Below are 115,343 nucleotides of genomic sequence, written 5' to 3'. Positions count from 1 at the left end.
GCTCCACCTCGCGGTGATAGGTGTCGGTCTGAACGGAGGTGACCGTCCGCTCGGCCAGGAGCGGGTTCAGGGCCGTATACAGCCGGCTCATCACGGGGCCGGTTTCGGCCGGGTCGGTGAGATGGAAGCGGAACCGGAGGTGGGCATCGGGATCGGCATACCGGATGAAGAAATACCGGGTGATCCGGCCCTCGGCTTCCAGCTGTTCGGTCAGCGGCAGCAGGACGTCCGTCAGCAGCGTGTCGGCGGTTTTGATGCCGGAATACAGCTTGACATACAGCCATTCCGAACCGGGCATAAACTTCCGGGTCACCGTCGGAACGGTTTGGATCTCAGGCCGGGCGCGTTCCGTTCCGGCAGGCTCCTGCCCATTGCGGAAAGCAACCACAAACTGGTTCAGGTGGCGACCGGCCCCGGATTCCACCACGGCGGTTTCGTCCCGGTACAGGAACTCCCGGACGGTGAAGCGGGGCCGGGATTTGATTTCATGAACAAACGTTTCGGCCAGAAGGCGGTTTTCCAGATCGACGTACAGTTCGTTGTCGCCTTCGACCAGACAGAGGTGCCGGGGGATGCGGAACCGACTGCGCCAGCGGTCGATTTCCTCCCGCAGCCCGGACCAGGAACCGGTTTTAAAGGCAGCCACAAGGTCTTTTACCTGCGTATCCCGAAAATTCCAGCGGGCTTCCGACAGCAGGAGGGTGTCCAGTGAAATGCGGGGAATGAAGCTGAATATCTCCACGGCCGGACCCAGCAGGTAGCTGAGCGACGTTCGCTGGTGCTGGGCCTGAAGGTCGCAAAGGAAATGGTAGATATCCAGCGCGTTGGCCTGCGAAAAATGATGGGCGTTCGACAGCCTCGGCACGATGATCCGGTTCAGCGACCGCGACCGCAGCCGGACGGTATTGGCCCGGACGCTCACCATCAGGTCCGTCACCGGAATCTGATGCTCCGGCTCCGCCGAGGCTTTTCCGAGGAATGGAATCTGGTAGGTTTTCAGGCGGGGCCGGATGATGACGTTGCCGGTTCGGGCTTCCGGCAGGTGAACGAGGTCGGCAAAAAGGACGCCAGGGTTTTCTTCGTCTTCGGCCCGGCTGATTTCCTGCAACAGCGCCGGCACCGAGGGGTCGGTATGGCCGAAACGGCCCAGCAGGTAACTGCCGTTCTGCCCTCCAAAGGCGTTCAGAATCAGCTTCTCCCGGCCCCCTTCCCGAAAGACGGAAAACATAGCCGAGTGGGTGGGAGGCAGGTCGACGGGGGCCGGTTCAAGGGTTCGGAGGTCATCTTCCCGGAGGCAGATTTCATATTCCCCGGGAACCTGAGCCTCCGCTATCTTTTGGAACAAAAGCCGGTGTTCGGCCGGGACGGTAAAGGTGTCCGTCAGTTCGGGGGTTCCGGTTTCGAGTCCCTCCACGAGCGGAGACAGATCGCTGCCCGGTTGTCCGGCCGGGTAGCCGATGCCGAGCTCCGGGTCCAGCGCCACCACCAGCGGGATTTCTTCCTGTTCGTACCGATCCAGAAACCGGGCCTTGAAGGCCTCCATTACCGCATTTCCGGCAGGAACCAGCTTCATTAGCGCCGGTATTTTCGAAATGAGCTTGTTGATCAGCCCCTGGCTCAACCCGCCTTCGGTGCCGGGCAGCCAGGTGTCGATCTGAAACAGCACCTTCCGGTCGAAAGGCGTCGTCATCCGACGGAGCTTTTCCTCGATGTTCCGGTAATTACCCGGACATTCCGACGGGTCCGCCGTTTCCAGGGCCTTCAGGTCGGTCCGGATTTCCTTCATCAGATTCAGGAGGCTGCCCAGCTCGTCCGAAGGATGATTTTCCTGAACGGTTTTGAGGGTAGTTAGAATCTGAAGCAGAAAATCGTCGCCGGTCAGGGCCGGTTCCAGTTCGCTCACCAGCAGCTGGGCGTCCAGTAACTGACCCACAAAGGCGTCGGCCTCCTCCCGGGTGATCTCCGCATCCACCAGCGATTCGGCCAGCTGGACAACGGTGGCCCCCGGTTTTGCCTTGTCCAGCACCCCATCGAGGTAGTCGGTCCGGTCGGCCCGCAACAGGTGGTGTTTCCGCAGCCCCGCCGAATCATACCGGTAGGCGATGTACCGATAATGGTCACGGACGGCGTACAGGCTGGAGTTGGGATAAAACCGCAGGAAAGGCCGAATGGCCGGGTGTTTTTCGAGGTCCTGAGCCAACGCGCAGAGGTAATTCATATCGAGCCGGGTCACCTTTCGGACGGTTCCGTCCGTGGTCAACCGGACCTGCGTCGGCCCCGGCGCGATGGGCAGGGTCGAGAAGCCGCTGAAACGCCCGAACGGGGTGCAGCGGGCCGAATACCGGGACAGGTATTTCACCAGCGCATACACTACCCGGCGGCTTTTTTCGTCCGGCTCCCGGCTGAAATCCAGCGCGACGGCCTCGGCGTATAAGGCCGGTGAGGCTATGTACAGGGCTTCCCGAAAGGCCGGGTCGCGGAGCCGGTCGGCGAGCGTGGTCAGGTCCAGAGCCTCCAGCCGGGACCAGGGCGCCAGCGGCACCCGGACAAAGGCGGTTTGAAACGGAGTCGTTGCCATCTTCGGTCAGGAGAGAAGCATCAGTCGGTCCCAGCCAATCGGTTGGTCGAGCGCCCCGAGCAGGGCCAGCGCCACCCCGGCTTCTCCCTGGAGCAGGCCGGGGTGAGATTCGTAGTGGCCGGTTTCGTGGTTGAACGCCCGGAAAACGTCGTCGTCCGTCTCCGCCCGGGCGAAGCGAAGGGTCTGTTCCAGCCAGTAGTCGGCAGTTTCAGCCAGATAGGGGTGGGCCATCCGCCGGGCCGCCCACCGGAACAGGTGCGCCAAACCGGCCGAACCGTGGCATAGGCCCGCGTCGTGAACAGGCCCCGTCGACAGGTCCCGGCGACGGGCTGCGTGCAGGGTCGTCTGTAGGGCTACGGCCTTCCAGTCGGCATGGTTCAGCGCCCGGCTCCCCATCCAGAAGGCATGGGCCACCCCGAGGTCGCCGTAACACCAGCCCAGGCGGCTTTCCTGATTCTCCCGGTTTTCTCCGACCCTATTCGGAAACCGCGACCGGCCCGCCGTGTTGCGCTGGTTCCAGAGCCACTGCAATCCGCCCTGCATCAGTTCGGCGCAGCGGACACCGGCGAAGCCGTATTTCCGGAACAGCGCCAGCAGCACCACCACCCCGGCCGTTCCGTGGGCCAGCCCCAGATTGTACAGCGGAGGGTCCGAAAGACTCCGGCGGCCCAGGTCCAGGAACGGCCAGGTGATATCGCCGTTGGGATACCGGACCGCGAGGGCCGCCAGCTCTTCAACCAGCAGTTCCATGTACCGGCTGATCGTCGGAGTCGGTTTCCGTTCGAGGAAGTACAGACCGGCACCCAGCCCGCCGTACAGGTAGTCGAAATTCCCGTGGCGGAGGTCGTCCAGCGATAGTTCGAACAGCGGTTCGTCGAGATCGGCCACGATGGCCTGGGCTTCGGCAGGCTCCACATCGATCAGGCCCCGGCGGCTCAGGTGCAGGAAGCCCCAGGCCACCCCGGCCATACCCGAGGCAAAATGATGCGTCAGTTCGCCCTGCTGAATGGCGGACAGGCCGGCCAGCAGCCGGTCCAGCGTCCGATCCGACCCGAATGCCGGGTCGAGGATCCGGCTATAGGCTTCCACCAGGGCGAAACCCGTCTGCCCGGTCAGGAGGGAGACGTTCCCTTCCACCGGCTGCCGGGAAATGCGGGCGGCAAGGCGACCGACCAGCTGGGCCGTCGCTGGAGTTCCGGAGGTAACGGTGAGCATCATACGGCTTCGGTGAGGGGGGTGAAAACCGGATTGACGGCGGTGGAAAAGGTGCGGGCCAGCAGCGTTATTCCCTTCAGCTTCTGGCTGGTTTTTTCGGCCAGATTCAGAAAGATGAACTCATCGACGCCATAGAGTTCGCCGAGTTTGAAAAGTTCGTCCCGAATGAATTCAGGAGGGCCGATCAGTTCGTTGTAGGTGGCGGCCGGTCGGCTCAGCGACTCCCGGATCCGGCGGGCCTCCCGGCCGCTTTCGGCGCAGATGCCGGCCACGGCCAGATTGACCACCGGCCGTTTTTTATGCTTTTGATAATACGCTTCCCGGTATTGGAGAAGCGTTTCGGCTTCCCGGATCGGGTCGTCGATGCGATGGTGGAACAGCGACTTGCAGAGGGCGGTATCCAGCTGAACGGCCGCTTCGATATTGTTCAGGCCGGAGGCCAGCGTCCAGAGTTCGGGCGTGTAGCCCGTCCGGGGGGTGATCAGCCCGGCGTGTCCGTCGGCCGTCAGGTAGGCGACGAGATCATTCAGGTTCCGGCGGAGTGTGTCGGACCAAACCGCCGGGTCGGAGACGTCCAGATCCGGCGAAAGGTAGGCCCCGATTTCGCCGGGAACCCGGCCCTTTGCCAGGCCGAGGTCGATGCGGCCGGGAAAGAGATTGTTGAGCAGTTTGAAGGCGGAAGCCACCCGGAACGGGTTGTGGTAGGCCATCAGCAGCCCGGCCACCCCCACCTTGATGCGGCTGGTCAGGCCCGCGATGATGGGCACCAGAGCCTCCGGGTTGCAGTAGGCCGGGGAGGCCCCGTAATGTTCGGCCAGCCAGAATCGGGTAAACCCGAGTGTTTCCGCTTTTTCGGCGTAAATCAAGACGTTTTCAACAATGTCGAGCGGACTGATGCAGCCGGTCCCGAATTCGAGAAGACCTAATTTCATGGGGTGTAGGCAGTATAGTGGAGGTGTGTCGGGAATCAGGCCCGGGCAGCCCCTGCGGGAGCGGCTGCCCGGGCCTTTGGCATCGGAGAAGGGAAAGAGCGCCTTTCTGCAAGGAAAGGGCCTGGCCCGGCGGATTAAAACTTAACCGGGCAACCCTGGTGCGTCGAACAGTTGGTGTCCGAAATCTTCACCGGGCGCATACCGCCCAGCACGTTTTGAGCCTGCGCTTTGGAGAGAGAAACGATCTGATCGGTTTTCAGTGACAGTTTGGCAATTTGCTTTTTCATGATTGAAAAGTGTTTGGTGTGTTGTTTTTAGCGCCTACTCTGGTCCGGTTTTCGGCATCCCCGTCGTGATCACGATGTAAAGATGCGCCGGCGCCGGAACCTGGGCGAAAGCGGATTAGCCCCTGCGACGAAAGACCCGGCGGAAAGCGCGAAAGGGAGGGGGTAAAAGACGAATGAGGGAACGGCGAAAAAACCGCCGTTCCCTCATTTGGAGTAAGCTAAAAGCCTGTATTTCAATAATCTATTTTAGAAGGCTCATCACGGCCTCGTCGCCCATCACGGCATTGGCCGGTCGGGGATAGGCGTCATTGAATACCGCCAGGTCGGCGGGGGTGAGCAGGGTGTTGGTGCTTTCGTCGATCTGGCCGTCCTTCAGGATGCGGTTCAGGTCCAGCTTCAGGTGTTTCGCCAGGAAGCGGTAGGCAGCCGCCCGTTTGGAGGGGCCGTAATCATGCCCTTCTGCGGCCAGATGAAGGTTTTCGACCCGGTCCTTCGCGTTGTAATAGCCGTAAATCCGCTGCACGTAGGGAAACTCCACATTGGGCGTGTTTTTGGTCCAGTCTTTTCCGTCCGACACCATCAGCATGGGCCGGGGAGCCGCCAGGGCGGCAATCTCTACGTTGTCGGTTTCGTGGGTGGGGCGTTTATGAATGGGCATTCCGCTCTCGCAGACGCACCCGCCGAAGAAGTGAGCCGACACCATCACTACCGGCACCGACACCTTCACCCGCGGGTCGAGGGCCGTCAGCAGGAACGTCTGGGTGCCGCCCCCCGATTCGCCCGAAACCGCCACCCGCTCCCGGTCCACTTCGGGCAGGCTGGTGAGGAAATCGAGCGCCCGGATGCTGTTGAGGGTCTGAAGGCGCGGGGCCTCCGCAATCTTGTGATCGCACTGTCTGGAGTCGCCGTAGCCGAGCATGTCGTAGACGAACACCACCGCTCCCAGGCGGGCCATCGTGGCACAGCGCTGCTGGGTCTGCTCCACGAAGCGGGCATCCTGTTTGGCGGTGTGACCGTGCGGGCAGAGAACGGCCGCCGTTTTTCCCTTCAGGCTCACGGGCCGATAGAGGTTTCCGGTGACGTAAAAGCCGGGAACGCTCTCGAAGGCTACGTTCTCTACCGTGTATCCGTCGAGGGTACGCAGGCTGTGCCGGATGGGTTTCAGGGGCGCGAAGGCCGGTTTTTCGGGCAGCCGCAGGCCGTCGCGGATGCCCTGGCGGATCAGGGCGGCCCGTTTTTCCCAACCCGCGCGGTCCTGATGAAGTTTACCGTATTCGGCCAGGGTTTTCGCGCCGTCGGCTTCCGAAAAATAGGCGCCCTGGCGCAGGTCGGGGCGATCCGGATTCGGCTGGGCAAGAAGGGGATAGACGGAAAACGCGCATAAGCCGAGAAGAAGGAGAGAAGATCGCATGACGGACGGGGTTTAGGATACTCAAATCTGCTTATTTTTGTCAATTCTTTAAAAGGAAACCCGGACATCTTCTACCGCTTTATGAAAAAAATACTTTTGGCGCTGCTCCTGCTGTCGTCCGTGGCCCGGGCGAACGTTTCGCTGCCGGCCATACTCAATTCCAATATGGTGCTTCAGCAGGAGACGGAAGTGACGATCTGGGGCTGGGCCGACCCGACCGAAAAGATCACCGTGACCGCCGGCTGGGACAACCAGCCCCTCACCGCCACCGGCAGCGACCTGGCCACCTGGAGCGTGAAGCTCCGCACCCCGAAAGCCGGTGGTCCCTACACGATCACTATCCAGGGCCGCAACCGGGTCGAACTGACCAATCTGCTGATCGGTGAGGTGTGGCTTTGCTCCGGCCAGTCGAACATGGAGATGACGGCGGGCGGGGGAGTGAAGGACGCCCGGGCCGAACTGCCGACGGCCTACAACCCCAATATCCGGTTTTTCAAAGTTCCGCGCCGGGCCGCCGACGCCCCGCAGATCGACGTGAAGGGCAACTGGATGGTCTGCGATTCCGTCACCCTGAAGCACTTCAGCGCGGTCGGATATTTTTTCGGAAAGAAACTACAGAACACCCTGAACGTTCCGATCGGCCTGATCGACATGAGCTGGGGCGGGTCGTTCATGGACAGCTGGATTCCGGAAGAACTCGTCCGGCTCTACCCCGAAACCCGGCGGTCGGCGCAGACGATGCCGAAAGCGCCCTGGGCGCCGAACAAACCGGGTGTCCTGTACAACGGGATGGTGGCTCCGCTGACGACGTTCCCGCTGGCCGGGGTCATCTGGTACCAGGGCGAATCGAACCGCCACGACCCGGCGGCCTATTACAAAATGACGCACCTGCTGGTCGATACCTGGCGGGGGCTGTGGGGGAAGGAATTGCCGTTCTACTACGTTCAGATTGCGCCCTTCACCTACGGAGGGCAGTACCAGACGGCTGCGGTTCGGGAGAGCCAGACCCGGGCGATGGACATTCCCAAATCCGGCATGATCGTTACGACCGACCTGGTCGATAACCTGAAAGACATTCACCCGGCCTACAAGAAGGAGGTCGGCAACCGGCTGGCGAACTGGGCGCTGGCCGAAACCTACGGCCGGAATGCGGGTCCGTACAAAAGCCCTCAATACCGCTCGATGGAGGTCGACGGAAATAAAATCCGGATCACCTTCGACCACGTCCCCGGTGGGCTGCTGGTAAAGGGGGGGACTGAGGTCGGCGAACTGGAAATTGCCGGTGGCGATAAGGTGTTCGTGAAGGCTCAGGGCCGTATCAAAGGCAATACGCTGGAAGTTTGGTCGGATCAGGTCCGCAACCCGGCGGCCGTCCGCTTTGCCTTCCGCGATGCCCCCGAACCGAACCTGTTCAGCAGGGAGGGCCTGCCCGTGATCCCCTTCCGCACCGACGACTGGGAACTGGGCCTGAAAACGGACCGGAATCCGTGATACCCCCAACCCCCTCCTTGCTGAGGAGGGGGCGGGGGGTGGTGTTTTAATTCCCCTTCTGTTTCTGAATCGCGTCCATCATCTTCTTTCGCTGGGCCGGGCTGAGGCCCCGGATGCCGGAGGCTTCGTAAGAAGGGCCTTTTTTATAGTCTTTCGGGAGTTCGAAGAGGGAGGCCGGTACCGGTTTGCTGTCGTACCGGACCAGCTCCATCGTCATGCCGCCCCGGTCGTTGCCGTTTTTCATCCGGACGAAAAAACCGTCGGCACCGGCTTTTTTCAGTTCACTGTACAGGATATCCCCTCCGAAACTTTTGTTGGCCCGCCAGTAGGACAGCAGCTTGTCGTAACCCGGAATGTCGCGGGTGGTCCAGATGTCCATGCTCCCCTGCTGGAAAGTCACCCTGGCGTGGGTCGTATTCAGGTTGCGGATTTTTTCCTTCCCGATCACCTTCACGGTCGCTTTCCCGGCGGTCGGGGCCGTTCCCGGACTGGAGGTGGTTTCGGAATAAGTCCGGTTGGCAGGGTTCAGCATATAGATCGTATTCGGGTTTTCGGCCCGCATCAGCATCGACTGTTTCATAGGCGCTCCGGCTCCCGGGATGGACACCGTCATGTCGGTGCGGACATTGCCGTTGGAAAAATACACGAGGCTGGTCGAGGGCCGGCTGTTTCCGGGCAGGGTCACCTGGTATTCGACGGTTCCCTGCTGCGCCAAGGCGAGAGCGGGCAGGCAGAGGGCAGAGAAAAGGACAAAAAGTCGCTGGATCATGGGGTTCTTGCTTATCATTAATGGGGAACCGGCGATATTAAGGATTTTCCGGCATATTTATCCGGAACGACCCGGCCGAAACCGGTCCTGTAACCGGCCGTTCTTTGAGATGTAACGACCCGGTCGTACATTTAGCATCGACCTGCTGTTCCAAACCCTGATGAAGAAATTATTCCTTGCCCTGGCTCTCCTCGGAGCGGGTTGCCCGACCCTGTTTGCCCAGAACAACCCGCCCCGGCTGATCGTCCGCGGAGACGATATGGGGTACGCCCACTCCGGCAACGAAGCCCTCGTCAAATGCTTCCGGGAAGGCGTCCAGACGTCCATCGAGGTGATCGTGCCCTCCCCCTGGTTTCCCGAAGCCGTCAAGATGCTCGAAACAATTCCCAACGTGGACGTCGGCATACACCTGGCCCTCACCAGCGAGTGGGACAACGTCAAGTGGCGACCGGTTTCGGACTGTCCCAGCCTTCGCGACCCCGACGGCTATTTCTACCCGATGGTGTACCCGAACAAAAATTACCCCAAACGGTCCATCGTGGAAAACGACTGGAAGCTGGCGGACATCGAGAAGGAATTTCGCGCCCAGATTGAACTCGCCCTCAAGAAGATACCCCGCATTTCGCACATCTCCGGGCATATGGGCTGTACCAATATGGGAACGGAGGTGAAGGAACTGGTCAAACGACTGACGAAGGAATATAACCTCGACATCGACCCGGCCGGGCTGGGCGTGGTGGGAGTCGGCTATGTCGGGCCGCATGCCACCCCGGCCGAAAAACTCCAGAGCTTCCGGAAAATGCTCGAAAGCCTCGAACCGGGTAAAACGTATCTCTTCGTCGACCATCCCGGCCTCGACACCCCCGAACTGCGGGCCATCCATCACATCGGCTACGAGCAGGTGGCCATGGACCGCCAGGGCGTCACCGATACCTGGACGAATCCCGAAATCAAAGCGCTGATCCAGTCCAGGGGAATCCGGCTGATCGGTTACCGGGACCTGAAAAAGTAGTGGAAAGCTTCATTAACTAATTTGTTCATCCCGGTTTCTTGTCGTTACCGATTTTCCATTATTTTTAACTTCTCCGTCATGCAACAGGAATTTTCCAATCATTTAAACGGACCTTTTCTATCGTAAAACCTTTACCGAACTGACCATGTCATCGCCCGTTTTCCGAGCCGTACTGCGGCTTTTGCTGCTGGGCATTTCTCTTCCCTGCCTTGCTACGCACCAGGTGGGCGGTCAGCTGGAGATGCGGGCCGTCGGCGACGTGCCGGGACATTTCCGGATCATCGTAACCAACTATCTGGAAGACAACGCCCGGGGGGCCAACCAGCGGGGCGGTGGGCTGGGGATCTTCCGCAAGCGCGACAACCAGCGGATGCTGGTATTCTACGTCGAGGAAACCGGCACCCGGTCGCGGGTGGTATTCACGAACGAAGCCTGCGCCACGGCCCGCAACCAGCGGGTGGTGGTGGCCGTTTTCGAAGCCGACGTTCAGCTCGACCCGGCCGAATACACCGATTCACAGGGCTATTACATTTCCTACCAGACCCAGTTCCGCAACAACGGAATCAACAACATCGAGAACCCGGCCCGGACGGGATTTACCTTCTACCTGGAATTTCCGCCCCTTCAGCGAAACGGTCAGCTGTTCAATAACTCGTCTCCTCATTTCGGCAACATCAACGGGGAATACATCTGCGTGGGCGAACCGTTCACCTTTCCCTTCGGCGGAAAGGACCCCGACGGCGACGAACTGCGGTATTCGATGGTAACGCCCCTCGATCAGTTAAACTCCGGCAATGGGAACGGAAACGGCAACGGCCCGGGCAATCAGGCGGTCTCGGCCGGGCCGTATCCGGAGGTCCGGTGGGCGTCGGGATTCAGCGCCGGTCGGGCCATTCCGGGCAGTCCGGCCCTGTCGGTCGATCCGCAGTCGGGCCGGCTTTCGGTGACGGCTACGCAGCTGGGGCTGTTCGTCTTTGCCGTCAGGGTGGAGGAGTTTCGCAACGGGCAGAAGATCGGGGAGGTGCGCCGGGAATTTCAGCTGCTGGTCATCGATTGCCCGCCCGTGCAGGCCCCGACGCCCGACGTCTGGGCCGTCAGCCAGCCCGCCGGCAGGGAATTTACCGTGTGCAAAGGCAACCGGCTGACGCTTCAAACCACCGCCAACGCAAACTGGAACTACCAGTGGCGACGCGACGGCATCAACCTCGACAACGCCACCGGCACCACCCTGGCCGTCGACGAACCCGGCGATTATTCGGTGGTAGTTTCCCTGAAAACCGAATGCGGCAAGGCCAGCGGTTCGCAGAGCGTCCGGGTGAACTTTCTGGATCTGAGCGCTCCGGTCTCCGTGAGCGGACAGCTATGCGCCACCGACGGCACCGTCCGGCTGGGTGTCCCGGCCGGCACGGACCGAACGTATGAATGGTTTCGAAACAACCAGCCGGTGAGCGGGCAAACCGGCAATGAACTGGTCATCACGCAACCCGGTCAGTATCAGGTGGTCCTGAAGCAGGCAAAGGTGGGCTGCACCTACCGGGCCGAAACCATCCCGGTGGACCGCGCCCCGGCGGTGCGGGCGGTATTGCGGGCCGAAAAGACCAATATCTGTCCCGGTGCCACGGTCACCCTTCAGGCCTCCGGCGGGGTGAGTTACAGCTGGCAGCGCGACGGCCAGACGCTCGGGTCATCACCCGAACCGGTCTATAATACGCAGGCTCCCGGTAGCTACGTCGTGACGGCCACGGCCGAGAACGGCTGCACGGGCACCTCGGGTCCGCTGGTGCTGGAAGCGATTCCCGGCATCCAGGTTTCGCTCGTTCCCCTGCCGGGCGTCTGCGGCACCGACGCGCCGGCCATGACGCTGAGCGGCAGCCCGGCCGGTGGTACCTTTAGCGGGCCGGGCGTCACGGGCAACCAGTTCAACCCGAAAGCCGCCGGGATCGGTGAACACGAATTGACGTACACGGTTAATTTTTCTCCCGAATGTCCCGGAGCGGTGGCCCGCCGGACGGCGGTAGTCGCCCCCATCCCGACCATCGGTTTTTCCGAAAATATCATCACCTCCTCCGGCAGTTCGATCACCATCAGCCCGGTGCTGACGGGCAATCCGGTCACCTTCGAATGGAGTCCGCCCCTGTACATCTCTAACCCGACCGAGGCCAACGCGAACGTCGTCGGGATTGAGGACGATATGACCTATACGCTCCAGGTCCGCAACGCAACGGGCTGCCTGGCGGAAGCTTCGGTAGTCGTGACGGTGTATGAACGCATCTGGGTTCCGGCCGCCTTCAGCCCGAACGGCGACGGCCAAAATGACCTCTGGGAACTGAAGGGCGTCGAGGCTTTTCCGGAGGTGGAGGTGACGGTGTTCAACCGCTGGGGCGAGGTGGTGTACCACTCCAAAGACCGCTACGCCCATCCTTTCGACGGCACGATGAAGGGGCAGGCCCTGACGGTCGGCGGGTATGCCTGGACGATCCGGTACGCTCCCGGTAAACCCCTGCTGCGGGGTTCGCTGATGCTCCTGCGCTAAGGCTATTTCCGTTCCAGCATCGCCCGGAAGCCGTCGAGGTCGATCGTTTCCCTGAATTGGCGCATCAGTTCCCGCTTGGCAACCATGTCGGCCGCTTCCTCATAGCGCAGGTAGAGCTGGATCGACTGAACGGCGTGCCGGGGCAGCCGGCGGTCGGCAAAGCTGAAGTCGTGCGTCACCAGGGGCCGGCCGGTTTTTTCCTGTTCCTCGAAGGTCCCCTTGCCGCGGTAGTTGAGCAGCAGTTCGGTCGGGTCGGTCAGGATGGCCTGGGCGGCCCGCTGCTGGGGCGTCATGGCCTGAAGGAAGCCCTCCAGCCGTTTGGCGCCGTCGCGGTATTCCTGAGCGGTCTTCAGGCGTTTCTTATACCCGTCTTCCATGCTGCGCTGGTTGTCGCGCTTGTATTTCTCCCGTTCGGCTTCGGACTTGAAGGCGATCTTGTCGGCGTAGGCATTGGACTCCTTCAGGGCCGCTTCCAGCTGGCGGTTCGTTTCCTCGAACTCCTTCTGATGGTTTTCCGCCACCTTCTGCATCGCCCGGACCAGTTCCTCCCGGCTGATGGGCCGCACCGGCAGCCGTCCGTCGGCAGTAATCACGATCGACTCCCGTTTGTTGCCTTTTTCGTTCTGACGAATGCTGTACACCGGGTAGCCTTTCAGTTCACCGACCTTGTAAGGCATGTAAAAGGCTTCCTGCCCGTTGGTCAGGTCCAGCCCGACGGGTTCCATAAACTGCTTCAGGTGATTGACGTAGCACTCCAGCCAGGTGCCGGTTTCACCCGAAAGCTCGATCTTCCCCCGAAAACACCAGTAATGCTTGAAATAGGTCGTGGTCGAATACCGAAGCGGGCCGCCGGCGGGTTCGAGGGCGTAGTATTGGTCGGGGTCATAGCCGGCCCCGCGGTAGGCCCGCGCTTCCAGACCTCTGGGGGAGGGGTAAGCCTGCCGGAACAGCCGGATGATTTTATCCTGCCGTTCAAACACCGGCTGAAGACTCTGTTTCGGGATGCTTTTGGCCGGGTCGGTCAGCCATTCGGGTTTATACTGCCATTCCCGGGGAAACTGTCGGGCCTGTTCGGTGCAGGCGGGGTCATCTCCCGGGCCGGTATGGGCGGTGAGGAGGGTCGTCAGGAGAATGGCCACCGCCAGGCGGGGAAAACGGCCGAAAGGGATTCGATTCATGAAACGCAAAGCGAAAAGGACGAAGTGTCGGTACATCGGTTTTACAAAGATGGACCGCCGTTCGCAAAGGCGCAGAAGGAATCGGATTCAATCGCCGGATTACCTGACTGAAAGAATCAATTCTCCGGATGGAGTGAAAAAGAAAAGGCCCCGCAGGTTACGGGGCCGGAATCATTTTTACCGTGAGTTTGACGCCCTGGGCCGTCGGGAGGCCGTAATTCTGAAGGAGTCGTAGCCATTCGAGGTCGCCGGGGTCTTTGGAGGAACCCGAAATCCGGCGGTGGTAATGGAAGCGGTTTTCGGTCAGGGAGTCGATGTCCCAGCGGTCTTCCGATGTCGCGTCCGAAATCACCCATTTCGTATCGTTTTCCAGCAGTTGCCAGGAATAGGTTTTCGCCGTTCCGTCGAGGCCGGTCTGGATGACTTTGCCGTCGGGTTTGAAATCGAGCCGGAACCGCGTCATATCCAGCGCATTCTGGGTGCCGCCTTTGGTATACACCGTGGCATCGACCGTGCCGAGGGCCATTTCGCTCGTCCGGATCTCCCACACCCGGGTGATCAGTTCGGCCCGGGATTTAGGCTGAGCCTCGTCGTCCCTTCCGCTTCGACAGCCGAAGAAAAGCACACTTCCGGTCCACAGCATCCATACGGCTTTTTTCATGGCGTCGAAGCGTTCGGGTGGTTCGATTTCAGGATTTTACGGAACCGGAGTCAGCTTCACGGCCAGTTTGATACCGCCTGTGGTCGGAACACCGTAGGTTTTCGCGAGCTGAATCCAGTTCTGGTCGGCCGGGTTGGTCGAGTTTTCCTGGACGGTCCGGCTGATGTCAAGATTCTTGTCCGTCAGGTTGTCGATGGTCCAGGTGTCCGTAATCTGGCTGCCGGAAATGGTGATTTTAGTGTCGTTTTCGCCCAGTTTCCAGGTGCCGGTCTGGTTGCTGCCGTCGATGTTGGTCTGCGTTACCTGCCCGTTGCTGTTGAAGGCCAGCCGGAATTTGCTCAGGTCGGCTGGGTTCTGGGCGGCTCCTTTGGTGTAGATGTTCAGGGTCGGCAGGGCTCCGACGGTGGCTTGTCCGGACTGCACCTCCCAGGTTCTGGCTACCAGCTGGGTTTTGGTCTGGGCCGCGGGCTGGGTGCCATCATCGTCTTTTTTGCAGCTCCAGAGGAAGGATACGCCAAGCAACAGAAATAAAAGGGATTTTTTCATGATTGAGTGAAACGAAGAAGGTGATTGGATGGGTGGCGCCGTCCGTCGCCGGAGACGGAACCGGCCGCCAAGTTATCAAAATGGTCCGGCAATTCAAGAACCGATCAGTGCAGTCCCTGGCAAATACAGTGGATATGACCGAAGCTCTGCGTTTCGGCGTGCCACTGGAAGCTGTCGTTGTAACGGTGGTTCTCCCAGAAAAATTTTCCCCGCGGCCGGTTATAGTTTCCGGTTTCGGTCATGGTTTCGGCATCGTACAGGCGGCCGTTGACCATGACGTAGCGGACGGTTTCGCTGTTGCGCAGGTCCTGAAGCGGGTTTTTGTCCAGCACGAGCAGGTCGGCCAGCTTTCCGGTTTCCAGCGAGCCGATCTCCTGATCCAGTCCAAGGTTCCTGGCCGGTAGAATCGTGGCCTGCTTCAGCGCCTGATGGTTGGAAATCCCGCCCTGGCCCAGCATCCAGAGTTCCCAGTGGGCCCCCAGACCCTGTAACTGCCCATGCGCCCCCAGCTGCACGCTCACTCCGGCATCGGCCAGCTGCCTGGCCGTCTGCGAATTACCGATGTGGCCGAAATCGTCGTCCGGCAGCATCTGCCGACGGCGCGACCGGCTGTCGATCAGGGCGCGGGGCGTAAACCGCAGCAGCCGCTCCTGCTCCCAGACGTTGGTTTTCTGATACCAGTAATATTCGCCCGACACACTGCCGAAACTGACGATCAGGGTCGGCGTGTAGGCGGTTTTACTCTGACTCCAGAGCGACACCACATCCCGATACACCGGGCAGACGGGCAGGTTGTGTTCGATGGTCGTGTGGCCGTCCATAATCATCGTCATATTGTGATTGAAGAACGAGCCGCCCTCCGGCACCACCATCATGCCCAGCTCGCGGGCCGCCTGGATGATCTGCTGGCGCTGGTTCCGGCGGGGCTGGTTGTAACTCTTGACGGAAAAAGCGCCCACGGCCTTCATCCGGCGCAGGTGGGAGCGGGCGTCGTCGAGGCTGTTGATGACGGTCCTGAAATCGCCGTCGGCCCCGTACAGGATGGTACCGGTGGAGTAGATACGCGGCCCCACCATTCGGCCCGACCGCACCATCTCGGCCTGGCTGAACACCATCTCGGTATTGGACGAGGGGTCGTGAACCGTCGTGACGCCGTAGGCCAGATTGGCGAAATACGACCACTGCTGCTGGGGCGACTTGCCGTCGCCGGTACCGATGTGGGCGTGGGAGTCGATCAGGCCGGGCATGAGCGTTTTGCCCGTAACGTCGATGATCCTGGCCCCGGCCGGGATACTGACCCGATCCGCCGGACCGACCGCCAGAATCCGGTTGTCCTGCACCACGAGCGTCCCGTTTTCGATCACCTCGTCGCCTTTCATCGTCACAAGGGTGCCTCCCCGGAAGGCCACTACGCCCTTCGGAACGTCGGTGGTCAGGCTCAGACCCATCGGGATCCCCGTCGTATCGACGGCGGGCAGTTTTTCCGGGGCGCCCTCGACGAACGAAAAGCTGTTCTTCACCGCCCGGGTGAAATATTCCGGCCCGATCATCCAGTGCAGGTTCCGGCTGTCGGCCGACCAGTGGAGATAATCCCCGGCGTCGCGGGTGACTTTGTAAACCGGGAACGCCTTCGTGGAACCCGAGAGGTCGGCGGCTTTGCCGGCGGCCGGGAAAGGGGCGATATACAGCTGAAAAAGCTCCTGAAACGCGATCCAGCGGTTGTCGGGACTGGGCACGAAGCGGGTGGCGTATTGGGAGGTGAAGTGGGTCTGCTCGTCGGTATTGTTCAGCGTCACGCTCCTGAACGACTTCGTCGCGCCGTCTTCCATGAAATAAATCCGGTCGCCTTTGGCGCTGAACATCGGCTCCTCGCCGTCTTCCCGAATGAACCGGGGCGTGCCCCCGTTGGCCGGCATCACATACAGGCCGGGTTCGACGCCGTAGGCAAAGCCCATGAACCCGTTGCCCGTTCCCTTGCGGTACACGATCTGGGAGCCGTCGGGCGAAAACACCGGGCCGTGGTAGAAGCCTTTCTCCTTCGTCAGCGTCTCCACCCGGCGGGTCGGGAGATGGATCTTCCGGATGCTGCCCGTCAGGGAGTCGTTCCAGGTGGTGTAGAGCAGCGTTTTGCCGTCGGGGCTGAAGGCCGGTTCGTATTCGAATACGCCGGTTTCCTTCGTCAGCCGCTCAGGTTTGCCGTTCGGGAGGGTTTTCAGGTAGAGGTATCCGGCCGCGTGGAACACGACGGTTTTTTCGTCGGGCGAGGTGCGGGCCTGCCGGATCATTCGGGATTCGAACGTGGGCGAAAAGACCTGCTGCCGGAACCGCACCGCATCCTGCACCACCAGTTTGGCGTCCACGGTGAACGGGATCTCGACGGCTTTGGCAGACTGCACGCCGACCCGGAAGAACTTGCCCTTGGCCCAGATGACGATCTCGCGGCCGTCGGGCGTCCAGTTGTAATTCGGATACAGGCCCATGATCGCCCAGGCTTCCTGCTGGTCCTTGTTGAGCTGGTCGAATACCGGATATTCCTCGCCGGTTTTCAGGTCGTGAATATACAGCACCGACTGCGTCCGCACCCGGCGCACGAAGGCCAGCCGGTTTCCGTCCGGCGAAATCTGCGGGCGGGTGGCTCCGCCGGGGCCGGTCACGATGTTCTTTATTTCGCCGGTCTGGCGGTCGACGCGCCGGATGGCGTAAATCTGCCCGTTCGGGTCTTTGTTGTACTGAAAAATCGGGCCGGGACTGACGTCCTCGCTGAAGTAAACGTACCGGCCGTCGGGTGAAACGCAGGGCTCCCCGGCATCCTGCTGGTCGTTTTTGCGTTTGGTCAGCTGCAAACCCGCCGAGGGGCCGCCCGCGTGATAGAGCCACAGTTCCCCCGCGCCCAGCGACCGGCGGCTGGTGAAGTGCTTCCGCGCGACCAGATACTGCCCGTCGGGCGTCCAGACGGCGTTGTTCAGCAGCCGGAAATCCTCGTTGGTGATCTGGCGAAGGCCCGAACCGTCGCGGTTCATGGTCCAGATGTTGTCGCCCCCGCCCCGGTCGCTGGTGAACGAGATGCGTTTGCCGTCGGGGCTGTAGCGCGGCTGCACTTCCAGGGCCGGGCCGCCCGACAGCAGCCGCGCTTCTCCGCCCGCAATGGGTATGGTGTACAGGTCGCCGAGCAGATCGAAGACGATTTCGCGGCCATCGGGGCTGATGTCCAGGTTCATCCAGGTGCCTTCATTCGTTCGGAAAGATACTTCCCTGAACGGGCCTCTGGGGGTGGAGACGTCCCAGGGGCCGGCGGGTTTCTGGGCCGCAGCGGTCAGCGCGGCCGACAAGGCGAGGGCCAGGGTCAGGTTACGGTTCATAGAGGAGGAAACAGACCTTAAAGATAGCGAAAGCCGCCGAAATTCCCGGTTTTTCCTGACATGCGGATTCATTTCCTTCCCCCGATGGGATTTTGGAAGGGATTAGTTTAAGCTATTTTAGAAGTATTGTACTATAGGAAGAAATTCGTTGGGAGGAAAGAAGAAAATTCGGATTAAGGGCGTTTTATTAAAACCTTTTAAATCAATAGGTTGTATATTTATTCAAATAACCGACTTTCCTGCTCGGCCTTTTTGTGGGATAAGCGTTTTTGGATTTTAGAGAGCAGGAGCCGATATACTAACTTGAACTTATCATGAATACGATAGAAAACCGCATCAACGAACTTCAGAATCAGATTGAACTGCTTTCCGGCCGGATCGACCGGCTGCGGGAAGAGGCCGCCGGACCGAACCACCCGCCGGACCGCCCCCTGATGCGTCGTCCGGCGGCCGCCCCGAATCGTTCCGGGCGCCCGGAACGGGGTCTGGACCGCTACCGGGCCCTGCACCGTTCGGCCCGGAATCCGGTCAGACCGCACTATGCCTGGTAAGCCGGGCGGGTTACCGGACCATGTGCCGGTAGACCAGTTCGGAAACCTTCGCCAGCGTTTGCCGGGCGGCCGGTTCGTCCTTCACGTTTTTGGACAGGAGAACCAGCACGTACCGGCGGCCGTCGGGCAGGAAAACGATGCCGCCGTCGTGGAGAACGCCCGTGATCCAGCCGGTTTTGTGGGCCACCCGAACGTCTTTCGGCAGGTTGGCCGGAAGGATGGTGTTGAACCGCTGGTCGAGCAGGATGTCGATCATGGCCCGGGAGGCTTCCGGCCCCACGGCCCGGCCCTCCGCGATGACGGTCAGCAACTGCATCAGGTCGAAGGCGGTGACGGTATTGTTGAGCCCCTTTGCAAACGCTTTGCCGTCTTCCACCCCGCGCAGGACCTGGAGATCCCGCGCCCCCAGCCGACGGGCGGTGGCCGTCACGTTCCGGGCGCCCACGCGCTCGATGACGAGGTTGGTCGCCAGGTTGCTGCTTAGAATGATCATGTCGTACACCAGCGAAGAGAGGGTTCGTTTACCGCCGATCCGGCCGTAAATGGCCGTGTCGCTGTCGGACTCCGGCCCAAGCCGGAACGGACTGCCGTCGACGATGCTCTCGAACGCATTATCGATCAGGAGGGAGTCGGAAAGGGAGAGCCGTTTTTCGGCGGCCTGCCGATACACCTCGATCATGACGGGCAGTTTCATCATGCTGGCCGCGTGAAAGACCTCCCGATCCCGCAGGAGCAGTTCCTCACCGGTCCGGAGATCCCGAAAGGCGACGGCGAAGGTCCCCGGCACGTTTTCCAGCTCCCGGATCACTGCTTCGCGGAGCCGTTCCGTCGGTCCGGGCCGGGAAACCGGAATCAGGGCCGCGAACACGGAGGATAAGATTGCAAGGAGGGTTAGGCGGGTTCGGTGGTTATGCATAGAAACGGTTCGGGGACTTTTTATGAAATTAAGCCTGGAACCGGAAGAAACCAAAGATCGTCGTGAATGACCAACCTTGAAATCGTTCTGTTACTGATGGCGCTGCTGGCCGGACTGGCCTCCGTAGCCCAGAAATATCGAATTCCCTACCCGATTCTGCTGGTCATCGGCGGCCTGATCATCGGCTTCATTCCGAGTATCCCCGACATTCACCTGGAGCCTGATGTGGTTTTTCTGATCTTCCTTCCCGCCCTGCTCTACGAAGCCGCCGGCAACATCTCCTGGCATGATTTCAGAGAGTTCAGGCGGCCGATCTCCACCCTGGCCATCTGGCTGGTGTTCTTTTCCACGGTGGCCGTCGCGGTGGTGGCCCATGAGTTCATTCCGGGCTTCACCTGGCCGCTGGCCTTCGTGCTGGGGGCCATCATCAGTCCGCCCGATGCCGTGGCCGCGACCAGCGCCACCAAAGGCCTCGGTTTGCCCAAGCGCCTGATCGCCATTCTGGAAGGGGAGAGTCTGGTCAACGATGCCTCCGCGCTGACCGCCTACCGGTATGCCGTCGGGGCCGTCACCAGCGGCAGCTTTGTCGTTTGGCAGGCCGGTGTCCAGTTTCTGGTCGTGGCGGTGGGCGGAGTAGCCGTCGGCATCGCCATCGGGTATATTTTCAGCCGGATTCACATTTATCTGATCGATAATCCGACCATCGAAACGACGCTGACGCTGCTGGTGCCGTTCGTTTCCTACCTGCTGGCCGAACATTTCCACATGTCGGGGGTGCTGGCGGTCGTGGCGACCGGCCTGTACATTTCCTGGCGCACGTTCGAACTGTATTCCTTCCGGACCCGCATTCAGATCAACGGATTCTGGAACATCTTCGTCTTCCTGCTCAACGGCTTCGTCTTCATCCTGATCGGTTCTCAGCTGCCTATCGTGCTGAAGGGTCTCACCCGGTTTTCGCTGCCGGTCCTGGTGGGCTACGGTCTGCTGATCAGTGCGGTCGCCATTGCGGCCCGGATCATCTGGATTTTCCCGCTGGCCTATATTTCGGCCCTGTTCAACCGGATGAAGGGAAAACCCGGGCAGGTGGACCCGAAGGAACTGTTCATCATTTCCTGGGCCGGGATGCGGGGGGTGGTTTCGCTGGCCACCGCCCTGGCGCTGCCGCTTACCCTTCAGAACGGCCAACCGTTCCCCCTCCGAAACGTCATTCTCTTTTTTACCTTCATGGTCATTTTCGTGACGCTGGTGCTTCAGGGGCTGACACTGCCCTTTTTCGTCCGCATCCTGAACGTGCAGGAGCCGCCGGAAAAGACCGCCGACGAAGAGAAAAAACTCCGGCTTTCGATGTCCACCGACTCGATTGCCTTCATCGAAGGGGAACTTTCGCTCCGGCTGCAACCGCAGGTGCTGGACGAACTCAAGGAAAATTTCGAGCAGCAGGTTTACTTCCTGCGGGGGCTGACGCGGCCTCCCGGACCGGGGCCGGAGCGGGTGGATCACAGTTCGCACGGCTTGTTCCGGCAATACCTCGAAGCGGAACTGGACATTCTCCACCACCAGCGAAACAAGGTAGCCCAGTGGCATAAGGAAGGGGCTTTCAGTGATGAAACCATCCGGCGGGTCACCGAGGAACTCGACATCCGCAGCCTCGGCCTTCAGACCCAGCTCGACAGCGTTCCGCTAACTCTTCCCGAAACCAAATAAACCGCATTGACCGTCAAACGATGAAAGCCATTGTCATTACCCGGGCCGGGGAGGCCGATGTTCTTCAACTCCGGGAGGTTCCCGCCCCGGAACCGCAGCCGGGTCAGGTGCTGATCCGGGTGGCGGCCGCCGGCCTGAACCGCAGCGACGTGCTCCAGCGGCAGGGCCGTTACGGAGGCACCGACCCCGCCGGCCAGATTCCGGGCCTGGAGGTGGCCGGAACGGTGGAAGCCGTCGGGCTGGAGGTGCAGAGGTGGCAGCGGGGTGATGCCGTCTGCGCCCTCCTTGCCGGGGGCGGCTACGCCGAATACGCGGCCGTCGACGCGCGGCACTGCCTGCCGGTTCCGGCCGGGCTTTCGGTGGAGGATGCGGCCTCCCTGCCCGAAGCGGTCTTTACGGTCTGGTACAACGTGTTTCAGCAGCCGGGGCTGAAGGCCGGGGAGAATTTTCTGGTGCACGGCGGCAGCAGCGGCATCGGCATCACGGCCATTCAGCTTGCCGGGGCGATGGGCGCAAACGCCTACGCGACGGCCGGCAGCGCCGAAAAATGCGCCTTTTGTGAAGAAATCGGAGCGGTTCGCTGCATCAATTACCGCACGGAAGACTTTGAGGAAGTTCTGAAACCCGTCGGCATCGACGTGATTCTGGACATGGTGGGCGGACCCTACACGCCCAAAAACCTCCGGATTCTGAACCCCGAAGGCCGCCTGACGTTTATCAACGCCATGCAGGGGGCCAAAACGGAGATCAACGCGCTGGAGGTCATGAACAAACGCATCGTCATCTCGGGCAGTACGCTGAAACCGCGTTCGGCCGGCTTCAAGGCGGCCCTGGCGGCCGAAGTGGAGCAGCGGGTCTGGCCCCTGATCGAAAAGGGAAAATTAAAGCCGGTGGTCCACGGGATTTTTTCGCTCGACGAGGCCGCCGACGCCCATCGGCTCATGGAAAGCAGCCGGCACATCGGCAAAATCCTGCTGCGCATTAATAATTGACCATCAGATGACGAGCGTGATCGGAAGGCCCTGACGAAGGGTGTTCTGGATTTCGGCGACCCGGTCGGTATGGCGGAGCAGTTCGGCGATCTTTTCCGGTGGAGCGTCGGCCACTACCCGCGCCCGGTACTGAAACCCGCTGCCGGGTTCGCCCACCCCGCCGAACCGGCCGGTGCATTCCACTTCCACCTCCGTCAGGGTAATGCCCAGCTTTGGGGCTTCCCGGTAGAGGTCATTGCAGTAACAGGTAGCCAGCGCCAGCATCAGCAGCTCACCGCCGTTGAGGGAGGAGCCAAAACCGCCCGCTTTCGGCGGAATCGACACGGTTTTAGGATCGTCGTTGGTCCGGACGGTGACGTCGTGAACGTTCCGGCGGTTGTTCACGGTAGCGGAGATGGTCATGGTCGTTTCGCTTTTTGGTAAAATTAACCAAAACCGGCCGGCATTTCGGCCCCTGGTTTACCGGAAAACTTTTACTTTTAGCAATCTCCTTCCTGCCAGATCCTGACCCCGATGCTTCGACATTATTTTCTCGTCTTTCTCCGGAATCTGACCCGCAACCGGTTATTTTCCGGCATTATCATTTCCGGCCTGGCCCTTGGGCTGTCGGCATTTCTCCTGATTACGGCCTACGTGCGGTTTGAGGAAAGTTACGACCGGATTCACCCGGACGGGGAGCGGATTTTCCGGGTAGAGAGCCTTTTTTTCAGGAACGGTCAGGAAACCGACCACTGGCCTACCAGCACCAACGGCTATGCGCCGGCCATGAAGGCGGCCTTTCCGGAAGTGGAGGACTATACCCGTATCGCCTGGCGCAACGCGACGCGGGTCGTCCGGTATGAACAGACGCGCTTCCGGGAAACGCACGTCTGTTTCGCCGATTCCAATTTCTTCACCTTCTTCGGCTACCCGATCCTGAAAGGCGATAAACGAACGTTCCTGAAAGAACCCAATACCGTAGTGATTTCGGAGGCCGCGGCCCGGCGGTATTTCGGCCACACGGACCCGCTCAACAAGTATCTGGACGTCGCCACCCGCTCGGATTCGTACCATTGCCGCGTCACCGGGGTGTTTGCGGCCCTGCCGGCCAACTCCACCATGCAGTTCGATATGCTGATGTCCTGGACGACCTCGCCCCGGCGGACCTGGGATTTCTGGTACCAGCACGAAAGCTACACCTTCGTCCGGCTCCGCCCGCAGGCGACGGCCGAGCAGGTGGAGGCTAAGTTTCCGGCGATGGCCGAGAAATACAAAACCGCCGAAACGATGCGGGATCACGTCTGGGCGGTCGATCTGGTGCCGCTGCATGACATTCACCTGAACCCGGCGCGGCAGAACGAGATCGAGGTGAAGGGCAACCGGCGGGCGGTTCAGTTCCTGTCGGCAATGGCTTTCGTCATCCTGATCATCAGCTGGGTCAACGCGATCAACCTCTCCACGGCCCGGGCGATGGACCGCGCGCGGGAGATCGGCATCCGCAAGGCCGTCGGGTCGCACCAGCGGGTGCTGATCGGCCAGCTGCTGTTCGAATCCGTCCTGTTCAACTTGCTGGCGCTGGTTCCGGCCCTCGGGCTGGTCGGGCTGGCTCTGACGTTCCTGCCCGACTTCCTCGGCCTTCAGGCGGCTTTCGCCGGCTGGACGGAGCCACGTGCCGTCGGGGAGTTTATCCTGATTTTCGGGATCGGGGTCATCGTCTGCGGGCTGTACCCGGCTTTCATCCTGTCGCGGGTCCGGCCGGCCCTGGCCCTGAAAGGAAAATACCTGTTCTCGCCGGGCGGGGTGGTGCTGCGGAAAGGGCTGGTGGTGGTGCAGTTCACGGCCTCGATGGTGCTGATCGTGGGCACGTTCGTGGCTTACCGGCAGTTGTCCTACATGACCTCGCAGGACCCCGGCGTGGTGATCGACCAGATTCTGGTGGTGAAGGTGCCGGTCAAAACCGAAAATTACGAGCAGAAAACCGAGAGCTTCCGCAACGAGCTGAAAACCTTCCCGGAAGTGACGGAGGTGACCGGCTCGGGGGCCATACCGGGCAAAGAAGTGGGCCAGAACCTGGCAAACCGCAAACTCCACGACCGGCCCGAAGACGACCGGCTGTACGAAATGCTGTCGGTCGACTACGACTTCATCCGCACCTACGACCTGAAGCTGGTGGCCGGGCGGGGGTTCGACCGGGGCCGTCCGGCGGACCAGTACGGCCTCGTGCTGAACGAGTCGGCGGTGAAACAGTTCGGCTTTGCTTCCAGCGAGCAGGCCATCGGGCAGAAGGTGCTGCTGGAAGTGACCCACGATCGGCCCAACGAGGTCATCGGTGTGGTCCGGGATTATCACCAGCAGTCGCTCCAGAAGCGCTTTTCGCCGACCATCCTGTTCATGGACCCGGACTACCGCTGGATCCCCATCGACTACTATTCCCTCAAAATCAGCAGCCCGGACATGGAAGGAGTGGTGCGGAAAGTGCAGGCCGTCTGGAACCGCTTCTTCCCCGAATCGTCGATGGATTACTTTTTCCTGGACGATTTTTTCGACCGGCAATACCGACAGGACCGCCAGTTCGGGCGGACGTTCCTGCTGTTCTCCTCGCTGGCGATTTTCATTGCCTGCATGGGCCTGTTCGGGCTGACGTCCTACAGCACGGCCCGGCGGGCGCGGGAGATCGGCGTCCGGAAGGCGCTGGGCGCTTCGGTGCCCTCCATTCTGCGGCTGCTGGCCTGGGACACCCTCCGGCTGGTGCTGCTGGCGGGTTTGCTGGCCGTCCCGCTGTCCTGGTATCTGGTCGACCAGTGGTTGCAGAGCTACGCCTTTCGCATCGGTCTGACTCCGGCCCACTGGCTGCTTCCGATGGCCGCCCTGGCCGGTATCGCCCTGCTCACCATCAGCTACCTGAGCCTGCGAGCCGCCCTGGCCAACCCCACCCGGATTTTACGCAGCGAGTAAAACCGGCCCGGAACGATTTTATTCGAAACCCCTGACATACCGCTGTCACCCGCACGGGGTAATTTTGCGCCATGAACATCATTCTTGGAGGAACCGGTCAGGTAGGATCGGTCGTAGCGCAAACGCTGCTCGACGGGGGCAGGCCCGTCACGATTCTCACCCGCGACCCCGCCAAAGCCGGGGATTGGGAGCGGAAAGGGGCCCGCGTGGCCGTGGTCGCTATAGAAGATACCGAACGGCTTCGAGCCGTTTTCCGGCAGGGCGACCGGGCTTATCTGATCAATCCGGCGGCCAACCCGGCCTCGGATTCGGCCCGGGAGGAACGCCGGACCGTGCAGCTGATTCTGAAGGCCCTCGAAGAGTCCGGCCTGCAAAACGTGGTGGTTCAGTCGACCTACGGCGCCCAGCCCGGCGACCGGCTGGGCGATCTGGGCGTCCTCTACGAACTGGAGCAGGGCTGCCGGGCGACGGGCATTCCGACCCGCATCCTGCGGGCCGCCTACTTCATGAGCAACTGGAATTTTTCGCTGGAAACCGCGCGGCAGGAGGGAAAGGTCTACACGCTGTACCCGCCGGACTTCCGGCTGCCGATGGTGGCCCCCGGCGACCTCGGCCGGGCCGGGGCGCAGTTGCTGAGCGAACCCGACGGGGGCGTCCGGCCGGTATTTGCTGAAGGGCCGGAAACCTATTCGGCTGCGGACGTGGCCGTCGTTTTGACCGGCCTGCTGCAACGGCCGGTGGAGGCCGTGGAAATTCCGGAACGTGGGTGGATGGACTGGCTCCGGGGCGCGGGCTTCTCGGAAAAAAGCGCCGAATCGATGGCCGCCATGACTAAAGTGACCCGGGAGGAGGCTTACGAGAAACCGTCGGAGCCGGTGCGGGGGCAGACCACGCTTCGGGAATATCTTTCCGGACGGGTCACGGGCCGGTGACAAAATTTCGGCTTACTTTTACCATTCAACTTCATGAATGGATGAAACTGCGAATTGTCTGCCTGCTCCTGCTCTCCCTGACCGCCTTCGGCCAGAATCCCCCGGTCAACCCGTTTTATCCGGAAAACTATACCAAGTACGAGTACCAGGTTCCGGTGCGTGACGGAATTAAACTCTTTACGGCTGTTTATGTGCCGAAAGATGCCGGACCGGATCGCAAATACCCGATTCTGATGCAGCGGACGCCGTATTCGTGCCGGCCCTACGGAACCGAAAACTTCCCCCGGCGCGTCGGACCGTCGGAGGTGATCGCCCGGGACAAATACATCTTCGTCTATCAGGACGTCCGGGGCCGGTGGATGAGCGAGGGAATCTTTCAGGAAATGACGCCCCATATCGACGTAAAGAAAGCGAAAAGGGACGTCGACGAAAGCACGGACACGTATGACACCATCGACTGGCTGCTCAAAAACATCCCGAACCACAACGGCAAGGTCGGGCAGTGGGGCATCAGCTACCCCGGCTTCTATGTGTCGGCCGGGACGCTCAGCGGCCACCCGGCCCTGGTGGCATCCTCCCCGCAGGCCCCGATGGCCGACCTCTGGCGGGACGACAGCTACCACAACGGGGTGTTCCTGATCCCCCACAATTTTAATTTTTACCCGTACTTCACGAACCGCACCGACGGCAAGCCGACCCAAGAGCCTTCCAGAACCGAATTCCATTACGGGACCGAAGACGGCTATCAGTTTTTTCTGAACCTCGGCCCGATGAAAAACTCCCAGAAACCCGACTATTACGGCGGCAAAGACCCCTACTGGACGGCCAATCTGGCGCACCCGAATTATGATTCCTTCTGGCAGTCGCGGAATATTCTGCCGCACCTGAAAGGCATCCGGCACGCGGTGATGATCGTGGGCGGCTGGTACGATGCGGAGGACCTGCACGGGATTTTCAAGACCTACGCGGCCATCGAAAAACAGAACCCCGGCATTTTCAATGTGCTGGTGGCCGGGCCGTGGACGCACGGGGGCTGGAACGACTCCGGCGAGTCGCTGGGCAGCGTCAGTTTCGGATCGAAAACCGGCCCCTATTTTCAGGAGAACATCGAACGGAAATTCTTCGCCCATTTCCTGAAAGGGGAGGGCACCGCCGACTTCCCGGAAGCTCACCTGTTCGAAACCGGTTCCAACCGGTGGCGGTCGTTCGACGCCTGGCCGCCCAAAGCCGCCGTCGAGAAGGCGCTGTACCTGCTGCCGGGTGGGAAGCTTTCCTTTCAGGCTCCGACCGGATCCGGCGGCTTTGACGAATTCGTCTCCGACCCGGCCAAACCGGTTCCGTTTTCCGAGACGATCGGCCTGGAGATGAACCCGGATTACATGGTGGAGGACCAGCGGTTTGCCGCCCGGCGGCCGGATGTGCTGGTGTATCAGTCGGAGGTGCTGACGGAGGACGTTACCCTGGCCGGAAACCTGCTGGCGAACCTGAAAGTCTCCACCACCGGCACCGACGCCGACTGGATCGTGAAGCTGATCGACGTGTACCCGGGCGAGGCCAAAGACAACCCCACCACCGCCAAAAATGAGAAGATGAGCGACTTCCAGCAGCTGGTGCGGCACGACGCGTTCCGGGGGAAATTCCGGGACGATAAGCTCCACCCGAAACCGTTCCGGCCCGGCGAGGTGACCGCCGTCAACTACGAGCTGATCGACGTGCTGCATACGTTCCGGAAAGGCCACCGGATCATGGTGCAGGTGCAGAGCACGATGTTCCCGCTCTACGACCGCAACCCGCAGACGTTCGTACCCAACATTCACGAAGCCGACGAAAAGGATTTTCGAAAAGCCACCCACCGCGTCCACGCCGGGAGTCTGCTGAAGGTCCGCGTGCTGAATTGAGATGGCGGTTTTCAGCCGGAGGGCGGATTCGTTCAGCTTACCCTGTCAGGAAAACAGGCCGGATGAAAAACCGGCCGGGAAGCGCGACGGGTTGTTAGGTTTGGTGAAAAACGCAAAACCGATGAACGCACTGAAACACGGCCTCCTGTTCTCCGCCCTTCTTCTGTTGCCCTTCCTGCCGACCGGGGTTCTTGCCCAGACCACCCCGGCGGAAGACGACCGGATCAGGGAAACGCTGATGAACTACCTCGACGGCGGCACCTTCGGCGATACGACCCGGCTGAACAGGGCCTTTCACCCTTCGGCCTCCATGAAACTGGTGGACTTCACCAACGGCCGGTTCCGCGACGTGCCGATCGCCGAGTATCTGAACAACGCAAAGAAGGGCGCGGGCAAAAAAGCCGACCGGACCACCCGCATCGTGCGGTATGAATACGCCGGAACGGCCGGGCAGGCTCGGGTCGAGATCGATTACCCCACCTTCCGGTTCATCGACTTTTTCAACCTGCTGAAGATCGACGGCGAGTGGAAGATCGTCAGCAAAATCACCTACCGGCAGGAGTTTGCCAAATAGGAATTCACGGTGTCCACCCGGCGAGCTGCGTCAACCGGTCGCGGTAGGAGCGGCTCCAGCGCAGGACGGCCCCGGTCTTCAGCTTTACATTATATTCCCCGTTGAAATAGGGCTCCATTTCCTGGATGGCGTACTGGTTGATGATGTAGGAGCGGTTGATCCGGATAAACCGCTCCGGTGACAGGCTCTGCTCCAGCCGGCTGATGGATTCGTTCATCAGGTGGCGCCGGCCCTCGGTATGAACCCAGAGGTAATTGCCGTCCGCTTCCAGATAGTCGACTTCCTCCACCGGAACGAAGAAAATCCGCCGGTGATCCCGGATCATCAGCCGGGGCAGGTACTCCGGCTTCCGGGTGGGGCGTTCCGTTTCCTCGTGGGTGAGCAGAGACTCGATGCGGGTGTGGAAGTCGGAGGCCCGCCGGAGGGTCAGCTGTTCGACGGCCCGCGCCACGGCCTGCCCGAACCGGCGCCGGTCGAACGGTTTGAGCAGGTAATCCAGGGCTTTCAGCTCGAAGGCTTTCAGGGCATACTGGTCGTAGGCCGTCGCGAAAATAATGTACGGCAGATAGACCGGCTGCACCTGCCGCACCACCTCGAAACCGTCCATTTCGGGCATCTGCACATCCAGGAAGATAAAATCCGGCCGGAGGGTGGTAATCTGCTCGACGGCCGAATAGCCGTCCGCACATTCACAGACGACGGTGATCTCCGGCCGCTCGTACAGGAACGATTTCAGTACTTCCCGAGACAGTTCCTCGTCGTCGATCAGCAGGGTTCGGAAGGTGGTCATGGCTCAGGCTTCGACGGTCAGAGGCTGGTCGGCAAACCGGAGGGGAAACGTCACCCGGACCGTCACGGAGGTCGGGCCGGGGCTGAAACTCAGATCGGCTCGGGAACCGTACAGATATTCCAGCCTCCGGCGGGTGTTGGTCAGGCCGATGCCGGTCCCGTGCCGGTGGCCGGCGTGCGGGTTGTAGCTGTTGGTGACCGTCAGTTCGAGCCGGTCGCCCGACGCCTGCGCCGTCACCCGAATGAACTTCTCGCCCAGTGAAGCTTCCACCCCGTGAATGACGGCGTTCTCGATCAGCGGCTGTAGAATAAAATGAGGCACTAAACAGCGCCCGGCTTCCGGTTCCCGGTCGATGCGGATGCGAAGCCGGTCGCGGAAGCGGATTTGCTGAAGATCGAGGTACATTCCCGAAAAATGAAGTTCTTCTTCCAGCGTAACCAATTGATCTTCCCGGCGTTGCAGCATGGCCCGCAACAGGCTGCTCAGGCCGTTGATCATGCGGATGGCCCGCTCATTGTCGCCCGTCAGCATCAGGGCCGTCACGGCGTTGTGCGTGTTGAACAGGAAGTGCGGGTCGAGCTGCATTTTCAGCGCCTGGAGCCGGGCATCGGCCAGCTGGGTCCGCAGCTGCTCCGCCTTCAGTTCGACCTCCTGCCGGTTGATGGTCGCCTGGTGATACCGGACCACGTACAGATACACGTTGATGCAGACCACCACGAACAGATAGATCAGGAGGAAATAGTTGAACCGCGTCACATACTGGGCCAGATACTGCGCCACGGTGTCAACCGGACTGTGACAGATCCAGGTTTTCAACAGCCGAGCGGTGGGAATCTCGACCAGAAACTCCAGCGTAATGAACAGCGTGCCCAGCACCAGATGCGTCCCGACCCAGCGGACCAGCGGCCGGCCGTTCAACGGATACCGGAAGGCGAGGTGGACGATGATGGGGCTGAGGAGGGTCCAGATCGACCACTGAACGGCGAAGTAGGCGATTTCGAGGGCCGGATACCGAAAATCCTTCCGTAAGGCGTAGGAAGCGAAAATCTCGACCAGCGAAACAATCAGGAACCCTACGAAAAAGCCGAACGTATACCGGCGGATGACGCGCTCGCTGAGGGGAAGGGCCGAGGGGTTGATCAGGGTCTTCATAAAATTTCGGGTCGGAGACGAAGCCGCCGGCGCAGAACCGGCTCACTAAATGTAACCGGAAAGGGGCTCGTCTCCGACCAATCTGGTGCTGAACGGCACAGGAGCGCTTCGACTGGTGTCGGTGTCCCGAAAACCGCCCCGGCCGCAGTGACGCAGCCGAACAAAGGTGGCCCGGACCCGGCAACCCCGCTCCATTTATCTTCCGGGTTGTGTGAAAAACCGTTCAGACTGTTGGCGGCCGCGGTCGTCCAGCCCGCGGATTGCCCAGCCGATGAAGCCGACCGCCAGAGCGCAGGAAATCCCGGGCAGGGGGAAGAAAAACAGGAAACTCGTGACGGAAAACAGGAACAGGCAGCCCATCACCGGCCAGAGCAGCTTCCGGACGACGGCGGCCTGGGAGACGGTCAGGGAGGAAAGCAGCCAGAGCAGAACCGCGAGCATCGCCAGACTGATGATCAGGTTGAGGCTCATGCCGGTATAAAATTCGTCGTAGGTGCGAAGCTGCCCGCCGATCGGAAACCGGAAGGATTCCATGTGCCGCAGCACCGACTGCCCCGCCGGATCGTCGATCTGCCTGCGGGTCAGGTGACCGATGCTGTGACCGGCCAGAAAGAAAAGGGCGCACCCGGACGCCAGCCGAAGGGAAAGTTTAGGATTCATAAAACTTGATTTTAAGTGGTATTATGAATGGTTCCTCCCGGTTCGTGGGGAAACCGACCCCACAAAGTTGATCCGGCGCGTCCGGAAAAAATTGTAAAAATGGGAAGTGCTACCGACGGTAGAAGATTTTTCCGAATTCGTTCCTGATCCGGGTATACTGCCGGGGTGAATAGCCGGTATAGCGCCGGAATTCGCGGATGAAATGTGCCTGGTCGTAATAGAGGTCGTAGAGGGATTCTTCGGAAAAGGTCATGCGGTCGTCGGTGGCCCAGATGCGGTACATCCGCTGAAACCGCACGATGGTCGCCAGCGTCTTGGGCGAAAGGCCGAGGTGGTCGCGGAAGAGCAGGTCGAGGTACCGGCGCGAATAACCGGTCCGGCGCTCCAGTTCCTGAACCGGCACCAGCCCCATCGACTCCCGGATCAGCCCGACGGTATGATCGACCAGACTGTTGGGGGGCCGCCGATCCAGCCGGGCGATCAGGAAGGACTGGATCAGCTGTAACCGCTCGTCCATCGTCACCGCATTGCCGATGCGCTCCTGCAGCGCACGGCCCGCCGGTCCGTACAGTTCGTCGAACGGGATGATCCGGTTGGTCAGCTCGAACATCGAAAGGTCCGTAAAGCGGTAGGCTCCTTCCGGCGTCAGTTCCAGGCCGATGGTTCCGGTGGAGCGGGACCGCGAACTGAGCGTGACCGGCCGGTCCCAGAGGCCGATGAAGAAAACCGACTGTTCCGGGTACTCGGTTTCCCGGCCGTCCAGGTGGGTAAACAGGGCGTTGCGGAAGGGGATGATGATTTTGGCCTTGCCGTTCGGTGCAATCACCCGGTTGTCGGTCACCGGCACCCCAAAGTCGCTTTCAAAGTACCAGAAAGCAGCAATAAAAGGCTGAAGAGGAGGTTCGGGGGTCAGGACCTGAAGCTTCATGAAGGCGGAATTTCGTTCCCAAGATAAGCGTTCGGCCGGTTCCGTCGAAAAATTGGCGGAGGGGTTCCGGGAAATTTGTTTTGTCCGGCTGAAAGTACTATGTTTGTAACATACCGACGGTCGGTATGTAGACTGGACAGTAGGAAAAAATGGCGAAACGACCCAGAGAAGAGCGCGTAAATGAAATCTTACAGGCCGCCGTCGATGAGTTTCTGGAGCGGGGGTATGCCGGGGCCAGTATGGAGCGGATCAGTCAGCGGGCGGGCCTGACCAAGGGCGGCATTTACCATCACTTCCGCAGCAAAGATCACCTGCTGCTCGAAACCAACAAACATTTCAGCGGTGGGCTGGCCGGCATCGTCACGGCCCTCGTGACGGCCACCGACGAACCGGCCGGGCTGAGGTCCTTCATTAAAGACTACCTTGAATACTGGGCCACCCACCGGAAAGAACTGTACTTCTTTTCCCTTTCGATGACCAAAACGATGGAGGTCGAGGAACTGTCGGAGTATCAGACGCAGGCTTCCAACGCTCTGATCAGGATGGTTACGGAGGTGTACCGGAAGGGCACGGCCGAGGGACGCTTCCGGCCGCACGACCCCCGAAGCCAGGCCATCGTCCTGCTTTCCGCCCTGACCGGCTCGCTGGGTTATTTGTTCATCAATGCCAGTCTGGAGGTGGACGAGGTGGTGGAGCGGTTCCGGACGCTGTTTGTCGAGCAGTTGCTTCCCCCGAAAACCTAACCAACTTTCATCATACGCCCATGAGCCTTTTCGTATCGCGGCCGCAACTCGCCGGCCGGTTTTTCGCCCTGTTCGTTCTGCACGTGCTGGTTTTTGCCGGGGTCAACGCGGTCCTGCCGGCATTTTCGCCCTCGCTCGGTACCCTGCCCCCGGAAGAAGCCGCCCGCCTGCCGGTTTTGTCGATGGTTTATCTTGCCGTTCGAACGGCGGTACTGACCTTCCTGATTCTGAACGCCGGGGCTTCCGGCCTGCGGCTGGCGGCCCTGCTGGTGGCGGTCCTGTTTTATTTCGAAACCTTCATGCTGCAGCTGGAGCCGCTGTGGTTCCACACCGCCTTCCCGGCCCTGACGCCCCGGAACGTCGGCCTGATTGCCCTGAGCAGTTTCCTCGAAAAAGTGCTGATCATCCCGGCGGCCGTGTTTCTGCTGAAAAAAGGCAAGGCACCGGCCGTCGGCCGCCCTGTTCTGCCTCCGCCGGTTTTCCACCTCTCCGCCTTTTTCGCCCTCCCGCTGCTCTATGTGCTCATTTATTTCTCGTTTGGCTATTTCGTGGCCTGGCAGTCCCCGGAAGTAAGGCAGTTTTATTCGGGGAGTACCGGGCTGCTGCCGTTCCTGACCCACATAGAGGGCATCAAACCGTCTTTCCTGCTGTTTCAGTATGGCCGCGGGATCGGCTGGCTGCTGGGAGCGATGGGGATGGCGCTGCTGTATGCCGGCCGCCGGCAGACCTTTCTGATCAGCATGATGCTGGTTTGCAGCGTGTTGATTTCCGTTCCGCTCATTTTGCCCAATCCGCTGATGCCGGTTCCGGTACGGATGGCGCATATCCCGGAAATGGTTCTCTCCATGGCCGTATGGTCTTTCTTCCTCGTTCGGTTTGCCTACCGGCCCGGTTGGGACGAACTCTCCCGGGCGCACTGATCCCGCTTTCATTTACCCGAAACGAAGCCACCGCCGGAATGGACGGTGGCTTCGTTCGTTTTCAGAATCTTCGAATCGGCTTTGGGAAACGGTCTTGCGGTTTCAGGGCATGAACGGCAGTAGAAAATGAATGAGCGGTGCCCAGACGAGGTTGACCAGCAGATGAAACAGGATCACCACGTACAGATTTTTCCGGGCCGCCATCAGCAGCGGAAAAACCATGGACGGAATCACCAGCGGCCAGGTCTGCGGTATCTGGAATAAATGGTAGACCGCAAAGAGGACTCCGTTCACCCAGACGTTGTGTTTTCCCAGAAAAGCAGTCTTTTTCTGCAAATAGCCGCGAAAGTAAAGCTCTTCTCCCACAAAATTGCCGATGAACAGCAGTAGCAGGAGTACCGGCGGAAAACCGTAGAGGGATTCGGCGGTTTTAAAAATACTGTAGTCCGGAATCCGGAGCAGCGGGGCCGCATCGAGCCATTGGTACATCGGCCGCTGAAGGTAAGCCATGTAGGGAAGCGTCAGGATCGTGAACAGCAGAAAGGCGATCACCTGCAGGTAGGAGCAGCCCCGCCAGTCGAACCGGTCCATGCCCAGGTACTCGAAGGTTTGTCGGACGCTGAGTTTGTCATGGTACCGTAAAATCAGGAACGGTAAAACCATATGCCAGCCGAAGGTGATGAAGGCGATCCAGCCGTACTGGTAGTACCGGCCGGTCAGGCCCGTGGCCCGCACCCCGGCTTCGTATAGCGATGGGATGTTGATGGCGGCATAGACCACCAGACCCGGCAGCAGGTACATGAAAAGGTAAAACCGGCGCCCGGCCGGTGTTCGGGCCTGAAACTGATTTTCGTACCGGGAATAAACAACGTCGGGCCGGAAGAAAAGCCGGCGGAGAAGGGAAACAAACGGCATACGATGGCGGCAGGTTTGCGTGAAACATGGCCGCAAAAAGAGCCGTCAATCGCGTTCCGGTCGCCCCGCCTTATCGGATGAACCCTCAAAAACCGTGGTTTCTGCGGCATCCGGGGCCGGCGTTTCCAGCTCCTGAAGGTATTCGCGGGCGGTTTTACCCGTAAATTTTTTAAACGCCCGGTTGAAGGAGGTCTTGGAATTGAAACCGGCATCGAAGGCCAGGGCCGTTAGAGTGAACTGCCGGGCAGCCCCCCGGGCGAGGGCTTCCTTCAGAGCCAGAACCCGGTAGTGGTTGACGAAGTCGAAGAAGTTCCGGCCGGTCTGGGAGTTGATCACCTGGGAGAGATGGTGGGCCGGCAGCCCCGTCAGCTCCGCCAGTTTGAACAGGGTCAGTTCAGGGTCGAGGTAGGGCCGTCGGTCGGTCATGATTTTTCGGACCTCGGCAATGAGTCGGCGGGCTTCTTCTTCCTTCAGGCCGGAGTTCTGATAGCGGGTCTCTCCGGGTTCGGCTTCGGACGGGACAGCCGGTTCGGATACCGGGAGGGCCGCCGAAAAAATGGTGTGCTGCCGAACGCCGTGGAAGCTGATCAGCCACACCATCGTGATCAGAAAGAGGTCGGAATACCAGTTGCCGTAATGGGCCAGCCGGACCGGCGTGAAGGCGAAAACCAGCTGACTGCCCAACCCGATCATCAGCATGATGAGCAGGTAAAAGATGGTATGGCGCAGCCAGTTCAGCCGCACCGTCTCCACGTAGGAGAACACCTGTTCGGTGGCCCGCCGATGGCGGTTCAGCTCCTTCAGAACGGCCAGCGCATAGCCGCCGACGCTCAGAATGCCGGCCGCGGCCGTAACCTGGTGCACCTCGGGCCGGTGGGCGAACGGGGGCAGGCACAGCCCGGCCACCGCAAAGGGCAGCAGGTGGCCGTTTGCCGGGATTTTCAGACGGGTTCCGGGCCGGGTGAGCGCCAGGGTGTAGTGCCACAGCACCGGCCCGTGCAGCAGGCCGGTGCATTCGCTCAGAGACAGCAGCAGGGTAAACCGGGCTTCCAGGCCCCGTTCCACCACCCAGACGGCCGACAGGTTGACCGCAATCAGCACCAGCCAGATCGCCAGTACGCGGTCGGCCGGGGCAGGGCGGGCCTTCCCGAGCAGGAGGGCCATGCAGAACCCTACGACGCTGAGGCTGCTGATGACGAGGACTTCCACCGGAATGAGCCTGATTGAATGGGGTTAAGGATTCGCCAGATGGCCGGTTATCAACTGAATGAAGTCCGCCTTCATGGCGTCGGGAATGTCATGTTTAACGCCTTCGTAGGTGTGCAGCCGGGCCTGGAAACCCCGCTCTTTCAGGGTCTGGACGTGCCGGCGGGCCGTTTCGATGGGAACGATGGGATCGGCCGTGCCGTGGAAGGCGTCGATGGGAGGAGAGGTCGGCCCGGCTTTCCCGGCCTGGGTCACAATCCGGTTGTCCATGGTGGCCAGCAGGGGGCAGGCCCGGCTGATCAGGTGGCCGTAACGGGTGGCGACGACGTAACTTAAATCCCCACCCTGGGAGGCTCCGAGGATCACCGGTTTCGTGGCCGGCGCATTTTTTTTCGTGGCGGCTTCGATGAACCGGCTCAGCCGTTCGCCCTCCTTCAGCAGGATAACCATTTTTTCGTCGGCAGGCAGGTCGTAATAGTTTTTCGGGGAAAGACTATAAAAGGTATAGCCTTGCTTATAAGGATAGGGGGCTTCCACCAGCAGGAGCCGCACCGGCCGGGAGAAGCCGGTGACGTACCGGGCAAAACTGGTCGGACTGGCGCCCATCCAGTGGAGGGCGATGACCACCGGCAGATTCCGGGCCGAGGAATCGGCGTTTTCGATGATTTCGCGGTAATGGTACCCGGCCAGTTGAAGCGGGGCATGGGGGACGGTCTGGGACCGGGCGGTTCCGGCCAGGGCCAGTAAAAGCCAGGCCAAGGCCATACCGGAAGGGAGGTATGACCGGCGACGGATCGGGAAATACGGTTTCATGGACGGGAAAATGGATCTGACAGGTTAGGCCCCCGGAGGGAATCGGGTCTGAAATTATCATTTTCGGCAGATCATTCCTATCGCCCTTCGGTCAGGACCGTTTCGGCTATTTTCAGGTACGCTTCCCGGCCGGAAATCAGCGCGTCGAGCCGGCCGTAATTGCCGTTGGTCTGCCAGACGATGAAAATACCTTTTTCCGGAAAATACATCATGCTGGCAAAGTAACCGATGGCGTCCCCGCTGTGGTAGATGGCTACCCCCTGCGGCAGTTTCAGCCGGAACATCCCCAGGCCGAATTCCAGCGGGAAGAAGTCCCCGGCTGCCTCCCGTACCACCCACCGCTGCATCTCCTCCAGCGACCGGCGGCTCACCAGCTTTCCGCCGAACAGACCTTCCAGGAACCGGACCAGATCGGCCGGGTTGGAAATCAGCCCTCCGTCGGCGGTGTAATAGTCCCAGCCGCTGTAGAAGGTACTTTCGGTCAGCCGCCCGTTGTTGTGCAGGTCGATATATCCCCGGGCGATACCGGACGGCACCGGGTCATTGGGGTTGAAGGCGGTATTTTTCAGCCCCAGGGGCCGGAAGATGCGGTCGGTAAAAAAACGCGAAAACGGCATCCCGGACACTTTTTCGATGATCATGCCGAGCAAAATATAACTCGTGTTGGAATACCGGACGCCCTCGCCGGCGGGAAAATAAGGCTTCCGGTTCCGGGCGTAATCCAGCAGTTCGCCGGGCTGCCAGACCTTCGTCAGATCGTTGAGGGAGGCCGTCTGAAACCGGAGGTCCTGAATGTAATTGTAGATCCCGGCCGTATGGTTGAGCAGTTGCCGGATGGTGGCTCCTTCGGCCTGGGCAATCCCGTGGGTCACCGAGGCCGGCAGGTAGCGGCCGGCGCGGTCGTCGAGCGATAGTTTGCCTTCTTCCTGAAGCATCAGAAGAGCCGTGGCCGTAATCATCTTGACTGTGCTGCCCGCCCGGCTGATCTGACAGGGCTGCATCCGGACCTTCCGCTTCAGGTCGGCGAAGCCGGATGCCCCCGTCCACAGGTTCTGCCCCGGTTTTTTGACGGCCATTATCATGCCCGGAACGCCCTGCCGGGTCAGGTCGTCCAGCAGCTTCCGGTACCGGTCGGTTTCCGGGGTCATGGCCGGGGGCGGTGTCCCGTCCGGAAGGCATTCATACACCACCGGATCGACGGTCCGGGTTGGTTCACAGGCCGCCAGGGCCGACAAACCTGCTATCAGCAGATAAGATAATCGCTTCATGGTATTCAGTACTTTAGAAAGGATGAAAAGTCAGCCCGGCCATCAGGTTGACGTGACTCAGAAAGGGGATGAAACCGGGCGCAAACGGATACTCGATCCAGGACTGATACCGCAGAAAAAGGCGGGCCGAAGCCGGGTCTTTCGGGCGTAGGTACCAGCCCGCATCCACCGATACCGACGGCATCAGGTGACCCGTTCCCGCATTTCGCCCCGGTCGGTACGTTCCGTCGACGAGGGTGTAGGTGGTTTCGGCCGACAGGGTGCGAAGGTAGCCCAGCCCCAGCCGGGCCGACGCGCTCAGGCCGGAGCCGGTGCGGTATTCATAGCCGAGGGCGGTGCCGGCGTAGAGGCCGTGGGCCAGATGGCGGTGAAAATAATAGCCGATCCCGGCCGATTGCAGCACCCGTGAATGCCGACCCCGCCCGTACGTCCATTCGAGGTCGATCTGGACGCCGGGGTGCAGCGGTTTGGTAAAAAGCCGGGTGTAAGGCACCGCCACTCCCTGGTTAAAGACCGCCAAACTCAGCGCCGGTCCGGGCTTCTGGGCGCAGGTCGGGAGGGAAGATAAAGCCGTTGCCGGAATTAGAATCCGAAGGAAAAGAAGGAGCCGGTTCATGCGTACCTGTTGTCGTTGGTTCGGCAAAACTGGGGCTCGGGCGGGTTTTTCAAAAATGCGGACGGGGCCGGAAGGACGCACCGCCGGGCGAGGGCGAAAGAAACCGGGGTGAAGCCGACACCGGTCGCTACCTGTCGGCGGTTTTCAGCCAGACTTTAAACGCCGACGCCCGGTTTTTGCTGACCACCACCGGCTCCCGGACGGCGGGATTCGTTTCCAGGACCACCCGCCGGGTGTCGTCGACGGTGAATTTCCGGATGGCCCGGGCATGGACGATGACCGTCCGGTTGGCCCGGAAAAAATCGTCGGCGGGCAACTCCCGGCTGATGCGGTCGAGGGAGTGCGGATAGGTGTACTCCCGGTTGTCGAAGGTGCGGACGAAAACCGTCTCACTGACGGAGGTAAAAAAAGCCACCTCCTGAAGCGGCACCGGAACGACCGATTTTCCGAACTGGACCAGAATCCGCCGGGGAGCGCCGGCCGGTTCGAATACCGAAAGGTCGGAATCCGGCTCCGGAAGGCCGGGTTTCGGTCCGTCCGGCTCGGGAGTCCGCAGTCGGGTGAAAAAGAGGACGGCGAAGATCAGGTTGATGATCAGCACGAAAACCAGCGTCAGCGGAAGTTCAAGTTGAAGCATCGAACTGGCCGAAACCCGGATATCTAGAAAAAATTCGAGGTAGATCATTTCAATGACTCCCACCAGCGCGCAGCAGAGGACGGCCGTAATCAGGAACTGCACCGCCAGCCGGAAGAACACGCCGTTCTTCCAGGGAAGCCGCCGGTCGAGCCGATGGACCACCCGCCGGATCAGCCCCCAGCTGACGGCGCCCAGCACGAGCGCCAGCAGCAGATCGGAATAATAACTCGGATTGACAAGGAGCCGGGAGAAGGCGTTTTCGTTGCCGATGTGGACAACCGCCAGGGCCATGAGCGGGACGGCGACGGCGGCAACGGGGGTATCCTTGTACGAAAATTCGGGTTGTGAGGTTCGGCGCATGGATCATCGGACCGGTCGGGCCGGCGGTTTCGCCCATAAAATAAATAACCTTCCTCTCCAAATGGGTTATTTTTTCGGTAGGGCAAAAAATGAACTAAGTTTACTTTTCAGGGTTTTTACCCACCGATCGGCTTTTCTCTTCCTCAACGTAACCGGAATTGTATTTATGATCGTAACGAACCGGGACATACCGGAGTTTTTATCGGGCGGGGGCGAAACCGGGGAACTCATGCGCTCCATCGACTGGTCGGCAACTTCACTCGGGCCGGCCGCCGACTGGCCCCGGAGCCTGAAAACCTGCGTTCGCATCATTCTGACCTCCCGCCAGCCGATGTTCGTCTGGTGGGGAACTGATCTGGTCAATCTCTACAACGATCCGTACAAGGCCATCGTCGGCGGTAAGCACCCCGAAGCGCTCGGTCAGCCGGCATCGGCGGTCTGGCGCGAAATCTGGGACCAGGTGGGCCCGCGGGCCGAAGCCGCCCTGCGCACCAACGAGGGCACGTATGACGAAGCCCTCCTGCTCATCATGGAGCGCAACGGCTATCCCGAAGAAACCTATTATACGTTTTCCTACAGCCCCGTCCCGGACGACGATGGCCGGGCGGTCGGTATCCTCTGCGCCAACACCGACGATACCGGGCGGATCATTGGGGAGCGGCAACTCCGGACCCTGAAGGACCTCGGCAAACAGGCGATGGAGGCCAAAGCCCTGGACGAGGTGTTTCAGAAAATCATTCAGGTTCTGAAAGCCAACCCGCAGGATTTCCCGTTCGCCTTCCTGTACCAGATCGAAAACGAAGGCCGGCAGGCACGTCTGGTAGGTACGACCGCTGTCGAAATTCCGGAGAAAGTGGCCAGTCCCCACATCGATCTGACCGGCACCGACGAGGTACCCCGATTGTTTTCCGAAGTGGTTCAGTCGGGAAAAATGGTTCAGATCGACGGACTGATCCACCGGTTCGGCCGGCTGCCATCCGGTTTCTGGCCTCAGTCTCCGGACCGGGCGTTGCTGATTCCAATCCAGATCAGCGGTCAGAAACTGCCCCTGGCGGTCCTGAAGGTCGGCATGAACCCCTTCCGCCTGCCGGACGAAAAATACCTGAGCTTTTTCCAACTGGTGGCCGACCAGATTTCGTCCGGTCTTGCCAGCGTGCTGGCTTACGAGCAGGAACGCGAACGGGCCGAGGCACTGGCCGAGATCGACCGGGCTAAAACCACCTTTTTCAGTAACATCAGCCACGAGTTCCGGACCCCGCTCACCCTGATGCTCGGCCCCCTGGAAAACCTGATCCGGGAGGAAACCATCGACCTGTCCGACGATCAGCGCCGGAACCTCGAAGCCACCCACCGGAACGCCATGCGCCTGCTCAGGCTGGTGAACAACCTGCTGGATTTTAGCCGGATCGAGGCCGGAAGGACGCTGGCCCGCTTCAGCCCGGTCGACCTGTCGGCCGCCACCGTGGACCTGGCCGGCAGCTTCCGGTCGGTCATCGAAACCGCCGGCCTCCAGTTCGAGGTCCGGTGTGAGCGCCTGTCCCGGTCGGTCTTTGTGGACCCTGAAATGTGGGAAAAAATTGTTCTGAACCTTCTTTCCAACGCCTTCAAATACACGCTTCAGGGCCGCATCGGGGTACATCTCCGGGAAGAAGACCGGCAGGCGGTTCTGGAGGTGGAGGATACCGGGGTCGGTATTCCGGCCCACGAACTGCCCCGGATGTTCGAGCGGTTTCACCGCATCCAGAATTCGGCGGGCCGCACCCACGAGGGCAGCGGCATCGGGCTTTCGCTCGTGATGGAACTCCTGAAACTGCATCAGGGCGCCATCGAGGTACGGAGTGAAGAGGGCCGGGGCAGTGTATTTACCGTCCGGATTCCGTTCGGCAAAGCCCACCTCCCGGAGGGGCAGGTAACCGAATCCGACGATCCGGCCCTGAGTTCGATGCTGAAGGAGTTTTACCTGACCGAAGCCCTGAGCCTCGCTTCGGACGGAATCGGCGAGGCCGCCGACCCTCCGGCCGAACCGAAAGCAGCCGCCCCCCCGGCTGCCGCGGAAACCGCCGGGGCCGGCCGGAAAAACCGGGTGCTGGTGGTAGACGACAATGCCGACATGCGGGAGTATATCGGCCGGCTGCTGGGTAAACCCTATGAGGTAGAAACCGCCCCGAACGGACAGGCGGCCCTGGAACGGGTTCGCCGGCAGCGCCCCGACCTGATCGTCAGCGACATCATGATGCCGGTAATGGACGGCGTCGAGCTGGTCAGGATTCTGAAGAATCATCCCGACACCGAACGGATTCCGGTCATTCTGGTATCGGCCCGGGCCGGGGAGGAGGCCCGCATCGAAGGGTATGAAACCGGGGCCGACGATTACCTCGTCAAACCGTTTTCCGCCAAGGAGTTGCTGGCGAGGGTAGGCGCTCATATCCGTCTTCGCCGGAAGGTGGAGGAAAGCAGGTCGTATTACCGGCAGCTGGTCGAGAGCCTCCCGGCGGCCGTGTATACCTGTGACCACCAAGGCCGGATTCAGCTCTATAACCGGAAAGCCGTCGAGTTGTGGGGCCGGGAGCCGGAAATCCGCCGGGAATTCTGGTGTGGTTCCCTGAAATGCTACCGGTCCGACGGTTCGGAGCTTCCGGTCGACCAAAGTCCCATGGCCGTCGCCCTGAAAACGGCCCGGCCGCCCGGACCGCAGGAAGTGATCATCGAGCGCCCCGACGGCGAGCGCCGGCATATTCTGGCCAATCCCCAACCCCTGTTCGACCCGGACGGCCGCATGACGGGGGCCGTCAGCATGCTGGTCGATGTTACGGACCTGAAGCGGACCGAACAGGCCCTGCGGGAAAGTGAACGCCGGTTCCGGACGGTGGCCGACTCGGCGCCCGTTCTGATCTGGATGGCCGGAACCGACAGGCTCTGCGATTTCTTCAATGCCGGATGGCTTCGGTTCACGGGTCGGACCATGGAGCAGGAACTCGGAAACGGGTGGGCGGAGGGCGTCCACCCCGACGACATGGATCGGTGCCTGGACATTTATCATTCCGCTTTCGATGCCCGGACGGAGTTTGAAATGGAATACCGGCTCCGGCGGCACGACGGCGTTTATCGCTGGATATTCGACCGCGGGTTGCCGCGCTTTGGGCCGGAAGGCGATTTTCTGGGGTATATCGGCACCTGCATGGATATCCATGAACTGAAAACCGGCCGTGAAGAACTGGAAACGCGGGTTCGGGAGCGAACGGCCGAACTGGTTGCGAAAAACGAGGAACTGGAGGACCAGAAGGAGTTTGCCGAAACCATTCTGGATTCCTCCGTCGACGTCATCGCCGTGTTCGACCGGGAGTTTCGGTTTTTATCCCTCAACCGGAAAGGAGAGGAGTTATATAAGCTGAAGGAAGCCGAGGTGGTCGGCCGGAAGATCACCGACGTCTTTCCGCAGGTGGTGAAATCCAATATGCTGAAGAATCTGAGTCGGGCGCTGGAAGGCCACATCGTGAACGACCCGGCGTATTTCTCGGCCGTGCTGAACCGGCATTTCGAAAATTTCTACATCCCCCTCAGGCGGGAGGGCGATGCGGTTCTGCAGGTGCTCGCCATCGGGCACGACCATACCGAAATCATCGAGGCTACGGAGAACCTGAAACAGGTCAACCGTGAACTCCTGCGGACCAACCATGAGCTGGAACAGTTTGCCTACATCGCCAGTCACGACCTTCAGGAACCGCTCCGGAAAATCCAGACGTTCTCGGAACTGCTGACCGAAACTCTCGACGGGGAGGAGATTTCGCAGAAATACCTCGAAAAAATCCGGTCGTCCGCCCAGCGGATGTCCATCCTGATCCGGGATGTGCTGAACTATTCCCGACTGTCCCGGGCTGACGAGCAGTTCGAGGTGACCGACCCCAACCGGGTGCTGGCTGCCATTCTGGCCGATTTCGAGCTGCTTATCGACGAGAAACAGGCCCGGATCGAGGCCGAACCGCTGCCGCCCCTGCGGGCCGTTCCGCTACAGATCAACCAGTTGTTTTCCAATCTGATCAGCAACTCGCTGAAATTTTCGGAAGGCAACACCCGGATCAGCATCACCGGCCGGAACCTGGGTCCGGAAGAAGTGGCCCAAAACGCCCGGCTCAACCCGGACCTGCGGTATGCCGAAATTCGTTTCAGCGACAACGGTATCGGCTTCGACCAGCAGTATGCCGAGCAGATTTTTACGATCTTTCACCGGCTGAACGGACGCAACGCCTATAGCGGCACGGGCATCGGGCTGGCGCTCTGCCGGAAGATCGCCGAGAATCATCAGGGCGCCATTTCGGCCGTCAGCGAACTGGGGCGGGGGGCCACGTTCATCCTGCACCTGCCCCTGGCCTGACGGAAGGCTTTACCGTCCGGCCCACTCCTGCCTCAGCTCGAAACGGAGCGGAAGGAAATCCGGCACGTCGACCGCTCCGTCGACCGGCTTTTCCCGGTCGAACAACCGGAACAGGTTATTGCCGGCACGGTCTTCCAGAACCGGGTCGATGTGGAGGAAATAGGTTCCGGCCTGCCAGGGCACCGTGGGCGTAAAGGTCCAGGCACCCTCTTCCGGCCCCAGCCCGACCTGCCCTTCAACCGGCCGACCCGCCTGGTTCACCACCCGGATACACCGCCCGGCCAGGGCATAATCGAGCGGTTCGTCGAACCGGATTTGCAGGGCGGCCCGGGTTTCCGGCGAGGGCGGTTCCAGGCGCCACCGGCGAACATCGGGCCGGGTTCGGTCCGGGGCGGTCACCCGAAACCGCTTTTCGAATCCTGCCTCCAGCGGCCGCCCATCGCCGTCCAACCAGCTTCCATCGATGGTCAGGCAATAGTCTTTCCCTTCCAGCAGCGGGGCTCCTTCTTCCTCATTGGCTCTCAGGCCCCTTTTGATGCGGCCCGGATCGAACAGGAGGGTCAGCCGGGTCCGGGTAGAATCCCAAAGTTCCTGATCGAGCCGGAGAAAGACGCCGGCCAGCTCTTTTCCGGTATCGTCCAGCAGGTGAACCCGCCGGATCGATTCGCCGGTACTCATGGGCGAGGAGAAGGTCAGGTACAGCTTGAGCTGATTGGCCGGCAGCAACCCGGCGGTAGGATACACGGCCGTCAGCCGGGTTGCAGGGCGGTCGGGCCGGGGCATCTGAAACGAAAACTGAAGGTGTTGTTCCTGTTCGGAAAGGGGCTGCCGGGCAATTTCGGAAGGAATCTGCACCACATCACCGTATTGAAAGTCAACGTGATAGTTCTGGCCCGGCCGGAACGGGAATCGGGGCAGGAACCGCAGTACCTGCCCATCGACGATATATTGGCCCCAGACGGCAATGGATTCTCCGGCGCGGTAACTTTCTTCGGTCCGGACAAGCAGGAGGGAGGTCCATTCCGGAAAGGAAAGCCGGTGCCGCTGGAGGGCCGTCAGGTAGATGGGCTCGATGCCCACCACCTCGACGGCCCCGGCCTCCGACAGTCGGATGGCCGGTTTCTGGGCCAGTCCGGCCCCGGCCAGAAGCAGGAGGGTGCCCAGCAGCAGCCCGGACCGTTTCCTTACATCCATTTTTTCGACAGGGAAACGAGGTTGAGCGAACCGTCCTCGATGCTTCTCTGGACCGCCACGAAGTGCGTATCGTTCAGGTTATCCAGATGAAGCACCCCGACGACGGCAATCGATACATAGGGAATACCGGCGGAAACGTAAGCCTCGGTTACGCCCTGAGTCAGCGAGGGAGCCCCCGCAATATCGTCGGCCGAGAAACGCATCAGGGTTCGGTGGCTGTTGGCGACCATAATGAAATTTTTTCCGTTGCGGCTGTAGGGGACCATATCCAGCGGCCGGCTGCCTCCACCCAGTTCGGCGAGGGTAGCTCCGCGGACGTGTTTGCCCGCCCGGATGTCCTTCATGCTGAATTTGGCGAAGGGGGCGCAGCCGTAACCGGCCAGCAGAATCGGTTCGCCGTTCAGTTGGTAGGGCAGGAAAGTGTCGATCGGCGAGTTGGTTTCATACTGATTGTGGGAGGTATGGAACACCTCGACGCTGGTGATTTTTTCCTCGTTGCGGAAGGGGTAGGCAATCCGCCGGAGTTTGGAGGAGAACTCTTCCCCGTTGATGCCCGACACCAGCAGTTCCCCGTCGGTAAAGGCCAGGTCCGTGATGGCATAGGTCCGGACCGGCTCTCCCCACTTCGTTTTGGTTTCGGCCGAGGGATACGCCGACAGGTTCGTCTGATAGAAACCGACACGGCCCAGTCCCACCTCCTCCAGATCGCCTTTCGGGCTGACTTTCAGCAGGATCGGACTGGCTTCATTGCCCCGTCCGCGGGACACCGAGAGGAAGATGTTGCCGGAAACGGGGTGGACGGCCATATCGGCGATGACCACCTGATCGGCAGCGATGCCCAGCATGGCGCCGATTTTTTTGTCGATGCCGGTGATCTCCACCTCTTTCAGGGTGGTTTTTTCCCGGTCTTTCACGTCGAGGGCGTAAATGGACCCGGCTTTGGGGTCTGCCAGGAACAGAATGCCGTCGGGGCTGAAGGCCATGACCCCGGCCGACTGAAGCTTGACGGCCCCGGTTTTCATGGGAGCGACCCCGCCGGCCGGATGGTCGGCCCGGAGCTGGACGGAAAGAAACAGCCCGAGGGCGAGGCAGGCCCGCCGAACGGCCGGCAGGATGATTTCAGTAGTTCTCATAGATGGTTTGAATGAAGACGGATAATGCATCGCCAGTTTAGCGAATGCCGAAGGCAAACCCAACGACAATTCGACGGCCCGAGGGTCTTTGGGGGTAAGGCGAGTCCTTCGACGGTTCACCCGAAAGGTTCCGGTGCTGCCGGGGGGCGTTACAGGCTGCCGCCCAGCAGGTTCTGGAGGTTTTCGCGGTAGGTGCGGCTTAGTTTCAGCCGGGTGCCGTTTTTCAGAACGACGAAGTACTCTCCGTTAAAGTGCGGGATCAGTTCCGCAATCCGGTCGACGTTGACCATCACCGAGCGATGTATCCGGACGAACGCGGTTGGATCGAGTTTCTGTTCGAGGCCGGTGAGGGTTTCGCTGAGCAGGTGGGTGGCGGGGCCGGCGTGCAGGCAGAGGTAATCACCGGCGGCTTCCAGCCAGTCGATGTCATGGGTTTTCAGAAACAGGATGCGACCGGAAGCGCGGATGGGAAGCCGCTGGAGATAGGCCGGTCGGGGGGACGGACGGTGGTGTTCGTAATCGGCCAGGAGGTCGAGCAGCCGTTGGTTGATCTGCGTGGCTTTTCGGTCGCTCAGGTGGTTCAGGGCCCGTTTCAGAGCCTCGTCGAACCGGGCCTGCTCGAAGGGCTTGAGCAGATAATCGAACGCGTGGACCTCGAAGGCCCGCAGGGCATACCGGTCGTAGGCCGTCACGAAAATAAAGACCGAAGATACCGGCCCGCCCAATTCCTTCAACACCTCGAAGCCGTCTTTCTCCGGCATCTGGACATCCAGAAACACCAGGTCGGGCTGCCACTTCCGGATGGCCTCGACAGCCTGGCTGCCGTTTTCACATTCCCCGACGACCTGCACGGCCGGATGCGATTTCAGGAACAGCCGGATGACGTCGCGGGCAAGGGATTCGTCGTCGATGATCAGGGCGGAAATGGTCATGGTCGGAAAGGAATCTGAATGGTGACCAGCAGCCCGCCCGAGGCCGGGTTTTCGAGGGTGAAGCGGTGGTCGGGGCCGTACATGGTTTCCAGCCGCTGGAGCGTGTTGCGCAGGCCGGTGCCTTCCCGGGCTTCGCCGTTCAGGCCGGGACCGCTGTCGCAGACCGTCAGTTCCAGCCGTGAATCCCGACGGGCGACGCCCAGTTGGATGGTGCCGCTGCGGGCATAGGGGGCGATGCCGTGCTGAACGGCATTTTCGACCAGCGGTTGCAGGAACATATTCGGTACCCGGGCCGGAAGGCAGTCCGGGTCCACCTCCATCCGGACCTGAAGCCGGTTTTCAAACCGGATCTGCTGAATTTCGAGGTACAGCGAAACCACTTCCAGTTCCTGCCGGAGCGGTATTTCAGGTTCATGCGTACTTTCGAGCGTCATCCGGAGCAGGTCGCTCAGGCGGTTGAGCATCCGGACGGCCTGTTCCTTTCGGTCCTGAAGCACCAGCGACATGATGGCGTGATGGGTGTTGAACAGAAAATGCGGGTTCAGTTGCATTTTCAGGGACTGAAGCTGAGCCTGGGCCAGACTCGCTTCCAACTGGGTGGTTTTCAGCTCCAGCCGAGAGGCTTCATACTGATAGGTCCGGTATTGGTGGTAGTAAGCCAGCGCATAGTAAGCCCCGGCGACCGCAAAATAAATGAGAATGTTGACGTGAAATTTATAGGATAATTTTACGAGCCAGATGGCCAGCGGGATCGGATTCGTCGTCCAGATCAGGCGAAGCAGTCCGGCTTCGGTCAGCCAGTGGATGGTGGCAATGCCCAGCCCGGCGGCCAGGTGAAACAGCAGGCTTCGGTACCAGGTATTCTGTTCCAGCGACCAGCAGCGGGCGATCCGGACCACCAGCGGGGTTAGGAAAAACCAGATCAGCCATCCGCCCGACAGGATCACATGGCGCGGCCAGTCGATCTTATCGAAATTGATGTAATCCGAAACGGCCGACTGGCTGAAATTGATGACGGCCACCAGCAGCCAGAAGCCGCCGACCAGCCACCGGACCAGCGGTCGGTTCAGGTCGGGTAGGGCAGGGGCGCCGGCGGTCAGAGGCTGGGAGGTCATGGTGGCTCGGGAGTCGGGCTAAAGATAGAAAGTTCGTACACAACAAATACAGGAATGGCCTTTAAAGGAAAAGAACTACGCAACCCCAAAACGGGGCAGAACATCCGCTTCGTCCGGACGAAGGCGGATACCAACGGTGAACTTCTCGAAATGATCACCACCTACGAGACGGTCTCCAAAGAACCCGTTCCACATTATCACCCCACCCAGGACGAATACTTTGAGGTGCTGGAAGGGGAAGTGACGGTCCGGCTGGCCGGCGGTCTCCGGGTGCTGAAGGCGGGCGACCAGCTGCATATCGCTCCGAAAACCGTCCATTCGATGTGGAACAACACCCGGAACCGAACCGTCCTGAACTGGAAGGTCATGCCCGCGCTGGATACCGAATATTTTCTCGAAACGGCCAACGGCCTGGTCAACGACGGGAAAACGAACGAGACCGGAACGCCGGGCCTGCTGCAGGTGGCGCTGATGGTAAACCGGTTTAACCACGTCTTCCGGCCGGCGAAGCCGCCCTTCGGCGTTCAGAAGGTGGTGTTCGGTATCCTGTCTCCGTTTGCCCGGCTGCTGGGGTATCGATCCACTTATCCCCAATACATCGACTAATTCCGGTAACCAGGCCGAAAGGGGTTTGTGAAACTGATGTATTTAAATAGTTTTGTGGCTAAACAAATAAAGACATGGAGGAATACCACACGGGAAAACGGTACACGGTTCAGGAGTATTTCGATCTGGAGGAAGTCAGTGATATCCGGCACGAATACTACAGGGGCGAAATCTTCGCCATGGCCGGTACTACACTGAATCACAATGATATAGTTGAAAATGTAAAACGCCGGGTGAAAGACCATTTCGCGCCCAAAGGATGCAGAGTCTTGTCGGAAAGCATCAAACTGGAGGTGATCAAGGCCGCCTACTACCCCTATCCCGACCTGATGCTGACCTGCCACCCGGAGGACGTTCAGGCCGAATACGTCATTGCGCGGCCGAGCCTGATCGTGGAGGTGCTTTCCAAATCGACCGAGGACGTGGACCGTGGATTCAAATGGCAGCACTACCAGACCCTTCCTTCCCTCCGTCATTATCTGCTGATTTCGCAGCGGGAGGTCCGGGCGGAGCTGTTCAGCCGCAACAGCGATTTCTGGAAATATGAGGTCTTCGAGGACCCGGACCAGCTAATCCGGCTGGATCACCTCGACTTCACACTTTCCTTGTCGGAGGTGTATGCCCATATCGTCTTTCAGGAGGAGGAAGTCTGACCGATCCCGGAATTCCGCCTGCCGTTTTCCGCTTCATTCAACGGTATTCGCCAAACATCCTTTCCGCGTTTTGGTTACATAAGCAGAATTGTGAAACAGGCAATTGTGCTGAAAACGTTATGGAAAAGGCAGACAAGAAAGAGAATATTTTCAAAACGATCTGGACGCTTCTGGTGGGTTCGTACAATGGATTTACGGATGACCGGGGGCTGAAGCTGAGTGCCTCGCTGGCCTATTATACCGTTTTTTCCCTGGCCCCTTTGCTGGTTCTGGTTATCTCGATGGCCAGTATTTTTCTGGGGGAAGAGGCCATCCAGGGCCAGATTTTTTCCCAGATCAATGGGCTGGTTGGGAATGAGGCCGCCAAACAGATTCAGGATATGATCAAGAATGTTCAGCTTTCAGGAAAGACGAACATCGCCCTGATTTCCGGGATCGTCACCCTGCTGATCGGTGCAACCAGTATTTTCGTCGAGATTCAGGATTCGATCAATATGATCTGGCGGGTCAAGGCGAAACCGAAGCGGGGCTGGCTTAAAATGCTCAAGGACCGCTTGTTATCTTCTTCGCTGATCATTAGCCTCGGCTTCCTGCTGCTGGTTTCGCTGATCGTGAACGGGGTGGTTCTGGCCCTGAGCGACACACTGACGCGATTCCTGCCGGACGTGGCGGTCATCGTGGCTCAGGTTCTCAATCTCGTCATCAGCTTCGTGGTGATCACCATCCTGTTCGGGGTCATTTTCAAAGTGCTGCCCGACGCCAAGATCGCCTGGAAGGACGTTCGCTGGGGGGCCATCTTCACCGCACTGCTGTTCATGCTCGGCCGGTATCTGATCGGGCTGTACATCGAAACCACCAGCACCGGCTCGGCCTACGGAGCGGCCGGTTCACTGATCGTGATTCTGGTCTGGATCTATTACACGGCCGCCATCCTTTATTTCGGTGCCGAGTTTACCCAGGTCTACGCCGAACATTACGGCATCAAGATCGAGCCGGCCGATTATGCGGTGTACGTCGAACAGACCGAGAAGGAGAAGCAGGTAGGCGAACTGCCTCCCCAGCGCAATACCGAAAAAGTCGGCTGACGGTCAAAATCAGGCCGGTTATCGTAACCCGTGGTAACCGTATTCCTTCCTCAGGATTTCCTTGACGATCTCCTGTTCCTCGTAGTTGAGACCGTTGATCGTCAGTTCCTGGGCGTTGGAATCGACCGAGATGGAAAGACGTTCCTTGTGGGAGATGGGAAGGCGCTTGTCGATGACTTCCTGCGCATCCTGCTTCAGGGTTTCCTGCGGGTTCAGCATATTCAAATATTATTGGAAAGGCCCGCTTGATCGGGCCTTTCCGGTTTTATTGGCTATCCTTTTTTCTGTTCTTTCGCCCAGGTGTCCTTCAGGGTTACCGTGCGGTTGAAAACCATCCGGTCGGCCGAAGTATCCGGATCGACGCAGAAGTAACCTTTCCGCATGAACTGGAACCGCTCGCCGGGGTGCACTTCCTGAAGGGAAGGTTCCACATAAGCCCGAACCACCTCCAGGGATTTCGGATTGATGAAATCCTTAAAATCTCCCTCTTCGGCGGAGGGGTCCTCTACGGTCAGCAGCCGGTCGTACAAACGAACTTCCGCTTCGAGGGCGTGGGCCACCGACACCCAATGGATGGTCCCCTGCACCTTCAGGCCGGAGGTGTCCGAGCCGCTGCGGCTTTCGGGAATGTAGGAGCACCGTAGTTCGGTGATCTCCCCGGTTTCGTCCTTCACCACCTCCTCGCACTTTATGATATAGGCGGCTTTGAGACGAACCATTCCCCCCGGCGACAGGCGGAAATATTTCTTCGGCGGGTTCTCCATGAAATCGTCCCGCTCGATGTATACTTCCCGGGAGAACGGCATCTGGCGGTTCCCGCTGGCCGAGTCTTCGGGGTTGTTCTCGATGGAGACGGATTCCACCTGGCCTTCGGGGTAGTTGGTCAGAACCACCTTCAGCGGCCTTTCGTCCACGACGGCCATCACCCGGTGGGTGGTTTTATTCAGTTCCTCCCGGATGCAGAATTCCAGCAGACCTACATCGATCAGGTTATCACGACGGGCAATCCCGATCCGGTCCGCGAAATCCCGGATGCTGGCGGGGGTATAACCGCGTCGGCGCAAACCGGCGATGGTCGGCATGCGGGGGTCGTCCCAGCCGCGCACGTGCCCTTCATTCACCAGCTGGAGGAGTTTCCGTTTGCTCATAACCGTATAGGTCAGGTTCAGCCGCGAAAACTCGATTTGCCGGGAAGGGAAGATTTCCAGCTTTTCGATATACCAGCCGTACAGCGGGCGGTGCACCTCGAACTCCAGGGTGCAGAGCGAATGCGTAATGCCCTCGATGGAGTCCGACTGGCCGTGGGCGAAGTCGTACATCGGGTAGATGCACCAGGCGTCGCCGGTCCGGTGGTGATGCGCGTGCTTGATCCGGTACATGATCGGGTCGCGCAGGTGCATATTGGGGGAGGCCATATCGATCTTCGACCGCAGGACCTTGGCACCGTCAGGAAACTCTCCCGCCCGCATCCGGCGGAACAGGTCGAGGTTTTCCTCGACGGAGCGGTTGCGGTAGGGGCTCTCCTGGCCGGGCTCGGTGGGCGTTCCCTTCTGGGCCGCAATCTCCTCCGCGCTGGAGTCGTCGACGTAGGCCAATCCCTTCAGAATCAGTTTTTCGGCGAATTCGTACAGCCGCCCGAAATAGTCGGAAGCGTAGAATTCATTTTCCCAGTCGAATCCGAGCCAGCGAACGTCGGCCTTGATGGATTCGACGTATTCGGTATCTTCCGTGACGGGGTTGGTATCGTCGAAACGAAGGTTGGTTTTTCCGCCGTATTTATCCGCCAGCCCGAAGTTGAGACAGATGGATTTGGCGTGTCCGATATGCAGATAGCCGTTCGGCTCGGGCGGGAAGCGGGTATGCACCCGGCCTTCGTTCCGGCCGGCGGCAATATCATCTTCTACTATTTGTTCTATGAAGTTGAGCGAACGTTCCTCCGGAACTCGATTGTCCGCTTCTCTGGGAGCTTCAGTCATACCTAACGGTCAGGTTGTAACGGATGCTAAAATACGCGGTTGATGCGGCTTTGACAAACCGCATCCGCTAAGGACCGACGATAAATCGTTCAGTGAACAACAATCAGGAAGCAGCGGGAAACGACGTCCGAACCGGGTCAGTTCCGACGGCCCATTTCGTCCCGAATCTTGGCGGCTTTTTCGTATTCTTCTTTCTTCAGCGCTTCGTCGAGCGCCTGCTGGAGTTCGTCGTAGGTCATGTCCTTCAGCTGATCGGAAAGGGAACGGGACGAGCGCCCGGACGATTGGGGCACCAGTTCTTCCTGTTCTTCTTCGGCTTCATCGGCCGCACTGGCCGTTATGCCCGCTTCGGATAGGATGCTTTCGTAGGTGTAGATCGGAACGTCGAAGCGAATGCCGATGGCGATGGCATCGGAGGGACGTGCGTCGACGACGGTTTCGTGGGTGCCGTCGGTGCAGACGATGCGGGCGAAGAAGATTCCCTCGCGAAGGTCGGAAATGACGATCTCCCGAACGGTAAACCCGAATTTTTCGGCGAAGGATTTAAAAAGGTCGTGGGTCATCGGGCGGTTGGGCACAATCTTCTCGATCTCGATGGCGATGGCCTGTGCTTCGAACATACCGATGATGATCGGCAGCCGTCGGTTGCCGTATTCCTCCCCCAGAACCAGCGCAAAGGAGCCGGATTGCGACTGGCTGGGTGATAAACCTAAGATTTCAAGTCTGATCTTCTCCACGACGCAAAGTTAATAGAGTTTGGCAATTTAGGGGATGGGGAGTTTAGGAGTTTTTCGGGTTTGCAAAAAAACCTCAACGCCTGAACTTCCCACCCCTAAACGCGTTTTACTTCCCTTCCACCGCTTTCGTCAGGCGAGGCAGCACGTCGAACAGGTCGCCCACGATGCCGTAGTCGGCCGATTTAAAAAACGGTGCTTCCGGGTCTTTGTTGATAACTACAATCACCTTCGATGAGTTCACACCGGCGAGGTGCTGGATGGCCCCCGAAATGCCGCAGGCGATGTACAGATTGGGGCTGATCTTGATGCCGGTCTGCCCGACGTGCTCGTGGTGCGGACGCCAGTCGAGGTCGGAGACGGGTTTGGAACAGGCCGTGGCGGCATGCAGCGCGTGGGCCAGGTTCTCCAGCATGGCCCAGTTCTCGGGCCCTTTCATGCCCCGACCGCCCGATACGACGATGTCGGCTTCCGGGAGCAGCACCTCCCCCGTAGCTTTTTCGGTACCGGTCACCCGGACGGCGAAGTCGGCGTCGTTCAGCGTCGGCTGGAAGGACTCCACGGGGGCGTCGGCTTCGGTTTCCTCCGGGGTAATGGTATTTTTTCGGATGGCCAGAATCTTCGTTTCGGCCGTCAGTTCCGTAAAGGCAAAGGCTTTTCCGGTGAAGATGCTCCGCTTGACCCGGAACCCGTTCGAGAGGTCGGGGAGGTCGGTGACGTTGGCGGCCAGACCGGCTTTCAGTTTTCCGGCCAGCCGGGCGGCCATTGCATCGCCCAGTGAGGATTTGGCCAGGACGATCACCTTTGCCCCCTCCCTTCCGGCGGCTTCGGCCACCACACCGGCATAGGCCATCGGGTTGCCGTCGTTCAGCCGGGCATCGGCCGCATGGAGGACTTTTCCGGCCCCGAACCGCCCGGCTTTCGCCAGTTCGTCGGGGGCGGCTTCCCCCAGCACGAGCGCCGAGGTGGTGGTACCCAGTTGTTCGGCCACTTGGGAGCCGTAGTATACTGCTTCAAGGGATGACTTCTTCAGCGCTCCCTCATCCAGTTCGACAAAAACTAATACGGACATTATTACTGAATGTTGTAAGGTTGGGAAAAAGGAGGTTGGAGAGTTTAGGAGTGGTAGTTAACCCCCAACCCCTAAAATCTATAACACTTTCGCTTCGGTTCTCAGGAGCGAAATGAGGGTTTCGGCTTCCTCGGCGGGGATCATTCGGACGGCGCCACGCGGGGGGGGAAGTTCGTAGCCGGCCACTTTGGTAAGCGTGTCGTTCCCGGCCGGTTCCACCACTTTCAGCGGTTTGGTCCGGGCCGACATGATGCCCCGCATGTTCGGAATCTTCCATTCGGCAATCGGCTCCTGGCAGCCCAGCACCAGCGGCAGGGTGGCTTCGAGTTCGTCCTTGCCGCCTTCGATCTCGCGGGTGATCCGGGCTTTGCTGCCTTCGATATCCAGCTTCATGACCGGCGAAATGGAGGGGAGGCCGAGCATTTCCCCAACGATGCCGTGGACCTGACCGCCGTTGTAGTCGATGGATTCACGGCCCATCAGGATGAGGTCGTAGGCGTTCTCGCGGGCGATGGCGGCAATCTGTTCGGCCACGAAAAAGGCATCGGTCGGGTCGGCGTTCACCCGGATGGCGTCGTCGGCGCCGATGGCGAGGCACTTCCGGATCACCGGTTCGGTATCGGCTTCCCCGACGTTCAGAACCGTAACCGTACCCCCGTGTTGTTCCTTCAACTCGACGGCCCGGGAAAGGGCGTAGTCATCATAGGGGCCGGTGATGTACTGAACGCCCGCCCTGTTCAGTTTGGTGTTGTTATCGGTGAAGCTAATTTTGGTGGTAGTGTCCGGTACGCTCGTGACACACACTAAAATTTTCATACTTTTTGGGATTTAGATGTTTACTCTTCGGCGGCTAAATTACAAAGTTGTCGGAATTGAGCCGTATGCTTGCATACTAATTTATAAAAAATATGAATGATAACCGAATTCAGCAGCTGTTAAGTTTCATACAGGAACAACCGGACGAGCCTTTTAATGTTTATGCCCTTGCCATGGAATACCTCGAAGAGCAGCCCGGGCAGGCCCTTCATTATCTGGAAATGCTGCTGGAACAGCACCCGCATTATCTGCCGACCTATTACCAGGCCGCCACTTTTTATGCCGCCCAGGGGGACCGGTCCAAAGCCGATATGCTCTTCCAGCGGGGCCTCGAACTGGCCCGGGATCAGGGAAACGACAAGACTTTTCAGGAACTGAACCGGGCCTACCGCGCCTTTCAGGACGAAGATGCCTGGTGACGGCCGGGCGTCGGGGGCGCGGATTCAGTAGGAGAAGGGCGTTGGCTGCTTATTAGAACGTATTCTCACAAACAGCATGAAAAGACCTTTTTTATTGACCGTAGCCGCAGCCATGCTGGCTTTTACGGCCCTGGGGCAGAAGTTCGGCGGCACGCTGAAAGAAATGCCCGGCATGGTGTCCTACACGATGCGGAACGAATTTTCGAAGGACGTTCCCGGAACGCTCGACAAGATCAAAGCCATGGGCATCACCAACATGGAGTTTTCCAACCTGTTCAAACAGACGGCCGCCGACATCCGGAAGGAACTCGACGCCCGGGGTATGCGCTGCACCAGCTTCGGCGTCGGGTACCCCGATCTGGAGAAAAATATGGAAACCGTCATCGCGAATGCCAAAACGCTGGGCGCGAAATACGTCCGGGTGGCCTGGATTCCCCACGAGGGCAAGTTTACGCCGGAAATGGCGAAAAAGACCGTGGATGATTTCAATCGGTTCGGGAAGCAGCTGAAAGACAGCGGGTTGATGTTCGTCTATCATAACCACGGATTCGAGTTTGAACCGTATGAGAACGGCACCCTGTTCGACTATATCGTGCAGCAGACGAATCCGGATTATGTCAACTTCGAAATGGATGTACTCTGGGTGTATTTTCCCGGCCAGGACCCGGCGGCCCTGCTGAAAAAATACCCGACGCGGTTTAAGCTGATGCACCTGAAAGACCTCAAAAAAGGCATACAGGGGAATATGTCGGGCGGCACGCCCCCCGAAAACGACGTGGCCCTCGGCAGCGGTCAGATCGACCTTCCGGCGGTTTTGAAAGCCGCCCGAAACTCCGGCATCGAATATTATTACATCGAGGACGAAAGCCCCTCGGCCCAGCAGCAGGTCCCGCAGAGCATAGCCTACCTGAAATCCATTTAATCAATAAGTGACCCAAAAAAGCCGGAATCTCCAGCGGGATTCCGGCTTTTCTTTTCGTAATTACCTGCCTAACCATGATGGAAACCGAATGACCTCCTCCCAGCTTCCCCAGGCGTTTAGTCATCCCTACGAATTTGCGCCCGAGTTTAAAAAGTCCGTCGCCTACTTCTCCATGGAATTCGCCGTCGACCAGGCGCTGAAGACCTATTCGGGCGGGCTGGGATTCCTGGCCGGCTCGCACATGCGGAGCGCCTTCGAACTACGGCAGAACGTGATCGGAATCGGCGTCCTGTGGAAATACGGTTATTATGACCAGATCCGGAAAACCGATAACGCGATGGATGTGCTGTTCCGGGAAAAGATTTATTCCTTCCTCGAATACACCGGTATCCGGTTTACCATCGAAGTGCATCATACCCAGGTGTGGGTGGAGGCCTATTTCCTTCCTCCCCATGTTTTCAATACGGTGCCGATGTTTTTCCTGACCACCGACGTGGAGGGCAACGACTGGCTTTCCCGTTCCATATCCTACCGGCTCTACGACAGTATCGTCTCGGCCAAGGTCGCGCAGTGCATGCTGCTCGGCATCGGGGGCGCCCGCCTGCTGGACGCGCTTAACTACGAGCCGGAGGTCTATCATTTCAACGAGGCTCACGCCATTTCGGCGGTGTTTCACCTGTACCAGAAGTTCGGGAATGCGGAAGAAATCCGGAAGCGGATGGTGTTCACCACCCACACCCCTGAGGAGGCCGGCAACGAAAAACACGACATCAACCAGTTGAACGTCATGAGTTTCTTCGGCAGCGTCCCGCTGGAAACCGTTCGGGAATTTACCGGCATTCAGGACGGCGTATTCAATCATTCGCTGGTGGCGCTGCGGCTCAGCCGAAAAGCAAACGGGGTTTCCAAACTGCACGGCGAAGTGTCGCGGCATATGTGGGGGTCTTTCAGCGGTATCCCCGAAATCACCCACGTGACCAACGCTCAGAACCACCGGTACTGGGCCGACCCCGTGCTGGACGGAGGGCAGAAAACCGGCGACGCCGAAACCGTGGCGTCCCGCAAAAAAGACCTGAAGAAGGCCCTGTTCGAAATCGTAGCCGACCAGACCGGCAAGCTGTTCGACCCGAACGTCCTGACCATCGTCTGGGCGCGCCGGTTTGCCGGTTACAAACGGCCCGACCTGCTTGTCCAGGATGCCGAACGCTTCGATAAACTGATGCGGAACGCCGGCTATCCCATCCAGTTCATCTGGGCCGGCAAGCCGTATCCGACCGACGCCGGGGCCGTCAACACCTTCAACCATCTGGTGTATCTGAGCAATCTCTTCAAAAATATGGCGGTTCTGACGGGCTATGAACTGGGATTGTCGCGGGCGCTCAAATGCGGGGCGGACCTCTGGCTGAATACGCCCATCGTCACCCGGGAAGCCTCCGGTACGAGCGGGATGACGGCCGCCATGAATGCGGCCCTGAATTTCTCCACCTTCGACGGCTGGGTCTGTGAGTTTGCCGAGGACGGAAAAAATTCATTTATCGTGCCGGTGGCTCCGCCCGAGTTTTCTCCCGAAGACCGTGACCACCACGACCGCAGCCACTTCTTCCGGCTGCTGGAAGAAACCATCCTGCCGACCTATTATGAACGCCCGCAGGATTGGAATGGCCTGATCCTGAATAGTATGCGGGACGTCAACGCCTTTTTCGGCTCGAACCGTATGGCCACCGAATATTACGAGAAGCTGTACTGAGAATCAGACCGGGAGGCTGGGCGGACGGTAGTCGTGGTAGATGCTGCTCAGCCCGCCCAGTTTGGCCCGACCCCGTTGGTCGAAACGCAGCCGGTCGATGCCGAGCAGGATGGTATCTTCCAGCGTCACCACCCGGTAATCGGGGCGGAGGGTGCCGCCGTATTCACCCGGGCGGGCCGTCGGGTCCCATTGGTATTGGGGGTCCACGAGCGTACCCCGCGGGTACATGATGGCCGGCCGGCCTTTCCCGATCAGGTTCAGGTCGGAAGGGTGGCCGTCGGGGGTGCCGGGAACCAGCCCCCACAGGTGGCCCATCTCGTGGGCCTCGGTGGTGGAGTTTTCGTAGCCGACATTGTCGAGCCGGAAAAAGCCGGTATTGGCGTTCAGACCGTCCACGTAGGAGATGCCGCCCAGCGGGTTGTCGGTGGCCGGTTCAATGCGGATGAAATAATTTTTATAGTCCAGGTTGTCGTGGATGTACCGCTCGGCCGGAATGCCCGGTTCCAGCGCCCGGCCCTTGATGCGGAACCGGATCAGGTATTCCCGGTCGTCGAGACTCAGAATCACCTCCGGCCCGTTCCAGAGCCGCTCGATATTGCGGGCGATCCGCCGTGCGATTTCATGGGTGGCGGCCGAGCCGTAGAAAAACAGGGCCGCGTAGACGGTGATGGTTTTGGAAACCTCGTCTTTGATCACGTTCTGATTCCCGTGTATTTCCGAAAAACTGATCAGGGCAAGCGACATGACATCCGGTCAGATTCGGGCGACCAACTCCTTCATGATCACCGTCAGATCCGGTTCCGCTTTTCCCACCGTAGCCAGGATGGTTTCGATTTTCACTTTTTCGAGCGTTTCCGGGATGCAGAGATCGCTGATCACCGAACAACCGAACACCCGCATGCCCATCTGATGGGCTACGATGACCTCAGGCACCGTCGACATTCCGACCGCATCCGCACCCCAGTTCCTTAACATCCGGTATTCGGCCCGGGTTTCGAGCTGCGGGCCGGTCACGCTGACGTAAACGCCTTTCCGGAGGGCAATCGACCGTTCTTCGGCAATCTGTTCGGCCAGCCGGATCAGTTCGCGGTCGTAGGGATCGCTCATGTCGGGAAAACGATCCCCGAAGGCGGGGTGGTGGTGGCCGGTGAGCGGGTTCTGGGGCAGGAGCAGGCTGATATGGTCCTCGATGAGCATCAGGTCGCCGGCCTGAAAGGCGGGATTCATCCCCCCGGCTGCGTTGGAAACCAGCAAGGTGCCGGCTCCGAGCCGGTTCATGACCCGAACCGGAAACGTTACCTGCTGCATGGAATACCCCTCGTAATAATGCAGCCGGCCCTGCATCACCATCACCCGTTTTCCCGCCAGCGTTCCCATGACCAGTTTCCCCGAGTGAAACTCGACCGTGGAGAGCGGAAAGTGGGGGATGGTTCCGTAGGGAATCTCCACGTCGATCTGCATCTCCCGGGTCAGGGCGCTCAGGCCGGTGCCCAGAATGATGGCCACGGTGGGGGGCGGAAGTTCGAAGGCGGAAATGAATTGGGCGGCTTCCTGAATCTGTTCAAGCATAGAATCCGAAGGTTGACGAGGGGATAGAGGATGATCCGCAATGATACGCAGGAGAAACCGGATTCTACACCCTGAACGCTCTATTTTACCGGTTTTCCGATGTTTTTTCCGGCTACGAACCCCGTGGTCCAGGCATTCTGGAAGTTGAATCCGCCGGTGATGCCGTCCACGTCCAGAATCTCTCCGGCGAAAAACAGACCGGGGTGAAGGCGGCTTTCCAGCGTCTCGGGGTCGACGGTTTTGAGGCCGATGCCCCCGCAGGTGACGAATTCTTCCTTGAAAGTACTTTTCCCTGAAACCGGAAAGACGCTGTTGGTGAGCAGGTTGACCATCCGGTTTTGCGGTTTGGCGGGCAGCTCGGCCCAGCGCATGGCTTCCGAAACCCCGGCTTCGGTGGCCAGGGCCGCCCAGAGCCGACCCGGCAGGCCGAACAGCGACTGGCTGAGGACCCGCTTTTTGGGGTGCTGGTTCCGAAAGGTCTGTAACTCTTCGCGCACCTGGGTTTCGTTCAGGGCCGGCAGCCAGTTGATGCGGAGGTCGTGCCGGTAGTTCAGCCCCGCCAGTTCCCGCGCGCCCCAGGCCGACAGCCGCAGCACCACCGGGCCGCTGAAGCCCCAGTGCGTGATCAGCAGCGGTCCGCGTTCCTCCAGGGCCGTCCCCTGAATCCGCACCGCAGCGTCGGCCACCGACACCCCGGCCAGCGCCAGCAGCGGATTCCCCGGCGTATTGAACGTAAAGAGCGACGGCACCGGCGGCACGAGCGCGGAGCCGGAACCGGGTACCCAGCCGTAGGCCGGAGCCTGCGGAAAGCCGCCCGCAGCGATGAGCAGCCGGTCGGCCCGAATGACTTCCCCGGAAAGTGTAGTAAGTTGGAAGCCTGTCGCGTCCGTCCGGATGGTTTTTACCCCGCAGCTGGTCCTGATCGCCACGTTCAGCCGCCGGGCTTCGCGGAGCAGACACTGGATGATGGTTTCCGAAGAATCGGTGGTCGGAAACATCCGGCCGTCCGCTTCGGTTTTGAGGGGGACGCCCCGGCTTTCGAACCAGCGGACGGTATCGGCCGCGTCGAACTGTTTCAGCAGCGGACGCAGGAAAGGCCCGCCCCGCGGATAGTGCTTTACCAGCTGCCGGTGGTCGTAGCAGGCATGGGTCACGTTGCAGCGGCCCCCGCCCGAAATCCGGACCTTGTTCAGGAGGGTGTTGTTCTTCTCCAGGATGAGGACGCGGGCGTCGGGAAAGGTTTCGGCAGCGGTGACGGCCCCGAAAAAACCGGCGGCCCCGCCCCCGATAACGACAATATTCAGCATCAATACCAGTTATTCAATGTATTTGTAACTTCGCCCCATGTTTTTTCGTTCGTCCTACCGTTCCAGACGTTTTTCCCGGCGTGGTTTCCGCCTGCGCGGCAACACGCTCATCCTGCTCTTTGTCTTCTTTCTGATCGGTCTCTTTCTGCATTATGGCGGGAGAACCCAGCCGGTGGTGGCTTTCTGGGACGACCTGAAAGGGCTTTTGGGCATCAAGTCGCGGACAGAGGTCCGGAAAGACAACCCGTATAAAGCCCCTGAACCGCAGGGCCGGAGCGGCTCCGAAGACGTAGCCACCGACGAACGACCGGAGGGCGAAGCGACCGCAACCCGGCACGACGCCCGGCTGAAGCTGTTCGATTTTGAGAAACAGGCCGATTTCATCCTTCCAGCCCGCTCCGCCGGTGACCAAGTCATCCGGCACGAAGGCTACACGCTGCGCTACCGGGATGATTTCGAGCAGGCCGACTGGGTGGCCTACCCGCTGCTGGAGAACGAACTGGAGGGCGACGCCGACCGGAAAAACGAGCAGTTCCAGCCCGACCCGCTGGTCGAAACCGGCACGGCGCGGTCGTCGGACTACAGCCGTTCAGGTTACGACCGGGGCCACCTCGCCCCGGCGGGCGACTTTAAGTTCTCGCAGCGCATGATGCGGGAAACGTTTTTCATGAGCAACATCAGCCCGCAGGTACCCGACTTCAACCGGGGCATCTGGAAAGAACTGGAAGAGACCGTCCGGACCTGGGCCGTGCGCGATAAGGGACTGTATGTGGTGACGGGGCCGGTGCTGCAGCCGGGGTTGAAGAGGATCGGAAAAGGCACGAAGGTGGCGGTTCCTCTCTATTATTATAAGGTGATTCTGTATTGCAACAACCCGACCATCCGGATCATCGCCTTCCTGATGAAAAACGAAGGCTCCGAGCGCTCCCTGAAGCAGTTCGTGGTGCCCGTGGATCAGGTCGAACAGCAGACCGGCATCGATTTCTTTCCACTCATTCCAGACGCGCTGGAGCAGCGTCTGGAGAGCGCCCGGCCGTCACAAACCATCCCGGAGTGGTTCAGTCTGTGATGTCAGTTGGTAGGGGGAAAAAACCATTTCACCCCTCAAAAGCCGCACTTTATTGTTTTCGCTGTTTCGTTCGGCGGGATCGGTGACTTACTTGTACCCGATTTCAATACGACAAATACGACACGAAACCGCCATGCTCCATCAACTGTCCTCTTTCGGTTCCTTGAAAGCAATTCTCAACGTTGTTCTGAACGGCGAAAAAGAAGCCATCGAGATCATCTGCCACCGGATGGGGGTCAGCCAGCAGGACCTGTACCAGTATGTGTGTCAGGCTCTGGACTACGGCATCGGGTATGCGCCCGACCAGCGGCTGGCCGAACAGGCCCGCACCATCGTCCTGCGCCGGCTCGACGCTCATCAGTCGGTTCAGATCGAGGACGTGGCGGAGGAGATGGGACTTTCGGTCCGGTCGCTCCAGCGCCGGCTTCAGGGCGAGGAGCTTACCTTCCGTGAAATCATCGACCAGGCCCGCCGGGATGTGGCCCTCCGACTGATCCGCACCAGCCGCCATAACATCAATGAGATCGCCAGCGTAATGGGGTACGACGAGCCGAGCTCGTTCCGGAGGGCGTTCAAAAAATGGACCGGCCAGAACCCGAAGGCTTATCAGATGGTCGTGAACTGAGGTTCGACCAGATTCTCGTGCCCTACCTTCATCAGATACGTTTCATCCCCGACCGAAAACCGGACCGTCAGAGGATGCTTCTCCGCCGGGCGTCCCGTCGGTAACCAGCCTCTTCCGGCTTTGGTCAGGATCAACAGGCCGCGATCGTCGCCGACGGCCGTAAACGCGTCGAGGACCGGCCCTTTCCGGAAATAACTCAGGCCGTATTCCCGGCAGATGCGCTCCCGCTCCGTTACTACCTCGTCGACCGGAATCCCGATCTCCCTGATTTCCGAAATAGCCGCCGGGCTGAACGGCCGGTTTGAATCCGGCAGGTCGCGGTGGGCGATCAGTTCCAGAATATTTCCGGCCGGATCGTGGAAATAAAACGCCTGGGCGTTCCAGTTGTCGAAGTCGGCGATCCAGCCCGCGGCCGAAAACGGCAGCAGCGGGGTGCGGGCGGCCAGCCAGCGGTAGGCGTCCTGAAGGTGAGAAGCCGGTACCCCGAAAGCGAAGTGGTAAAACGGCCGGCATTCCTGCGTCAGACAGAACGTCAGCGTCGACGGCCCGACCCGGAACGACCGGTGGAAGGCGCTGCGGCCCGATACCGGAAAATTCAGGATTTGGGAATAAAAAACCTCTGTCTGGTCGAGGTCGTTGGTCAGCAGGTGGACTTCTTCGATGTTCATGGTATGAGAAGGGGTAACCCCGCGGCCACCCCTTTTTTACAATCTGCCTTATTTCCGTGCCTGAAGGTCGGTCAGCCATTGTCTGGCGAAGGTGCGGGCGGCCATCACCGGCTCGCGGCCCATCCGGAACAGCATTTTCCAGTATCCCGGTTTGTTGCGGTATTCCGGGTTCACGAACTCCAGCGTCGACCCCTGTTTTTCCAGTCTGGCATTGAAATCCACGCTTTCGGCCAGGGTGATGAAGTCCGTCAGCCGTTGCTTCAGCACCGTGTTCAGGCTCGGGGCGGCCTTGTATTCGGCCAGCCGTTTCTTATATTCCTCCGCATCCTGCTTCGATTTGGCCAGATCATCCTCCGCTTCGACCAGGCCCTGGTTCATCTGGCGGGTCATCATGGCGTCGAAGTTGGCGATATACTGCTTCTTGAACTCTTCCGGTTTGGTTTTCGACAGCGCCTGAATGCGCTTCAGTTCGGCCAGTTCTTTCGATTTGGCGGTTTTTTCGGCTCCCTGCAGCCCGGCCACTTCCTGTTCCATGACCTGAATCTGACTGCCGATCATCATCGCCAGCATTTCGGGCGTCATCGGCTTCATGCTTTCGCTGTAGGAAGAAACCGCCTGCGTGTATACGTTGCGGACTTCGCCCATGGTCGTCGAAGCCGCCTGGTTGGCCTGAAGAGTCTGCTCATCGCTGACGTTGTATTTCCGTTTCAGGTCTTCCTGGTACCGGCTTTTGAAATCGTTGGATTCGACATACATCCGGACGACCTTGCCCATGGCCTGGACTGCGCCGGCCCGGGAGGCTTCCGGAATTTTTTTGGCGAGCTGCCGGACGCGGTAGTCGTAGTCGACCTGCCAGTCTTTGCTGTTGACGTTGGTCGCCACCACTTCCTTCACCTGATCCAGGGTCAGGCCGAGGTCGGCGACAATGTCACCGGGCCGGGCGGAAATCCACCCGGCACCGGCAACGATGAACGCTACTACAAAAAAGTTCTTCTTCATGGCGGTCAGAATTTAGCGGTCAGACCCAGTTTCAGAACGGAAACCCCGTAACCGATTTCACCGAAACCGCCGAATTTCTCGGAGAACATATACCGGCCGCCCACGTGGATACCCAGGAAAGCGCCGTTGCCGTAAGGGCTGTAATAGTCATTGTTATACCCGTAGTTGTCTTTGTAGTGCGAAGTCCGGGCACCCAGGGAAATCCCCGCATACGGGTCGAATTTGTCGCCGTCGATGTTCAGAATGTCCCCGAAATGGTAGGAACCGCGAACCCCGAAAAACAGGAACGTGTAGTTCCACTTATAGCCGCCGTAGTTGTAACCGTAGCGGGCGAAGTCGAACGAGCCGCCGACGGAGATGTTTTCCCTGATGGTGTATTCGAAGGAAGCCCCGATCGGAACCCCGCGGTAGGTGTAGGAACCGAGGCCGAAACCGGCGTTCAGGAACATATCGCCCTTTTCGACGGTCTGGGCTTTGGCGGAAGGCATCAGGGCAATGGCGATGGCCCAGGCAAGGAGAGTAAGTAATGTTAATTTTTTCATGTCAATTGGTTGAATCGGAAGGGGCCGCAGCCCCACCGGGTAGTTTAAAAAGAGGAGTAGGTTTTCAGTTGAAATTATTCGCAGCCCCATGAGACCGGCTGGGTGGGCGAAGGCAGCGGAAGTGATTCGATCTGGGCGTAATGCACCGGACGGGTGGCGTGGTTGGAGCGGTCCTGGAAGGGCGATTTCCGGCTCTCGGGCCGGTTCGCTGCCTTCCCGCCGAAGACCTGACGAGTGAAGCGTTTCATGGTGTTTTTTCTTAGTAGTTGTTGTTTACGAATCCCCGACCTGTTCCGTCGGTTTGTATGACAAAGATACCTCGAAATGGCGGGTTGGAAGGTGTCATTTCCTACCCGAAAACGGGCATTTCACGACAGATTCCTACCTTTCGCTCAGTCGGCTCCGGATGCGGTGATCGGGTATACCCGAACCTGCCCGACCGGCTCGAATCCGGCCCGAAGGTAGATGCCCAGACCGTCCGGCGACGCCTGCAAAACCGCCTGTTTCGCCCCGAGCCGGTGAGCTTCTTCCATCAGAAAACGGAACATTTCCGAACCGTAGCCGTGGCCCCGCCGGTCGGCCCGGGTGGCGATGTCATAAATACCGGCGGCCTCATCGGACCGATAGATCGTGCCGGTGGAAACCACCTCGTCGCCGACACGGCCCAGATACAGGCGGTAGGGCTGGTTGGGATGGTGAAGGGGAGCAATCGTACGGTAATACCGGCGCACGTTTCCGGCTTCGGGATGGTCTCCGAAAAGCCCCGCCAGAAGCCCCGCGAAGGTTTCATAGTGGTCCGGTGTTTCGACCGGGAAAATGCGAAGCCCGTTTTCCGGGGAGGAGGCAGGCAACGGCCGGGTCAGGTCGGCCCACATCGCCACGTTGGTTTCTTCCAGGAGGAACCCGTGTTTTTCCAGATACCGGTCCAGCGTCGGTGAAAAATCCGGCTCCCAGCACCAGAGTGCGGCCGGAACCGCCCTTTCCCGAAACCGCCGGACGGCCCCTTCAAAAACCGCCTGCAAGCTTTCGGACCGGCCCGTCCGGGTCACCACGACGTTGAACGTATCGGTGGGCATACCGGTATCGACCAGCGTGAAATCGTCGGTTTCTTCGACGACCATGCCGGAAAGCCGGCGGGCGCAGCCGGTGGATTTGGCGATGAAATTCCGGCGGACAAGTTCGAGCAGGGGCTGATTCATGAGCGAGTAAAAAGAGCCGGCCTGAGATCCCACCGGTTTCCGGGGCGGGAATCTCAGGCCAAAAGTAGCGTTTTCGCGTTTTCCGAGAAATATGGCATCGGCCGGCTTCGGAGCGCCCGGCCGACCGAAACCGGTTACCAGCTGACCGCCTTGAACGAACTGTCGTTGATGAACAGCCAGACTTTGCCGTAGCTGTCGGGCTTGAATTCGTAGCGGAACACCTGGGTTTTCAGTTCTTCCGGCCGGGCTTTGCGGTCGAAATTCTGACCCGACGCGCAGTTGTAATACCCACGGAACCGGCCCTCGGAAGGCGTCAGGGTGAAGGTGCCTTCCTCCTCGTTGAAATCCACCTTGCCTTTGGTCCAGCTGAGGGCTTCCGTCCGGCAGCCGTAGTTGTTGGCGGTGCCGATGAAGTACATTTCATAGCGGCCGTTGCCCTTAAAATCGAAGGCTACCGACTGCTCGTAGGCGTTGCCCTGATAGCTGCCGTCGTACCCCCAGAATTCGGTCATAGAGAAGTTGCCGTGCAGCCATTGCCCGACCATGTTGTCGGGGACGAAGCCGCCCGGGCCGATGTCTCCGTCTTTTTTGCAGGACGTTACGCTGACCATCATGACCACCAGCAGCGGCATGAACAGTCTGGAAAGAATCATTTTCATGGTGTGTATGATAGAATTGGAGTTGGTTTCGGCGGGCCTGGTCAGGCGGCCAGTTTCCGGGCGCGCAGGGCTTCCCGTACCGGTTGGCGCAGCGGCTCGCCGAGGACTTCGGAAATGTATTTTTCACAGAGTTCCAGCGGCTGGTACCGGGCAAATTCGGCCCGCAGCTTCAGCACGTTTTCCCGGTAGACCGGATCGCCGAGCACTTTTTCCACGCTCCTGCGGATCCGGCGGGGGCTGGGCGTTTCGGTCCGGAGATTGACACCGACCTTAAAGTACCCGACCCGGGCGGCAATTTCGCTCTTGCCTTCGTGAATACCGGCAGCCACGATGGGCAGGCGGTTCTGGATGCCGAGCATTACTCCTCCATAACCGGCATTGGTCACGTACACGTCCGCGTGCGGCATGATTTCCCGAAAATCGATAAAGTCTTCGATGATGAAGTTATCGTCCGGAAAACGTTCGCGCAGTTCGGCCGTCCGTGAACCGCCGGTGGTGGCGATGACGAGCGTATCGGTGCCCTGGAACGCTTTCAGCGTCGGGACGATGATCTTTTCCGGGTCACGTTCCACCGTCCCCTGCGTAACGAGAACCACCCGTTCATACCGGTTCAGCCGCTCGAAATCCCGGAAGCTCCCCTTCGATCCGGCGCTGTAGGGCATCAGCGGCCCCACGAACCGGACGTTCGGACTCATGTCGCTCCGGGGGTACTCGAAGCCCGGCACTCCGCTCTGGAGATACAGGTCCGGCTGCCGGATAAAGGTATCGAAAACGAAATCCTTCGTGGGCTCGAGTCCGTACTGGCGCAGGATGCGGTTGTTCAGTTCGGTGCATTCCCTGAAGAGGACCTGCGTCGTCATGAAGCGCATCAGAGCGTGTTTCCAGCGGCCGAACAGGCTCAGGGCGGGTTCGAGGCCCATGCCCGCCGGCGGCAGGTCCCGGGAGGTTTCGGACAGCGGCACGATGCCGATGGTCACCACCGGAATGTTCATCAGGCGCTTGATGATCGGCCCGGCGGCAAACATCGTGTCGCAGATGACCAGGTCGAACGGAAATTCCCGGCGGATTTCGGTCAGGTCCTCGACAAACTCCGGGGCCCTTTTCAGGAAAACGTTGCTGATGTCGAACCGGATACGGGCGATTTTGCCCCTGATCCTTTCCCGTTCCGGAAATAATTCTTCGAAGTTTTCCTGGTTGACGACCATCGCCTTCCGGAAAGGGAACACCGGGATGCCGATCTTTTCGGCCCTGGACACGTACTTTCCGCCGGTGTACCAGCGCACGTCGTGGCCCAGGTCCAGCAGGTGTCTGGCCAGACCGGTCAACGGGTTGAAATGCCCGTCGGCCGGTATGGTGGCAAATAGGATTCGCTTGGTGTTCATTGACGTATTTGTTGTAGCAGAGGGTAAGAGAGGGCTAACGCTTTGTGATATACGTCGGCTCAGGCATTGGTCACCGTATAGAAATACAGGCACGACGTTTCAGTCGGGTTCCGGACGGTATGAGACTGACCGGGGGCCACCGTGATGGACTGGCCGGCCGACAGCCGCACCCAGCGGCCTTCGACGCAGATTTCGAGTTCGCCGTATTCGACCGTGAAGAAGGCTTCCTTCCGGGGGTGAGAATGCAGGGCGGTTCCGAAGGCGCCGGCCTGGAGCCAGACGACGCAGGTTTCGTTTACATCGGGCGTTCCCTCGGGCAGAAACCAGAATTTAATACCGCTGGTGGCCGAAAGGTCCAGATCCGCTTCGCGGATGGCGACATGGGAGTAATTGAGGGCAGTGATCATGGTCGTGTGGATGTTTGAAGAGGTTGGTAATGAAGCTACTAAAAATCAGTTTGCCAGCAGGGTCATCTGGGCGTTGACGTCGACGGCGCCCCAGAGGGATATGACCCGAACTTTCAGCAGGTCGGCGTTTTGCTCGATCACTTCCCAGGTGGAGGTTTCCCCCGAAGCCTTGTCGGTAATCTTTAGCTGTTTGCCGTCGAACGACCAGGAGGCTTTCACGCCGTTGGCGGGTTCGCCGTCCGGGCAGTGCGCCAGGCCGTTGTCGTCGGCAACCGTTCCGTTGGCCAGGAAGGTGATGGTGTTGTCTTTTTCGCAATCCGGAATCCGTTGGAGCAGGTCTTTGGTCACCTTACCATTTTCGACCACCTCGAACGCGGCCACCCGGAAGGATTTTCCGACGAAGGCCGGAGCCGCCGGGATTTTGATCAGGGCCGGCAGGGGGCGGGATGCGGCTTCGGCAAAGGCCGGGGTAGTCAGGAGCAGGCCGACCAGCAGCGGTCCGGCGAAGAGGTTGAATAAACGTTTCATGGAGTTAAGTATTTGTTGTTGTTGTTTGTGAAGCGTTGAACTTCGGAATCAAAATTGGCGGATGCCGGGGCGGTTTTCAATGCGGAAGGCTATGAAAACGGAGCTTTTTTCGTTGAACCGGTATCTTTTTGCGGTGAAACGAAACGGGATTCCGGCCCCATGGCCCATAAAAAAGCCCCGCCGGGATGATTTCCGGCGGGGCAACGGGGCAGACGGCGTGAAAACCGCGCTCAGGTCTTTTGTTTCTTCTTCTTGGCGGCCGGGAACAGGATGTTGTTCAGAATCAGGCGGTAACCGGCCGAATTGGGATGCAGGTTCAGGTCGGTCGGTTCTTCGTTGATTTCGTGGCGGTAATCTTCCGGGTCGTGGCCGCCGTAGAAGGTAAAGAATCCTTTGCCGTAAGGTGCATGAATATACCGCGCTTCCGCAACGGCCCGGTTTTCGGCCAGAACGACCACTTCCGGTTTGATCAGGCTTTTCTTGAAGGCGGTGGTCTGGCCCATGAAACCCTTGATGATGTTCATGTGGTTCTGGGTCAGCATGGTCGGGATGGGGTCCCATTTGGCCGAAAACTGGAACAGCGTAAAATAATCGTTCTGCTCGGTCAGACCGCGTTCTTCGGGTTGGTTGTCGATGTTGGAGAATTCGATCTGGTACGGATTGATGTAGACCTGGAAGTTCCGGAAGGCCATCGTCTGGCTGTAGTCCAGCTTGCTGTTGGCGGCCGGGTCGGCGCCGTCTCCGTCGTAAATCGACTCGGCAATGTCGGTTTTCTGCGTCGCCAGGGCGATGTCGTAGGTATCGGTGGCGTTGCACATGGCGAACATATACCCCCCGCCGAGGCAGTAATCCCGGATCTTTTTAACCACCTCCCGTTTCAGTTCGGACACCTTCGGGAGGCCGTATTTTTTGGCGATCAGCTCGGACTCCCGTTTCTGGGCCTGATACCAGGGCTGGTCCCGGAACTGGTAAAACTTACCAAACTGCCCCGTAAAATCTTCATGGTGGAGGTGAAGCCAGTCATACTGGGCCAGTTTGCCGTCCATCACCTCCTCATCGAAGACGATGTCGTAGGGAATTTCGGCATAGCTCATGACGAGCGTGACGGCATCGTCCCAAGGTTGTTTGGTTTTCGGTGAGTACACGGCCACTTTGGGCGCTTTCTGTAGTTTGACGGCATCCATATTGGCGTCGGGGGAGGCTATTTCGGCCAGGATCTGGTTGCCCTGAGCATCGGAAATTACCTCGTATCCGACGCCCCGGATCACCAGTTCATTTACGAAACGCTGGTTATGCGGCATCATGAAGCTGCCTCCGCGATAATTCAGAAGCCAGTCGACCTCCGTATCGAACTGCCTCAGCACCCAATACGCAATCCCGTACGCTTTAAGGTGGTTTTTCTGGCCTTCGTCCATGGGAATTAAAATTTTTGACGCCAGGACCGGGGCCGTAAACGTAAAAAACAGGATAAGCGGTAACAGCAGCCTTTTCATCGGTTAGCCAATTAAAATCGTTATTCAGTAGCTTTGTAACAACTGGTTTCTTAACGAATATAAGCAAAATTTATGCAATTTGTTCGAGCATGAATTTACTGGAAAATATACGGGAAGGGCTGCGGTCCATCGTCTCGAACCGGCTGCGGACCATCCTGACCTCCCTCATCATCGCCATCGGCATCACCTCCCTGGTCGGGATCCTGACGGCCATCGACGGCATTCAGAGTTCGGTCGACAATAGTTTTGCCGGGCTGGGGGCCAACACGTTCGACATCGAAGGCCCGCGGCTGTATCGCCGGTTCGGCGGCCGGGCCGACAAGAAAGTTCCGCCCATCGATTACCACCAGGCCATGACTTTCAAGCGCCGGTTTCTTCAGGGGGCCACCGTCGCCGTCTATGCCCAGGTCACGGGGGCGGCTCAGGTCAAATACGCGTCGGAAAAAACCAATCCGAACGTCGAACTGGTCGGGGTGGACGATAAATATCTGTCCGTCAAGGGCTATAAGCTCCAGTCGGGCCGCAACTTCTCCGCTACGGACCTGAACAACTCCCTGAATGTGACCATCATTGGGGCCGAGGTAGCCTCCACGCTGTTTAAACGAAATCTGAACCCGCTGAATAAGGAAATCAATATCCTGGGCGGCAAATACAAGGTGATCGGGGTTCTTGATAAGAAAGGCGGCTTTTCGGGCGGGGGCGACGACCGGCTCGTGCTGCTGCCGCTGGAGAACGCCCGTGCCATGGCCGGCGGCCAGGCACTGACGTTCGACATCACCGGCTCGGTGCCCAGCCTGGAAGACGCGGAAACCGCCATCGGAGAGGCCCGGGGCCTGATGCGGCAGATTCGGCGGGATCCCCTCGGCCGTCCGGATACGTTCGAGATCACCCGGGCCGACGAACTGGCCAAAGACTTCGAGAACATCACCGGCTACCTCCGGATCGGCGGCTTCGGCATCGGGTTCATCACCCTGCTGGGAGCCTCCATCGCCCTGATGAACATCATGCTCGTTTCAGTGACCGAGCGGACCCGGGAGATCGGAATCCGGAAGTCGCTCGGTGCCACCCCGAAGCGCATTCGGGAGCAGTTCCTGATCGAGGCCATCGTGATCTGCATTCTGGGCGGGCTGGGCGGCATTCTGCTGGGGATTGGGGTCGGCAATCTCATTTCGACGGTAATCAGTCAGGGAAACGGCAGTTTCGTGGTGCCCTGGCTCTGGATGGCCATCGGGATTGGGGTCTGTGTGGCGGTCGGTTTGTTCTCAGGAATTTACCCGGCCTACAAAGCGTCCCGTCTGGATCCCATCGATGCGCTGCGGTACGAGTGAGCCCGGTGGGCCGATCAATTTTTAACCCCGGCCTTGTTCCGAACCGATAAATTTCGATAGTTTTGCACCCACGTTCGCCCCGAGCGACCGAAACAGGCCGGGATGGCGGAATCGGTAGACGCGTTGGTCTCAAACACCAATGTCTGCAAGGGCATGCCGGTTCGAGTCCGGCTCCCGGTACGGAAGCACCTTTCAAGCGCTGGTTCCAGCAAATGAAAGGTGCTTTTTTTGGGATCATAGGGATAGGTGACGAGACAATGGCCTATTTTTTATAAAAATTGTCTCAAATCTGATGTACCTTTTCCCGCCTTCTTTTTAGCTTGGATGGTTTTCCGCCGGCCCCTCTCATTCGATCCGCCGACCGGCCTGGGGTGGGGCAGACCCACTTTATTCTCTCACTTAGCGAACCGGATCGTTCTCACCTGCCGGGCCGACCGCCCGGAACTTACTGGCTGACCGGAGTCTGATTCTGTCCTCCAACGCCTTCCACGGCATCCCATTTCATGAAAACGGTTTTACCTTCCTTCCTGCAGGGTCGGGGACGACTGCTGCCCTTTTTGCTTGTATTTTGCTGGTGTCTTGCCCAAAGTGCCTCGGCCCAGCACGTCGAATGGTCCAGATTATTCGGCGGTTCCGACACCGATGAAGGCGGAACAATGATCGCGACCGCAGACGGCGGTTATCTTTTGGCCGGATCGGTCGTTTCCGATGACGGGGATGTCCAGAACAACCGTCACCCCGGAGCCACCGACGCCTGGGTGGTGAAGCTGAATAGTTCGCGAAACATCGTCTGGCAAAAAACGTTCGGCGGTTCGGGCTATGAATCGGCCGGGAAAATTCTGCCGACCGCGGACGGCGGTTTTGTTCTGATCGGCACCACCAACTCCGGTGACGGCGATGTCACCGGATACCACGGTGGGGATGATATCTGGATCTTCAAAGTGAACAGTTCGGGGAACCTCGTCTGGCAAAGAGCCCTGGGCGGTTCCTTATCGGACCGGGCCGGTCAGTTTAATGCTACTTCCGACGGCGGCTTTATACTGGTCGGCGGCACCGATTCCAATGACGGGGACGTAACGGATTTTTACCGGTTGAGCGACGCCTGGCTGGTCAAGCTGACCGCCACCGGCAACCTGGCCTGGAACCGGGCGCTGGGCGGGGCCCGGTTTGACGATCTGCGAAGTCTGGTCATTACCTCGGACAAGGGGTATGTGATGGCCGGTGCGACCCGGTCCAATGAGGGGGAGGCCACCGACAACCACGGTATTTTCGATCTTTGGGCCATCAAGGTGCTCGAACCGCTTCAGGTGCTGCCGCCGGTTTACAACTGTTCGACCGGGCAGATTACGTTCCGCACCAGCGGAGGGTCCAGCGCCCCGATTTCCTTTACGGCCCCCGGGATTAGCCGCTCGTCCGCCACCGCCCGGCAGGGCACCGTCGAAGCCGGGGTACGGAATGACCCGAAGGTCATCCCGATCACCGCTATTCAGAACGGTCTGCGGGTGACCTATAATTTCGATCTGAAAGCCGCCTGTAGCAACCAGACGCCCCCGCTGGCACCCCGGCTGCTGAAACCGATTCCGATTATGGTGATGACATCCGGGCTGGAATTGCCGGGTCAGGGAATCCCACTGGGGCCTTATTTTGTCGATCCCACCCCTAATACGCCTAACTACTCCTCCGACTGGAGTTTTCAGATCGAGGGACTTCCAAACGGATTATCGTTTTTTCCCGGAGGTCTCCAGTACAGCCCGCTTGCCGCCTTACAAGGTCCGGTATTCGCGCAGCCAGGCGATTATCCGGTGACGATCCGGGCAAGCACGGCCGCGTTCCGGAACCTCCCGATCACCACGTCCTTCATCATCCGGGTCTATCCGGGCGGCCCGCTGGCGTTGCAGGCACCTTTTTACGATTGTTCCAACGGAGCCTTCCATTTCAATACGAGCGGAGGAAACGGCTCACCGATCGAGTTCAATGCCGCCGGTATTACGGGCTGGACCACGAACCCGGACCAGTTCGTCGACGCCAACCTGCGAAATGATCCGAACGTGAAGCCCTTTACCCTTCAGGCCCGGCAGAATGGGGTGACCGTCAGTTATGTCTGGGATTTAAAAGCCGCCTGTGGCAGAACGGTTTCCTCCGCCGAAGCGGATGCCGGCTTTCAGGTGGTTGTGCTGGGAAATCCCGCTTCGGGATCTTCACTTGACCTGGAAATCCGGGGAGCCGGGGGCAAAGCCGTCCTGCTGACGCTGGTGAATGAACAGGGTCAGATGCTTCACCAGAAACAGCTTGTCCCGGTCGGGTCAGCTGAACGCGTCCGGATTCCCCTGGGCACCGTGCAAGGCGTTTACCTCCTGCGGGCCGGAACCCCGGATGCGCAGCAGGTAGTTCGGGTAGTCAAGCCGTAGGCGTATTATTTTCAGGGGGCGATTTCGCGGGATTTCGTTTCCCCGGCTGCCGTTCCGGTTTTCTGTTGTGGAGACAGGGGCCCGGAACGGTACTTTTTCAGGGTCCGGAAGGGGGATCTGGTCCTGAACGGCCCGCCCCTGAGCGCGATCTCCACCCCAGGGGCGGGCCTCTTCTCCGCGGCCGCAGGGTAGATGAAGCCGCCTTTCGGCTTTCTGAATCGGAATTCATTCGTTAGTTTTGCGCCCGCTGAAAATCAATGCGGTATATCCGCACTTCATCATTTTACCGTCCACCCGGGAATTAATTGCTCCCGAACGGACTTATTTCTCTGCCGAACCCGGCCTGCACTTCATCCGCAACGATTCGTCTGATCGCATTTTTTACCCTTTCTTTCCCATATGACTCATCTCTCTCAAAAGTTGGAAAACCTGTTTCCGGCTGAAGACCAGATTCCGGAAGAGTATCGAATTGAAGAACTGCACCAGCGCGAGTACCTGATCGACGGCCGGATGCGCCAGTGGGACGGACCCACCCAGGAGGTGGTTTCCCCGGTTTACGTCCGCCAGGCCGACGGCTCGCTGGTGCGAAAGGTGATCGGGAGCTATCCGCTGCCCGGCAACGACGATGCCGGACTGGAAGCCCTCGATGCCGCCGTCCGGGCCTTCGACAACGGCCGGGGCGAATGGCCGACCATGTCCGTTGCCGACCGCATCGCCTGCATGGAACGGTTTGTCGGCCGGATGGTCGAGCGGAAAAAAGAGATCGTGAACCTGCTGATGTGGGAGATCGGTAAAACCCTGGGGGATTCGACCAAGGAGTTCGACCGTACCGTTCAATACATTTACGACACCATCGACGCGCTCAAGGACATCGACCGGGCCGGGTCGCGGTTCCGGATCGAGGAGGGCATCATCGGTCAGATTCGCCGGTCCCCGCTGGGTGTCGTGCTCTGTATGGGCCCCTTCAACTACCCGCTCAACGAAACCTACACCACGCTGATTCCGGCCATCCTGATGGGCAATACGGTGCTTTTCAAGCCGCCCAAACACGGCACGCTGCTGCATTATCCGCTGCTGGAAGCCTTCCGGTCCTCCTTCCCGAAAGGGGTGGTCAATACCGTTTACGGCCGGGGCGCCACCGTCGTTCCGACGCTGATGAAATCCGGCAAGGTGAACGTGCTGGCCCTGATCGGGTCGAGCCGGGTGGCCGACAGCCTGAAGAAAATGCACCCGAAGAGCAACCGCCTGCGAGCCATCCTGAGCCTCGACGCCAAGAACGCGGCCGTGGTGCTTTCCGACGCCGACATCGAGCTGACGGTCAAGGAATGCCTGCTCGGCACCATGTCGTTTAATGGTCAGCGTTGTACGGCCCTGAAAATTCTCTGGGTACACCGTTCCATCGCCCACCGGTTCCTGGAACGGTTCGGCGAGGAGCTGAACAAGCTGAAACCAGGACTTCCCTGGGACAAGGGCGCGCAGGTGACCCCCCTGCCCGAACCCGGCAAACCCGCCTACCTGGACGAATGCCTCCGGGATGCCGAAGCGAAGGGGGCGAAGGTATTGAACGAGGGCGGGGGGACCACCTTTGAATCGTTCGTTTTTCCGGCCCTCGTTTATCCCGTCAAGGACGGCATGAAGCTCTACCGTGAGGAGCAGTTCGGACCGGTGATTCCGGTGGTTCCTTTCGACGACATCGAGGAACCCATCGAATACATCATCCGGTCCGACCACGGCCAGCAGGTCAGCGTTTTCGGCAAAAATACCGACCGGATCGCCCACCTGATCGACCCGCTCGTCAACCAGGTCAGCCGGGTCAACATCAATGCCCAGTGCCAGCGCGGGCCGGATACGTTCCCCTTCACGGGCCGTAAGGACTCCGCCGAAGGCACCCTTTCCGTGGAGGATGCCCTGCGTTCCTTCTCGATCCGGACGGTGGTCGCGACGAAGGAAACCGACGCCAACAAGGACATCCTCAATCACATCATTGAAGAACATAAATCGCAGTTCATCTCGACGAAGTTCATCTTCTGATCATCCGGCCCCGGCGGCTTTCAAACCGCTCGGGGCCTTTCCCTAACACCTGGTGTAATTTTAACTGCGTTTTAATCGTTGTCGGTTGTAACGTTGCGTTAATTTGCGCGCAGGACGGGTTCCGACCCGTCTCTTGCCGGTGGTACTTAACTTGATCATCACACCTTCATCACCCGTATGGCTCTGGAACTTCTCCCCATCGATCGCATCTCCAGGAACGACAGGTCATTATTTCAGGAAACGTATTTCAAAAATCACCAGCCCGCCGTTATTACGGATTTCTGTCACGACTGGCCGGCCTACACCAACTGGTCGTTTCAAAATCTGAAGAAACGGGCGGGCCACCTGACCGTCGATCTGTACAACAACAAACCCGCCGATCCGGACAAGAGCTCGATGTTTGTCGATGAGCGAATGAATTTCGGGGAATACCTCGATCTGATCGCTTCCAACCGGCACGTCGAACTCCGGATTTTCCTGTTCAATATCTTCAAACACATCCCTGAACTGAAGAACGACATTCTCAAGCCGGACCTGATCGACGGATTTATGATGAATCTGCCCTTCATGTTCTACGGCGGGGCCGGATCCGTCGTGCATATGCACTATGACATCGACCTGTCGCACGTTTTTCTGACGCAGTTTGTGGGCCGAAAGCGGGTTGTCCTGTTTGCCCCGGAATATACCCCGCTGCTGTACCGGCTGCCGTATTCCGTGGTTACCTACACGAACGTCAACCACCCGGATTATGAAAAATACCCCGGTCTGCAATACGTGAAAGGGTACGAGTGTACGCTCGACTACGGCGAAACCATCTATATCCCGTCCGGCTACTGGCATTACATGGAATACATCGACGGGGGGTATGCGCTGGCCCTGCGGGTGCTGAACGAATCCTGGATGAAGCGGCTGGAAGGCGCCTGGAACCTGCTGGGCGAAATGAAGATCGACAACTTCATGAAGAAATACTTCACCCGGCAGTGGTTCGAGTACAAGAACCGCAAGGCGTTTGAAAATGCCGACGCGGCCATGCGCGGCCTCCGCCGACCCGAAAAACTACAGGTTTAAGCGGTTTTCCGTCCGTTTAAAAAAGCGAACCTCCGGAGGTTCGCTTTTTTTATGTAGACTTGTCACCATTCAGGAACAAGCTATGGGACTTTTCGATTTCATCCGAAACGAATTCATCGAGGTTATCGACTGGGTCGATCCTTCGACCGACACGGTTATCTGGAAATTTCCGGACAACGGCAACAACATCAAATACGGCGCCCAACTGACGGTTCGGGAGTCGCAGGTGGCGGTGTTCATCAACGAAGGCCGCATCGCCGACGTCTACCCGCCGGGCCGCTACGAACTGAACACCCAGAATATGCCGATCCTGACCACCCTGCGGTCCTGGAAGTTCGGCTTCGAGTCCCCGTTCAAGGTGGACATCTATTTCGTTTCGACGAAGCAGTTTACCAATCTGAAGTGGGGGACGCAGAACCCGATCATCGTGCGCGACCCCGAACTCAAACAGGTCCGGGTCCGGGCCTTCGGCGTGTTCGCCCTGCGGGTCAGCGATCCGGGAAAGTTCATCAAAGAGTTTGCCGGAACCAGCCCCGTCGTGCGGATCGGTGACGTCGAGGACCAGCTCCGGACGGCCATCGTCACCAACTTCTCCGACACCGTGGCCGAAGCCGGCATTTCGGTATTCGACCTGTCGCGGAACTACAAGGAACTCGGTGACCGGCTGCTGCCGCTGCTTCAGTCCGACTTCACGGGCTACGGTCTGGAACTGACCAGATTCTACGTCGAGAACACCAGCCTGCCGCCGGAGGTCGAGGCATTCCTCGATAAAACCTCCCAGATGAACATGGTGGACGACATGGCCCGGTTCCAGCAGTTTCAGGCCGGGATGGCCCTGGAGGATGCCGCCGAGAACGGGGGCGCTGCCGGTACGGCAGTGCTGATGGGCGGCCTGGGCAGTTTCATGCAGAACACCAATGCCGCCGGTGCCCAGCCGACGTCCGGAAAAGAAGACAAAGCCCAGGTCATGGAACTACTCAAACAGCTCGGCGAGCTCAAAGCCGCGGGCATCCTGACCGATGAAGAATTCAACGCCAAAAAAGCCGAACTGCTGGCAAGGCTCTAAGGGACGGCTGAAATTATGCAACAGGAATTATCCGACGTAATCCGGGCGCCCTGCAAGACCTGCGGGGCGCAGCTTACCTTCTCGGCCGACCAGCAGAAGCTCACCTGCGGGTACTGTGGAAGCACGGAAGAGATCCTCTTTTCCCGACACAATCTTCAGGAGAATCCGCTGGCGTTTCAGGTTCGCGACCACCAGATGCCCGACGCTCCCACCGAGGAAAAGCGGCTTTTTACCTGTTCTAACTGCGGTGCCCGGACCACCGTCAACTTCGACGTTCCGACCATCACCTGTGCGTTCTGCGGTTCCCGAAATGTCAACCCGGACGCCCGGAAGACCCGCCTGATCCAGCCGGCGGGCGTGCTGCCGTTCCGGATCTCGAAACAGAAGGCGCAGGAGCGGTTCCGGCACTGGGTGGGCGACGACTGGTTCGCGCCCTCGGATTTGAAAGCCGGGGCCGTGCTGGACAATCTGCACGGGATGTACATTCCGTTCTGGACGTTCGACGCGCAGGCGTATTCCACCTATGAGGGCGAGGCCGGGTTTTACTATTACGTTCCGGTGCAGGTCCGGGATGCCAACGGCCGGTCGGTCACGCAGCAGCAGCAGCGGGTGCGGTGGGAATACCGCAGCGGGTCGCATGAGGCCTTCTACGACGACCAGCTCGAAATGGCTTCCCGGAAACTGTCCCAGCAGGAAAACGACATCCGGGAGGTGAATGGGTACGACCTGAAGGAAGTCGTCGATTATGACCCGCGGATTCTGCTGGGCTGGGAAGCGGAGGTGTACAGCATCGACCTTCAGGAGAGCGCCCGAAAGGCCGAGGCCGCCATTCGCCTGCGGGAAGAATCGGCCTGTGCTCAGAACCTGGGCGGGGATACGCAGCGGAACCTCCGGGTCGATACGTCCCTTTCCGGGCAGACCTTCAAGCATTTGTTGCTGCCGCTCTGGATCTGTACCTACCTTTACAATGGGAAGACCTACCGTTTTCTGGTGAACGGGCAGACGGGCCGGATCGCCGGCGAGCGGCCGAAATCCGCCTGGAAAATCGCGCTTGTCGTGATTGGGTTCCTCCTGCTGGTCCTGTTCTTCCTCTACCTCGGAAAACGCTGATCGGGACGCCGGATTAGTGAAATACCGCCCTGGTTGCCCATTTAACCAGATTGGTACAATATCTTTCCCCGGGCTATTGGACACTTCAGATTCTCTGAATTATTTTTACGATTTATTTAGATGAATCAATCCGGTCGCCGAAGCGATAGACATAAATTTTGCTGATCGCAGAAAGAATAAGCAAGAAATTCGATGATATTACAGCTGTCCAGGCCGTTTCGTTACTAATAAAACCGGGTGAAATCGTAGGGTTGATCGGGGCCAGCGGTTCGGGGAAAAGCACACTCCTGAACCTGCTCGCCGGCCTGGCCGACCCGACGGAGGGAGTTGTTCGATTAAATGACGAACGGGTCAAGGGACCATCCGAACAACTGGTTCCCGGACATCCGCATATCAAACTGGTCCACCAGGAGTACCAGTTGATGCCGAACGTATCGATTCGGGAGAACATCGCCTATGCGCTCCGGTTTTATGAGAAGCGATTTCAGGAGTTCCGGGTTCAGCAACTGCTCCAGCTTTGCCGGCTTGAACACGTCCAGAACCGTCTGCCGAGGCACGTCTCCGGGGGGGAAAAGCAACGGACGGCCATTGCCCGGGCCATTGCCGAAAAACCGGCGGCCCTGCTTCTGGACGAACCTTTCAGCCACCTCGATTATCCGAACCGGGAGTTGATCCGCGGACTCATCCTCGACCTAGTCCGGAATGAAAAAACCGCCTGCGTTTTCGTGACCCACGATTCGGCCGACGCGCTGTCCATTTCCAGCCGCATCGGGATTCTCCAGGAGGGCACCCTGATTCAGATGGCGGCTCCGGTGGACGTGTACCGCCGGCCCTATAACGCCTATGCCGCCCAGATGACCGGCCCGACCAACCTCGTCCGGGCCAAGCACCTGCCGCTGATGGGGGTCATCCACGCCCAGCCGCCCAACGCCGTGGCCTGCATCCGGCCGGAACACATCCGGCTGGCCGACCGGGGCCGCATCGGCGGAACGGTCCGGAACGTGTTCTTCAAAGGGGCCTATACCGAGGTGGAGGTGGAGATGAACCGCTACGTCTTCCTGACCTTTCTGGCCGGCCCGAACGACAGGATCAAGGTCGGTCAGCTGGTCGGGCTGGACCTGGTGCCGGAAGGCGTACACTGGCTCCGGGCTTAATCCTCGTCTTTTTTCTGGTTGGAAACCACCGTCTGGGGATTGCCGCGGTGGGTTACGTCGGCCCCGCCCCGGGTGTTTTTCTCCAGCCGTCTGGTGACGTTGACGGACGCATCGCTGGCCCCGGCGGCCCTGACGACGGCCTCTTCCACTACCAGATCGGATGCTTTCAGGTCGGAGGCCCCGGACAGGTCGGCCTCCAGACGCCTGGCGCGGCCCTGAAGGCGGGTGTCCGAGGCTCCGCTGGCTTTCAGCCGGATGCGGCCCGCGGTGATGTTCTCCATTTTCAGATCGGCCGCCCCGGAGAGGTTGATCTCCAGTTCTTCGGTAGAAAACGATTCCTCGACTTTGCCGTCCGACGCGCCCGAGAGCGTAATGCCCCGTAAACTCGGCAGGGTGATCAGCAGCCGGGGAGACTTCCGGTTTTTGCCCGAAGCCCAGCTCCCCGCCGGGCGATTGAACCGGGCGGTCAGCACGCCGTTTTCGGCTTTCAGGCTCAGATATTCGGTTTCGCCGGGGGCGAGGTCGGCCACGATGTCGAAGGCTCCTTTCCGGATTTCAACGTCGATGGCATTCGCCACGTCGATCCGGTCGAACGACTGGAGGGTGAACTGCCGGGTGATCCGCTGCGCCAGCGAGGAGGTTTCCAGCAGGGCGAGGATAGGAATGGTCAGCAAAAGGCGCTTCATGGTTTCGGTCTGTATGTACGGGGTAGATTTCACTCTACAAGATGCCGGGCGGTCCGTTCGGGTTGCACGGCCGGGCCGATTATTCTTCCGCCGACAAATTCCGTAACTTTGCACCATGAATCAAGTTCTGCATCAACAAACCGCCGTGGACCTGCAGCTGCCGGTCATGGAGGCATTCTATACACTTCAGGGAGAGGGGGCGCATACCGGCAAAGCCGCCTATTTCATCCGGCTCGGCGGCTGCGACGTGGGCTGCCACTGGTGCGACGTCAAGGAGTCGTGGGACGCCGGTGCCCACCCCCGGCTGCGGATCGGGGAGATTGTCGGGGGGGCGCTTCAATATCCCGGCCGGATGGCCGTCATCACCGGCGGAGAACCCCTGATGCACAATCTGGACGCCCTGACGACGGCCCTCCAGGCGGCCGGTTTCCGGACCAACATCGAAACCTCCGGGGTATATCCCGTAACGGGCAACTGGGACTGGATCTGTTTCTCGCCCAAGAAGTTCAAAGAGCCGAACCCGGACATTTACCGGAAAGCCGACGAGCTGAAAGTCATCATCTACCACAAAAGTGATTTCGCATTCGCCGAATCGTTCACCGACCGCCTGCGGCCCGATTGTAAACTGTTTTTGCAGCCGGAATGGAGCCGCTCAAACGAAATGCTGCCTCTCATCGTTGAGTACGTAAAACAGGTTCCGCAATGGCAGGTTTCGTTGCAAACGCACAAATACATGAATATTCCGTAAGGCGCCGGTTCCGTCCGCTCGTCGGGCTGGCCGCTTTTCTGGTGAGCTGGTTTCTATTGATGCCCGGTATCGGAAACGCCCAGAACCCGCCGTTGACGACGACGAATAAAAAGGCCGCCGACCTCTATAACAAGGCCCTCGACGCCTTATCCCGCCGGGAAACCGGCACGACGCTGGAGTTGCTCAATCAGGCCATCGAGCGGGATTCCGGTTTTACAGAAGCCTACCTGAAAATGGGGCAGGTGTACGAATTCATGCGTCGGCCCGATCCGGCTTTTCAGGTCTATCAGCGGGCCATCCGGCAGAAGCCCAATCAGCCGGTTTCGGGTCCGGCGTACCAGTTCGTCAGCACCTATCTGCTGAAAAAAGGCCGCTACGACGAAGCGATTCCCTGTCTCGAAGCCTTTCAGAAGCTCTTTGCTCCCCAGTCTTCGCAGGGGAAACGGATTGCCCGGCTTTTGCAGACGGCCCATTTCGGGCAGCAGGCCGTTCAGAATCCGCTGGCCGTGAAACCACAGGCGCTTCCGGCGACGGTTCAGGCGTTCCCTTCGCAGTATTTTCCGGTCCTGACCGCCGACGAACAGACCCTGGTCTATACGGTTCTGAAGCCGGAAGGCGATGAAGACCTGATGGTTTCGACCTACCGGGGAGAAACCTGGAGCCCCCCCGAATCGCTTTCACCCGCCATCAATACGCCCGACAACGAAGGTACGCCCTCGCTCTCTGCAGACGGGCGGACCCTCGTGTTCACGGCCTGTCAGGGGCGGAGCGGTATCGGGAGCTGTGACCTGTATATCAGCCGTAAAACCGGTGAGGCCTGGTCGGCACCCAAAAACCTCGGGCCGATCATCAATACCCGGGGATGGGAGTCGCAGCCGGCCCTTTCGGCGGACGGCCGGCGCCTGTATTTCGTCTCCGATCGGCCGGGCGGGGTGGGCCGTCGCGACATCTGGTGCAGCGACCTCGGCGACGACGGCGACTGGAAAACGCCCTACAACCTGAAATCCATCAACTCGCCCTTCGACGAAGCCTCGCCCTTCATCCACGCCAACGGCCGCAGCCTGTTTTTCGCTTCCGACGGACACACCGGCATGGGCGGCTATGATCTTTTCGTAGCCGACAGCACCAGTTCCGGCTGGTCCAGTCCGCAGAACCTTGGTTATCCCATCAATACGGCCGACGATCAGGCGGCCTTATTCGTTTCGGCGAACGGCAACCGGGCGTATTATTCGCACGAGGAGTCCGAGCCCGGGGCGAAACAACGCTCCCGACTGTACCGGTTCGACCTGCCGGAATCCCTGCGCCAGAAGGTCCGGCCGGTGAGTTACCTAAAAGGCCAGATTGCCGATGCAAAAACCAAGAAGCCCTTGACGGCGACCATCGAACTGGTGGACCTGGCTACACAGCAGCTGGTGACACGGGTGCAGTCCGACCCGCAGACGGGCCAGTATACGGCCGTGCTGCCGACGGGCGGGGAATATGCCCTGTACATTACCGGCCCGGGTTATCTGTTCAAGAGCCTTTCCTTCGATTTCACCCGGAAGCGGGAAGGGGAGGGCATGACCCTGAGCGTCCCGCTGGAACCCATTGTGCCGTCGGGCCGGGAGACGCTGAACAACATCTTCTTCGAAACCGGCCGGTTCGATCTCGCGGAAAAAAGCCGGACGGAACTGACCCGGCTGGCAAAGTTTTTGGAGGAAAACAAAACCGTGACCATTGAAATCTCCGGACATACCGACGACCGGGGGGATGCCGCCAGTAACCTCGACCTGTCCCGGAAGCGGGCGCAGGCCGTGGTGGCTTACCTGGAGAAAGCCGGGATTGAGCTCCGGCGAATCCGTTCGGTCGGTTTCGGGGAAACCCGTCCGCTCGCGCCCAATTCCGACGAGGAAAACCGCCGTCTCAACCGTAGAATCGAGTGGAGAATTCTGTGAAGCGGTCCGGTCCCTCCCGATAACTTGATAAAGAGGGGAATTTTTCGCACCTTTGCGCTTGTTTTTTCTCAGGATGACCACCCCTCCGGCCTTCGTTTCGACGAGAACCGGTCGACGGGAGCCGGGAGGGTGGTCACTGCGATCAAACATCAACTCTACGTCAGCCGATGACCACCGAAAAAGTAAACTGCCTGATTATTGGCTCCGGCCCCGCCGGATACACCGCTGCCATCTATGCTTCCCGTGCGGGTCTGAATCCCGTCCTTTACCAGGGGGCACAACCGGGCGGTCAATTGACCATCACCAACGAAGTCGACAATTTTCCCGGATATCCGGATGGAGTAGAAGGTCCTCAGCTGATGAATGACCTCGAACGTCAGGCCGCCCGTTTCGGGACGGAAATTCGGTACGGAGTTGTTACCGCCGTGGACTTTTCGGGGTATCCTCACAAAGCCATCGTCGACGACCAGCACGAAATCACCGCCAATGCCGTGATCATTTCGACGGGTGCCGCTGCCAAATGGCTGGGCCTGCCTTCCGAAATGCGTCTGAACGGCCGGGGCGTTTCGGCCTGCGCCGTCTGCGACGGTTTCTTCTTCCGCGGACAGGACGTCGCCATCGTCGGCGCCGGAGATACGGCGGCCGAAGAGGCCAGCTACCTGGCAAAACTCTGCCGCAAGGTCTATATGCTGGTTCGCCGGAGTGAAATGCGGGCGTCCAAATTCATGCAGAACCGGGTCAAGACCCTGCCAAATATCGAGATTCTCTGGAATACCGAGACGGAAGAAGTGCTCGGTGAAGAAGAGGTGACGGGCGTTCGGGTGAAGAACGTGGTGACCGGCGAAAGCAGTGTGCTGGAGGTTTCCGGCTTTTTTGTGGCCATCGGCCATAAACCCAATACGGAAATTTTTAAATCGTCCGTTGCCCTGGACGAAAGCGGTTATATCATAACCGAAAAAGGCTCCACCCGAACCAACATCCCGGGCGTATTTGCCTGTGGTGATGCCCAGGACAACATTTACCGCCAGGCCGTCACGGCTGCCGGAACCGGCTGTATGGCCGCTCTGGATGCCGAACGTTTTCTGGCCCTGAAGGAATCGGAGCATCCGGCCGTCGATCGTCTGGCCGAGGTGCAGACGTTATAAGATTAATAACCACCACGGAGGTGAGTAAGCCACTACAGAATGGATGATTTTTAAATCATCCATTCTGTAGCCTTTTTCTCTCCGGCAAACTTAACCCCAGAGGATGAGAACACTGGCAGTCTGGTGGCTGTTGGCCAGCTTTTGTTTTTTTGTAAGTACTGTGGCGGTTCAGGCGCAGGAACGTGGAAAGTTCAAGAAGAATCTGAGCATCAAGCCCAAAAAATCGGAAAATCAAAACTCCAGTCGACCCACGCAGGAACCCGCCCAGGAGCCTGAAGAGGAATTTGAGCCTGAGACGTCCAACCTCAAGTTTAACAACCAGTTCGAGCCGAAGAAGGAGGCCAACCCGGTGGTCAGCGAAGACACGACTACCATCGACGAGGGGGAACCCGGTGTCGTGGAGGTCATCGATTCGGTCCAGGTGGGAGACGACTGGGTGAAAATCGCCGATTATTACGCCATCTGGGATTCCCGAAGCGTCGATCCCTACGGCATCGACCCCCTTGAATTCGACGAGGTGATCGACCTGAAGCTATATGACCCGACCGAAAACCGGTTCTGGTCGGCCCCGACCGTAGACGGTAAGGTAACTTCGGTATTCGGTCCGCGCTGGGGGCGCTGGCACAAGGGTATGGACCTCGATCTCGAAACCGGCGATCCGGTCTATGCAGCCTTCGACGGGCTGGTTCGGGTCGTAGGCTGGGACGGCAACGGCTTCGGGCGGTTTATCCTGGTTCGGCATTTTAACGGCCTGGAGACCGTTTACGGTCACCTGTCCAAAGCACTGGTCGAATCGGGGCAGCTGATCAAGGCAGGCGACCAGATTGGGCTGGGCGGCAATACGGGCCGCAGTTTCGGTTCCCACCTCCATTTCGAAACCCGCTACGAAGGCAATCCTTTCAGCCCGACCCATATTTATAATTTTCCGACCAATTCGATCCTGTCCGATCACTTCATCCTGACGGCTTCCGTGTGGGATTACCTGCGGGGGAAGAACGTCAGCATGTCCGGCTTCAAACCCAAATTCAAGCGTACGGTTCTGCACCGGGTCCGTTCCGGCGAAACCCTGACGAGCATTGCCCGCAGATACGGCCTGACGGCATCGACCCTGGCCCGGAAAAATCATATGTCGACCCGCTCGCGAATCCGGCCGGGACAAAAGCTCAGAGTCCACTAATTCAGGCGACCCAATCCCCTCCATGAAACTTGACATTCTTGTCATTGCGGTTCACCCCGACGACGCTGAACTGGGTTGTTCGGGGACCATTCTGTCCCATATTGCGCAGGGTAAAAAGGTGGGCATCGTCGACCTGACCCGGGGGGAACTGGGCACCCGGGGAACGCCCGAAATCCGGGTAGAGGAAGCCGAAGCGGCCGGGCAGATCCTGGGGCTCTCGGCGAGGGAGAACCTCGGCTTCCGGGACGGTTTTTTTCGCAATGACGAGGAACATCAGACGGCACTCATCCCGGCCATCCGGCGCTATCGGCCGGAACTGGTGATCACCAATGCCGTCACCGACCGCCACCCCGACCACGGCCGGGCCTCGGCGCTGGTGGTGGACGCGTGTTTTTACGCCGGTTTACGGCGCATCGAAACCACGGACACGGACGGCTCCCGGCAGGAAGCCTGGCGGCCGAAAGTCATTTATCACTTTATCCAGGACCGCTACATCCGGCCCGACCTGATCGTCGACATTACCGGGTTCTGGCCCCGGAAGAAGGAGTCCATCCTGGCGTACCGAAGCCAGTTTTTCGATCCGGAAAACAGCGAGCCGGCCAGCTACATCTCCAGCCCCGAATTTCTGGAATTCATCGAGGCCCGGGCCGAGGAATACGGCCACATGATCGGGGTAAAATACGGGGAAGGCTTTACGGTCGAACGAACCGTCGGGGTGAGGAGTCTGTTTGACCTGCTCTAAGGAGCCAGCCGTTCGATGATCCATTCGTTTTCCGCTTTCCGGTAGAGAATCCGGTCGTGCAGCCGGCTGGGCCGCCCCTGCCAGAACTCGATCCGATCCGGAACGACCCGGAAGCCGCCCCAGTGCGGAGGGCGGGGTACGGGTTGTTCGGCAAACTGCCGCTCCAGTTCCTGCTGCCGCCGTTCCAGCGCGGCCCGATTTTCCACGACCGCACTCTGCGCCGACACCCAGGCCCCGATCTGGCTGCCCCGGGGCCGGCTTTGAAAATAAGCATCCGACTCTTCGACGCTCACTTTGACGATGGTGCCTTCGACGCGGATCTGCCGTTCGAGTTCGGGATAAAAAAAAGTGAGGGAAGCGAACGGTCGCGTCTGTAAATCAATACCTTTACGACTATCATAATTGGTATAGAACGAGAACCCGCGTTCATCGATTCCCTTGACCAGCACGATGCGGCCGGACGGTCGTCCGTCGGCTCCGACCGTGGCCAGGTGCATCGCATTAGGCTCATGAACCCCTGAGGCCATTGCCTCATCAAACCAGCGCTGAAATTGTTCGACCGGGTTTGTTGAAACATCGGAACGGTCTAAACCGTTTAATGAATACTCTTTTCGCAGGTCGTGAAGTGGAGTTGACATAGGTTTGCAGGTTCTGACCGGAGAGCTGTCTTCAAGGAAATATTTTCCTATTTTTTTCGTATTTTTGCAAAAGTAACGATTCCTATACAGCGTATGGCAAGCGAAGAGCAAGAAATAACCGAACGCGAAGAACTGAACCAGGAGCCGGCTGAAACGATGGAAATGGAACTGGAGGAGGTAGCCCATACCGACTACAGCCAGTTTTCCAAAGAAGATTATGCCGGTCTTCTGGAGAAGCAACTGGCGTCTCTGAAGGCTGAAACCGTTTCCGCGGCAGATTACCGCCGGGCCGACGAAGTCCTGAAAGAGGTGCGCCCGTTGTTCGATCAGGTCAAGGCGTCGGATCGGAACGCTGCCTTACAGAAGTACGTACAGGAGACTGGCTCGGAAGAGGGGTTTGAATACAAGTATGATGAGACAGTCAGCCGGTTCGACGCACTCTATAAGCAGATTAAGGACCAGAAGAACCAATATTTTCAGCAGCTCGAAAAGGCCAAGGATAACAACTTTGCGGTCAAGACCGAACTGCTGCGCCGGTTGCGTGAACTGGTAGAAGCCGACGAGAACAACGCCGGCGACCCGAAAACGAGCTGGAACGGCTTTAAACAGATTCAGGACGAATGGAAGGCGGCCGGGAATGTTCCCTCGCCCCACAACGCCACCCTCTGGGCCACCTACCATGCCCTGGTCGACCGCTATTACAGCAACCGCAATATCTATTTTGAACTGAAGGAACTGGATCGGAAAAAGAACCAGTCCCTGAAAACGGAACTCTGCGAGCGGGTGGAAGCCATGGTGACCGCCAACGAAGGGAAGCCCGTTACGAAGACGGTCATCGACGAAGCCAACAGCATATTTGAGGAATACAAGCACGTCGGTCCGGCCCCCAAAGCCGAGCAGGAGGTGTTATGGCAGCGTTTCAAGAAAGCCCTCGACACCCTCTACGACCGTCGGCGGGAACAGAACGAGGAACTCAAAAAGGAGGGAGCCCAGCTCTACGAAGAGAAGTCGAAACTCTACGAGGAACTGGTGCCGTATACGAGTTTCAGTTCAAGCAGCATCAACGACTGGAACGAAAAAACCCGGGAGGTGATGGCGATCCAGGACCGCTGGAACAACCTGCGCGGACCGATGCCCCGCGAAGAAGGCAAAGACCTCAGCAAGAAGTTCTGGGCCGCCCTGAAGCAGTTTTTCCATCACAAAGGGGAATTCTTCAAGCAGCTGGAAGGCAAACGTGAACAGAACCTCCGGCTGAAGACCGAACTCTGCGAGCAGGTGGAAGCCATCCTGGAATCGGGCGACGAATCGGCCGATACCACCCAGAAGGTCATCGAACTGCAACGCCAGTGGAAGACCGTCGGTCAGGTTCCTGAAAAGTTCAAGGACTCCATCTTCGAACGATTCAAAGCCGCCTGCGACGCCTTCTTCAACAAGAAGCGGGCCCGTAATCAGGAAGTGGAGAAAGAGTTCGAGGACAACCTGGCGAGGAAAGTCGCCCTCTGCGAACAGATCGAAGGGGCTGCCGCCGGCGGGAATGCCGACCTGGCGCTGCTGAACGACTTTAAGAAGGAGTGGGCCACCATCGGCTATGTTCCCAAAAAGGACATGCAGTCGATTCAGAAGCGATATATCAATGCCGTGAACGCCTTCGTGGGTGCCAACGGTAAACTGTCGTCCAGGGAGAAGGAACGGCTCACGCTGGAGAACGAGGCCGAGATGGCCCGCGAAACCGGCACTCCCCGCGATCTTTACAAAAAGGAAGGGGATATCCGCCGGAAGATGTCGTCCCTGGAAAACGACATTGCGGTGTACAACAACAATATCGAATTCTTTGGCCGCTCGAAAGGGGCCGATAAGCTGCGTGCCGATATCGAGAAGAAAATTCAGATCGCCCAGAAACAGCTATCCGAACTGAAGCACCAGCTGAAGGTGATCCGGGAGGCACAATAACCGGGTGGATGGCAGGCAGTTGATCCTGGATCGGCAGAAAAACCGGGAAAAACTTGGCTGCCAAATGGGGAATCCCTATTTTTGCACCACCATTTTGCCTCCATAGCTCAGCTGGTAGAGCAACTGACTTGTAATCAGTAGGTCGTTGGTTCGATCCCGACTGGGGGCTCTTGAAAATCAGGAAGTTAGCCACGTCTTTAAAGATGTGGCTTTTCTGTTTGATACACGTTTTGATACACAATTATTTTTAGAAGAATGTTGAATGAAAATCAGTTTAATAATTGATAAGTCTGCGTTCCAATCATTGTGATCGAGTGAGGTTAAGCTATTAAATCAATATTTTATGCCAACTATGCCTCCAATTTTGGCAATAGCCATACGTTTTCTTTTGACTAGAGGGAAAGACAAAAGGAACGTTTGCGCTTGTCTATCAATGTTTTATATTCCTGTTTTATCTCTGGCCCGCTTTGGTAGTTGCAACCAACAACCTGTTACTTTTTTGTATAGACCCATTTCCAGTTCTGCCCCGCTTTATCGACCCGGCCAAGGCCTGGAAAATCAAAATGAAACCCCTGCATAAGCATCTGTTCGCCATAGGCAAAGTCCAGCAACTTCACTCTGGATGCTTTCGCCTTGGCATGATCCAAATCGTAATTGGTTTGCCAATCCAGATGCTCCATGTGAAGCGGATGAAGAAAAGCATCGGAGATGTAAAGGAATTGCTCCCCTTGTGAGGCAATGTGAAGGGCTAATTGGCCCGGTGTGTGACCTGGTATATGAATGGCTTGGATTCCTGAACACAGTTCAGTTTCATCTCCCTTAATCAAGTCTAGATCAGCCTTAGTTAAGGGTGTAACATTTTTCTCGATAAAGTTGTGGAATAAGGGGGGCTGGTTCACCGACTTAGCCGAATGCCAATAGGCCCATTCAGCTTCATGAATCTTAATAGTTGCTTTTGGAAAGTTTAGCTTGCCTGCTTCTGAAAAGACGCCCCCAATATGGTCAGGATGAAAATGAGTTATGATCAGGGTGGTAATATCTTCTCCCCGGATGCCTTCCTGCTGGAGAATCTCGAGTAATCGACCCTGGAAATGGTAGCTCTTGCCTTTAAACGTGATGGGGTCTCGGGTCAGTCCAATGCCCGTGTCAATGAGAATCTTCTGGGTTTGGTCTTCGATCAACAAAGCTACAAAAGGGGAAGGAATGTTATCGGTTTGTTGGTGATACCGATTTAATTCTTGAGTTATTAATTCTTGAGGGGCATTGATGAAATAATCTTTGCCCAAGTATTTAAACATCGAATCTTTGAATACCCGGCATTTAAATTTACCAATCGTAAAGGCATAGGTATCGTAGTCCACAAGTCCTTGATTCAACGCCAGATGGTTTAACCTTAACGATAGGAAGGGAAGGGGAAGCAGGAAGCTTGCCTGTTGTTGTAAAAATTCTCTCCGTTTCATAAACAAATTTTTAAATCTCACTAGTGCCAAGTTTACTTAAAGACCGGCTATAGATGTAGTAGTCATATACGTAGTATGGTTCAAAAGTATCCGGGTCAACTTAACCCAACAAAGACAAATCAACAGGTTGCAGAAATGGGGTGATAACAAGTGATATTCGGTTGGTAATCGGAGCAGCATTAACTCATATGATATTATATGACTACACTACTGTTATTAATACTTGGGGCCGTCAGCTCCAACTAGGACTTCTTTTAGTAAGTGGACAAAGAATTACGCTAAGGGATATTGATCTGCTTTCCGACTGGCCATAACCGGCTTGACTTCTCCTCCCGCCTACCGGAGCACTTTGTAAAACGTTCGGCGGCTACCAATGCCAAAGTAGCTCATGATTTGGGTAGGCTCGGACATGGAACGGACGTGTTTTACTCAATGGCCAAGCTTTTCACTGGATTTACGGTAGCCGCTTTGTATACTTTCATACCGATGATCAACCCGCAGCAAGATAGGACTGTCAGCAAGGTGGCAATGTAAGGCGTAAGGCCAACCTCCGGGTGATACTTGAAGATGAACTGAAAGACCAGCTTATCAGTGAACAAATAACCCAGCGCAGAGCCGATACCAAAGGCGATCAGCAAAATACGTATGAACGTCCGGTTGACCAAGACTACAATCTGCAGGACGGATGCCCCCAATACCTTTCGCACGCCAATTTCTTTGCTTCGCTTATCAATGTGAAGTGAAACCAGGGCAAACAGGCCCGAAGCTGAAAGGAGCAACGTAACCATCGCCAAAAAGAAGGCGACTGACTTGAACCCTTGAGTCAGCCGAACCTCTTTTTCCATCAGGTCAGTCTGCAAATAACCCTGGTAGGGTACATTAGGGGCTACTTTGCGCCAGGCTTCCTGCAGGTACTTCACCACTCCGGATCGCTCTTTCTCACTAGTCCGAATGACCATATACTTGTAGTCCTCAGGCTGAGCCAGTCGCAGAACGCAGGGGGGTACCAGTCCGTGCAGACCGTATTCCTTGTAATCGTTTATTACCCCGACGATCGTGTAGGTCACCGTATCCAATTGAATGCGCTGACCGAGTGGCTGAGTCAGGTGCAGCTGCTTCAGAAAGGTCTGGTTGACCAGAATGGACTCGTCGGTATCTGCTTTGGATTGGTAAAAGTGACGACCCTGCAGCAGGCGAATTCCCATGCAGTTGAGGTAGGCTTCACCGCCTACGTGAGACACTTGAGCCTGTATCTGCTGATCCTGAAAGCGGGCGGTTACCGGGTAAGAGCCATCGCCAATTTGCTGGGCAGTCCCGGCCAGGCTTTTTACCGCCGGATGTTGGCCGGCGGCCTGGCTGAGAGCGGTGTATTGCTGCCGGCTGTTTACTTCGACGACCGCCACTTCTTTGATGGCATACCCGAAATCGGCCTGTTGCTGAAAGGATGCGTTCTGGGTCATTACGATTCCAACGATCAGTGCAAAGCAGGACAAACTAAACTGAGCGACCAGCAGCATCCGCGTAAAGCGGTTGGAGGAGCCAAACGAGGTTTTGCCCTTCAAAATGCGCACGGGCTCAAATGAACTGATGTAGACTGCTGGGTACAATCCTGAAAAAACCGCACTGACCAGAGGCATCAATAGCAGGAACAACCAGGTGCTATAACTCTGGCTGAGGGCTGGTCTCAGATCCACCAGGGTAACCTGATACAGCAAGGGGAGGAAAACACTGACCATCAGGACGGCCAGCGCCGAGGCCACCAAACATAATACTACATTCTCGGTCAGAAATTGACGGATCAGCTGGTTTTTTACCCCCCCGATGGCCTTGCGAATCCCAATTTCCTTCAAGCGGCCGCTGGCAAAGGCAATGGAGATATTCGTAAAATTAAAGCAGGTGATCAGCAGGATAAACAAAGACATTACCGCCGGGACCAGGACCAACACCCCGCGAGGATTTGTAGTTAGTTGGCCCCCGTGTACGTATCCCGGCATATCAACATCGGAGCTGGTGGCTATCTCCTGAAAGGGTTGCAGATAAAAGTTTTCCACCAGGCCATTGGGTTGATTGCGGTTATGAAGCGCTGCATAGGACTGGAGACTGGCGGTTAAATGGAGTGCTGTGCGCTGGTCTTTGACCTCGACAAAGGCGGTAATCGGCTGGGGACTCGCCCAGTTCGTGTTGTTTGGTCCGCCGGCCTGCCCGCTCCCGAACGAGGTGATCAGATCGAACTGAATGCTGGAATTAGCTGGGATCTTTTGCGCTACCGCCCCGATGGTGTATACGGTTTCATCACCGCCTGACCCAATGACTCTCAAGGGCTTGCCGATAGGTATTTCCTGGGGGAAGTATTTTTCGGCGAAGGTCTCGCTGATGATAACCTGATTGGGTCGCTCAAAGCCGGACAGAGTTCCATACTTAAGCGGAAAATTAAAAAATTCGAATAGGGTTTTATCAGCGAAGTGAAGGCGCTCGCCAAAAGTATGGCCTCCCTGTTTGACCACTACCGTGGCGCTTTTCAGCCGGGCCATTCGCTTCACCGCAGCCAGGTCGTTGAGCATAGCCTGGGCCAGCGGCATGGGCACCACCCCCCAGGGCTGTAACCCTCCATCCACTTTCCGCAGGCTGTTGACGCGGTAGATAGGGTCGGTGTGCGTATGATTCTGATCAAAGCCGGCCCGGTATTGATAATTGAGAAAGGCGAGCATGCAGCATGCCATCGCAAAACTTAGGCCTAGTAAGTTGACGACCACGTAGATCTTATTGCGCCAAAAAATGCGGAAAGCGACTTTTAGGTAAGTGGATAGCATGAGTTTTAGAGTCTTGCGATTTGAAATTAAGCTGTCATCAATTCGGGTAGCGGCCGTTCTCCCTTAGACTATTAGGTTAATAGCGACGAGGCTACATTGAATTAAGGCACCTTTCCCCTTAGTCAATGCCATTCGGAACAGGTACAATGTTATGTTATAGCAAAGTACCTTGTAATACATACTACATGAATGGTAGCTTTTTGGGTTAAGTGGCGAGTTGATTTTCCGTTAAGGAGGTTGTGTCCCGGTGGCGGACTCAATGGGGACTGGGATGGAATCCTTAAGATAAATTGGGATTGACACGAGGTCCCTTGGCTTCCCGGTTTTATTTCGGAATTACTTAGTACCGTAGGCCGGTGCCAAAGCTTTTGCTTGTAAGGTCAGGTATTTTCTATCAGCTGGCGCCAATGGCTTTGCAACTGGAGAATGGGTTCTTCAAAAGACTCACCGTCAAAAATTTCCAAGGGCAAATCCAGGTACAGCCCAGCCTCCTTTAACTGGATACGTGTAGGGGTGAATCCTGATGCGATTAACCGGTTAACAATCTCGCAACCTGATTCAAGTTGATCGCAGGGAGTGATTAAAAAAGGTATGTATAATCCTTTCATGAACCCACTGACGATGACAATCATAGGCGATTTGGATGGGAAGATGGCGATAATTACCATAGGGTTATACATCGTGTCACAGAAAGGTACCTGTTTGCAATAGCAAAATTGCCTTTCCTAAAGGACAATCTGACCTATCTTGTCCTCCATCCTTTAGGTTGTGGATTACCTTGGGCGCTGATCCTCGCGACAGGAAACGATTTAATGAAAATAGGTGCCTAACGGTGAAAAGGCTTCTTGCTGTCCTACTTAGGTTTCCCTTGAAGGCTTTTCCAGTGCTGCCCTAAGTAGATTTTTCATGATCCTGACGATCAACGGTTGGCGCGGTGAGGTGCCCTTGCCCTGGTCGAATCTGACGCTTTCCTTCGACTCGGTGGAACTGGTCGGTGACCTGCTCCATGGGTAGGTGAAAAACGGGTTGACACTCTTCAGCGTGCGCCTCCAGCAGGAACAACCTGCGCGGGAGCTGACCACCGGGTTCTTTCAGGACCAACCTCTGGCTCATTGCGTCCAGCAACTGCATAGCCGGTGGCCGCCGCTAATTCGTCCGAATCCTTATAGGCGAACCGGCCAATTCAGATAGCGGGTGGACACCCTCGAGGCGGTCCGGCCCCAGAATTCCAGGAGAATGGTCAGGCATTCAGTCCACTCCTGAGCTTGTGGCGGTTTGGTAATATAGGAGTTGGCCCCTGCCAATAACATGCCTGGATGTCCTGCTTTTGGGCCGACTGGCTAAAGACAATGACCGGCAACATGGGCAGGGGAGAGGGACTGTTTTTAATCGTATGAAGCAGATCCAGGCCCATCTGACGCTCGGGCAGGTTAGAGTTGGCTAAAAGTGTTGTTCTCAACTGCACAACCCTCTGTTATCGAATTTAACTGTGCTCATCGGTTCCTGCAAAACTGATACTGTGTTGAAAATTTTGCGTTTCATAAGTTTGTGACTCAGATTTCCATGACACTTATTAAAAATGCACATTCACAATTTCAATGCGGGTCCTGCAATCCTGCCAGAATGCGTTTATTCCAACTTAGCTTACGCTGTAAATAATTACGGCAACACGGGCCTCTCACTTCTAGAGATCTCTCATCGATCGGCAGAGTTTCATGGTATACTTCTGGAAGCCGAGTTGCTGCTACGCGAACTACTATCTATCCCACCAGACTTCTCCGTTATATTTCTAGCTGGAGGAGCTAGCCAGCATTTTGCTCAAATACCGATGAATTTTATGAAGGCCCTTCATCATGCCGCCTATTTGGATACTGGTGTATGGGCGTCAAATGCTATTCGGGAAGCACGTTGTTTTGGAAATGTAGAGGTTGTCGCCTCTGGGAAAAAAGATAACTACTCATTAATCCCGAGACATTTTCATATTCCGGACAATTGCAGCTACTTCCACTATGTAGCAAATAATACAATTTATGGCACTGAATTGCAGGAAGTTCCAAAAACGGAGGTGCCGGTCTTTTGTGATATGTCTTCCAACATTTTGAGCACAACTTTCGATATAACCAAATTCAGCCTTATTTATGCAAGTGCTCAAAAGAATATTGGCCCAGCAGGTGCTTCAATTGTAATCGTCAAAAACACTGTTCTAGATTTGGTGAATTCTAGCGTTCCAAATATTTTTAATTATAAAGTGCTTGCTAATTGTAAGTCCTTATTCAATACCCCGCCAGTTCTGTCTATCTACGGGATGCTGCTTACTTTACGATGGGTGAAAGAAGAAGGTGGAGTAGCTGAGTTTCAAAAGCGAAGTATCGAAAAAAGCTCTTTGTTATATAATGAGATCGAAAGAAACGATTTGTTTAGAAGTAGGGTCAAGAGTGCAGAACAACGTAGTCGAATCAATGTAACATTTGAAATGATCGATCCCAACCTAGAGGATGCTTTTTTACACTATGCATCTGAAAGAGGAATTGTTGGTATAAAACAATATCAAAACTACCCCGGATTCCGCGCATCACTTTACAACGCACTTCCCCTGGAGTCTGTCCAGGTGTTGGCTTCGACCATGCATGAGTTTGAAGTAAAATTCAAAAAGAGAGGAAATTCGGCATCGGTACGTTACAAGTAACCTTTAGTGAAAAACTAACATAGAAAATTCAGTCGGGACTATTTATACATCATTGCGTTAGCTATTGCCCCAACTTGCTGCAATTTCATTCTAATCGAATCGTCCCAAGGGAGACTAATGCAAAGCCTCATACAGTGCTGAAATTGGTCCTGCAGGGTGAACATTCTACCAGGAGCAATGCTTATGCCTTGTTTTAAAGCCAAATTGTACAGTCGGGCCGTATCAATTTCCTTTGGCAGTTCAACCCAAAGAGCTATTCCTCCCTGTGGCCGACTAGTCTTTGTTCCTTTTGGAAAGCAATTAGCGATTGTCCGGACATAGTTATGATAGTTACTTTGAAGAGTTAATCGGAATTGACGTAGATGTCGGTCATACTGGCCAGTTTTCATGAAGTTGCCGACGGCTTCATGGGTGGATGAGGCAGAAGAAATCGAATGAGCCAGTTTGAGTTCAAGAACTCGCTCTTTATACTTGCCAGGGGCAATCCAGCCGACTCGATAGCCAGGAGCCAGTGTTTTTGATACAGAACTGCACCAAAGAACATTTCCGGTCAAGTCAAATGATTTACAGCATTTCGGGCGCTGATTGCTGTAGTGTAAGTCTCCATATATATCGTCTTCAATCAAAGGAATATTGTGATCAGCCAGCATCGACACAACTAATTGTTTATTTTCATCGGGCATACAACTACCTAATGGAGTATTGAAGTTGGGAACCAATAGGCAAATATCGATCATTGGTAGCGCTCTTTCTAAAGCTTCCAGCACTATGCCCGTCGTAGGATGTGTCGGTAATTCAAGCACCTTTAAACCCAAGCTGTTTGCAAGTTGAAATATTCCTGGATAACATGGGCTTTCAACTGCTAATGTGTCTCCAGCTTTCCCCACAGCCATCAAGCAAAAAAACAAGGCATTCATCGCCCCGCTAGTAGTCACTAGATCAGTGTCTTTCAAACTGCCTCCCCAAGCTGCGGAGCGAATGGCAATTGCCTTTCTTAACTTCCTATTTCCTGCGAGTGGCTCATATTCTGTGCCTGCACCCGGAAGCGCTCGTGTCGCTACGGCTAATTCCTTTCTTAATTTGGCTAATGGCAAAAGATTGCCAGACGGTATTCCTATCGAAAATAGCGTTAGTGATGTATTACCGATATTTGAGTATACCTCAGTGACAAGTTCGTTCGGTTTTTCATTGCTGACCTCTAAAGAAGGATGGCTTACGCCCGGGAGCGGCAGCTGACGAGGAAAGGGCGTAGTAACGAAGTATCCAGATTGTGGTTTTGACCGAATGAGAGACTGTGATTCTAGTTCAAGATAGACACGCTTGGCAGTATTCATGCTTATTTTGTGTTCTAAGCATAGTGCGCGAACTGATGGTAATCTGTCACCTTCGTTAAAAAGCCCTGAGTTTATCTGAGAGGAAATTATTGCTGCGACTCTGTTGTACAAAAATTCTTGATCCATGGATAGACTGTGTCCATTAATTTTTTCAGAAATGTAACTATAAATTAAAAACCACACAAAGTATAATTGCACAACCTTATTGCGAGGTAAAATCCATGCGTCAAGTTTTAAATGTTCTAATTAAATCGTTCAGTTACACAAATCCAGAAATATAGAATATGAAATCCAGCCTTACCTTAAGTTTAATATTTTTCTGCACGTCGCTTTTTGGACAAATTGACTTGAGAAAGCCCTTCGAGAATTGTAATGTAAGCGGGAGTATAACAATATTGGATCATAAAAATGGAAAGTGGATAACGAGTGACGAAAAGGCCAATGAACAAGAAATGCTTCCTGCATCTACATTTAAGATTATTAATCTTCTCATAGCATTAGAAACTGGCGTTATAAAAGATGAAAATGAAATAATTAAATGGCCTGGATCGACAGATACAACCCTTTATGGCTATCGTCCAGAAATCTATAAGGACATGTCAGTACGCGAGGCTTTTCAGGTGTCTGCGGGATGGGCATTCATAGAAATAGCAAAAAAAATAGGCCGTGAGCGATACTTACACTACCTCGCGAAATCGGAATATGGCAACAATATCTTGTCAGAAAAAGGTGACGATTTCTGGAATTTTGGCGCGTTTGGAATATCACCTAAGAATCAAATAGCTTTTTTGGTAAAGGTGCATGAAGGTACTGCTCCGTTCTCACAAAAGAGTTTACGTACACTGAAAGAGGTGATGATAAATGAGCAAAAAGAGGAATACACCCTCCGTGCTAAAACTGGCTGGACCCGCGTCCATGGCAAAGATATCGGCTGGTGGGTTGGTTATGTAGAGCGAAAAGAAAATACATACTTTTTTGCCACAAGACTTATTAAGGAACGAAGCATGCTTAATCCAAATTTTGGAGCATGTCGGAAGAGCATTACAATAGATATTTTAAAAATGCTTGGCGCCCTTTAAGGTTTTCCCGAAAGTGTCTGATTTTTATCAGTTCATACAAGCATATTTTTTATGCGAAAGTTTTTCTCATAGCTTCTTACAATTATTTGCCGACCTTTTCAAAGTCGTAGTTATTTTCATTCAGAGGAGAGTTACTCTATACCATCAATGAACCGTGCATTTATTTCCACCGCTACCATTTTAGGCTGGCTATCCATTTTTAATATTGCGCTTTGCCAAGAAGTCGAGAGCTATCAGTCGAAAATTGACAGTTTATTAATTTCTTCTTATCCCAGAAGATTTAATGGTGTAGTTCTGATTCATAAAAATGGAAAATCTATCTATAGTAGATCAGTTGGTCTTGCAGATTTTAGTAAGAATATTAAATTAAATTTTAATTATCGATTTTCTACAATGTCAATTGCAAAGCAGATAACTGCAGCGCTTGTTTTAAAGGAAGTTGAAAAAGGAACAATCGGCCTTGATAGACCAGTTGGTTTTTATTTGCCATACTTACCATATGAATGGGCTAACACTGTTACCGTTCATCAATTATTAAATCATACCTCGGGTCTATCGAACGAGCAAATAGACATGCCGTTGAAACTCGATCCCGGCTCAGGATTTAGCTATTCAAATGTAGCATATGCATTATTAGGTCAGATTGTTGAAACTGTGACCTCCCAAGGTCTACCTGAATTAGTGGTAAAACTGTTTCAATCTTGTGGATTGAAAGATAATCCCTACCCCAAAATGACGGGGACAGATCGCCTAGCTAAGGGACATATATTGAAAAGGAACGGATCGCTCGAGACTAACGATCGAACAAATTTCAAACCTTCACAGTATTGGGCAAGTCACCTTATAGTTTCGGCAACCGATTTGGCAAGATGGAATGAATGCTTACATAATGGAAAATTGCTTGATCCTAATACCTATAAATTGATGGTAGCCTATTCTATTAAAGCGAGTCATGAAGTTTTCGGTGATCAGCCGGTTGGATATGGGTACGGTTTAAGAATTAATGACACAGGGAGAATTTTGGAAATTGGCCATACTGGTTATCACCCAGTTGAAGGATACACTGTTGTGAATTTATATTATCCGCAATCTAAGGTAAGCGTAATAGTTCTCGAGAATCAGGGTGCAGAAGACTATAATATTGCCTATTTCTTTGAAAAGGAGATTAGAGCGATTGTTATGAATAGCTGTCTTTTAAATTATTAGCGATGAGGATTTTGGTCTTTGTTTATTGGATTGTAGCTGTTTCGCTACCTGCTCATTCTCAAAAGGTGCAGAACCTAAAAAGGGACATTTGCCAGATTATCTCGCAAAATAGGGCACACGTGGGAATTTCTATTAAAGGGTTTGAAAAAGAAGATACGATCAACATCAATGCAAACGATACATTTCCATTGATGAGTGTATTTAAGTTCCACATTGCTTTAGCGGTACTTCAACGAGTGGATGATGGTGTACTTAAGTTAACACAAAAGGTTCTTGTAGAAAAATCACAACTTCATTCCGACACATGGAGTCCGATGAGAGACCAATATCCTCATGGCCAAGTCTACCTATCGTTGGACGAAATTCTGAGATATACCGTTTCCAATAGCGACAATAACGGATGTGATATTTTACTTAATCTAATAGGTGGGGCAAAGGGCTTACAAAAATACATTAGAAGTCTCGGTGCTGACGATTTTACGGTTAGCGTGAATGAATTCCAAATGCGATCCTGGGAAAACTCTTATTTGAACTACTCAACTCCAATGGAGACAACAAAACTTCTAGAGAAGTTCTATAACGGACTCATTTTGAAGGCTAATTCAACTGACTACTTATATCGATTGATGGTGGAAACAACGCGTGGAACTAGATATATGAAGTCTGGACTTCCCCAAGCCGCTGAAATAGCACATAGACCAGGGCTATCGGGACTTGACGCAAATAAAATCCGAATTGCAATGAACGACGTAGGAATAGTAAAACTTCCAAATGGACAATATTTCATTATTTCTATTTTTCTAAAAGATATTATGCAGGACGATAGGCAAGCTGAAGAGTTTTTTTCTGAGGTAGCAAGATTGACCTGGGAATATTTCACAAAATAGTTGACCCTGACCCTAAAAAGTGGACAGTGAACAAGTAGAGAAATTCGGGCGTTTTTGATAACTTAATCGATCAGAAATCGCTTATGAAAAAGACAAAAACCTCCGCCTTTGGCCCGTTGATGGATGAGAGCCGGCAGCTCATCCAGGAGGCCAAGCAGATCCTGGACGAGCAAGGCATCATCCATATCCCTTCCTAATGGGTCACCATCAAGGAATTCGTGAAACATCACGGCCTTGACAACACCAGCGTAGTCTCCAATTGGATCCAGCGCGGCATCATCCCCGCCGATGACATCCGCGATTTCCCTGAACTGAATAATCTGCGTATGATTCGGGACAAGGTTTACAAGTAAGCCCTTCCCAACCTGGTTCATAACCAAACCAAAAGTCCCGGCCTCAAGCGAAGCCGGGACTTTTTCTTGTTTAATCACTTTTATGGCTCCTTTTAGGCCTCTAATTCGTCAAAAGTAAGCCGGCTGGAGCCAGGGTAGAAGACGATTGGCTGGGCCTAGCGAAAAAATAAGTTGTTTTCCTGGCTGCACAAGCTACACTTCCTACACTTTATTCGATCATTAGGGGCCTTGGCACTATTCCGAACAGTTTACCCAAGTCAGACGGATTCATCAGCGACAAACAGCATTAAAAGAACTTACCTGAGAAAACCTAAACTGACTTACGGACAAAAGTGGCCACTTTCCCAGACCCTTAACTCCCTTTACTCTCAGATGCCTTACAACGACCATTTAGCCAACCGGGTGCGGGAGGCACTGGCCTCCTTGCCGAACCTGGACGAACGACCTAAAATGGGCGGGCTGTCGTTTATGATCGAGGACAAACTGGTCGTGCATGTGCAGGACGATGAGCTAATGATTCGCTGCGATAAAGCGAGGACGGACGAACTGTTGGATTGGCCCGGTGCCCGCCCCTACACCATGAAAGGCAAGGGCGCTCTAAAAGGCTGGTTATTGATTGACTCTCCTGGAACAACCCGACAGGCGGACTTGATGAACTGGTTGACCATTACGCTGAGTGCCACAGCAGAGGCTAAAGTTAGTCGGAAACGACAGGGGTAAAGCCAGGATAGGATGACATCTCCCTATTAGAAACAATGTAGCCATGAAAAGGCTGAAAAATTAGTTTTATCAGGGTGATTCAGGTTATTCGGACAAATACCGGCTATAAACTTGTTCAATCGAGTTGCAGTGCCTCTTCCGTTCGTGATTTGACCGGATTGAAATAAGCCAATCGAATTACTCCGATAGCCAATCGTTCAATCGTAATAGCTCAGAGATCAAGAGCGGCACCTTGAACGGGCAGGTCTGGATTCAATTCAGAACCTTTTTTCTATTTAACTTTTTACCACCAGTTCGACCTGTCCCTCAAGCCGGCAAAACTGGCTGGCTTCGCAGGTTCACAGGATTGTGTCCTGAGTTTTTACCGAGGCCTCAAGTTGCAATGAACTCTCGACCCGGAAAAATGGTCATTCAACCTCCCTTCTCCGTCATTCCACGCCTTTCTTTTCCTGAGCCGCTCCCGCCGTTGTACCTTTGTATTGTTCAAACGAATACAACCAATGAACTCAACCGGTGGACCGGAACAAGAACTATGAAAAAGACCATTTTATTGATGCTGGGGCTGATAGCCGGCACCGCATCGTTCGCCCAGACTTCGCTTGCTCTCTCCAGCGACCAGACACCCCCACCCGAAGTGTCCATTACGACCGACCAGAAAATCCGACTCCTGGTCGAACAGCAATCGGCCAAGGGGACCGTATCACTCCGGGATGACGCCGGCCATGTGCTCTACACCAAAAACGTCAATCTGGAGAAAGGACTGGTTCAGACCTTCAATGTCTCCGGTCTGGAGTCCGGTATTTACCACCTGGCGGTCGTTGTAGCTGGGCGAACCGTTGACAAGTCGTTCTCGGTGGGGTTTAAACCCGCTCAAATGCAGGTTCAGATCGAAGACTAAACGTTAGGCTCAGGGCCTGGCAGCCAATCACCTTCCCTTTGAAAAGCCGGCTCTCAGCCGGCTTTTTTATTCCCGCTTTAAACCGGTAGCTTTATCCTTTATGATCTCTTCACGCAGAGGCACCCTGACCCTCCGCCAGAAATGGCAACTCGCCCAGAGCGTGTTTGTCATCTATTGGCCGATCCGGCTTTACATGAATATCGATGCAGTCGACGGGACTTTTATTCTGCATATGTTGCCTTTCTGGACCCTGGAAGTTACACTGACATTAATTTTCTTCTTCTTTTGGATCAGCGTCTCGGAATGGCTGCAACAGCGGATGATGAAGGGGCGAGGGCAGAAAGCGCTGGTCGAAATCAAACTTCCGATCCAGGTGGCGACGCTGGTGGTGGCCTTCGCTCTGGCCGGTATTTTTAACTTCGGTTTTCACCGCATTTGGCACGGGATGGATGCGGTGTTGCAGCAACGATTTCCCTCGCTGGGCCAGCCGACCCGTTCTCGTTCGCCCCAGAACCGTACGGGGCAGGGCCGTAGTCAGCGGGACCGGATGAATAATGGTCTCATGGTCATGGCCATGCTCTCGGCCTTCTATTTAGCGGATAACCGCCGATCCAGCCTCAAAATGCGAAAGCTGGAAACGCAGGCTGAGCGGATGCAGAAAGAAAGTGTGCAGGCGCAGTTTTCCGCTCTGAAGAACCAGGTGAATCCTCATTTTCTCTTCAACAGCCTTAGCATTCTCTCCTCACTGGTGGAGGTCGATGCCGGTCTGTCCGTCCAGTTCATCAACCGGCTTTCCCGGGCCTACCGGTATATACTGGAGCAGAAAGACAATGATCGCATTGCCCTGAAAACGGAACTGGAGTTCATCGAGGCCTATATCTTCCTGCTCCAAATCCGTTTTGAGGACAAGCTGCAGGTAGCCGTCGATGTTCCGGCCCGGGAGGCCACGACCTGGTCGATAGCGCCCCTGACCCTGCAACTGCTCATCGAGAACGCGGTCAAACACAACCAGATGTCGGAAGAGATTCCCCTGCTGGTGTCGGTCTTTATTCGCGAAGGGTACCTTTGGGTGACTAATCCCATCCAACTCCGCCCTCATGCCGAAGCCACCACCGGGGTAGGCCTGCAGAACATCATCAACCGCTACGGCCTGCTGACCGACCTGCCCGTGTGGGCCGGAGAACAGCAGGGGACCTTTGTCGTTAAAATCCCCCTCCTCCCATGAACGTACTGATTATTGAAGATGAAACGCTGACAGCCCGGCGGCTGGAAAAGCTCCTTCACACTTACGATCCGGGCATCAGGGTTCTGGCCCGGATTCCGTCGGTGGCCAAAACCCTGCGGTGGTTTGAGGAAAACCCCGCCCCAAAACCTGATCTGATTTTCCTGGACATTCACCTGGAAGACGATCTGGGGTTCCGGATCATCGAACAGCTCCGGCTCACCATTCCCATCATCTTCACCACTGCCTATGATGAGTATATGCTCCAGGCATTCAAAGCCAATAGCATCGACTATCTGCTTAAACCGATTGACTACGAGGAACTGGTGACGGCCATCGAGAAATTCAGGTCTTTTCAGAAGCTATTTTCCGAGACGGTTCCACCGGCGCCTGACCTGACCGAGCTAGTGAGCTTGCTGGAGAAAACCCGGCCGGCTGCTTACAAGGAACGGTTTATGGTGACGATCGGTCCAAAAATAAAAAGTGTGGAGACGGAGCAGATCGCCTATTTCTTTTTTGAAGATAAGGCGACCTTCCTGAGCACCTTAGAGGGCCAGAACCTGGACGTCGATTACAGCCTCGACCGCCTGGCCGGCCTGCTCAACCCCCGGCAGTTCTTTCGCGTCAACCGGTCTTTTCTGGTTTCACTGGGGGCCATCCGGACCATCCATACCTTTTCGGGCGGTAAACTGAAACTGGATCTGCACCCCAAACCCCGTCAGGAGGTCTTCGTCAGTGGCGACCGGGTGACGGATTTTAAGGAATGGCTGGGCCGGTGAGGGGTACTGCGGGATTGTGGGACCGACTGAGACAAGCGCAACATGGCTCGTTACGAAGAGTACGGGACGGTCGCCGGCCACGGCCTCCCACCTGGCAGCCCGCCTGGCGGACAATACACTTGGTTTTGTGCACCCCTATCATTTCGACAAGGCTATAGACGCCTAAGGGCCTGGGTTGAGTTTTGATTTTACTTCTGAACCTGTTAATCCCCCTGAGAAACATACTGAGACAATAGGTAATAGTCAGGAATCAATTGATGCCCAAGCCGATGTTGACTTTGATTCACTAATTGATGGCACTGAAGACCCTGTAAAAAGTAAAAAGCTTTGGCAGGGTACACCAGGACTTATCATGTCAAATATTCCTAAAGGGCAAATACGAAAATTTGCACTCGATGAAAAGAATCTGTTTTTAAAAGCCAGTGCGAATACAACAGAGGGCAAGTTTACATTCTTATATGCAATTCAAACAACCTATGATATTGCTGAACGATGGTTACGTTCTAATGCTGATGCGGTTGAATTAGGCATGGAATATTAGAGCATAAACGAACGGAATGGCTTTTACTTAAAGAAAAAACAAAGCAGTTTTAGCGCAACAATGAAAGCAGTGTTGAAAGGCACACCACCGCAAAAAGATAAGAAACAACTCCTTTAAACTCTAAACCAATAAGAACGATGACCCCCGAAATAAGAGATGAACATTTAACCACTTTAGAACACTATCTTGCTGCTATTGCAACTACTGAATTTGCTCAAATCCAGAATCGAAACGAGTTTTCTGCTCAAGAAACTGATACCGTTTTTCCAGCTATGAGAATGCTTCTGGAATATGGACATAACAAGTTTGGAAGTAGGCAAGGGCAAGTTAATTATGCATTCATGCATGATATTCTTCGTGATGATTTTGATCAAGCAAGGGATATTGCTAGACGCCAATCGGAATTATTATCTTATTTGATTGGCTGTTATAGAAATGATAAAACTGAGGAAGTTTGCCATCGTCTGTTTTCTAAGCGAATTGCTGAAATGACAGGGTATGAGTTTCAGGAATACTTAAAACAGATTGGAGTTATTTGAAACAAAAAATAGGAGCCAGCTTCTTTAAGAGGACTTTATTAGTGCGTCTTGGTGTAATTAGTATATCATTATTTTCGCAATTATAGAAACAAAGGCCCGGTCAATCGCCGGGCCTGTCTGATGATTACTGTAGCACTCTTTCTATAGACGAAACGCTTGGCTCAGGGTCACCGCTAAGACAAAACCCGGCGCAATGCGGCCGGGCCTGTAACCCTTACAATCAAAATCTGTCTGATAAACTTTATATATGATTGAAAGTTTGTGAAACGTTCCAGCTAAACAAAACCCGTCGAACTATAGCCGCGGACGGTCGCCGAAGCGATTGTGGAAACAAAGCCACCGCAGCATACCGTCCGAGTGACGCGGAGGTCCGGCTCTCTTATGGGCCGTTCGATTAAGAAGGTAGGCTAAAAAAGGGGTAATGGTTTCATTACGTTCTTATATAACAAGATGTTACCATACACTTGAAGATTTGGAAAGCCGGGCGCCGATGGAACCTGGTTTTTTTGTGGTGACAAGAGGACTGGTCCTTTTACTCATCTTAGTAGCCACCATGAGCCGTTAACGGTTCTCTATCTATTCCTACATTGGTGGAGTACCTATCTGCCAAATTTAAAAAGCCGGTCTTCGATTGAAGGTTGGCTTTTTGTTTTCTGACAGTCAGCTTCCATTTTTGAAGGATGAAACTTCGAGCTCTATCCGATGAACAGGCTACCGAGCTGGCCCACCTACTGGGTATGGAAACCGGGGTCTTCCACCTTCATAAAGACTGTTACCGAATCAGCCTGTGGACCATGGGTCAATCCTTTGTATCCTATTGGGTTTACAATGACGGTGAAAAAGCGCTTTATAACACCGATACGGGAATTGAAGACAGCGTGATGCAAGAGGTAATCGAAATGTTTCTGGAGGAGTTCGGCGAGGAGCCTGCCGAATAACTCTTACCATGGTAAGAGTAAGTGCCGGCTTACCATTTCGTAAGATTTGAGGAGGATCTACACTTTTTTTCAGAATTTACCGGTCAGAAAAGAAGATTATGTAGATAGAGGTTTATGAGTCAGCTGAGTGAAGTGGTGATGATTGATGATGACCCCGAGGAGTGTGAGCTGTTCAAAATCCTGGCCGGCCAGGAGTGGCCGGCGGTAGCGGTCACCTGTATTGATCAGCAGCCGGCGGCCTGGTCCTACCTGGAGCAGGCAGAGCCGCTGCCTCGCCTGCTGGTAGTGGATGTGCGCATGCGGGGAGAGACGACGCTGGAACTGGTGCGGCGGATTAAACAGGAGGAGCGTTTGAAGCAGATTCCCGTGGTCATCCTTTCCGGGACGGAAGAGCATCGGGAGACCTATCTGGAAGCTGGGGTCGAGGCCTTCCAGCTCAAGCCTGACGGTCTAGAGGAATATTTTGCGCTGATCCGCGGTTTTCGGGCCTTATATCTTTTATAAATCAGGAAAATGTCCTGATCCCGACCGAGCGCTTTTTGCTGCTGTACAAATTCTTTAGCGGCTCTGACCGGGATCGACCCCGGGAATGCTCCCTATTGGCTCCAGTACTCCGTTACGGTCTGAAAGTGGGCACTCCACTCTTGCTCATTCAGCGGCTTAACCATATAGGCGTTGGCCCCCAAGGTATACGCTTCGGTGATATCTTCCATTCGATTCGAATGGCTCAGCACCAGGATGGGGACTTTTCGGAGAGCGGAAGACCCCTGCCGGATCCGCTGCAGCATCGCCAGGCCAACTTCCCGGTCCGGCAGATACAGATCCAGCAGGATCAGGTGAGGATAACGGCCACGGACGGCACACTCTTCCAGATAAGCTTTGGTGGTATGCTGGTTGGAGAACCAGACCGGCTCCACCCCGGGCAGACAACTCTCAAGGGCTTTCTGGATCAGCCACCACTGCTCCGGGTTATCTTCAATCACAAGCATCTGCCAGCCAGTTTGGCTGGAATTTAATCTAAAAGGGAAAATCATGAGATCAAGGGTACAGGCAACAGGGAATGGAGGCAGAAGCAATTGTTGGAATATCGGGCCGGTTCAGGGAAGCGAAAAGGGATAGTAGCCCGCAGCGTTAGAGGTGCATACTAAATGTAACGAAAAGATGGGCAGGAAAACAAAAGCATCTTCAATAATGAGGCAATGGTCCCGGCCCGACCACTCCACGCCTGACGAAATAACTCTGATCAACCCCATCGGACAGGGCAGGGCCATTGGCTCATCAACTTTTAACCTATGCGCAGTCTATTTTTTTTTTAACTTTTGCACACCTGCGTATAAACCCTAGTACTACGTAATACTAATTCTTTTCATAAACATCCTGGTAATGCCTTTTAAGCTTCTCGCGGGCATGAGCGTTGGTGAACTGCCATTGGACCGTCGCCCGGGCCTGATTCCGTTCCTTGACTAGCTGATTGATCTCGGCCCTCAAGGTTTCGATGTCGGCAATCCGCCGTTGCAAACATTGGCGTACTAGCACCGAGAACTCCAACTCAATCATATTCAACCAAGAAGCCTTCTTGGGCGTGTAATAAATGTCGAAGCGCTGCGCTAACTGCCGTGCTTCTGGAGCCGGTAAGTGCTCGTAAAACGATGAAGTTGAGTGAGTATTTAAGTTATCCTGGACCAACCGGATTTTCTTGGCTTTGGGATAACGCTCGGCCAGTTGCTGCATAAAGCGGCAGTAGTCGGCTTTGGTGCGGTTGGTAGTCACTTCGATTAAGCGATAGCCCTGCAAAGGCTCGAAGGCCGCCAGTAGGCAAGCCGTCCCGTTGCGTACATACCAACTATCCTCTCGTAGAGGCTGATTGGCCTTCATAGGCAAAGGCGCTACCGCCTCGCTGTGTAATACGCAGGGGCGTTCATCAAAGCACACGACGGGGTACTGTTCATCATAGGGTTGCTCGTAGAGGTCTAGAATGGCCTCCATGCGAGCTAGGTACTGCCCATTCATTTGGCCGATGCACCATTGCTGTTTGCGGTGCGGTTGGAGTTTGTTTTTTTCAGGATGCGCTTAATGGAGTCATGGGAAATTGCCTCGACCAGGCCCAGTTCAACGGCTTTATCCGCCAGCAGCCGCAGGCTCCAGCGGCTATAGCCTTGGGGAGCCTGACTACACGCCAGAGCCGTGATTTTAGCGGAAATGGCGCCATCGAACTTAGGCTTAATATCGGGGCGGGGCTTTTCACCCAAGGCTGCCTGCAAGCCTGCTTGCTGGTAACGGGTTCGGATCTGATAAACTGTCGGCAGACACATGTCCAGGTGCTCGGCGATGTCATAGCCGCTAAAGCCTTCCGCGAATTTGAGTAGAACCATGGCTCGCTTCAGCGAGCGAGCCGAGCAGACGCCTTTTCGAACCAATTCGGAGAGTAACTGGGCGAGCCATCTCTTTTTTCGCCCAAAATACTCAATTTGATTAATTATTCTTTATTACGTTCTACTAGCAGTATTTTTTAAGGTATCGCAGTAAAACAGTGGCTAAATACATACACATACGAATTAATCTTGACAGCCCGGCCACGGTGGTTGAAACGTTACATGGCCTAACTGCCAGAACAGAAACGCAATGCCATCAGCGTAAGTTTCGATGCGCTGCCGTTTCGTCACCCCGGGTCCATGACCGTTCTGGTAGTCAACCCGGAGTATCACCGGGCGGCCACTGATGGTAGCGGCCTGCAAACGGGCCGCCATTTTAGCCGTCATCCACGGGTCTACACGTGGGTCATTGATGCCCGTAGCGAGTAATACCGCCGGATAATGGGTACTATCTTTTACATGATGATAAGCACTCATTTGATGCAGTGTTCGGAACCCTTCTCGCGTTTTTACACTCCCAAATTCGGGAATATTTGGTACGCCGTTGGCGGTAGTTTCAAAACGAAGCATGTCACTGAGACCCACGACAATGCCAACGGCCCGAAATAAGTCCGGACGTTCAGTAATAGCACGGCCTATTAAAATACCACCTGCGCTGATTCCGGAGCCACCCAGGTGTCTGGATGAGGTATAGCGCTGCTTAATCAGGAACTCGGCGCAGGCAATAAAGTCAAGCCAGGTATTCGGCTTCGTGGCTTGGAAGCCTCCTTGATGCCACTCGTCACCGAACTCACCACCTCCTCGAACGTGGGCTACAGCGTAGATCCCTCCGTGCTCCACCCAGGCTGTAATTACCGGATTGTTATTAGGCAACGTCGGTATTCCATAGGCTCCGTATCCGTTGAGCCAGGTTGGGTTGGTGCCGTCGAGTTTTATGCCCTTTTTATAAATAATTGATAGTGGGATGGCCGTCCCGTCTGCGCTTTTTACCATTACTTCCCGGACCTCGGCATTGTTTAATTCATCATATGGACCCCTTGGCTGTAGTCCCAGGTCATCGCTACGGCGTAGAGCAGAGCTCCAGGCAAAGAACCGGGGTGCTTTCGTCCACGAGGCCAGGGAGAACAACAATCCTGATACCCGCGAATCCGCCTGCACTTCAGTTAAGGTTCCATCGAAAGGCAGTTTCACAATGGATGATTTTTCGTTTTTTTGAAAAGGGATCCGCTGAATCTGGCCTAAGCCGCCGTTCAGCTGTTGGACGTATAAAGCGTCTTCCGCAATATGCAACGCGTCTGCTCCGGCCATGTTACTACTCCCAATGACCGCGTCACCAGGTGGAACGACCACCGTGGCAGTTGCCACATTAGGACTATGGATGTTAGTACGAATCACCTTATAGCGGGGCGTATTCAGGTGTGTGACCAAGTAGAGATCGTTACCATTAATAGCCGCATCGGTGATCTGTTCGGCCGCCGAACAGATTTTGCGCCATGCCAATCGCCCTATTTTATGCATCGCTTGGTCGCTTTTAGGCAACTGGGCGAGATAAATCGCCTGGCCACCTCCAACGCCGGTTTCGACCCTTGCCAGCACGTAAGGGGACTGGGCAAAGGTTTGTATCCGGGGAAACCAGGTTGGCACAACGTCAATGGCTGCATCAACGCCGTAACCGAACACCACCTGATCCTTGTCAGGCGATGTACCGACGATGTGCCGGTGCACCAGAGATTTTTGATACAACTCAGTTTTTGATGCGTTAGGAGAAAGCTGTTGCCGACGAGTGTAAAAAAAGGATCGGTTATCGGATAGCCAGGCAATTTCACCGTGAGTTATCCGTTCAATAGTTTCATTCATCTTACGGCCCGTCACTACATCGTATATATTTATGTAGGTTAAATTTTCCGACCCGCCAGGTTCTAAACCAACCGCGATAAGTTTACCGTCCCATGAAGGTTGGAAGAAGCGAATGGCAAGGGGTTGACCATTCGCTGGGGTGAGCGCCTGTGGATCGACCAGCCGGATTTCTTTCCCTTTCAGGCCCTTCCGAATATACAATGAGGCAATATTTTCATTGACGTTTGTCTTTAGATAGACATATTGATTTCCCGGTAGCCGGCGGACGCTGCTCACGCGGGCGGAAGGGGCATTGGTGAGTTCTGTAAGCCGTTTCATGACTCCTTGCCGGCCGGGAATTTCATTCAGCACGGTGCGAGTATAGGCATCCTGCGTTTTCATCCAGCTGAGTAATTCCGGATTGTTCATATCCTCCATCCAGCGGTAGGGATCGGCGATTTTGGTGCCGAAGTAGTCATCAACTACTGGCCGGATGGGGGCCAGGGGCAGAGCGCGTGGCTGGGCATGCGCAACGAACGTCAGGCTTGCTACGGCAATTATTTGAATGGCGGTTACCCGAATGATTTGTGAAAACATAAAATATTAGTTTGTTGAAGGGAATGATGGGGGGCGCGGTTAGGCCGCGACATTTTATAATAGTATAGACGCCTACGACTGAGGTTGTTTACAATGTACCTTGGTAAACAGGTTGGATAGGGAGGTACGTCTTGCCTGGGTAGATTAAGGTTGGGCTTGGCAGAGGTGACTTCTCCCAAATGGCGCCTATCATCAAAGGCTTAGAGACAACCAGGACTAACACCTAGAAAAGAACAGAACCGAAGCTGCCTGCAGACAAACTAAAGTTTCCTCTAAAATCCAGCATTGATAGCTTTTTTATCGGGCTTTACGGCCGCTCGTGCCCAGTCAAAGGAACCAGTGTTGAAATACTGAGCTGTTAACATGGACAAGAAGAAGAAAAATCAAACTGATTAAAATTCCACCCAAACCGGACCCGAAATCCGAAGGACGGACTCTTGTCGGAAGCGACGTTTATATTCAGTTACAATCTCTTTAAGTTTCTGTTGAACGTGGGCTCCGTTGGGATGGACCAGTTCCAACAAATAAGAACATTCATGCACAATAGCGCCCGTCGAGTCCCGCCACTGTCCCTCGGCCCGCCAAAGGGTTAATCCGTCCGGGAAGCGGGGGGTAACCACTTCGGTTAGAAATGAGCGCCACTCACGCTCAGACACTTGGCTACCGTCTGACCTAGATCGACCGAAGTATAGTCGATCCAGCTCCCACACAGACGCGTGGGCGTGTACCTGATTCGTTGGGAGTAAACCTCTTGGATGGCATGAATCTGCCAAAAGGACTACTATAAGGAGTCGGAGAATACTAACCAGACTTAAACATTTCATAAGACCGATTAACCTAATGAATAACCCTATTTGCAGATCGATCCAATGCGTTTTAGCTGGATCTCCTCCTATAACTGAGTTCAGCAAAACGGTAACTAAGTCTCACTGGGAAGTTGCAGCAACAAAGGTATTGTGGGTAACAGACCCAAGTAAATAGCCCTTTTGGGCTAATTTTTAGTCAGCCGGCAGAGGTAATGGTGGTTCAGCAGTAGAATCAATAATGGTATTTGTTGATTTTGACCTGCACTCATTTAACGGGAAGCAAGAAATCAGGAGAAATCGGAGAATCCGGCATCTCCGCAACATTACATTTGTTTCTTGGCCTTAGAGTAGGCCCTGGCGATTCACGTATTGGTTGCATGTATATGGATAGAGATTGATAAGTCAAATAGGCTTTATTGGAATTCGTAACTCAGACGGGATCGGGTATACCATTAAGCGGCTGGTTAATAGAAATCCTTATGGGAAAGGTCACGGGTGAATGAGGGTTTAAGGCCTGCTTTTGGACTAAAATAGGGCAAAATTAGGCAGGGATTCTGGAGCTTGAAATAGCACTTTGGGGTTAAATCAAATTAGGACCAAATCTTCTATCGAAACTTAGGCCAGCCCATACCAACAGTTTCCTCGATAAATTAGCTCCAAAGGGCTATTTCACGTGGAGTACTTTGCTGTCTACTTTTGTGGCGTTGACTACAACAAATTCATCTAGCCTTAGCCGATAGCTAATCGCCAGCAATATGTCCATAGTGTGGTAAGTACCCTATTAATTGAGCAACGGACTAGAATCCTTTAGGCAGTCGTGTAGCGGTTTTTTACGTATATAATATGCCGTTACAATATTGTCTTTCAGATAAACTTTAATCGGAAATCAATTTCAATGATCAATTCACACTCAGAACCATCAAACCAAATTGACCGAAACTGATATTGAATAAGCCAAATGATTTCAAAAACAGGCGGGCCTTTCCAGAAAGGCAATAATACAACTTCGGATTTTTGTCCACGAACCGCCCAAGAGACTAAAGACCCGCAGGACTGACTACCTGACCGGACGAAAGCCTGGAACATAGTCTAATTTGGAGTACAAAACACCTGATTCATCCGGTGACCAATAACCTGAAAGGATTTCCGAACGCTCTGGCGCAGAAGTTTCCTAGCAGATTCTGCCTGATGTAGTAGCGGGTAAACAGTCACCTCTTAGAACTGTCAAGAATGAACCTGATTTCTTACCCAGGCACCCTCTGGACATTGTCTACACTTAGCATCTATTTAATAAATTGACAAACGTTACATTTTTATGAGAACTGTGTGTTTGCCTATCTGGGCTACTGAAATCTTGTTTTTCTTTATTTTTCTAATCGCATGTAAAGAAGAAATCGACCACAAACCAGCAGCTTTGCCCAAGACTTACTTGCTGGTCCATGGCGCTAATGACGGAGCCTGGGTCTGGAAAAAAGTCGTCCCTCTTTTACAGGCGCAGGGCCATCGGGTTGCAGCCATCGACCTGCCAGGCCACGGGGAAGACAAAACTCCCCCGGAGGCCGTTACGCTGGAAGATTACGCGGAAAAGGTAGTGAAGGTCGCCAATGCCCAGCCCGGCCCGGTGATTCTGGTAGGGCATTCTTCGGGCGGTATTTCCATCGCCCAGGCGGCTGAGCGGCTGGGCACCGCCAAGGTGGAGAAATTGATTTTTCTGGATGCCTTCCTGCCAAAAAATGGAGAATCCGCTCTTTCGCTGGCCGAGAGACTTTTCCCACCGTCACCTACCGGAGAGCCTACGTTTGCCGACAGTTTTATCTTCGACTCGACCGGAGCCACATTTACACTGGATCCTGCGAAAGTGGATCACTTTCTGTATCACGACTGTTCAGCTGAGGATCAGGCGTTTGCAAAAGCCCATGCAGGTAAGCAACCCATTGCCCCGCTGGCCACCCCAGTTCAGGTGAGCGATGCGGTTTACGGGGCCATTCCCAAGTATTATATCCTCTGTACGGAAGCCCGGAATGGTGATATGTCCGAGATGGCTAAAAATGTGCCTACCCGGAAAATCGTGACGCTGCCTACCAGCCATTCTCCCTTCTTTTCCCGGCCGCAGGCCCTGGTCGACCTGATTGTCAGTTTCTAGAACAGCCTTGTTATTTTATTGACAGTAGGGTTTTGAAGTAATTCCGGGCTGTCCTTCATGCCCATACGGAAATAATCTAGGAAATTATTATCCCACCCACTCAGGTTGAAATCCGCCCAAACACGACTGCCCGCCTGGCAAATTAGCCCCAAAGGGCTATTTCACAGCCATATAGCCGATGGCTACCTTTGCCCCCGATGAAACAACAACTGATCGCCTTCCTGTGCCTCTTGATGGTCCTGATGGCT

At 56.7% G+C, this 115,343-nt stretch carries 101 protein-coding genes, 2 tRNA genes and 1 pseudogene (1 of these 104 running past the window's edge); 49 read left to right on the top strand and 55 right to left on the bottom strand.

What is annotated here, in order from left to right:
* The 5 genes from DX909_RS19030 to DX909_RS19015 form a co-directional block, all read right to left on the bottom strand.
* Positions 1–2,578, bottom strand: the 5' portion of a protein-coding gene (locus tag DX909_RS19030) for a lantibiotic dehydratase (RefSeq protein ID WP_128546801.1). It extends 605 nt beyond the left edge of the window; only the first 2,578 of its 3,183 coding nucleotides appear in the window; the start codon lies at positions 2,576–2,578; its stop codon lies off the left edge, out of view.
* 6 nt (positions 2,579–2,584) lie between these two features.
* On the bottom strand, positions 2,585–3,796 hold the full coding sequence (locus DX909_RS19025) for a lanthionine synthetase C family protein (RefSeq protein ID WP_128546800.1): 1,212 nt from the start codon (positions 3,794–3,796) through the stop codon (positions 2,585–2,587).
* Positions 3,793–4,725 (bottom strand): LLM class flavin-dependent oxidoreductase, encoded by a 933-nt coding sequence (locus tag DX909_RS19020; protein ID WP_128546799.1) that lies wholly within the window; start codon positions 4,723–4,725, stop codon positions 3,793–3,795. Before DX909_RS19020 ends, DX909_RS19025 begins: the two co-directional genes overlap by 4 nt.
* Before the next feature lie 134 nt (positions 4,726–4,859).
* Complete coding sequence (locus tag DX909_RS29605) at positions 4,860–5,012, bottom strand: class I lanthipeptide (protein ID WP_164851342.1); 153 nt, start codon at positions 5,010–5,012, stop codon at positions 4,860–4,862.
* 241 nt (positions 5,013–5,253) lie between these two features.
* A complete protein-coding gene (locus tag DX909_RS19015; protein WP_128546798.1) occupies positions 5,254–6,423 on the bottom strand; it encodes an alpha/beta hydrolase family protein in 1,170 nt (389 codons plus the stop codon).
* An 81-nt stretch (positions 6,424–6,504) separates the two neighbouring features.
* On the opposite strand from DX909_RS19015, the gene DX909_RS19010 reads away from it, so the two are divergent.
* Entirely contained in the window at positions 6,505–7,914 is a 1,410-nt protein-coding gene (locus tag DX909_RS19010; protein WP_128546797.1) for a sialate O-acetylesterase, read from the top strand.
* A 46-nt stretch (positions 7,915–7,960) separates the two neighbouring features.
* Here the strand turns inward: DX909_RS19010 and DX909_RS19005 are convergent, their stop codons facing one another.
* On the bottom strand, positions 7,961–8,683 hold the full coding sequence (locus DX909_RS19005) for a DUF4412 domain-containing protein (RefSeq protein WP_164851341.1): 723 nt from the start codon (positions 8,681–8,683) through the stop codon (positions 7,961–7,963).
* Positions 8,684–8,843: 160 nt separating this feature from the next.
* Here DX909_RS19005 and DX909_RS19000 point away from each other — a divergent pair, with 160 nt between their 5' ends.
* A complete protein-coding gene (locus DX909_RS19000; RefSeq protein ID WP_128546795.1) occupies positions 8,844–9,695 on the top strand; it encodes a polysaccharide deacetylase family protein in 852 nt (283 codons plus the stop codon).
* Between the two features lie 145 nt (positions 9,696–9,840).
* On the top strand, positions 9,841–12,228 hold the full coding sequence (locus DX909_RS18995; protein WP_128546794.1) for a T9SS type B sorting domain-containing protein: 2,388 nt from the start codon (positions 9,841–9,843) through the stop codon (positions 12,226–12,228).
* 2 nt (positions 12,229–12,230) lie between these two features.
* Here DX909_RS18995 and DX909_RS18990 read toward each other — a convergent pair whose 3' ends face one another.
* The 4 genes from DX909_RS18990 to DX909_RS18975 form a co-directional block, all read right to left on the bottom strand.
* On the bottom strand, positions 12,231–13,406 hold the full coding sequence (locus DX909_RS18990; RefSeq protein WP_128546793.1) for a hypothetical protein: 1,176 nt from the start codon (positions 13,404–13,406) through the stop codon (positions 12,231–12,233).
* A gap of 157 nt (positions 13,407–13,563) precedes the next feature.
* Positions 13,564–14,067: a hypothetical protein gene (locus tag DX909_RS18985; protein WP_128546792.1), complete on the bottom strand. Its 504-nt coding sequence runs from the start codon at positions 14,065–14,067 to the stop codon at positions 13,564–13,566.
* Between the two features lie 36 nt (positions 14,068–14,103).
* Complete coding sequence (locus tag DX909_RS18980) at positions 14,104–14,613, bottom strand: hypothetical protein (protein WP_128546791.1); 510 nt, start codon at positions 14,611–14,613, stop codon at positions 14,104–14,106.
* 104 nt (positions 14,614–14,717) lie between these two features.
* On the bottom strand, positions 14,718–17,972 hold the full coding sequence (locus DX909_RS18975) for an amidohydrolase family protein (protein ID WP_128546790.1): 3,255 nt from the start codon (positions 17,970–17,972) through the stop codon (positions 14,718–14,720).
* A 314-nt stretch (positions 17,973–18,286) separates the two neighbouring features.
* Here DX909_RS18975 and DX909_RS18970 point away from each other — a divergent pair, with 314 nt between their 5' ends.
* Complete coding sequence (locus DX909_RS18970) at positions 18,287–18,523, top strand: hypothetical protein (protein WP_128546789.1); 237 nt, start codon at positions 18,287–18,289, stop codon at positions 18,521–18,523.
* Between the two features lie 10 nt (positions 18,524–18,533).
* Here DX909_RS18970 and DX909_RS18965 read toward each other — a convergent pair whose 3' ends face one another.
* On the bottom strand, positions 18,534–19,391 hold the full coding sequence (locus tag DX909_RS18965) for a serine hydrolase (protein ID WP_229311108.1): 858 nt from the start codon (positions 19,389–19,391) through the stop codon (positions 18,534–18,536).
* Between the two features lie 114 nt (positions 19,392–19,505).
* On the opposite strand from DX909_RS18965, the gene DX909_RS18960 reads away from it, so the two are divergent.
* Both DX909_RS18960 and DX909_RS18955 read left to right on the top strand, forming a co-directional pair.
* Positions 19,506–21,143 (top strand): Na+/H+ antiporter, encoded by a 1,638-nt coding sequence (locus DX909_RS18960; protein ID WP_128546787.1) that lies wholly within the window; start codon positions 19,506–19,508, stop codon positions 21,141–21,143.
* A gap of 20 nt (positions 21,144–21,163) precedes the next feature.
* Positions 21,164–22,135, top strand: a complete 972-nt coding sequence (locus DX909_RS18955; protein ID WP_128546786.1) for an NAD(P)H-quinone oxidoreductase — start codon at positions 21,164–21,166, stop codon at positions 22,133–22,135.
* A 3-nt stretch (positions 22,136–22,138) separates the two neighbouring features.
* Here the strand turns inward: DX909_RS18955 and DX909_RS18950 are convergent, their stop codons facing one another.
* Positions 22,139–22,537, bottom strand: a complete 399-nt coding sequence (locus tag DX909_RS18950) for an OsmC family protein (RefSeq protein ID WP_128546785.1) — start codon at positions 22,535–22,537, stop codon at positions 22,139–22,141.
* Between the two features lie 111 nt (positions 22,538–22,648).
* Between DX909_RS18950 and DX909_RS18945 the strand changes: the two genes are divergently transcribed.
* From DX909_RS18945 to DX909_RS18930, 4 genes are all read left to right on the top strand, one after another.
* Positions 22,649–25,069 carry an ABC transporter permease gene (locus DX909_RS18945; protein WP_128546784.1) on the top strand — a complete coding sequence of 807 codons (2,421 nt, stop codon included), beginning with the start codon at positions 22,649–22,651 and terminating at the stop codon, positions 25,067–25,069.
* A gap of 71 nt (positions 25,070–25,140) precedes the next feature.
* Positions 25,141–26,001: an NmrA family NAD(P)-binding protein gene (locus DX909_RS18940; RefSeq protein WP_128546783.1), complete on the top strand. Its 861-nt coding sequence runs from the start codon at positions 25,141–25,143 to the stop codon at positions 25,999–26,001.
* A 41-nt stretch (positions 26,002–26,042) separates the two neighbouring features.
* Positions 26,043–27,899, top strand: coding sequence for a CocE/NonD family hydrolase (locus tag DX909_RS18935; RefSeq protein ID WP_128546782.1), 1,857 nt, complete (start codon positions 26,043–26,045; stop codon positions 27,897–27,899).
* Between the two features lie 121 nt (positions 27,900–28,020).
* Positions 28,021–28,473 carry a nuclear transport factor 2 family protein gene (locus DX909_RS18930; RefSeq protein ID WP_164851340.1) on the top strand — a complete coding sequence of 151 codons (453 nt, stop codon included), beginning with the start codon at positions 28,021–28,023 and terminating at the stop codon, positions 28,471–28,473.
* A gap of 4 nt (positions 28,474–28,477) precedes the next feature.
* On the opposite strand, the gene DX909_RS18925 is transcribed toward DX909_RS18930, so the two are convergent.
* From DX909_RS18925 to DX909_RS18910, 4 genes are all read right to left on the bottom strand, one after another.
* Positions 28,478–29,263, bottom strand: a complete 786-nt coding sequence (locus DX909_RS18925; protein ID WP_128546780.1) for a LytR/AlgR family response regulator transcription factor — start codon at positions 29,261–29,263, stop codon at positions 28,478–28,480.
* Positions 29,264–29,266: 3 nt separating this feature from the next.
* Positions 29,267–30,415 (bottom strand): sensor histidine kinase, encoded by a 1,149-nt coding sequence (locus DX909_RS18920; RefSeq protein WP_128546779.1) that lies wholly within the window; start codon positions 30,413–30,415, stop codon positions 29,267–29,269.
* Positions 30,416–30,610: 195 nt separating this feature from the next.
* Complete coding sequence (locus DX909_RS18915) at positions 30,611–31,075, bottom strand: LIC_13387 family protein (protein WP_128546778.1); 465 nt, start codon at positions 31,073–31,075, stop codon at positions 30,611–30,613.
* Between the two features lie 109 nt (positions 31,076–31,184).
* Positions 31,185–32,003: a helix-turn-helix domain-containing protein gene (locus tag DX909_RS18910; RefSeq protein WP_128546777.1), complete on the bottom strand. Its 819-nt coding sequence runs from the start codon at positions 32,001–32,003 to the stop codon at positions 31,185–31,187.
* Positions 32,004–32,152: 149 nt separating this feature from the next.
* On the opposite strand from DX909_RS18910, the gene DX909_RS18905 reads away from it, so the two are divergent.
* Entirely contained in the window at positions 32,153–32,746 is a 594-nt protein-coding gene (locus tag DX909_RS18905) for a TetR/AcrR family transcriptional regulator (protein ID WP_128546776.1), read from the top strand.
* Positions 32,747–32,766: 20 nt separating this feature from the next.
* The gene (locus DX909_RS18900; RefSeq protein ID WP_128546775.1) at positions 32,767–33,666 is read left to right on the top strand and encodes a hypothetical protein; all 900 of its coding nucleotides are present in this window, start codon (positions 32,767–32,769) and stop codon (positions 33,664–33,666) included.
* Positions 33,667–33,768: 102 nt separating this feature from the next.
* Here the strand turns inward: DX909_RS18900 and DX909_RS18895 are convergent, their stop codons facing one another.
* From DX909_RS18895 to DX909_RS18870, 6 genes are all read right to left on the bottom strand, one after another.
* Positions 33,769–34,581, bottom strand: coding sequence for a CPBP family intramembrane glutamic endopeptidase (locus DX909_RS18895; RefSeq protein WP_128546774.1), 813 nt, complete (start codon positions 34,579–34,581; stop codon positions 33,769–33,771).
* Positions 34,582–34,626: 45 nt separating this feature from the next.
* Positions 34,627–35,790: a helix-turn-helix domain-containing protein gene (locus tag DX909_RS18890; protein WP_128546773.1), complete on the bottom strand. Its 1,164-nt coding sequence runs from the start codon at positions 35,788–35,790 to the stop codon at positions 34,627–34,629.
* A 24-nt stretch (positions 35,791–35,814) separates the two neighbouring features.
* Entirely contained in the window at positions 35,815–36,600 is a 786-nt protein-coding gene (locus DX909_RS18885; protein ID WP_128546772.1) for an alpha/beta hydrolase, read from the bottom strand.
* Positions 36,601–36,677: 77 nt separating this feature from the next.
* On the bottom strand, positions 36,678–37,868 hold the full coding sequence (locus DX909_RS18880) for a serine hydrolase domain-containing protein (protein ID WP_128546771.1): 1,191 nt from the start codon (positions 37,866–37,868) through the stop codon (positions 36,678–36,680).
* Between the two features lie 13 nt (positions 37,869–37,881).
* Positions 37,882–38,484: a hypothetical protein gene (locus DX909_RS18875; RefSeq protein ID WP_128546770.1), complete on the bottom strand. Its 603-nt coding sequence runs from the start codon at positions 38,482–38,484 to the stop codon at positions 37,882–37,884.
* Positions 38,485–38,611: 127 nt separating this feature from the next.
* The gene (locus DX909_RS18870; protein ID WP_128546769.1) at positions 38,612–39,481 is read right to left on the bottom strand and encodes a LytR/AlgR family response regulator transcription factor; all 870 of its coding nucleotides are present in this window, start codon (positions 39,479–39,481) and stop codon (positions 38,612–38,614) included.
* 166 nt (positions 39,482–39,647) lie between these two features.
* Between DX909_RS18870 and DX909_RS18865 the strand changes: the two genes are divergently transcribed.
* The gene (locus tag DX909_RS18865) at positions 39,648–43,853 is read left to right on the top strand and encodes an ATP-binding protein (protein WP_164851339.1); all 4,206 of its coding nucleotides are present in this window, start codon (positions 39,648–39,650) and stop codon (positions 43,851–43,853) included.
* Between the two features lie 9 nt (positions 43,854–43,862).
* Here the strand turns inward: DX909_RS18865 and DX909_RS18860 are convergent, their stop codons facing one another.
* From DX909_RS18860 to DX909_RS18845, 4 genes are all read right to left on the bottom strand, one after another.
* Positions 43,863–45,047: an Ig-like domain-containing protein gene (locus DX909_RS18860; protein ID WP_128546767.1), complete on the bottom strand. Its 1,185-nt coding sequence runs from the start codon at positions 45,045–45,047 to the stop codon at positions 43,863–43,865.
* Positions 45,038–46,180 (bottom strand): hypothetical protein, encoded by a 1,143-nt coding sequence (locus tag DX909_RS18855; RefSeq protein WP_128546766.1) that lies wholly within the window; start codon positions 46,178–46,180, stop codon positions 45,038–45,040. The genes DX909_RS18860 and DX909_RS18855 overlap by 10 nt, the downstream gene beginning before the upstream one ends.
* Before the next feature lie 149 nt (positions 46,181–46,329).
* Positions 46,330–47,112: a LytR/AlgR family response regulator transcription factor gene (locus DX909_RS18850; protein WP_128546765.1), complete on the bottom strand. Its 783-nt coding sequence runs from the start codon at positions 47,110–47,112 to the stop codon at positions 46,330–46,332.
* The gene (locus tag DX909_RS18845) at positions 47,109–48,227 is read right to left on the bottom strand and encodes a sensor histidine kinase (protein WP_128546764.1); all 1,119 of its coding nucleotides are present in this window, start codon (positions 48,225–48,227) and stop codon (positions 47,109–47,111) included. The genes DX909_RS18850 and DX909_RS18845 overlap by 4 nt, the downstream gene beginning before the upstream one ends.
* A gap of 54 nt (positions 48,228–48,281) precedes the next feature.
* On the opposite strand from DX909_RS18845, the gene DX909_RS18840 reads away from it, so the two are divergent.
* The 3 genes from DX909_RS18840 to DX909_RS18830 all read left to right on the top strand — a co-directional run bounded on the left by DX909_RS18840 (position 48,282) and on the right by DX909_RS18830 (position 50,571).
* Positions 48,282–48,833, top strand: coding sequence for a cupin domain-containing protein (locus DX909_RS18840; protein WP_128546763.1), 552 nt, complete (start codon positions 48,282–48,284; stop codon positions 48,831–48,833).
* Between the two features lie 74 nt (positions 48,834–48,907).
* On the top strand, positions 48,908–49,486 hold the full coding sequence (locus tag DX909_RS18835; RefSeq protein ID WP_128546762.1) for a Uma2 family endonuclease: 579 nt from the start codon (positions 48,908–48,910) through the stop codon (positions 49,484–49,486).
* 119 nt (positions 49,487–49,605) lie between these two features.
* Complete coding sequence (locus DX909_RS18830) at positions 49,606–50,571, top strand: YihY/virulence factor BrkB family protein (RefSeq protein WP_128546761.1); 966 nt, start codon at positions 49,606–49,608, stop codon at positions 50,569–50,571.
* 18 nt (positions 50,572–50,589) lie between these two features.
* Here DX909_RS18830 and DX909_RS18825 read toward each other — a convergent pair whose 3' ends face one another.
* From DX909_RS18825 to DX909_RS18805, 5 genes are all read right to left on the bottom strand, one after another.
* Positions 50,590–50,790: a hypothetical protein gene (locus DX909_RS18825; RefSeq protein ID WP_128546760.1), complete on the bottom strand. Its 201-nt coding sequence runs from the start codon at positions 50,788–50,790 to the stop codon at positions 50,590–50,592.
* A 53-nt stretch (positions 50,791–50,843) separates the two neighbouring features.
* Entirely contained in the window at positions 50,844–52,547 is a 1,704-nt protein-coding gene (locus DX909_RS18820) for a glutamine--tRNA ligase/YqeY domain fusion protein (RefSeq protein ID WP_128546759.1), read from the bottom strand.
* Between the two features lie 137 nt (positions 52,548–52,684).
* Positions 52,685–53,284: a bifunctional nuclease family protein gene (locus DX909_RS18815; RefSeq protein WP_128546758.1), complete on the bottom strand. Its 600-nt coding sequence runs from the start codon at positions 53,282–53,284 to the stop codon at positions 52,685–52,687.
* Between the two features lie 106 nt (positions 53,285–53,390).
* Positions 53,391–54,353, bottom strand: a complete 963-nt coding sequence (locus DX909_RS18810) for an electron transfer flavoprotein subunit alpha/FixB family protein (RefSeq protein WP_128546757.1) — start codon at positions 54,351–54,353, stop codon at positions 53,391–53,393.
* 78 nt (positions 54,354–54,431) lie between these two features.
* The gene (locus tag DX909_RS18805; RefSeq protein ID WP_128546756.1) at positions 54,432–55,169 is read right to left on the bottom strand and encodes an electron transfer flavoprotein subunit beta/FixA family protein; all 738 of its coding nucleotides are present in this window, start codon (positions 55,167–55,169) and stop codon (positions 54,432–54,434) included.
* A gap of 92 nt (positions 55,170–55,261) precedes the next feature.
* Here DX909_RS18805 and DX909_RS18800 point away from each other — a divergent pair, with 92 nt between their 5' ends.
* The 3 genes from DX909_RS18800 to glgP all read left to right on the top strand — a co-directional run bounded on the left by DX909_RS18800 (position 55,262) and on the right by glgP (position 58,257).
* Entirely contained in the window at positions 55,262–55,588 is a 327-nt protein-coding gene (locus DX909_RS18800) for a tetratricopeptide repeat protein (protein ID WP_128546755.1), read from the top strand.
* 76 nt (positions 55,589–55,664) lie between these two features.
* Positions 55,665–56,510: a sugar phosphate isomerase/epimerase family protein gene (locus tag DX909_RS18795; RefSeq protein WP_128546754.1), complete on the top strand. Its 846-nt coding sequence runs from the start codon at positions 55,665–55,667 to the stop codon at positions 56,508–56,510.
* Between the two features lie 88 nt (positions 56,511–56,598).
* Positions 56,599–58,257 carry an alpha-glucan family phosphorylase gene (gene glgP / locus DX909_RS18790; protein ID WP_128546753.1) on the top strand — a complete coding sequence of 553 codons (1,659 nt, stop codon included), beginning with the start codon at positions 56,599–56,601 and terminating at the stop codon, positions 58,255–58,257.
* A 3-nt stretch (positions 58,258–58,260) separates the two neighbouring features.
* On the opposite strand, the gene DX909_RS18785 is transcribed toward glgP, so the two are convergent.
* From DX909_RS18785 to DX909_RS18775, 3 genes are all read right to left on the bottom strand, one after another.
* A complete protein-coding gene (locus DX909_RS18785; RefSeq protein ID WP_128546752.1) occupies positions 58,261–59,001 on the bottom strand; it encodes a peptidase M10 in 741 nt (246 codons plus the stop codon).
* Positions 59,002–59,010: 9 nt separating this feature from the next.
* Positions 59,011–59,826: a purine-nucleoside phosphorylase gene (locus tag DX909_RS18780; protein ID WP_128546751.1), complete on the bottom strand. Its 816-nt coding sequence runs from the start codon at positions 59,824–59,826 to the stop codon at positions 59,011–59,013.
* Positions 59,827–59,906: 80 nt separating this feature from the next.
* Positions 59,907–61,133 carry a BaiN/RdsA family NAD(P)/FAD-dependent oxidoreductase gene (locus DX909_RS18775; RefSeq protein ID WP_128546750.1) on the bottom strand — a complete coding sequence of 409 codons (1,227 nt, stop codon included), beginning with the start codon at positions 61,131–61,133 and terminating at the stop codon, positions 59,907–59,909.
* 37 nt (positions 61,134–61,170) lie between these two features.
* On the opposite strand from DX909_RS18775, the gene DX909_RS18770 reads away from it, so the two are divergent.
* Both DX909_RS18770 and DX909_RS18765 read left to right on the top strand, forming a co-directional pair.
* A complete protein-coding gene (locus DX909_RS18770; RefSeq protein ID WP_128546749.1) occupies positions 61,171–62,202 on the top strand; it encodes a DNA/RNA non-specific endonuclease in 1,032 nt (343 codons plus the stop codon).
* A 163-nt stretch (positions 62,203–62,365) separates the two neighbouring features.
* Positions 62,366–62,827 (top strand): helix-turn-helix transcriptional regulator, encoded by a 462-nt coding sequence (locus tag DX909_RS18765; protein ID WP_164851338.1) that lies wholly within the window; start codon positions 62,366–62,368, stop codon positions 62,825–62,827.
* On the opposite strand, the gene DX909_RS18760 is transcribed toward DX909_RS18765, so the two are convergent.
* The 10 genes from DX909_RS18760 to DX909_RS18720 all read right to left on the bottom strand — a co-directional run bounded on the left by DX909_RS18760 (position 62,809) and on the right by DX909_RS18720 (position 70,704).
* Positions 62,809–63,495 carry a VOC family protein gene (locus tag DX909_RS18760; RefSeq protein ID WP_128546747.1) on the bottom strand — a complete coding sequence of 229 codons (687 nt, stop codon included), beginning with the start codon at positions 63,493–63,495 and terminating at the stop codon, positions 62,809–62,811. The genes DX909_RS18765 and DX909_RS18760 overlap by 19 nt on opposite strands.
* Positions 63,496–63,543: 48 nt before the next feature.
* Positions 63,544–64,494: a hypothetical protein gene (locus DX909_RS18755; protein WP_128546746.1), complete on the bottom strand. Its 951-nt coding sequence runs from the start codon at positions 64,492–64,494 to the stop codon at positions 63,544–63,546.
* A 5-nt stretch (positions 64,495–64,499) separates the two neighbouring features.
* A complete protein-coding gene (locus DX909_RS18750) occupies positions 64,500–65,036 on the bottom strand; it encodes a hypothetical protein (RefSeq protein ID WP_128546745.1) in 537 nt (178 codons plus the stop codon).
* A 74-nt stretch (positions 65,037–65,110) separates the two neighbouring features.
* The gene (locus DX909_RS29600; protein WP_164851337.1) at positions 65,111–65,284 is read right to left on the bottom strand and encodes a hypothetical protein; all 174 of its coding nucleotides are present in this window, start codon (positions 65,282–65,284) and stop codon (positions 65,111–65,113) included.
* A gap of 144 nt (positions 65,285–65,428) precedes the next feature.
* Positions 65,429–66,235 (bottom strand): GNAT family N-acetyltransferase, encoded by an 807-nt coding sequence (locus tag DX909_RS18745; protein WP_128546744.1) that lies wholly within the window; start codon positions 66,233–66,235, stop codon positions 65,429–65,431.
* Positions 66,236–66,369: 134 nt separating this feature from the next.
* Positions 66,370–66,894 carry a hypothetical protein gene (locus DX909_RS18740; protein ID WP_128546743.1) on the bottom strand — a complete coding sequence of 175 codons (525 nt, stop codon included), beginning with the start codon at positions 66,892–66,894 and terminating at the stop codon, positions 66,370–66,372.
* Between the two features lie 41 nt (positions 66,895–66,935).
* Positions 66,936–68,276, bottom strand: a complete 1,341-nt coding sequence (locus tag DX909_RS18735; RefSeq protein ID WP_128546742.1) for a nucleotide disphospho-sugar-binding domain-containing protein — start codon at positions 68,274–68,276, stop codon at positions 66,936–66,938.
* Between the two features lie 59 nt (positions 68,277–68,335).
* Entirely contained in the window at positions 68,336–68,683 is a 348-nt protein-coding gene (locus DX909_RS18730; RefSeq protein WP_128546741.1) for a cupin domain-containing protein, read from the bottom strand.
* Positions 68,684–68,728: 45 nt separating this feature from the next.
* Positions 68,729–69,211 (bottom strand): lipocalin-like domain-containing protein, encoded by a 483-nt coding sequence (locus DX909_RS18725; protein ID WP_128546740.1) that lies wholly within the window; start codon positions 69,209–69,211, stop codon positions 68,729–68,731.
* A 230-nt stretch (positions 69,212–69,441) separates the two neighbouring features.
* Entirely contained in the window at positions 69,442–70,704 is a 1,263-nt protein-coding gene (locus DX909_RS18720; protein ID WP_128546739.1) for an asparagine synthetase B, read from the bottom strand.
* An 89-nt stretch (positions 70,705–70,793) separates the two neighbouring features.
* Here DX909_RS18720 and DX909_RS18715 point away from each other — a divergent pair, with 89 nt between their 5' ends.
* From DX909_RS18715 to DX909_RS18680, 8 genes are all read left to right on the top strand, one after another.
* Positions 70,794–72,032 (top strand): ABC transporter permease, encoded by a 1,239-nt coding sequence (locus DX909_RS18715; RefSeq protein ID WP_128546738.1) that lies wholly within the window; start codon positions 70,794–70,796, stop codon positions 72,030–72,032.
* Positions 72,033–72,128: 96 nt separating this feature from the next.
* Positions 72,129–72,212: transfer RNA gene (locus tag DX909_RS18710), tRNA-Leu, on the top strand.
* Between the two features lie 323 nt (positions 72,213–72,535).
* Positions 72,536–74,440 (top strand): T9SS type A sorting domain-containing protein, encoded by a 1,905-nt coding sequence (locus DX909_RS18705; protein ID WP_128546737.1) that lies wholly within the window; start codon positions 72,536–72,538, stop codon positions 74,438–74,440.
* 399 nt (positions 74,441–74,839) lie between these two features.
* On the top strand, positions 74,840–76,471 hold the full coding sequence (locus DX909_RS18700) for an NADP-dependent glyceraldehyde-3-phosphate dehydrogenase (protein ID WP_128546736.1): 1,632 nt from the start codon (positions 74,840–74,842) through the stop codon (positions 76,469–76,471).
* A gap of 177 nt (positions 76,472–76,648) precedes the next feature.
* A complete protein-coding gene (locus tag DX909_RS18695; RefSeq protein WP_128546735.1) occupies positions 76,649–77,539 on the top strand; it encodes a cupin-like domain-containing protein in 891 nt (296 codons plus the stop codon).
* A gap of 82 nt (positions 77,540–77,621) precedes the next feature.
* Positions 77,622–78,605 carry an SPFH domain-containing protein gene (locus DX909_RS18690; protein WP_128546734.1) on the top strand — a complete coding sequence of 328 codons (984 nt, stop codon included), beginning with the start codon at positions 77,622–77,624 and terminating at the stop codon, positions 78,603–78,605.
* 15 nt (positions 78,606–78,620) lie between these two features.
* Entirely contained in the window at positions 78,621–79,715 is a 1,095-nt protein-coding gene (locus DX909_RS18685) for a TFIIB-type zinc ribbon-containing protein (protein ID WP_128546733.1), read from the top strand.
* 158 nt (positions 79,716–79,873) lie between these two features.
* A complete protein-coding gene (locus DX909_RS18680) occupies positions 79,874–80,869 on the top strand; it encodes an ABC transporter ATP-binding protein (RefSeq protein WP_128546732.1) in 996 nt (331 codons plus the stop codon).
* On the opposite strand, the gene DX909_RS18675 is transcribed toward DX909_RS18680, so the two are convergent.
* Complete coding sequence (locus tag DX909_RS18675; RefSeq protein ID WP_164851335.1) at positions 80,866–81,555, bottom strand: head GIN domain-containing protein; 690 nt, start codon at positions 81,553–81,555, stop codon at positions 80,866–80,868. The genes DX909_RS18680 and DX909_RS18675 overlap by 4 nt on opposite strands.
* A 115-nt stretch (positions 81,556–81,670) precedes the next feature.
* Between DX909_RS18675 and DX909_RS18670 the strand changes: the two genes are divergently transcribed.
* The 5 genes from DX909_RS18670 (at position 81,671) to bshB1 (ending at position 87,301) form a co-directional block, all read left to right on the top strand.
* Positions 81,671–82,303, top strand: a complete 633-nt coding sequence (locus DX909_RS18670) for a 7-carboxy-7-deazaguanine synthase QueE (protein ID WP_229311106.1) — start codon at positions 81,671–81,673, stop codon at positions 82,301–82,303.
* Positions 82,258–84,237, top strand: coding sequence for an OmpA family protein (locus tag DX909_RS18665; protein WP_128546730.1), 1,980 nt, complete (start codon positions 82,258–82,260; stop codon positions 84,235–84,237). Before DX909_RS18670 ends, DX909_RS18665 begins: the two co-directional genes overlap by 46 nt.
* Positions 84,238–84,404: 167 nt before the next feature.
* Positions 84,405–85,382: a thioredoxin-disulfide reductase gene (gene trxB, locus DX909_RS18660; protein WP_128546729.1), complete on the top strand. Its 978-nt coding sequence runs from the start codon at positions 84,405–84,407 to the stop codon at positions 85,380–85,382.
* A 103-nt stretch (positions 85,383–85,485) separates the two neighbouring features.
* Positions 85,486–86,559: a M23 family metallopeptidase gene (locus tag DX909_RS18655; RefSeq protein ID WP_128546728.1), complete on the top strand. Its 1,074-nt coding sequence runs from the start codon at positions 85,486–85,488 to the stop codon at positions 86,557–86,559.
* A gap of 22 nt (positions 86,560–86,581) precedes the next feature.
* On the top strand, positions 86,582–87,301 hold the full coding sequence (gene bshB1, locus DX909_RS18650; protein ID WP_128546727.1) for a bacillithiol biosynthesis deacetylase BshB1: 720 nt from the start codon (positions 86,582–86,584) through the stop codon (positions 87,299–87,301).
* Here the strand turns inward: bshB1 and pdxH are convergent.
* Positions 87,298–87,939, bottom strand: coding sequence for a pyridoxamine 5'-phosphate oxidase (gene pdxH, locus DX909_RS18645; RefSeq protein WP_128546726.1), 642 nt, complete (start codon positions 87,937–87,939; stop codon positions 87,298–87,300). The two genes, bshB1 and pdxH, sit on opposite strands and share 4 nt — an antisense overlap.
* 93 nt (positions 87,940–88,032) lie before the next feature.
* On the opposite strand from pdxH, the gene DX909_RS18640 reads away from it, so the two are divergent.
* Both DX909_RS18640 and DX909_RS18635 read left to right on the top strand, forming a co-directional pair.
* The gene (locus tag DX909_RS18640) at positions 88,033–89,889 is read left to right on the top strand and encodes a DUF349 domain-containing protein (protein WP_128546725.1); all 1,857 of its coding nucleotides are present in this window, start codon (positions 88,033–88,035) and stop codon (positions 89,887–89,889) included.
* A gap of 96 nt (positions 89,890–89,985) precedes the next feature.
* Positions 89,986–90,058, top strand: a tRNA-Thr gene (locus DX909_RS18635).
* 322 nt (positions 90,059–90,380) lie between these two features.
* Here the strand turns inward: DX909_RS18635 and DX909_RS18630 are convergent.
* The 3 genes from DX909_RS18630 to DX909_RS18620 form a co-directional block, all read right to left on the bottom strand.
* Positions 90,381–91,349, bottom strand: a complete 969-nt coding sequence (locus DX909_RS18630) for an MBL fold metallo-hydrolase (protein ID WP_128546724.1) — start codon at positions 91,347–91,349, stop codon at positions 90,381–90,383.
* 425 nt (positions 91,350–91,774) lie between these two features.
* The gene (locus DX909_RS18625) at positions 91,775–94,159 is read right to left on the bottom strand and encodes an ABC transporter permease (protein ID WP_128546723.1); all 2,385 of its coding nucleotides are present in this window, start codon (positions 94,157–94,159) and stop codon (positions 91,775–91,777) included.
* A 380-nt stretch (positions 94,160–94,539) separates the two neighbouring features.
* Positions 94,540–94,791, bottom strand: coding sequence for a hypothetical protein (locus DX909_RS18620; RefSeq protein WP_128546722.1), 252 nt, complete (start codon positions 94,789–94,791; stop codon positions 94,540–94,542).
* 947 nt (positions 94,792–95,738) lie between these two features.
* Here DX909_RS18620 and serC point away from each other — a divergent pair.
* The gene (serC, locus tag DX909_RS18615) at positions 95,739–96,845 is read left to right on the top strand and encodes a 3-phosphoserine/phosphohydroxythreonine transaminase (protein WP_128546721.1); all 1,107 of its coding nucleotides are present in this window, start codon (positions 95,739–95,741) and stop codon (positions 96,843–96,845) included.
* Between the two features lie 38 nt (positions 96,846–96,883).
* Here serC and DX909_RS18610 read toward each other — a convergent pair whose 3' ends face one another.
* Complete coding sequence (locus tag DX909_RS18610) at positions 96,884–98,377, bottom strand: aminotransferase-like domain-containing protein (RefSeq protein WP_229311105.1); 1,494 nt, start codon at positions 98,375–98,377, stop codon at positions 96,884–96,886.
* Between the two features lie 86 nt (positions 98,378–98,463).
* Between DX909_RS18610 and DX909_RS18605 the strand changes: the two genes are divergently transcribed.
* The 3 genes from DX909_RS18605 (at position 98,464) to bla (ending at position 101,351) form a co-directional block, all read left to right on the top strand.
* Positions 98,464–99,258, top strand: coding sequence for a penicillin-binding transpeptidase domain-containing protein (locus DX909_RS18605; RefSeq protein ID WP_128546719.1), 795 nt, complete (start codon positions 98,464–98,466; stop codon positions 99,256–99,258).
* A gap of 147 nt (positions 99,259–99,405) precedes the next feature.
* Positions 99,406–100,464 carry a serine hydrolase domain-containing protein gene (locus DX909_RS18600; protein ID WP_128546718.1) on the top strand — a complete coding sequence of 353 codons (1,059 nt, stop codon included), beginning with the start codon at positions 99,406–99,408 and terminating at the stop codon, positions 100,462–100,464.
* A gap of 2 nt (positions 100,465–100,466) precedes the next feature.
* Complete coding sequence (bla, locus tag DX909_RS18595) at positions 100,467–101,351, top strand: class A beta-lactamase (protein ID WP_128546717.1); 885 nt, start codon at positions 100,467–100,469, stop codon at positions 101,349–101,351.
* Positions 101,352–101,413: 62 nt separating this feature from the next.
* Here the strand turns inward: bla and DX909_RS18590 are convergent, their stop codons facing one another.
* The gene (locus DX909_RS18590; RefSeq protein ID WP_128546716.1) at positions 101,414–101,782 is read right to left on the bottom strand and encodes a hypothetical protein; all 369 of its coding nucleotides are present in this window, start codon (positions 101,780–101,782) and stop codon (positions 101,414–101,416) included.
* A 294-nt stretch (positions 101,783–102,076) separates the two neighbouring features.
* Here DX909_RS18590 and DX909_RS18585 point away from each other — a divergent pair, with 294 nt between their 5' ends.
* From DX909_RS18585 to DX909_RS18550, 8 genes are all read left to right on the top strand, one after another.
* Entirely contained in the window at positions 102,077–102,424 is a 348-nt protein-coding gene (locus DX909_RS18585) for a TfoX/Sxy family protein (RefSeq protein ID WP_128546715.1), read from the top strand.
* A gap of 532 nt (positions 102,425–102,956) precedes the next feature.
* Positions 102,957–103,322 (top strand): DUF3244 domain-containing protein, encoded by a 366-nt coding sequence (locus tag DX909_RS18580; RefSeq protein WP_128546714.1) that lies wholly within the window; start codon positions 102,957–102,959, stop codon positions 103,320–103,322.
* 100 nt (positions 103,323–103,422) lie between these two features.
* The gene (locus DX909_RS18575; RefSeq protein WP_128546713.1) at positions 103,423–104,547 is read left to right on the top strand and encodes a sensor histidine kinase; all 1,125 of its coding nucleotides are present in this window, start codon (positions 103,423–103,425) and stop codon (positions 104,545–104,547) included.
* Positions 104,544–105,323 carry a LytR/AlgR family response regulator transcription factor gene (locus tag DX909_RS18570; protein WP_128546712.1) on the top strand — a complete coding sequence of 260 codons (780 nt, stop codon included), beginning with the start codon at positions 104,544–104,546 and terminating at the stop codon, positions 105,321–105,323. Before DX909_RS18575 ends, DX909_RS18570 begins: the two co-directional genes overlap by 4 nt.
* A 175-nt stretch (positions 105,324–105,498) precedes the next feature.
* A complete protein-coding gene (locus tag DX909_RS18565) occupies positions 105,499–105,864 on the top strand; it encodes a hypothetical protein (protein WP_128546711.1) in 366 nt (121 codons plus the stop codon).
* A gap of 137 nt (positions 105,865–106,001) precedes the next feature.
* A complete protein-coding gene (locus DX909_RS18560; protein ID WP_128546710.1) occupies positions 106,002–106,403 on the top strand; it encodes a hypothetical protein in 402 nt (133 codons plus the stop codon).
* Between the two features lie 680 nt (positions 106,404–107,083).
* Positions 107,084–107,341 (top strand): hypothetical protein, encoded by a 258-nt coding sequence (locus DX909_RS18555; protein WP_128546709.1) that lies wholly within the window; start codon positions 107,084–107,086, stop codon positions 107,339–107,341.
* A 114-nt stretch (positions 107,342–107,455) separates the two neighbouring features.
* Positions 107,456–107,845 carry a response regulator gene (locus tag DX909_RS18550; protein WP_128546708.1) on the top strand — a complete coding sequence of 130 codons (390 nt, stop codon included), beginning with the start codon at positions 107,456–107,458 and terminating at the stop codon, positions 107,843–107,845.
* A gap of 92 nt (positions 107,846–107,937) precedes the next feature.
* On the opposite strand, the gene DX909_RS18545 is transcribed toward DX909_RS18550, so the two are convergent.
* The 4 genes and pseudogenes from DX909_RS18545 to DX909_RS30115 form a co-directional block, all read right to left on the bottom strand.
* Positions 107,938–108,330 (bottom strand): response regulator, encoded by a 393-nt coding sequence (locus DX909_RS18545; protein ID WP_164851333.1) that lies wholly within the window; start codon positions 108,328–108,330, stop codon positions 107,938–107,940.
* 367 nt (positions 108,331–108,697) lie between these two features.
* Positions 108,698–109,821, bottom strand: a pseudogene (locus DX909_RS30120) (IS630 family transposase).
* A 75-nt stretch (positions 109,822–109,896) separates the two neighbouring features.
* Positions 109,897–112,146: a prolyl oligopeptidase family serine peptidase gene (locus tag DX909_RS18530; protein ID WP_128546704.1), complete on the bottom strand. Its 2,250-nt coding sequence runs from the start codon at positions 112,144–112,146 to the stop codon at positions 109,897–109,899.
* 392 nt (positions 112,147–112,538) lie between these two features.
* Positions 112,539–112,970: a DUF3574 domain-containing protein gene (locus DX909_RS30115; protein WP_374755868.1), complete on the bottom strand. Its 432-nt coding sequence runs from the start codon at positions 112,968–112,970 to the stop codon at positions 112,539–112,541.
* Between the two features lie 1,396 nt (positions 112,971–114,366).
* Between DX909_RS30115 and DX909_RS18520 the strand changes: the two genes are divergently transcribed.
* Complete coding sequence (locus DX909_RS18520; RefSeq protein WP_164851331.1) at positions 114,367–115,095, top strand: alpha/beta fold hydrolase; 729 nt, start codon at positions 114,367–114,369, stop codon at positions 115,093–115,095.
* Positions 115,096–115,343: the final 248 nt, after the last annotated feature.

It is taken from the genome of Larkinella soli, assembly GCF_003703975.1.
GTDB lineage: Bacteria > Bacteroidota > Bacteroidia > Cytophagales > Spirosomataceae > Larkinella > Larkinella soli.
The sequence above is the reverse complement of the archived record's forward strand: the minus strand, read 5'-3'. Positions and strand labels throughout refer to the sequence as shown.

Coding starts and splice junctions, on each gene's coding strand:
- DX909_RS19025 (WP_128546800.1), bottom strand. CDS start 3,796: ATGATGCTCACCGTTACCTCCGGAACTCCAGCGACGGCCCAGCTGGTC.
- DX909_RS19020 (WP_128546799.1), bottom strand. CDS start 4,725: ATGAAATTAGGTCTTCTCGAATTCGGGACCGGCTGCATCAGTCCGCTC.
- DX909_RS29605 (WP_164851342.1), bottom strand. CDS start 5,012: ATGAAAAAGCAAATTGCCAAACTGTCACTGAAAACCGATCAGATCGTT.
- DX909_RS19015 (WP_128546798.1), bottom strand. CDS start 6,423: ATGCGATCTTCTCTCCTTCTTCTCGGCTTATGCGCGTTTTCCGTCTAT.
- DX909_RS19010 (WP_128546797.1), top strand. CDS start 6,505: ATGAAAAAAATACTTTTGGCGCTGCTCCTGCTGTCGTCCGTGGCCCGG.
- DX909_RS19005 (WP_164851341.1), bottom strand. CDS start 8,683: ATGATCCAGCGACTTTTTGTCCTTTTCTCTGCCCTCTGCCTGCCCGCT.
- DX909_RS19000 (WP_128546795.1), top strand. CDS start 8,844: ATGAAGAAATTATTCCTTGCCCTGGCTCTCCTCGGAGCGGGTTGCCCG.
- DX909_RS18995 (WP_128546794.1), top strand. CDS start 9,841: ATGTCATCGCCCGTTTTCCGAGCCGTACTGCGGCTTTTGCTGCTGGGC.
- DX909_RS18990 (WP_128546793.1), bottom strand. CDS start 13,406: ATGAATCGAATCCCTTTCGGCCGTTTTCCCCGCCTGGCGGTGGCCATT.
- DX909_RS18985 (WP_128546792.1), bottom strand. CDS start 14,067: ATGAAAAAAGCCGTATGGATGCTGTGGACCGGAAGTGTGCTTTTCTTC.
- DX909_RS18980 (WP_128546791.1), bottom strand. CDS start 14,613: ATGAAAAAATCCCTTTTATTTCTGTTGCTTGGCGTATCCTTCCTCTGG.
- DX909_RS18975 (WP_128546790.1), bottom strand. CDS start 17,972: ATGAACCGTAACCTGACCCTGGCCCTCGCCTTGTCGGCCGCGCTGACC.
- DX909_RS18970 (WP_128546789.1), top strand. CDS start 18,287: ATGAATACGATAGAAAACCGCATCAACGAACTTCAGAATCAGATTGAA.
- DX909_RS18960 (WP_128546787.1), top strand. CDS start 19,506: ATGACCAACCTTGAAATCGTTCTGTTACTGATGGCGCTGCTGGCCGGA.
- DX909_RS18955 (WP_128546786.1), top strand. CDS start 21,164: ATGAAAGCCATTGTCATTACCCGGGCCGGGGAGGCCGATGTTCTTCAA.
- DX909_RS18950 (WP_128546785.1), bottom strand. CDS start 22,537: ATGACCATCTCCGCTACCGTGAACAACCGCCGGAACGTTCACGACGTC.
- DX909_RS18945 (WP_128546784.1), top strand. CDS start 22,649: ATGCTTCGACATTATTTTCTCGTCTTTCTCCGGAATCTGACCCGCAAC.
- DX909_RS18940 (WP_128546783.1), top strand. CDS start 25,141: ATGAACATCATTCTTGGAGGAACCGGTCAGGTAGGATCGGTCGTAGCG.
- DX909_RS18935 (WP_128546782.1), top strand. CDS start 26,043: ATGAAACTGCGAATTGTCTGCCTGCTCCTGCTCTCCCTGACCGCCTTC.
- DX909_RS18930 (WP_164851340.1), top strand. CDS start 28,021: ATGAACGCACTGAAACACGGCCTCCTGTTCTCCGCCCTTCTTCTGTTG.
- DX909_RS18925 (WP_128546780.1), bottom strand. CDS start 29,263: ATGACCACCTTCCGAACCCTGCTGATCGACGACGAGGAACTGTCTCGG.
- DX909_RS18920 (WP_128546779.1), bottom strand. CDS start 30,415: ATGAAGACCCTGATCAACCCCTCGGCCCTTCCCCTCAGCGAGCGCGTC.
- DX909_RS18915 (WP_128546778.1), bottom strand. CDS start 31,075: ATGAATCCTAAACTTTCCCTTCGGCTGGCGTCCGGGTGCGCCCTTTTC.
- DX909_RS18910 (WP_128546777.1), bottom strand. CDS start 32,003: ATGAAGCTTCAGGTCCTGACCCCCGAACCTCCTCTTCAGCCTTTTATT.
- DX909_RS18905 (WP_128546776.1), top strand. CDS start 32,153: ATGGCGAAACGACCCAGAGAAGAGCGCGTAAATGAAATCTTACAGGCC.
- DX909_RS18900 (WP_128546775.1), top strand. CDS start 32,767: ATGAGCCTTTTCGTATCGCGGCCGCAACTCGCCGGCCGGTTTTTCGCC.
- DX909_RS18895 (WP_128546774.1), bottom strand. CDS start 34,581: ATGCCGTTTGTTTCCCTTCTCCGCCGGCTTTTCTTCCGGCCCGACGTT.
- DX909_RS18885 (WP_128546772.1), bottom strand. CDS start 36,600: ATGAAACCGTATTTCCCGATCCGTCGCCGGTCATACCTCCCTTCCGGT.
- DX909_RS18880 (WP_128546771.1), bottom strand. CDS start 37,868: ATGAAGCGATTATCTTATCTGCTGATAGCAGGTTTGTCGGCCCTGGCG.
- DX909_RS18875 (WP_128546770.1), bottom strand. CDS start 38,484: ATGAACCGGCTCCTTCTTTTCCTTCGGATTCTAATTCCGGCAACGGCT.
- DX909_RS18870 (WP_128546769.1), bottom strand. CDS start 39,481: ATGCGCCGAACCTCACAACCCGAATTTTCGTACAAGGATACCCCCGTT.
- DX909_RS18865 (WP_164851339.1), top strand. CDS start 39,648: ATGATCGTAACGAACCGGGACATACCGGAGTTTTTATCGGGCGGGGGC.
- DX909_RS18860 (WP_128546767.1), bottom strand. CDS start 45,047: ATGGATGTAAGGAAACGGTCCGGGCTGCTGCTGGGCACCCTCCTGCTT.
- DX909_RS18855 (WP_128546766.1), bottom strand. CDS start 46,180: ATGAGAACTACTGAAATCATCCTGCCGGCCGTTCGGCGGGCCTGCCTC.
- DX909_RS18850 (WP_128546765.1), bottom strand. CDS start 47,112: ATGACCATTTCCGCCCTGATCATCGACGACGAATCCCTTGCCCGCGAC.
- DX909_RS18845 (WP_128546764.1), bottom strand. CDS start 48,227: ATGACCTCCCAGCCTCTGACCGCCGGCGCCCCTGCCCTACCCGACCTG.
- DX909_RS18840 (WP_128546763.1), top strand. CDS start 48,282: ATGGCCTTTAAAGGAAAAGAACTACGCAACCCCAAAACGGGGCAGAAC.
- DX909_RS18835 (WP_128546762.1), top strand. CDS start 48,908: ATGGAGGAATACCACACGGGAAAACGGTACACGGTTCAGGAGTATTTC.
- DX909_RS18830 (WP_128546761.1), top strand. CDS start 49,606: ATGGAAAAGGCAGACAAGAAAGAGAATATTTTCAAAACGATCTGGACG.
- DX909_RS18825 (WP_128546760.1), bottom strand. CDS start 50,790: ATGCTGAACCCGCAGGAAACCCTGAAGCAGGATGCGCAGGAAGTCATC.
- DX909_RS18820 (WP_128546759.1), bottom strand. CDS start 52,547: ATGACTGAAGCTCCCAGAGAAGCGGACAATCGAGTTCCGGAGGAACGT.
- DX909_RS18810 (WP_128546757.1), bottom strand. CDS start 54,353: ATGTCCGTATTAGTTTTTGTCGAACTGGATGAGGGAGCGCTGAAGAAG.
- DX909_RS18805 (WP_128546756.1), bottom strand. CDS start 55,169: ATGAAAATTTTAGTGTGTGTCACGAGCGTACCGGACACTACCACCAAA.
- DX909_RS18800 (WP_128546755.1), top strand. CDS start 55,262: ATGAATGATAACCGAATTCAGCAGCTGTTAAGTTTCATACAGGAACAA.
- DX909_RS18795 (WP_128546754.1), top strand. CDS start 55,665: ATGAAAAGACCTTTTTTATTGACCGTAGCCGCAGCCATGCTGGCTTTT.
- glgP (WP_128546753.1), top strand. CDS start 56,599: ATGACCTCCTCCCAGCTTCCCCAGGCGTTTAGTCATCCCTACGAATTT.
- DX909_RS18785 (WP_128546752.1), bottom strand. CDS start 59,001: ATGTCGCTTGCCCTGATCAGTTTTTCGGAAATACACGGGAATCAGAAC.
- DX909_RS18780 (WP_128546751.1), bottom strand. CDS start 59,826: ATGCTTGAACAGATTCAGGAAGCCGCCCAATTCATTTCCGCCTTCGAA.
- DX909_RS18775 (WP_128546750.1), bottom strand. CDS start 61,133: ATGCTGAATATTGTCGTTATCGGGGGCGGGGCCGCCGGTTTTTTCGGG.
- DX909_RS18770 (WP_128546749.1), top strand. CDS start 61,171: ATGTTTTTTCGTTCGTCCTACCGTTCCAGACGTTTTTCCCGGCGTGGT.
- DX909_RS18760 (WP_128546747.1), bottom strand. CDS start 63,495: ATGAACATCGAAGAAGTCCACCTGCTGACCAACGACCTCGACCAGACA.
- DX909_RS18755 (WP_128546746.1), bottom strand. CDS start 64,494: ATGAAGAAGAACTTTTTTGTAGTAGCGTTCATCGTTGCCGGTGCCGGG.
- DX909_RS18750 (WP_128546745.1), bottom strand. CDS start 65,036: ATGAAAAAATTAACATTACTTACTCTCCTTGCCTGGGCCATCGCCATT.
- DX909_RS29600 (WP_164851337.1), bottom strand. CDS start 65,284: ATGAAACGCTTCACTCGTCAGGTCTTCGGCGGGAAGGCAGCGAACCGG.
- DX909_RS18745 (WP_128546744.1), bottom strand. CDS start 66,235: ATGAATCAGCCCCTGCTCGAACTTGTCCGCCGGAATTTCATCGCCAAA.
- DX909_RS18740 (WP_128546743.1), bottom strand. CDS start 66,894: ATGAAAATGATTCTTTCCAGACTGTTCATGCCGCTGCTGGTGGTCATG.
- DX909_RS18735 (WP_128546742.1), bottom strand. CDS start 68,276: ATGAACACCAAGCGAATCCTATTTGCCACCATACCGGCCGACGGGCAT.
- DX909_RS18730 (WP_128546741.1), bottom strand. CDS start 68,683: ATGATCACTGCCCTCAATTACTCCCATGTCGCCATCCGCGAAGCGGAT.
- DX909_RS18725 (WP_128546740.1), bottom strand. CDS start 69,211: ATGAAACGTTTATTCAACCTCTTCGCCGGACCGCTGCTGGTCGGCCTG.
- DX909_RS18720 (WP_128546739.1), bottom strand. CDS start 70,704: ATGAAAAGGCTGCTGTTACCGCTTATCCTGTTTTTTACGTTTACGGCC.
- DX909_RS18715 (WP_128546738.1), top strand. CDS start 70,794: ATGAATTTACTGGAAAATATACGGGAAGGGCTGCGGTCCATCGTCTCG.
- DX909_RS18705 (WP_128546737.1), top strand. CDS start 72,536: ATGAAAACGGTTTTACCTTCCTTCCTGCAGGGTCGGGGACGACTGCTG.
- DX909_RS18700 (WP_128546736.1), top strand. CDS start 74,840: ATGACTCATCTCTCTCAAAAGTTGGAAAACCTGTTTCCGGCTGAAGAC.
- DX909_RS18695 (WP_128546735.1), top strand. CDS start 76,649: ATGGCTCTGGAACTTCTCCCCATCGATCGCATCTCCAGGAACGACAGG.
- DX909_RS18690 (WP_128546734.1), top strand. CDS start 77,622: ATGGGACTTTTCGATTTCATCCGAAACGAATTCATCGAGGTTATCGAC.
- DX909_RS18685 (WP_128546733.1), top strand. CDS start 78,621: ATGCAACAGGAATTATCCGACGTAATCCGGGCGCCCTGCAAGACCTGC.
- DX909_RS18675 (WP_164851335.1), bottom strand. CDS start 81,555: ATGAAGCGCCTTTTGCTGACCATTCCTATCCTCGCCCTGCTGGAAACC.
- DX909_RS18670 (WP_229311106.1), top strand. CDS start 81,671: ATGAATCAAGTTCTGCATCAACAAACCGCCGTGGACCTGCAGCTGCCG.
- DX909_RS18665 (WP_128546730.1), top strand. CDS start 82,258: ATGGCAGGTTTCGTTGCAAACGCACAAATACATGAATATTCCGTAAGG.
- trxB (WP_128546729.1), top strand. CDS start 84,405: ATGACCACCGAAAAAGTAAACTGCCTGATTATTGGCTCCGGCCCCGCC.
- DX909_RS18655 (WP_128546728.1), top strand. CDS start 85,486: ATGAGAACACTGGCAGTCTGGTGGCTGTTGGCCAGCTTTTGTTTTTTT.
- bshB1 (WP_128546727.1), top strand. CDS start 86,582: ATGAAACTTGACATTCTTGTCATTGCGGTTCACCCCGACGACGCTGAA.
- pdxH (WP_128546726.1), bottom strand. CDS start 87,939: ATGTCAACTCCACTTCACGACCTGCGAAAAGAGTATTCATTAAACGGT.
- DX909_RS18640 (WP_128546725.1), top strand. CDS start 88,033: ATGGCAAGCGAAGAGCAAGAAATAACCGAACGCGAAGAACTGAACCAG.
- DX909_RS18630 (WP_128546724.1), bottom strand. CDS start 91,349: ATGAAACGGAGAGAATTTTTACAACAACAGGCAAGCTTCCTGCTTCCC.
- DX909_RS18625 (WP_128546723.1), bottom strand. CDS start 94,159: ATGCTATCCACTTACCTAAAAGTCGCTTTCCGCATTTTTTGGCGCAAT.
- DX909_RS18620 (WP_128546722.1), bottom strand. CDS start 94,791: ATGATTGTCATCGTCAGTGGGTTCATGAAAGGATTATACATACCTTTT.
- serC (WP_128546721.1), top strand. CDS start 95,739: ATGCACATTCACAATTTCAATGCGGGTCCTGCAATCCTGCCAGAATGC.
- DX909_RS18605 (WP_128546719.1), top strand. CDS start 98,464: ATGAAATCCAGCCTTACCTTAAGTTTAATATTTTTCTGCACGTCGCTT.
- DX909_RS18600 (WP_128546718.1), top strand. CDS start 99,406: ATGAACCGTGCATTTATTTCCACCGCTACCATTTTAGGCTGGCTATCC.
- bla (WP_128546717.1), top strand. CDS start 100,467: ATGAGGATTTTGGTCTTTGTTTATTGGATTGTAGCTGTTTCGCTACCT.
- DX909_RS18585 (WP_128546715.1), top strand. CDS start 102,077: ATGCCTTACAACGACCATTTAGCCAACCGGGTGCGGGAGGCACTGGCC.
- DX909_RS18580 (WP_128546714.1), top strand. CDS start 102,957: ATGAAAAAGACCATTTTATTGATGCTGGGGCTGATAGCCGGCACCGCA.
- DX909_RS18575 (WP_128546713.1), top strand. CDS start 103,423: ATGATCTCTTCACGCAGAGGCACCCTGACCCTCCGCCAGAAATGGCAA.
- DX909_RS18570 (WP_128546712.1), top strand. CDS start 104,544: ATGAACGTACTGATTATTGAAGATGAAACGCTGACAGCCCGGCGGCTG.
- DX909_RS18560 (WP_128546710.1), top strand. CDS start 106,002: ATGACCCCCGAAATAAGAGATGAACATTTAACCACTTTAGAACACTAT.
- DX909_RS18555 (WP_128546709.1), top strand. CDS start 107,084: ATGAAACTTCGAGCTCTATCCGATGAACAGGCTACCGAGCTGGCCCAC.
- DX909_RS18550 (WP_128546708.1), top strand. CDS start 107,456: ATGAGTCAGCTGAGTGAAGTGGTGATGATTGATGATGACCCCGAGGAG.
- DX909_RS18545 (WP_164851333.1), bottom strand. CDS start 108,330: ATGCTTGTGATTGAAGATAACCCGGAGCAGTGGTGGCTGATCCAGAAA.
- DX909_RS18530 (WP_128546704.1), bottom strand. CDS start 112,146: ATGTTTTCACAAATCATTCGGGTAACCGCCATTCAAATAATTGCCGTA.
- DX909_RS30115 (WP_374755868.1), bottom strand. CDS start 112,970: ATGAAATGTTTAAGTCTGGTTAGTATTCTCCGACTCCTTATAGTAGTC.